Consider the following 113643-nt stretch of genomic DNA (forward strand, 5'->3'; position numbering starts at 1 on the left):
GGGTGTAGCCCAGGGTCGAACTGAACGCCCCGTACTCCCCGGCGCCCCAGCGGATATTGCTTTTCAGGTCGAGCCCGCTGACCCGTTCGCTGGCGGCGTTGATCGCATTGATCTGCACCCGCTGCAAGCGGTTCGGGTCCACCGCGGCAGTGCCCGGGTTGCGCTGGATGCGCGCCAGGGTCGCCTGGCAGCTGGCCGAATTGGTGTCCATGGCGCCACTGCGGCAGGCGTTTTCCTCTTGCAACAGGCGGTTCTGGTCGACGGTGGTCAGCAGGTCCTCGATCTGCACGCGCCAGTAATCCACCGACACATCGAAATTGCGCGACGGCGACCAGACGAACCCGTAGGTCCAGGACTTGCCCCGCTCGGACTTGAGGTCGGCGGTGCCGCTCTGGGTGTAGTCCACCCGCCCGCGATCGCAGGCGCCCTCGACACCCTGGCTGCACCCGTAGTAGTCGATCTGGTCCGGCACATAGCCGTTGGTGTCGGCCTGGTAGATGTAGTTCAGGTCCGGGGCACGGAAGCTGGTGCCGTAGCTGCCGCGCAGCAGCAGGCTGTTCAGCGGGCGCCATTCCAGGCCCAGGTTGTAGGTCTTTTGTTGCTCGGTGCGGCCGCTGAATTTGTACTGGTCCCAGCGCCCCGCCAGCGACGCCAGCAGGCTGTCGCTGATCGGCACGCTGAACTCGCCGCCGGCGGCATAACGCTTGCGCGAGCCACCGGAACTCTGCGCCGGGGTGGTGCCGTAGAAGCTGCCGTCGTTGAGCCCATCGTCCGGATCGACGCGGTATTCCTGCTTGCCCAGCTCAAGGATGCCGGCGAAGCCCACCGGCCCCGCCGGCAAGTCGAACAGCTCGCCGTTGAGCGAGGCGTTGTAGCTCTGCGACACCGACTTGCTGGTCTGGGTCAGGTTGCGGCGAAACTGCCGCCACTCCTCTTCGGTCAGCGGGCGGTCAAGGCGTGAGGCATCCGGGGCGAACAGCGGATACCCGCCCTGCTCGCCCAGCTGCGGCCCCAGGTAGAAATCGCGAATAGTGGCCGACGGCGTATAGCGGGTGGTGCGCACGCTGCGGTACTCCGAGCGGTTGGCCGCCAGCTCATAGCTCCAGGCCGTGTCGGCGATCCGGTCGGACAGGCCCAGGGTGCCGGTCCAGGAGGTGTCGCGCCACTTGCTGTTGTTGCTGGTGCGGCCGCCGATTTCCTCCTCGGAGAAGCGCCGGAACCAGCGCTCCAGGTTGCCCGTGTTCCGGTTGATGAAGTCGGGCGAGGTGAAGCTCGGCCCGCGGGTGTTGTTCTGGATATGGTCCAGGCCATACATCAGGTCGGCGAAGACCTTGCCGCTGTCGCTGAAATGCCAGGTGCCGCGGGTGTAGCCGTCGTAGTTTTCCTTCTGCGTCTGCAAGGTCCAGTAATCGTTGTAGACCTGGTCGGTGGTGCAGCGCCCGCCGCTGCCGCTGAGGTGGTTGGCAAACACCCCGGAGTAGGCGCCGCAGCCAGGGCCGATGTACTTGCCGCTGTCGAGGTTGCGCCGGTAGCCCACGTCCAGGGCCGGCCCGCGATCCATGAAGCCGCGGTCGTCGGCCCAGATCGGCTGGCGATGGGTCAGTTCCAGGCCGAACAGGCCATCGAAATCCCCCCAGCTGCCACCGCCGCTGATCTGCAGGCGCTGGTTGTCGCCGCCGCCGCGCTCGGTGGTGCCGCCACGCAGGTTGACGTCTATGCCGCTGGCCTTCTCCTTGAGGATGATGTTGACCACCCCGGCGATCGCATCGGAGCCGTAGATGGCCGAGGCGCCGCTGCTGAGAACCTCGATGCGGTCGATGATCGCCGAGGGGATGTTGGCCAGGTTGGTGAAGTTGACCTGGCCGCCATAGGCCGTCGGATAGTCCGCGACCCGCCGGCCGTTGATCAGCACCAGCGTGTGGTTGGGGCCCAGCCCCCGCAGGTTGAGGGCGCTGGCGGCGGGCTGGAAAGTGTTGCCGTAGTCCTCGCCCTGGGTCATGCCGGTGTTCTGCGTCTGGGTCGCCAGGGCGTCGTAGACGTTGCGGTAACCGCGGGCCTCCATCTCTTCATGGGTAATCACGTTCACCGGAGTGGCGCCGTCGGACTGGGCGCGGGCGATGCGCGAGCCGGTCACCGTGACCTTTTCCAGCTGCGGGTCCGGCGCGCGTACCGGCACCACGGTGCTGGCTTCAGGGCTGGCCTTGGCACTGGCCGGAGCATTACGAATGGTCAGCCCCTGCTCGCTGTGCTGGGCCTCCAGGCCGCTGCCTTGCAGGGCCTTGTCCACCGCCTGCTGGCCGCCCAGGGCACCACGAATGGCCGGGCTGCGCTTGCCCTGCACCAGGTCCTGGCGGAAGGAAATCGGCACCCCGCTCTGCCGCGAGATATCCAGCAGCACCTCGTCCAGCGGGCCGGCGGCAATGTCGAAGGTGATCTGCCTGGCCTCTAGCTGCCGGGATTCTGCCTGCTGGGCCCAGGCGGCGCTGCCACAAGCGCCGAACGCCAGGGCCAACGCCAGTGACAGGCGCGGCGGGTTGAAAAGGTTCGATGAGTGCATGGAGCGATTCCCTGTTGAATGCGGTTGCAGGGAATGAGCAGCGACTGACGGGTTTTTATAGGGTGGCGGTTAGGCCAAGGGGTTATGGGGTTATAACCGCGCCCTTCAGCGCGGCTCGATGCTGACCCAATATGGGCTGTGGTAGCTGACGCGGATCGGCAGCGAACGCTCGAGCAACTGCAGGCTGCGGTCGCTGTCGTCCAGGGGATAGATGCCGCTCAGGCGCAGGTCGGCCACCTGGGGGCTGAGGCGGATGATGCCGCGCCGGTAGCCGCGCAAGCTGTCGATCACCTCGCTCAGGGGGCGGTCGCGGGCCTCGAATACCCCCGAGGTCCAGGCGCTTTCATGGCCCTTGGCACGCTCCAGCAGCAACAGTTGCCGAGCGTCGAAACGCAGGCTTTCGCCGGCCTCGACCACCTGCCGCGCGCCACTGGCGGTGAGCACCTCGACCTGCGAATGCAGCATCACCAGGCGCGTCCAGTCCTCGCCGCGCTCCACCAGGAACTTCGTGCCCAAAGCCCGCATGCGCCCGTGTTCGGTTTCCACCACGAAGGGCCGCTGCGGGTCCCTGGCCACGTCCACCAGCAGTTGACCATTGCGCAGTTGCAACAACCGCTGTTGGGCATCGAAACAGCTCACGACCTGGCTGCGGGCGTTGAGGGTCAGGGCGCTGCCGTCGGCCAGGGAGAAATCGCGGCGCTCGCCGGTGCCGGTGTACAAGGCGCCCGCCTCGGGCAGCAGGTTGTAGCGTCGGCCGAGCAAGGTCGCGGCCAAGGCCAGGGCCATCACACTCAGGCTGCCGCCGATAAAACGCCGGCGGCTCGACGGCGCATTCAGGCTGTGCAGCAGGCTGTCCCGGGACAGGTTGCGCAACGCCTGGCTGCGCAGCGCCCCCAGGCCGCCACCCATCAGCACGATGATCTGCTCGTGCTGCGGGTCGGCGGCGCGCCAGTCGTGGAATGCCTGGCGTTCTTGGGCGTTCATCTGCCCCGATTGCAGGAGGGCCATCCATTGCGCGGCTTCATCCACCAGCGCCTCGTTCGCGCGCGGCCGGCTCATGCGTCGACCATCGCCTGATAACAGCGCTTGAACGCCTCGGCCATGTACTGCTGGACGCGACTGGTGGACACCCCCAACTGCTGGCCGATTTCGGCGTAGGTCAGGCCGTCGAGCTGATGGTAGAGAAAGGCCGCCTTGGCCTTGGCGGACAAACCGTTGAGCAAGCGGTCCACAGCCAGCAGCGCTTCGATCACCAGCGCCCGCTCCTCGGGTGACGGGTGCACCGGCGTCGGCGCCAGGGCCAGGCTTTCCAGGTAGGCGCGCTCCAGGTCCTGGCGCCGCCAGCCTTCGTAGACCAGGCGCCGGGCGATGGTGGTCAGCAGCGCCCGGGGCTCGCGAATGGCCGCCGGGTCCGGCAGGGCCAGCACCCGCACGAAGGTTTCCGAGGCAATGTCCTGGGCGCTGTGATGGCAGCCCAGGACGCGACCCACCGAGGCACACAGCCACTGATAGTCGCGTTTGAACATCTGCCCGATCAGTGAGTAATGAGGGTTCCGATTCGCACCCATGCCTGGCTCCCTCACAAGACAGCTCCCCCTCTCGAAATCGTCTGGCTGGTTCGGGACATTGCCGACCCAGGATTAGGGGAGCGACTGTGCAACAGGGCTGAATCCATTTGGAAGTAATTAAAAATTTACCCAGGCTAACTAACGAATATATGTAATCCGGCGCCTCGCGGCGCCGCCCGACGCACTTGATTGATCTCGGTCAGCAGGACGCCCAAAGGTCCTCTCTACTCTGGCGCCTCCATCGGCCAGGGACGGCTTTCGGAACGGCCGGCCCCGCTTCATCCTCAAGGAAGAGTCGCTATGCAATCGCTGAAGATCATTCTGCTGTCCACCGCCTTCAACGGTCTCACCCAGCGTGCCTGGCTGGACCTGCGCCAGTCCGGCCATCGTCCCAGCGTGGTGCTGTTCACCAACGAAGAAGACGTTTGCCGGCAGATCGAACAGGCGGACGCCGACCTGGTGATCTGCCCCTTCCTCAAGGACCGGGTGCCCGAGCAACTGTGGCGCCACCCGACCCGCCCGGTGATCATCATCCACCCGGGCATCGTCGGCGACCGCGGCGCCAGCGCCCTGGACTGGGCCATCAGCAACAACCTCGAGCGCTGGGGCGTCACCGCCCTGCAGGCGGTGGAAGAAATGGACGCCGGGCCGGTCTGGTCCACCAGGGAATTCAAGGTGCCGGCGCAGGTGCGCAAGTCCGAGCTGTACAACGGGCCGGTGGCCGACGCGGCGATCTACTGCATCCGCGATGTGGTGGAAAAATTCGGCAGCGACTTCGTCCCTGTGCCCCTGGACTACAGCCAGCCGCAGGTGCGCGGCCGCCTGCAACCGAACATGAAACAGGACGACCGCAGCTTCAGCTGGCACGACAGCGCCGCCTTCATCAAGCGCTGCATCGACGCCGCCGACGGCCAGCCCGGGGTCCTGGCCAGCCTCGCCGGCGGGCAGTACTACCTGTATGACGCGCACCTGGATAGCCGCAGCGGCATCCCCGGCGAACTGCTGGCGGTGCACGACGATGCGGTGCTGGTGGCCTGCGGCGACCGCAGCCTGTGGATCGGCTCCCTCAAGCGCAAGGCCCGGCCGGGCACGGAACACTTCAAGCTGCCGGCCCGCCATGTGCTGGCCGGCCAACTGGACGGCGTGCCTCACCTGCACTGGTCGGTCGCCAGCGAGCCGTTCAGCGACGAGACCTACCAGCCGATCCGCTACCGCGAGTCGGGCCACGTCGGCGAGCTGACCTTCGAGTTCTACAACGGCGCCATGAGCACCGAACACTGCCAGCGCCTGGTCAGCGCGCTGCAATGGGCCAAGGCCCGGGACACCCAGGTGCTGCTGATCAAGGGCGGGCGTGGCGCGTTCTGCAACGGCGTGCACCTCAACGTAATCCAGGCCGCGCCGGTGCCGGGCCTGGAAGCCTGGAACAACATCCAGGCCATCGACGACGTCTGCAAGGAGCTGCTCAGCGCCCGCCAGCTGGTGGTCAGCGGCCTCACCGGCAATGCCGGGGCCGGCGGCCTGATGCTGGCGCTGGCGGCCGACGTGGTGCTGGCCCGGGCCAATACAGTCTACAACCCGCACTACAAGAGCATGGGCCTGTACGGTTCGGAATACTGGACCTACAGCCTGCCCCGCGCGGTCGGCCAGGCCATGGCGCACAAGCTCACCGACGAATGCCTGCCGATCAACGCTTTCCAGGCCCTGCAGATGGGCATGGTCCAGGAAGTCGGCCCGCGCTGCCCCGACGAGTTCGGCCTGTGGCTGCTGCAGCGGGCCAACGCCGTGCTGACCGAACCGAAATACCAGGCCCTGCGCGAGCGCAAGGCCAACGCCGACCCGCAACTGATGCAGCACTGCCGCAACGCCGAGCTGGAACAGATGCACCTGGACATGGTGCAGAACCGCCACGGCTTCGCCGAGAAATGCGCCGGCTTCGTCTACAAGCGCAAGACCTGCTGCACCCCGCAGCGGTTGATCGAGGACTGGGCCGTGCCACAGCCAGACACCTTGAGCGCCTGATCCCCCCGCCCCTGTAGCCGCTGGCGCAGCCTGCGATCGACCCGCAGGGGCGCGGCGTTTTCAAGATCGCTGAAGGCCCTGCGGGCCTTGTCGCAGCCTCGCAGGCTCGGCAGCGGCTACAGGCTGCAACAACAACGCCACCAGCGCCGTCCAGCCGGTCTGGTGGCTCGCCCCCAGGCCGCGGCCGGTGTCGCCGTGGAAGTATTCATGGAACAGCAGCAGATCCCGGTCCCGGGGATCGGCCTGCAACTGCGCGTAGGCACACATCGATGGGCGGCGCCCGTCCTCGTCGCGCAGGAACAGGCGGGTCAGGCGCTGGCTCAGGCTGTCGGCGACTTCCTCCAGGGACGCCAGGTAGCCGGACCCGCTGGGGTATTCCACCGAGAAGTTGTCGGCGTAGTAGCGATGAAACTCGCGCAGCGACTCGATCAGCATGTAGTTGATCGGCATCCACAGCGGCCCGCGCCAGTTGGAGTTGCCGCCATACAGCCGTGAGTCGGAATCGGCCGGCGCGTAACGGGCGCGCAACTGATGACCGTCGACCTGCAGGGCGAAGGGGTGTTCGGCGAAGACCCTGGACAGCGAGCGGATACCGAACTCGGAAAGAAACTCCGCCTCGTCGAGCATGCGCTTGAGCAGGTCCTTGGTGCGCTCGCCGCGCAGCAGTGCGAGCAACAGGCGATTGCCCTGCCCCGGCTCGTTCCAGCGCGACACCAGGCTGGCCAGGTCCGGCCGATGGTGCATGAACTCCAGCAAACGCTCACGCAGCCCCGGCAGGCATTCGTGTTCATGCTGTTCCAGCACCTGCACGGCGAACAGCGGCATCAGGCCGACGATGGAGCGCAGGCGCAGCGGTTCGTTGCCACCGTCGGGGCGATGCAGCACGTCGTAGAAGAACCGGTCCTGCTCATCCCACAGCCCTGTGTCGCCGTTGTCCAGCCGGTTGATGGCGCCGGCGATGTACAGGAAGTGCTCGAAGAACTTCACCGCGATGTCCACGTACACCGGGTTGCGCCTGGCCAGTTCCAGGGCAATGCGCATCAGGTCCAGGGCATAGGCCGCGACCCAGGCGGTGCCGTCGGCCTGGTCCAGGGTGTAGCCCGGCGGCAAGGGCGCCGAGCGGTCGAACAGCCCGATGTTGTCGAGGCCGAGGAAACCACCCTGGAACAGGTTGCGCCCTTCGGCGTCCTTGCGGTTGACCCACCAGGAGAAGTTCAGCAGCAGCTTGTGGAAGATCCGTTCGAGAAAGTCCATGTCGCCCTGGCCGGTCAGGGCCTTTTCCCGCTGGTACACCCGCCAGCTGGCCCAGGCATGCACCGGCGGGTTGGCGTCGTCGAAGCGCCACTCGTAGGCCGGCAACTGCCCGTTGGGATGCATGAAGCGGTCTTTGACCAGCAGCAACAACTGGTGCTTGGCGAAGCCCGGGTCGATCAAGGCCAGGGCCACCGCCTGGAAACCCAGGTCCCACGAGGCGTACCAGGGGTATTCCCAGGTGTCGGGCATGGCCACGATGTCGAAGTTCGCCAGGTGCCGCCAATGGCTGTTGCGCAGATGGGCGTGTGACGCCGGCGGCGCAGGCTGGCCGGGATCGCCATCGAGCCAGCGGTTGACGTCGAAATCGTAGAGTTGCTTGGACCACAGCAGCCCGGCCAGGGCCTGGCGCTGCACATTGCGTGCGTCGGCATCGGCGATGCCCTGTTGCAGCGCGGCGTAGAACGCATCGGCCTCGGCCCGCCGTTGTTCGAACAGGCTCCGGGCGCTGACCTGGGGCGAGCCAGCCGGAGCAAAACGCAGGTATACGCTTTTGCTCTCCAGCCCGGCCAGCTCCAGGGTGAAGTGAGCGGCAGCGCGGGTTCCGCCGTCACGGGCAATGGCGCTGGCGGAGCCTCCCAGCAGGTAGTCGTTGATCCCGTCCTTGAACGGACCGGGCGCGGCCAGGCCATCGAGTCTCGGGAAGTTGGTTTCGTTGTTGCAGAACAGCCACTCGCAACGCTCCGGCCCCCAGGCGCTGACCTGCATCGGCGAGCACCGCGGATGCCGGGCCAGCAATTGCTCGCCCTCCAGGCGCAAGCTCGGCTTGCGCGAGTCGCCGCCCCAGCTCCAGGTATTGCGCGCCCATACCTGGGGCAAGACCCGCAAACGCGCCGGCTGATGAAAACGGTTGTGCACCGTGACCCGCATGAAGATGTCGTCGACCGCGTGCTTGGCGTATTCCACGGTCACGTCGAAGTAGCGATCGTCCTCGAATACCCCGGTGTCGAGGATCTCGTACTCGGTATCGTCCAGGCCGCGCCGGGCGTTTTCCCGCAGCAGGTCCTCATAGGGAAAGGCCGCCTGCGGGTATTTGTAGAGCATGCGCATATAGGCATGGCTAGGCACGCCATCGAGGTAGAAATACAGCTCCTTGACGTCTTCGCCGTGATTGCCTTCGGCGTTGTTCAGGCCGAACAGGCGTTCCTTGAGAATGCTGTCGCGCTCGTTCCACAGGGCCAGCCCCAGGCACCAGTGCTGGGCCTTGTCGGAGAACCCCGCCAACCCGTCCTCGCCCCAGCGGTAGGCCCGACTGCGCGCATGGTCGTGGGGCAAGTAGGCCCAGGCATCGCCATCGGCGCTGTAGTCCTCGCGCACCGTGCCCCACTGCCGCTCGCTCAGGTACGGCCCCCACTCGCGCCAGGGTTCGCAGGCCTCGCCATTGAGGCGCTGGCCTTCGACCGTTTCGAGGATGCTTGCCGCCGCTGCTGCCGTCATGGGGGTGTCCGTGAGCCATGGAGGTGAAAGCCAGTGTAGGGGCTGGTGGCGCCGGCGGCCCATGACAAATGTTTCATGGTGCGAGGCGCCCATCACCCAGGTCCTCCCGCAGGCAGAAGCTTGGCTAGGCTATAAGCATGCCCCGTGAATGCCTGGGAGGTCCGATGAACCGCGCGATCCTGAGCCCTTTGAGCCTGGCCCTGGCCCTGGCCCTGTTGGCCGGCTGCGCCAGCCCGCCCGAAGTCATCGACAAGGAAGCGGCGGCCATCGCCGAAGGCGTGCTGGCTTTTCGCGATATCTGCCTGAAGTCCGCGCCCTCCTTCGCCGGGGCCGACAGCGCGGCCAAGGCCTATGGCATCGCCAGGCTGGACAATGCCGGGTACGCGCGGATGGGGCTCAGGCCGGACCACAGCCTTGGGGTCCAGGTGCAGAAAGGCAAGCAATGCGCGGTGACCACGCCGGCGCAGCGGGACAAGACCCTGACCGTGCAATTTCTCAAGCTGGCCGAGCAGTTCTCCAGCACCCCGGTGGCACAGCACCTGCCGGCGAAAATCACCCTCGACCAGCAGACCTTCCTGCTGATGCACGACCGGCGCGGCGGCGAAGCCTATGTGATGTTGAAGCAGCCCTGAAGCGCAACACCTTCACTCAGGCGGCGACAGGTGCGCATAGCACACCGGCGAACTGCCCTCGCCCTGGCGGTCCAGCTCGTCCTCCAGCCACTCGGCCAGCACCCGGGCATTGTTGTGCGCTTCATCGTGGGCCGAGTACACCAGGGTCAGGCGGCCCTTTTGCGCACGTTCCAGCAACGCCCACCAATGCTCGGGGCGGGCCGCCAGTTCCTGGCGGTAACGGTTGCGGAAGGTGGCGAAATCCAGCTCGCCGGACTTGAAGGCGCGACGCAATCCGCTGGACGGCGCCAGGTCTTTCAACCACTCATCCAGCGGCAACCGGTCCTTGCGACAGTTGCGCGGCCACAGGCGGTCCACCAGCACCCGATAGCCGTCGTCGGGGCTCGCCGGCTCGTAGGCGCGTTTGCACAGAATCATGATTTCCTCCCGTCTATGGCAGCGCATGGCCTGCCATCAGCTTAGTGGCTGGACACAGGATGGAGGACCTTCGACAAGTGCCCCGCCGCCACTCACCCTGGTTCTGATTACGACCCTCCCACATCGAAAACGACACCTCGCCCCCAGGACGATTGACGCAGCGGGCCCAGCCCTATTAAGTACTATTTATCCGCATTAATACGATAAATCGAAAACATGCTCAAACGACCTGTTCGCCGCAAACGCCAGAAGCTTTCCGACGTGATTGTCGAGTCGGTCAAGCGTTCCATTGTGATCAACGCCCTGCGTCCCGGCGATCGCTTGCCGACCGAGCGCGAGCTGATGGAAAGCTTCCAGTGTTCCAAGGGTTCGGCCCGCGAAGCGCTCAAGGCGCTGGAGGTCGAAGGGCTGGTCAATACCCGCACCGGCCCCAGCGGCGGCGCCTACCTGAACCAGGCCGGCACCGAACCGGCGAGCCGCGCCCTGCGCAATTACCTGCACTTCCAGCAGATGGACGGTGAGCAGGTGTACCAGCTGCGCAAGGTCATCGAGGTAGAGCTGGCGGTGTCGGTGATTGGCCGCCTGAGCGCCGACGACTTTGCAGCGCTGCAGGCCAATATCGACTTCTGCAGCGCCCCGGAAGACAGCGAGGCCGGCCAGCGCGAACAGCGCATCGCCGAGCTGGAATTCCACAACCTGCTGGGCCGCGCCTGCCCCAACCCGCTGCTGAGTTTCATGGCGCAGTTCCTCAACGACCTGCTGCGCGACCTGGTGGTGCTGAAGAAGGCCTACAAGCCCAAGCGCAAGCAGTTCGACGCCGCCAACCTCGATTACCACAAGCGCCTGTTGCTGGCCTTCAAAGCCGAGGACGAAACCGCGGTACGCCAGCTGATGCACGAACACATGTGCGACGCCGAACACCATATGAGCGCCCTCGAGGGCGAGGTCACCCAACACTTCCTGCTGGAGTTCGACCACCACCATTGATAACCGCCGCACCCGCCACACGCCGCTTCGCCAATAACAAAGCCTGAACACAGGCTGCTGCGCCGTTTTGCCATTGCCACTCCTGCCAATAACTAAACCAGGGAGTTACCCCATGCAGCGTCGTACGTTGTTGAAAGCCAGTCTGACCGTTGCCGCAGGCCTCAGCCTTCCGCTGGGGGTGCGCAACGCCTTTGCCGCCGAACCCTTTACCTTCTACGGGCTCAAGTCGATGTCCGGAGCCTTCGCCAGCTACGGCAAGTTCGCCGACATGGGCTCGCGCCTGGCGGTGGAACAGTACCCGACCCTGCTCGGCCGCCCGCTGAACTACAAGGTGATCGACACCGAAGGCAACGCCGGCAAGGCGGTGCGCAAGGTGCAGGAGGCGATTGCCCAGGACGGCGCGCGATTCTTCCAGGGCTGCACCCTGTCGTCTTCGGCGCTGGCGGTGGCCAAGGAGGTGGGCAAGGTCAATGGCGTGTTCATGACCCCGGTGGGCGCCGACGAAGTCACCGGCAAGGACTGCAATGCCTCGACCTTTCGCTGGTCGGTGCCGACCTACGGCGCCATTCGCGAAACCATGGTGCCGCTGATCAAGCGCCTGCCCGAGGCCAAGCGCTGGTACACCATCACCCCGCAATACGTATTCGGCGAAGCACTGCTGGAAGGCGCCAGACAGGTCTGCGCCGAGCATGGCATCGAGCACGTCGGCAACAGCTATCACTCGTTGCAGGAGCAGGAATTCTCCGGCTACCTGACCAACGCCATCGCCACCCAGCCCGACGTGCTGGTGCTGCTCAACTTCGGCAGCCAGTCCTCCAACGCCCTGCGCCAGGCGGTCAACTTCGGCATCAAGGAACGCATGAAAGTGCTGCTGGTGTGGTCCGCCGGGCTCGACCAGTTCCAGGAACTGGGCAGCGACGTGCTCGAAGGCGTCTACCTCGGCGCGCAGTACTGGCACCAGGTCGACACCCCGCTCAACCGCGAGCTGGTCAAGCTGACCCAGGCCAAGTACGGCATCAACCCCACCTACCCGCTGGCCGCCGACTACATCGGCACCCGGATCATGCTCGACACCATAGTCGCCACCGGCAGTTTCGACGGCGCGACCGTGGCCAAGGCCATGCAAGGCCTGACGTACCAGGGCCCGACCGGCGAGGAAAGCATCCGCGCCGGCGACCATCAGGTGATCAAGGATTACTACCTGCTGCAGGGCAAGGCCACGGCCAACATGCGCGACAAGGACGACCTGGCCGAAGTGCTCAGCTCCGGGCGCTCGTTCCCGGATGTCGGCGCCACCGGCTGCAACCTGGCCTGACCCCGACCGACCTTTTCATCGCTGGCTAGAGGCAGCGGGCCGCCCGACGACAGTCGCCGGCCCCCTGCCGAGGGTACCCGCATGCTCAATCTTTACCTGTTCCAGATCCTCAACGGCCTCGGCCTGGGGATGATCTACTTCCTGATCGCAGTGGGCCTGACGATCATTTTCGGCCTGCTGAACTTCGTCAACTTCGCCCACGGCGCGTTCTTCCTGCTCGGGGCCTACATCTGCTACACCGCCGTCAGCCTCACCGGCAGCTTCTGGCTGGCGCTGCTGGTCGCGCCGCTGGTGGTCGCGGCCCTGGCCTGGGCCATCGAGCGATTATTGATCCAGCGCATCTACCACCTGCCCCACACCTTCCAGATCCTGGTGACCCTGGGCATCGCGCTGATCATCCAGGAAGCCAGCGTGCTGATCTGGGGCCCCGTCGGCAAAAGCGTCGCGGTGCCGGAACTGCTGCGCGGCGTGCTGATCGTCGGCGACTTCGTCTACCCCTACTACCGCCTGTTCCTCATCGTCTTCTCGGCGCTGGTCGGGCTGGCGCTGTGGCTGCTGCTGGAGCGCACGCGCTTCGGCGCCCTGGTGCGCGCCGGCAGCGAAAGCACCGAGACCGTGTCGCTGCTGGGCACCAACATCTTTCGCCTGTTCTCCATGACCTTCGCCCTCGGCGTGGCCCTGGCCGGGATTGCCGGGGTGCTGTTCGCCCCATTGCGTGGCGCCCAGCCCTTTGTCGGCCCGGAAATCCTCGGGGTGGCCTTCGTGGTGGTGGTGATCGGCGGCATGGGTTCGTTCAGCGGCGCGCTGGTGGGCGGCCTGCTGGTGGGCGTGGTGCAGAGCCTGATGACCACCCTCTGGCCGCAAGGCGCCAGCCTGATGATCTACGGCGCCATGGCGGCGGTGATTCTGGTCCGTCCCTACGGCCTGTTCGGGAGAGCATGAACATGAGCGAGAAAAATCCCCTGCCGTTCGCCAAGACCCAGTCGCGCGCCCTGCCGTGGCTGGTGGTCGCGGTACTGATCGGCCTGCCGCTGGTGCTGCCGTCGGCGACCCTGGCCACCGAGATCCTGATCTTCGCCCTCGCGGCGCTGGCCTGTAACCTGCTGCTGGGCTACACCGGTCTGCTGTCGTTCGGCCAGGGCATCTTCTTCGGCGCCGGGGCCTACTGCGCCGCGCTGCTGATGATCCACCTGCAGCTGGGCCTGTTCAGCGCCCTGTTCGGCGCGGCCCTGGTGGGCGCGCTGCTGGCGTTGCTGGTGGGCGCCCTGGCGATCCGGCGCACCGGCATCTACTTCGTGATGCTGACCCTGGCCTTCAGCCAGATGGCCTACTTCATCGCCTACACCCTGAGCGACTGGACCGGCGGCGACAACGGCCTGCTCAGCGTGCCGCGCCCGGAGATCCGCCTCGGCGACAGCGTGCTGCTGTCGCTCGGCGACGCGCGCTACTTCTACGCCTTTGTCGCGGTGCTGTTCCTGCTGATCTTCATCGGCGCGCGCCGGGTGATCGCCTCGCCGTTCGGCAGCACGCTGATGGCGATCCGCGAGAACGAAACCCGCGCCGCCGCCATCGGCTACGACACCCGGCACTTCAAGATCCTGGTGTTCATGCTGTCCGGCGCAGTCACCGGGATCGCCGGGGCGCTGTACGCCATGCTCCTGCATTTCGTGCCGCTGTCGAACATCGACCTGGCGATGTCGGAAAACATCCTGATCATGACCATAGTCGGCGGCACCGGCTCGCTGTTCGGCTCCCTGCTGGGCGCCGGTTCCATCGTGCTGCTCGGCGAGTTCCTGTCCGACCTCTGGCCACGCTGGCTGATGCTGCTGGGGATCATCCTGATCCTGGTGGTGGTGTTCATGCGCGGCGGTTTGTGGGGCGGCTTGTCGAGCCTGTTCGAACGCATCCGGGGGCCACGCAAGGCGGCCCTGCCGACCGAGGAGAAACTGTCATGACGCAGTACCTGCTGCAAACCCAGGACCTGGAGCTGGCCTATGGCGCCTTCCACGCGGTCAACGGCGTCAACCTGAAGGTCGAGGCCGGCACCATCCACACCATCATCGGCCCCAACGGTGCCGGCAAGACCAGCCTGTTCCACTGCCTGACCGGCGAACGTCAGGCCACCGCCGGGGCGATCCTGTTCAACGGCAAGAACATCATCAAGAAACCGGCCCACGGCCGGGTCGGTCTGGGCATGGCCCGTTCGTTCCAACTGACCAGCCTGTTCCAGAACCTCAGCGTGCGGGAAAACCTGCGCCTGGCCGCCCAGGGCCGCGATGGCCTGGCGGCGCTGAACTTCTGGCGCCACGTCGACAGCCGCCGCGAACACCTGGAGATGGCCGACCAGGTGCTCGAACGCCTGCAACTGACGGCACGCGCCGACACCCTCGCCGGCGAACTGTCCCACGGCCAGCAGCGGGTGCTGGAAGTCGGCATGTCGATCTGCTCCAGGCCGAAACTGCTGATGCTCGACGAGCCGACCTCCGGCATGGGCATCGACGACATCCCGATCATGACCCAGCTGATCAGCGACCTGGGCCGCGACCACACGGTGCTGCTGATCGAACACAACATGAGCATCGTCATGTCCATCAGCCAACGCATCACCGTCATGAGCCACGGCCAGATCCTGGTCGAGGGCACACCGCAATTCGTCCGCGCCGACGAGCGCGTGCGCATCGCCTACCTGGGAGAAGCCGCCTGATGCTGACCGTCGAGAATATCCATTCCTACTACGACAAGAGCCACGTCCTCGAAGGCGTCTCGCTGCAGGTCGACGCCGGCGAGCTGGTGACCCTGCTGGGGCGCAACGGCGCGGGCAAGACCACGACCCTGCGCAGCATCCTCGGGATCATCTGCCCGCGCCAGGGGCAGATCCGCTTCAACGGCCAGGAGCTGGTGGGCAAGAAGATCTTCGAGATCGCCCGCCAGGGCCTGGCGCTGGTGCCGGAACACCGCGGCATCTTCCGCCTGCTCAGCGTCGAGGAAAACCTGCGCATCGCCCAGCGCAAGAGCAGCCGCTGGCAGCTGGAGGATGTCTACGGCATGTTCCCGCGCCTCAAGGAGCGGCGCAAAAACGCCGGCCACGCGCTGTCCGGCGGCGAGCAGCAGATGCTCGCCATCGCCCGTGCCCTGCTCAACGATCCCAAGCTGCTGATTCTCGACGAACCCACCGAAGGTCTGGCCCCGGTGATCGTCGACGAGCTGGTGAAGATCCTGCGCAAGATCAAGGACGACGGCCTGCCGGTGCTGCTGGTGGAACAGAACCTGATGGTCTGCGACAAGCTCGCCGACCGCCATTACGTCCTCGAACAGGGTCGTGTGGTCTACCAGGGCAGCGCCGCCGACTTCCGCGCCGACCCGAGCATCAAGAACCGCTACCTGGCCCTGAGCGCCTGAGGGGAGAGATGAAATGAACCGTCCGATTGTGTCCGTACCCCCGTTGCAAGACAGCACCCCGCTGGTCAACCGCGAACGCCTCTGGCAATCGCTGATGGACCTCGCGCGGCTGGGCGCCACCGCCAAGGGCGGCGTGTGCCGCCTGGCCCTGACCGACCTCGACCGCCAGGCCCGCGACCTGTTCGTGCGCTGGTGCGAAGAGGCCGGGTGCAGCGTCAGCATCGACGGCATCGGCAATATCTTCGCCCGCCGCGCCGGGCGTAACCCGCAGCTGCCGCCAGTGATGACCGGCAGCCATATCGACACCCAGCCCACCGGCGGCAAGTTCGACGGTTGCTACGGGGTGATGGCCGGCCTGGAGGTGATCCGCACCCTCAACGACCTCGGCCTGCAGACCGAGGCGCCGATCGAGGTGGTGGTCTGGACTAACGAAGAAGGGTCGCGCTTCCCGCCGTGCATGATGGGCTCGGGGGTGTTCGCCGGTAAGTTCGACCTCGACGACACCCTGCGCAAGCAGGACGAACAGGGGCTGTCGGTGGGCAGCGAGTTGCGACGCATCGGTTATGCCGGCTCGCGGGCGGTGCTCGGCCATCCGGTGGGCGCGTATTTCGAGGCGCACATCGAACAGGGCCCGGTGCTGGAAGACCGCCAGACCACCATTGGCGTGGTCATGGGCTGCCTCGGCCAGAAGTGGTTCGACCTGACCCTGACCGGGGTCGAGGCCCATGCCGGGCCGACGCCGATGCACCTGCGCAAGGATGCCCTGGTGGGCGCCGCCCAGGTGATCGGCGCGGTCAACCGCATCGCCCACGAGCAACAGCCTCACGCCTGTGGCACGGTCGGCTGCCTGAGCCTGCACCCGGGCTCGCGCAATGTGATTCCCGGCCAGGTGCAGATGACCCTCGACCTGCGCCACCTGCATGCCGACAAACTGCAAGCCATGGTCGACGAGGTGCGCCAGGTGATCGAGGACACCTGCCAGCAGCACGGCCTGGGCTTCGAACTGACCCCCACCGCCGATTTCCCGCCACTGGACTTCGACCCCGCCTGCGTCGCCGCGGTACGCCAGGGCGCCGAACAGCTGGGCCTGAGCCATATGGACATCGTCAGCGGCGCCGGGCACGACGCGATCTTCATCGCCGAGCTGGGCCCGGCCGGAATGATCTTCGTGCCCTGCGAAGGCGGCATCAGCCACAACGAAATCGAAAACGCCGCGCCCCAGGACCTGGCCGACGGTTGCGCCGTGTTGCTGCGGGCCATGGTCAACGCGGCGCAAGCAGGAGCGACGGCATGACCCGACACCGCGAAATCGCCGAGATGAGCGGCGTCGAACTGCTCGCCCATTACCGTGACAAGCGCCTGTCGCCGGTGGAAGCGACTGAGGACGCCCTGGCGCGCATCGAGCGCTTCAACCCGCAGGTCAACGCCTATTGCCATGTCGACCCGCAAGGCGCGCTGGACGCGGCAAAAGCCTCCGAGCAGCGCTGGTTCAAGGGCCAGCCCTGCGGTGCGCTGGACGGCGTGCCGGCCTCGATCAAGGACCTGACCCTGACCCGTGGCATGCCCACCCGCAAGGGCTCGAAAACCACCTCCGCCAGCGGCCCCTGGGACGTCGATGCACCCTTCCCGGCCTTTATGCGCAACGCCGGCGCGGTGCTGCTGGGCAAGACCACCACCCCGGAGTTCGGCTGGAAAGGCGTGACCGACAACCCGCTGTACGGCATCACCCGCAACCCCTGGGACACCCGCACCACCGCCGGTGGCTCCTCCGGTGGCGCGGCCGCCGCGGCCTCGCTGAACCTCGGCGTGCTGCACCAGGGCAGCGATGCCGGTGGTTCGATCCGCATTCCCTGCGCCTTCACCGGCACCTTCGGGATCAAGCCGACCTTCGGCTACGTGCCGCAGTGGCCGGCCAGCGCCATGACTATCCTCTCGCACCTGGGGCCGATGACCCGCACCGTCGACGATGCGCTGCTGATGCTGCAAACCGTCGCTCGCCCGGATGCCCGCGACGGCCTTGCCGGGGCCCCACGCAGCACGCCCTGGTTGCCGCAGAGCACTGACCTCAAAGGCCTGCGTATCGCCTACAGCGCCGATTTCGGCTACGTGAAGGTGCAGCCACAGGTGGCGCGGGTGGTGGCCCGGGCGGTGGAACGCCTGGCGCAACTGGGTGCCGATGTCGAGCAGGTCGACCCGGGGTTCAGCGACCCGCTGGAACTGTTCAATACCCTGTGGTTCGCCGGCGCCGCGCGGCTGGCCGGGCAACTGAGCCAGGAGCAACGCCAGCAGCTCGACCCGGGCCTGCTGCGCATTGCCCGGCAGGGTGAAGGCATCAGCCTTCACGACTACACCCTGGCCCTGGAAGCCCGCGCGGCGCTGGTGGCGCACATGGCCGGGTTCCACAGGCGCTACGACCTGCTGGTCTCGCCCATGCTGCCGCTCACCGCCTTCGCCGCCGGGCACAACGTGCCACCGGGTTCCGGCCTGGGCGAATGGATGGAATGGACGCCCTTCAGCTACCCCTTCAACCTCACCCAGCAACCGGCCGCCTCGGTGCCGTGCGGCTTCGCCGAGGACGGTTTGCCGGTGGGCCTGCAGGTGGTGGGCGCGCGGTTTGCCGATGATCAGGTGCTGCGCCTGTGCCGTGCCTATGAGCAGGCGTTCCCGAGCCCGCATCCGCAGGCGCCGCGGATCAAGGACTGACAGCGCTCATGAGGGGCATCGCTAGCGATGCCCTTTTTGACTACCGCTCGATGCCCTTGGGCCGCTGCCGAGCCTCGTCGGCTGGACAGCGGCCAAGGGATCGAGGGCTTATTTTGCTGCCCGCACCTGGGCGATCAACTGGTCCGCCACCGCGAACAGGCCCTTGGCGCCGTCGTTGGTCATGCCGAAGCGGTACTTGCCGTCCACCACCAGCGACGGCACGCCGGTGGCCTGGTAGGCCGCGGTGCGTTTTTTCGCGTCCATCACCTTGGCCTGCACGGCGAAGGAGTTGTAGGTGGCGAGGAACTTCGCCGGCTCGATGCCCTGGCCTTTGAGCAGCTCGGCCATGGCCTCGGGGGTTTTCAGGCGGTTGCCGCGGTGGATCGCCTCGAATACCGCGTGGTGCGCCTCGGGCTTGGCGTCCATGGTCGCCAGGGTCAGGTACAACTGGCCGTAGACATCCCAGATCCCGCCGAACATGGCCGGCAGCTTGACGAAGTTCACGTCTTCGGGAAGCTGGGCGGCCCAGGGGTTGATCGAGGCTTCGAGGTTGTAGCAGTGGCCGCAGCCGTAGGAAAACAGTTCCACCACTTCGATCTTGCCGGGCACGACCTGCGGCACGGCATCCTTGAGTTCCACGTACTGGCTGGCATCCACCGCCGCCATGGCGGTCTGCCCGGCCAGGCCAAAGAGGCAGCTGGCTGCCAGGGCAATGTTCAGAATCGAGTGACGCATGCAATCTCCAATGGGTTGACGCCTCTGAGTCAGCACGGCTGCTCGTCAAGCGGGCCCCAAAGGATACAGGCGGTGTCCGCGGTGCCAATTGGACCAGTCCCAATCTTTTGTTGGTTTTTTGTCATCAACGCCCGGACAGCTCCGGCTGCTGCGCGAACCGGGCGGCCAGGGCGATGATTTCCTCGCGCAGCCAGCGATGCCCCGGCACCCGCTCCTGCTGGCGATGCCAGATCAGGCTGACCTGCACCGGCGGCGCCACCAAGGGCAGCTCGGCGATGCGGATCGGCATCAGCGCGCAGAAGTGCTCCGCCAGGCGCCGCGGCACCGTGCCCAGCAAATCCGACTGGGCGACGATCAAGGGAATGCTCAGGTAATGCGGGACGAACAGCTGCACATGGCGCTGGACCTTGGCCGAACCGAGGACGATCTCCAGCGGCGAGCCGCGCCCGCCCCGGTCCGGAATCGCCACGTGCCGACTCTGCTCATAGGCCTTGAGGCCGAGCTGCGGCTCGAAGGCCGGGTGGTCGATACGGCCGATCACCACCAGCTGTTCTTCCAGCAGCGGCTGGTAGCAGAGGTCGGGGTCGTCGAAGTACAGGTAGTCCACCGCCAGGTCGAGCATCCCGGTGGTCAGCCAGGCCGGCAGGGAGTCGGCGGCATCGCTGCGCACCGCCAGGCGCACCTTGGGCGCGGCGCTTTGCAGGCGCCGCGACAGCGCCGGCAACAGGCGCGCCTGGGCGTAGTCGTTCATCGACAGGGTAAAGGTCTGGTCGGCCGCCGCCGGGTCGAACTCGCTGCCCGGGTCCAGGCCTTCCTGCAGCAGCCGCAGGGCCTGGCGCACCGAACCGTGCAGTACATGGGCCCGCGGCGTGGGCTGCATGCCCCGGGCGGTGCGGATGAACAGCGGCTCGTCGAGCTGGCTGCGCAGGCGCGCCAGGGCGTTGCTCACGGCCGGCTGGCTGAGGTTCAGGCGCACCGCCGCGCGGGACAGGTTCTGCTCCTGCATCAGCGCGTCGAACACCAAGAGCAGGTTGAGATCCAGGTGCCGCAAATTCAGCTTCATGAATAATGCCCATTCCGAATATCCATTAGCTGGATAATTCGAGCAGGACTAATCTTCTGTCAACAAGAACAATAAAACCCACAGGAGAACGGCCTTGAGGCAAACCACCCTGGCATTTCGCGAGCGTTACCGCGCCGCGGTTCATCCGCGCTACAACCCGTGGCTGCACGGCGGTTTCGTGCTGGCCTATGGCATGGCGTGCATCGCCCTGCTGTGGAGCACCCTGCACCAGGTACAGCCCCTGGAGTGGCTGGCGGTGCCAGTGGCGCTGCTGTTCTTCAACCTGTGCATCTACGTCGTGCACCGTTGGCTGGGCCACCACAAGCAGGCCTTCGCGCGGATGTTCTACGCCCGCCACAGCGGCGATCACCACAGTTTCTTCGTGCCCGGACACATGACCTACGACGGCCCCCGGGACTGGCGGGTGATCCTGTTTCCGGCCTGGCTGATCGTGGTCCACAGCCTGCTGTTCGCCCTGCCGCTGTGGTGGCTGCTGAAGTTCTGGAATGCCAATGTCGCGGCGCTGTTCGCCAGCTGCACCCTGATCGGTTACCTGGCCTACGAGGTGTTCCATGCCTGCGAACACCTGCCGGCCGAGCACCCGCTGGCACGGCTGCCGTGGATCCGCCAGATGCGCCGCCTGCATGAGTTGCATCACCGTCGCGAGCTGATGCAGGAGCGCAATTTCAACATCGTCCTGCCGCTGATGGATTACCTGTTCGGCACCCTGTACTGGGAGCCGGAACCCACCACCTCCTCTCTATCGACAAGGTCCTCGTCCATGACCTGCATGCAGCATCAGATCGATATTCCGCGCAACCCGGTGGCCCTGCTCGACTACGCCTGCGCCTCCAGCCGCTGGCCGGAGTGGCACCCCTCGTCGCTGAAGGTCCAGGGTCCGGCCGGGGCCCTGCCCGCCGGCGCGCGCTTCGAGGAAGACATCCACGCCGGCGGGCGCAGCGGGCACCTGAGCTGGCGAGTCGACGAGTACCTGCCCGGGCATCGCTGGAGCGCCGCGGCCAAGGGCGATCATGGCCTGGAGTTGGTGGTGACCTACGAGTGCCAGGCGCTGGACGCCCACCGCACGCGCTTTATCCGCACCCTGGAATACCGCTTCGACGGCTTGCTGATGCGCCTGGGCAATCGCCTGCTATTCAGCAGGCGGATAGAACGGGAGTCCGCCGACTCCCTGCTAGCCTTGTGCGAGATGGCACAACGGGCGATTCCCCGGGGCGCCGACGTCGCGCCGCAGAGCGCGACCTGAACCCATCACCAGGAGCCGCCCTCAATGAAGCCCGTCGCACCCCGTCGGATCAAGTTTCGCCATCTGCTGTTGGTCGTGGTCATCGCCATCGGCGCCTTTCTGCTGCTGATGCCGACCAAGGTCCAGCCATTGGCCTGGACCCCGCCGGTGGCGCCTTCGCTGAAGAGCGGCCTGTACGCCGAAAACCAGAAACTCAAGGGCGTGCAGACGGTGGGCGCGCTGAATATCGACGGGCCGGAAGCCCTGTTGCTAGAGGATGGCTCGCTGATCAGCGGCCTGCATGACGGGCGGGTGATCCGCACCGCCCTGGACGGCAGCACCCTGCAGGTACTGGCCCATACCGGCGGACGCCCCCTGGGCCTGGCCCGGCATCCGGATGGCCGGCTGATCATCGCCGACGCGGTCAAGGGCCTGCTGGCGCTGGACGCCAAGGGCCAACTGAGCACCCTCACCACCTCCGCCAACGGCCTGCCCTTCGGTTTTACCGACGACGTGGCGGTGGACGCCGCCGGGCGTTATGCCTACTTCAGCGACGCCACCAGCCGCTGGGGCTACGGCCAGGATGGCGAGGCGGTGATCGAGCACGGCGGCGACGGGCGCCTGCTGCGCTATGATTTCCAGACCGGCCAGACAGAACAGTTGCTGGACGGCCTGGAGTTCGCCAACGGCGTCGCCCTCGGGCCCCAGGAAGCCTATGTGCTGGTCAACGAAACCGGCGCCTACCGGATCAGCCGCTACTGGCTCAGCGGCGCCAAGGCCGGCACCCACGACCTGTTCATCGACAACCTGCCGGGGCTGCCGGACAACCTCAGCTTCAACGGCCAGGGGCGTTTCTGGGTGGCGCTCTACGCCCCGCGCAATGTCCTGCTGGACGGCACCGCGCCCTACCCGCTGGTGCGCAAGATGATCGTGCGGGCCATGACCGTGCTGCCCAAGCCGGTGGAAAAACGCGGCTTCGCCCTCGGCCTGGATACCCAGGGCCAGGTCATCGCCAACCTGCAGGACGCCAGCGCCGGCAACTACGCGCCGATCACCACGGTGCGCGAATACGGCGACGCGCTGTACTTCGGCTCGCTCAAGGCCACGCATATGGCGCGCCTGCCGCTGAGCGTCGCGCTGTCAAAGGCGCCTTGATGCGATAACGGCATGGGCACCGGCATGCTCGCCAGATTCTGATCTAAGCTGTCCCGCGCGGCGCCGTCACCGGCGCCCACCAAGGAAAGACAAACAATCGAATCCGATTGATTCCCATCACATTGAAAGTGGATCCCCCATGAAAATCAAAATCCTCCTGGCTTCCCTGCTGCTCACTTCATCCCTGTCGGCGCTGGCCGCGTGCCCGGTGTTCGGACCGTCCGAGGATCCCTGCGCAGGCCCGGTATTCGGCCCGAGCACCTGCGAGTGCCCTTGAGGCAGGCAGGCGCTGAAACAGGCGCGCCCGACTCGGGCGCGTCTCGCCAAGGGTGCGGGTCGATACAGGGGAGTAAACGGGCAAATAGCGGAAAGAGCAGCCAATGCTCTGGATTGCGTAGAACCTGGCGAGACGCCCGAAGCCTCGGGACATCTCGCTCAGAACAGGGTCGGGGTCAGAAGCGGGCAGTCAGCTTCTCGGAGATTTCGTCCTTGATCAGCAGCCGCTTTTCCTTGAGTCGTTTCAGCTCCTCGTCAGCGGCCGCCGCGGCCTCCGCTTTGAGCACCTGATCATCAATGCTGGAGTATTTGTCGAACAAGGCATTCAAGTGCGGGTCACTGGCCCGGCGCTGTTGAATGTCTTCTTTGCTGTAGCTCAGGTCCTGATACAGGTCATGGGGCACCGGCATGAAACACCTCCGTTTGTTGATCGGTAGCAAGCGCACTTACAGGCACTCGCCAGTTACCAGAATGACCTCCACCACCGCTGTCTGTCGACCGTCAATCAGACCACAGCGCTAACCGTTCGTCGCCTTCAGCGACATTTCCCGCGCCCCACCGCCCGCCTCACAACCCGCCACGAGCGAAGCCCCGCGGAGGGTGCCGCGACTCACCCCAGCGCCTGGGCCAGAAACGGCGCGGTGCGGCTCTTGCGGTGCCTGGCCACCTGCTGTGGCGTCCCGCTGACCACCACTTTGCCGCCCTGGTCGCCAGCGCCCGGGCCGATATCGATCACCCAGTCGGCCTGGGCCACCACGCGCATTTCATGCTCGACCACCACCACGCTATGGCCGGCCCGCACCAGGTTGTCCAGTTGCTCCAGCAGGCGATCGACATCCCGCGGATGCAGGCCGGTGGTCGGCTCGTCCAGCACATACAGAGTGGCGCCGCGGGGGTTGCGCTGCAGCTCGGTGGCCAGCTTGATCCGCTGCGCTTCGCCGCCGGACAGTTCGGTGGCCGGCTGGCCGAGGCGCAGGTAGCCCAGGCCGATATCGCGCAAGACTTCCAGGGAACGGCGGATGCTCGCCTGTCCGGCGAACACCTCGACCGCCTCCTGCACCGTCAGTTGCAGGACCTGGGCGATGTCCAGGCCTTGCCACTGGATGGCCAGGGTCTGCGGGTTGTAACGCGCGCCGTGGCAGGTCGGGCACGGCGCATAGACGCTGGGCATGAACAGCAGCTCGACGCTGACAAAACCTTCGCCTTCGCAGGCCGGGCAGCGGCCCTTGGCGACGTTGAAGGAGAACTGCCCGGCGTCGTAGCCCAGCGCGCGCGCCTCGGGGGTGGCGGCGAACAGCTTGCGCACGTGGTCGAACAGCCCGGTGTAGGTCGCCAGGTTCGAGCGCGGGGTGCGGCCGATGGGTTTCTGGTCCACTTGCACCAGGCGCTTGATCCGCTCCAGTCCGGCGGTGACTTCGCCGCTGCTGGCCTGCGGGGCGTCGTCTTCCAGGTTCAGCTCCTCCGGCTCTTCGTTGCTCTGCGGCCGCCCGAGGTGCGCGCCCACCAGTTCCAGCAAGGCCTGGCTGACCAGGCTCGACTTGCCGGAACCGGAGACCCCGGTCACCGCGGTAAAACAGCCGAGGGGGAATTGCGCGCTCAGGTCCTTCAGGTTGTTGCGGCTGATGCCCTCCAGGCGCAGCCAGCCCTGGGCCTGGCGCGCGGTACGACGGGCCGGCGCCTGTTCGGCGAACAGGTAGGCGCGGGTCTGCGACTGCGCGACCTGGGCCAGCCCCGCCGGCGGACCGCTGTACAGCACCTGGCCGCCCTGCTCGCCCGCCGCCGGGCCGACGTCGATCAGCCAGTCGGCACGGCGCATGGTCTGCAGGTCGTGCTCGACCACGAACAGCGAATTGCCCGAAGCCTTGAGCTGCTGCAGGGCCTCGAACAACGCCTCGGCGTCCGCCGGGTGCAGACCGGCCGAAGGCTCGTCGAGCACATAGATCACCCCGAACAGCTGCGAACCCAATTGAGTCGCCAGGCGCAGACGCTGCAACTCGCCGGACGACAGGGTCGGCGTGCTGCGCTCCAGGGCCAGGTAACCCAGGCCCAGGCCAGTCAGGGTGCTGACCCGCTCCAGCAGGTCCTGGGCGATGCGTTGCGCGGCCAGGCGCTTTTCCAGGGACAGGTTCGGCGTGTGCCGCACATCCGGCCCTCCGACATGCCCCGGCGCGCCCTGGGCGATCCGTTGTTGGCGCGCGGCCTGGGTCTGTTCGTGGCTCCAGACCTCGCCGGCCTCCTCGGCCTGTTCCAGGTAAGCCTGGGCGGCCACCGGCTTGAGCACCTCGGCCAGTTGCAGCAGGGGCATCTGCGACAGCTCGCCGATGTCGAGGCCGGCGAAGGTCACCGACAGCGCCTCGCGCTTCAGCCGCTTGCCCTCGCACAGCGGGCACGGGCTGCCGAGCATGAACTGCGACACGCGCTTTTTCATCAGCGCGCTTTGCGAATGGGTGAAGGTGTGCAGCACATAGCGCCGGGCCCCGCTGAAGGTGCCCATGTAACTCGGCTCCTGCTTGCGCTTGAGGGCCTCGCGGGTTTGCTCCGGGGTCAGCCCGGCGTACACCGGCACGGTCGGGGTTTCTTCGGTGAACAGGATCCAGTTGCGCTGTTCTTGCGGCAGGTCGCGCCAGGGAATATCGACGTCGTAGCCCAGGGTCACGAGGATGTCGCGCTGGTTCTGCCCCTGCCAGGCCAGCGGCCAGGACGCCACCGCGCGCTGGCGGATGGTCAGCGAAGGGTCCGGGACCATGGACGCCTCACTGACCTCGTAGACCCGGCCCAGGCCGTGACAGTTGGGGCAGGCCCCTTGCGGGGTGTTGGGGGAGAAGTCTTCGGCGTAGAGCATCGGCTGTCCCGGCGGGTAGCTGCCGGCCCGGGAATAGAGCATGCGGATCAGGCTGGACAAGGTGGTGACGCTGCCCACCGAAGAGCGGGTGCTCGGCGTGCCGCGCTGCTGTTGCAGGGCCACCGCCGGCGGCAGGCCTTCGATGGCGTCGACATCCGGCACCCCGACCTGATCGATCAGGCGCCGGGCGTAGGGCGCCACCGATTCGAAGTAGCGGCGCTGGGCCTCGGCATACAGGGTCGAGAACGCCAGGGACGATTTGCCGGAGCCGGAAACCCCGGTGAACACCACCAGCGCATCGCGAGGAATATCCACGTCGACGTTGCGCAGGTTGTGCTCGCGGGCACCGCGCACCCTGACAAAACCCGAGCTGTTCGCGGGCAAGGAAGACAAAACCTGTGGCGAAAGCGTGTTGCGCGCTGAAGTCATGGGACAGCCTTGTATCGGAGGTGTCGGAACAGAGGTCAAGTCAGAAAGCCCCACGGCGCCAGCACCGGCGACCGGCAGCCACCCGACCGAGGTGCAGGGTGCATGGGCCCGGGGTTTTGAGCAACCGCGGATGTCGAACGTTTGGCGGACTTTTCCCCGCTTATGGCCTCACGCCTCCAGCACCGACCTGACCATGGCGGTCAGGGCATCCGGGCTGTAGGGCTTGCTCAACAGGTGGGTGTCCGGGCTGAGCTGGTGATTGCAGGAAATGATGTCGCGGGTATGCCCCGAGGTGAACAGCACCGCCACGGCCGGCGACTGGGTCTTGGCCCAGAGCGCAAGGTCAGTGCTTTTGATCAGGCCGGGCATCACCACATCGGTGAAGATCAGCTCGACCCGGGCGCCGCTCAGCAGCAGTTGCATGGCCGCATCGCCATTGGCCGCCACCAGCACCTTGTAGCCGGCGCTCTCCAGCAGTTCGACCGCCGCCGCGCGGACATCCTCGTTATCCTCCACCACCAGGATGGTTTCCTGGCCGTGGCCAGGCCGCTGCCCGCGCCGGGGCACCGCGCCCGGTTCCGGTTCGGTGCTGCGCACGAAATACATGCGCACCGTGGTGCCCTGCCCCGGCGTGCTGAGCATCTCGATATGGCCGCCGCTCTGCTTGACGAAACCGAACACCATGCTCAGTCCCAGCCCGGTGCCCTGGCCGTCGCGCTTGGTGGTGAAGAACGGCTCGAACGCCTGCTTGAGCACCTCGGGGGGCATGCCATCGCCGGTATCGGTCACCGACAGGCACAGGTAGTCACCGGGGCTGATGCCCTTGCCGGCGCAGAAACCGCGGTCGAGCACCACATTTTCGCCGCGGATGCCGATGGTGCCCTCGCCCTTCATGGCGTCGCGGGCATTGATCGCCAGGTTGAGCAAGGCATTTTCCAGCTGGCTGCGATCGACCTTGATGCACCAGGGCTTCGCCGGCAGTTGCACATCGATGTCGATGGTTTCGCCGAGGGCCCGTTGCAGCAGCTCACTCAGGCTGTCGGGGATCCGGCGGGGGTTGTAGACCTCGGGCGACAGCGGCTGGCGCCGGGCGAACGCGAGCAATTGCGCGGACAGCTTGGCGCCGCGCTCGACCGCGGTAATGGCCGCGCCGACCCGGCGCTGCACATTGGCATTGTCCGGCTCATGGCGCGCCAGCAGGTGCAGGTTGCCGGCGATCACTTGCAGCAGGTTGTTGAAGTCGTGGGCCACGCCACCGGTCATGCCGCCAATGGCTTCGAGCTTCTGCACCTGGCGCAACTGCTCCTCGGCCGAGACCCGCGCGTTGACCTCCTCGGCCACCCGCTGCTCGAGGTTGCGCGTCAGTTGCAGCAGCGACTCTTCGGCCATCTTGCGTTCGTGGATATCGATCAGCACGCCGGGAAAGCGCAAGGCCTGTCCTGTGTCGTCGAACTCGCAACGGCCACAGCCCATGACCCACAGGTAACTGCCGTCCTCCCGGCGGATCCGGTATTCGGTGTTGTAGGGCACGCCCTTTTTCACGCTGTAGGCTGCCTGTTCCTTGATCCGCGGCAGATCCTCGGGGTGCACCCGGCCGTCGGCGACCGCCATCGACAGGTCGTCCAGCGGCTGCTCCAGCGGGTAGGAAAAGGTCCGGGCAAAACGCTCGTCGCCTGACAGCCGATCGGCCTTGATGTCCCACACAAAGGAACCCAGCAGCGCTCCGGCATTGAGCGCCAGCTGCACCCGTTCATTTTCCGCGCGGTAGGCGTTTTCGACTTCCTGGCGGCGCTGCTCGGACAGCACGTGGGCGGTGGTCTCGACCACGATCGCCATGACCCCGGCCGGGGCCTGGTCGTCGCCGGCCACCGGGCTGTAGTAGAGGTCCATCCAGACATGTTCCGGCTGGCCGTTGCGCAGCAGGACCAGCTCTTTGTTGCGGTACGACAGGGTCCCGCCCGCCAGGCAGGTGTCCAGCACATGGCGGTTGAAATCCGCCACTTCCGGCCAGCCCAGCTCCACCTGGCGGCCGAGCAGGTACGGATGCCTGCCGCCGGCGAATTCGGCGTAGGCATCGTTGTAGATCATGTAGCCCGAGCGCCCCCAGAGCATGACCAGCGGCACCGGCGAGGCCAGCAACAGTTGCACGGCGCTGCACAGGCTCGACGACCACTGCTCCAGCGCGCCCAGCTCGGTGACGGACCAGTCGAACGCCTGGATGCGCCCGGCCATCTCGCCTCTCCAGCCCTGGCAACCATGAGGATCGGATAAGAACGGCATCGCTTGACCCAGTGAACACGATTGAATGACGGCATTCCCGGCCCGCGCCCCGAACGCCACGGACAGGTACTCAAGATTTGGAGCACAGGCCACGCGGATGGTTTCACCGCATTTTCGCGCTTGTCGGACAAATCGCCATGACGCCGGGCAAACAACCCCGGCCTGTAGCCGCTGCCGCAGGCGGCGATCGGCCGCAACGGCCGTAAAAGTCTCAAGATCGCTGAAGGCCTTCAGCCTTGTCGCAGCCTGCGGCAGTGGCTACATCAGCGGAAATCGCGGCTGCGCACGGTGATACCGCTCAGCAGGTCGCTGAGGTCGCTCAGGCGCCCGGCGATCAGGTGGCGGACCTCGCCTTCGGTTTCCAGGGTGCCATCGACCTTGAGCAATTGCGCGCCCACCAGGACCTTGCGCTGGCGCTCGGCCAGGTCACGCCAGACCACCACGTTGACGTTACCGAACTCGTCTTCCAGGGTGACGAAGGTCACGCCGCTGGCGGTGCCCGGTCGCTGGCGCCCGGTGACCAGCCCGGCGATGCTCACCTGGCGCCCGTGCTCGACCTCCAGCAGCTCGCGGGAATTGCGGCAGCGCCGGGCCTTGAGCTCGCCCCGCAACAAGGCCAGCGGATGCGGCCCCAGGGTGGTGCCGACGCTCAGGTAATCGGCCTGCAGGTCTTCGCCGACCGTCGGCCGCGGCAAGACCACCGGCGCTTCCTCCTGGCGCGGCAGGCCGGCGAACAGGCCGAGCTGTTGCTGCACCCCCGCCACTTCCCAGCGCGCCCGATACCGGTGCCCGACCAGCCCGCGCAGGGCGCCGGCATCGGCCAGCAGCTCCTGGGCGCGGCTGTCCAGGCGCGCCCGTTGCCCGAGGTCGGCGATGTCGACAAACGGGCCATGCCCACGCGCCGCCTCGATCCGCCGCGCGTCGTCTTCGCGAAAGCCCTTGATCATCCGCAGCCCCAGGCGCAACGCCGGCTGCGCGCCGGCCAGCGGCTCCAGGCTGCAATCCCAGGTGCTGGCGCGCACGTCCACCGGACGAATCGCCAACTGATGCCGGCGCGCGTCCTGGAGAATCTGGTCGGGGCTGTAGAAACCCATGGGCCAGCTGTTGATCAGGGCGCAGGCGAAGGCCGCCGGCTCGTGGCATTTGAGCCAGCAGCTGGCATAGGTCAGCAAGGCGAAACTGGCGGCGTGGGACTCGGGGAAACCGTAGCTGCCAAAGCCCTTGATCTGCTCGAAGATCTGCGCGGCGAACTCGTCGCTGTAGCCATTGGCGCGCATGCCGTCGCGCAGGCGCAGGCGATGGGGTTCCAGGCCGCCGTGGCGTTTCCAGGCGGCCATGGAACGGCGCAACTGGTCGGCCTCGCCGGGGGTGTAGTCGGCGGCGACGATGGCGATCTGCATCACCTGCTCCTGGAACAGCGGCACGCCCAGGGTCCGCTCCAGTACCACCTCCAGTGCCCTGGAGGGATAGGTCACCTCCTCCTTTTTGTCACGCCGGCGCAGGTACGGATGGACCATGCCGCCCTGGATCGGTCCCGGCCGGACGATGGCCACCTCGATCACCAGGTCGTAGAAATCCTTCGGCTTGAGCCGGGGCAGCATCGACATCTGCGCCCGCGACTCGATCTGGAACACACCGATGGTGTCGGCGCGGCCGATCATCTCGTAGGTGGCCGGGTCATCCGGCGGAATGCTCGCCAGGGTCCACTGCTGGCCACGATAACCGCGCACCAGATCGAAACAGCGGCGAATCGCGCTGAGCATGCCCAGCGCCAGCACGTCCACCTTGAGCAGCCCGACCGCGTCCAGGTCGTCCTTGTCCCATTGGATGATGGTGCGCTCGGCCATGGCCGCGTTTTCCACCGGCACCAGGGTGTCCAGCGGCTGCTCGGAAATCACGAAGCCGCCGGGGTGCTGGGACAGGTGCCGGGGAAAGCCGATCAGTTGCCCGGTCAGGCTCAGGACCCGGCGCAGCACCGGGCTGTCCGGGTCGAAGCCGGCCTCCCGCAGGCGCTCGACGGCCGGCGGCGTATCGCTCCAGTGGCCGCAGCAATCGGCCAGGGCGTTGACCTGGTCCGGCGGCAGGCCCAGGGCCTTGGCCACATCGCGCACCGCGCCGGCGCCGTGGTAGGTGCTGACCACCGCGGTCAGCGCGGCGCGATGACGGCCGTAACGCTGGAACACGTACTGCAGGACTTCCTCGCGGCGATCGTGCTCGAAGTCCACGTCGATATCCGGTGGCTCGTTGCGCTCGCGGGAGAGAAAACGCTCGAACAGCAGGGTCGAGCGGTCCGGGTCGATCTCGGTGATGCCCAGGGCGAAACACACCACCGAGTTGGCCGCCGAGCCCCGGCCCTGGCAGAGGATCGACTGGCCGCGGGCAAAATTGACGATGTCGTGCACCGTGAGGAAATAGCTCTCGTACCCCAGCTCGGTGATCAGCTCCAGCTCATCGTCGATCTGCTTGAGCACCTTGGGCTTGGCGCCCCCGGGCCAGCGCTTGACGATTCCGCGCTCGGTCAGCTCGCGCAGCCAGCTGGCCGGCGTCTGCCCTTGGGGCACCAGTTCCCGGGGGTATTGGTAGTGCAACTGCCCGAGGTCGAAATGGCAGCGCTCGGCAATCCTCAGCGACTCCTCCAGCAAGGCCGGCGGATATAGCCCGCGCAAGGCCTCGAGGCTGCGCAAATGCCGTTCGCCATTGGGGTGCAGGCGCTGGCCGGCCTCGGCCACCCGCACGTGATGGCGGATCGCGGTCATGGTGTCCTGCAAGGCCCGCCGCCCGCGTACATGCATATGCACATCGCCGCAGGCCACGGCGGCAATGCCCAGCCCGCGGGCCAGCGCCAGCGACTCGCCCAGGCGCCGCTGATCGTCCTGCCCGCAGTGCAGCTCCACGGCCAGCCATAGCCGGTCGGCGAACACCTGCTGCAACCAGCGCCCCGCTTCTTGCTGCTCACCCTCTGGTTGACCGTCCGCCAGCCACAGGGCCAGAAGCCCCGGCAAGGGTTGTTCGAAGTCTTCGCGCAGCAGCTGGTACTGGCCCTTCTGCGCCCGGCGCCGGCCACGGGTGATCAGCCGACACAGGCCCTGGTAACCCTCCAGGCTCTCCACCAGCAACACCAGCCTCGGGCCGTCGTCGAGGCGCATTTCGCTGCCGACGAGCAGCGGTAGATTGCAGTCCTTCGAGGCCTGCCAGGCCCGGACGATGCCGGCCAGGCTGCACTCGTCGGTAATCGCCAGGGCCTGGTAGCCCTGGGCCGCCGCCCGCTCGAACAGCTCGCGGGCACTGGAGGCACCGCGCTGGAAACTGAAGTTCGACAGGCAGTGCAGTTCGGCGTAGCCCTTCATGCGAACCAGCCCTGCAACAGCAAGGGCCCCGCCTCGCCCACCGGGCGATATGCCCAGCCCTGCTGGCCGCCGCGGGTTTCGATCAGGTAATAGTCGCGGCGCACGTCGCCGCCGTCCCACCAGCCGGACTCGATGCGCTCCGGCCCCATGAGGATGCGCGCCGCCCCCTCCGCCAGCACCAGCGGCTCGCGCAACAGCCAGCCCGGGCGCCGGGGCCCGGGCAGCAGCGGGCAGGCCTGGCTGTCGCCGACCGGCTGCCAGCTGCATTCGGGGCGGTGATCCGAGTGAAAGCGCAAGCCATGCACCGCCTCGTCCCCCAGGCGGGCGCGCAGGCGCTCGCGCAACTGCTCCCAGGGCAGGGATTGCTGCGGGCGCTCGTCGAACAGCTCGCGGTGCTGCGGCACGAAGCGCGGTAAATCCTCGGCCACCAGGCGCACGCCACGCACCGGCGCGGGCACCTGGACCTGCTCCAGGCGCCCGCGCGCCAGTTCGAACAGCATCGCCGGTTCGCGTTCGGCGCTGAGCAGGCCGACCTTGACCAGGGTGTCGGGCAGCTCGACATGCTCCAGGTGCAGCTCGAAGCGCTGCACCCCGCTGTCACGGCCACAGAGAAACGCCGCCAGGTCGCAGGTCAGGCGGCGCAGGGGAAACAGCAGGGCCTGATGGGACAGCACGTCGAAATTCAATTCGATGCGCAGGTCAAAACGATCCGGCGGCTGATAGAACGCCAGCGCCAGGGAGCGCTCGCCCAACAGAGTGTCCAGGTGCTTGAGCAGGCCCGCGTCGAAACGCCGGGCCAGGGTGTCCCGCGGCAGCCCACGCACCTGGGCGAAGGTGCGCAGGCCCATGCGCGACAAGGCTGTGGCCGTGCCCGGCGGCAGGCCGAGACGCTCCACGGGCATGCGCCCCAGGGCCTGGCGCAACGGTTCCAGGTCGGTCACCGCCAGCCCGTCGTAGGCATTGGCCAGCACCCGGGCCGCCGCCGGATTCGGCGCGCTGACGATGCGGTGGCGAAAACCCAGCTCGCCCAGCTCCTGGCGCAGGCGTGCCTCCAGCTGTGGCCAGGGGCCGAACAGGCCCAGGCTCGACTCGATCTCGAACACCAGGGTGCGCGGGTAATGCACGCTGACCTGGGAGCTGAAGCGGTAGGCCCAGGCCGCGAGAAACTGCTGCCAACGGGCGATTTCCTCGGCGTCGTATTCGGCGCTGGCGAAGTCCTTGCTCAGGGCCTGGGCGGCGGTCAACGACTGCCCGGGGCGCAACCCCAGCTCGCGGCCCGCGGCATTCACCGCCTGGATCACCCGGCGCTGCGGCGTCCCGCTGAGCAGCGCCAGCGCGGCCTCCGGTTCGGGGCGCTGGCGCAGCGCCGCGTCCAGCGCCAATTGCGGGAACAGAATACAGACCCAGCGCATGGCAACCTCAGGGCCCCGGGGCGAAGGCGATCGGTGCCGAATGGGCCAGGCCGCCACGGCACTTGAGCACCCGCAGCTGCGCCGGCCGCACCTCCACGGCAAGGCGCAGGGCCGCCGGCGAAGGGTTGATGGCGTCCTTGAGGGAGCGGTAGGCAAAGGCCAAGGTCTGGCCGGTCTCGGCCGCCACCTGCAAACGCCGCAAGGCGCGGTCGTCGGCCTGTTGCGGCCAGCACAGCACGGCCCCGCAACTGCCCGAACGCAGGCACTGCTCGGCGGCCCACAGGGCATCCCGTTCGCCGGCCTGGATCACCGCCAACTGGCGCAGGTCGACCCCGGCGCTCTGCCAGGCCTGGGGGTACGGCACATGGGGCGGCGCCACCAGCACGATGCGCTCGCCGGTGGCCGAGAGCCGGGCCAGGGTCGGCCACAGCAGTTGCAGCTCACCGACACCCTGGGCGGCGATAAGGATTTCCGTCAGCGCCGCTTCCGGCCAGCCGCCGCCGGGCAAGGCCGCGTCCAGCATGGCGTGGCCGGTGGGTTGCGGGCTGGCCGCGGGCGCCGTCGGGCGGCCCTTCCACACCCGGCCGGCATTGAACAGCGTCTCCAGTGCCACGACGGCGCCCATCAGCCTTGCCTCACCAGGCCACAGAACACCCCTTCGATGGCCAGGTCGCGGTCCTCGCCGATCAGGATCGGCGCATAGGCCGGGTTGCGCGGCAGCAGGCGCACGCCATCGGCCAGGCGTTCGAAACGCTTGATGGTGACCTCGCCGTCCAGCCGCGCCACCACGATCTGGCCGTTGCGCACCTCACTGTCGCGGCGCACCGCCACCAGGTCGCCGTCGAGGATGCCGTCCTCGATCATCGAGTCGCCCTGGACCCGCAGCAGGTAGTCGGGGGTGCGGGAAAACAGCGCCGGGTCGAGCAGCAAACGGCTGTGCACCTCGGCATCGGCACCGATCGGCAGGCCGGCGGCGACCCGGCCGAGCACCGGGATGTCGAGCAGTTCGGGGCGCGGCGGCTGGTTGAGCAGGCGGATGCCCCGGGCCTGGTTGGGGTTGACCTCGATGAAGCCGGCTTCGGTCAGGGCCACGACATGCTTGCGCGCCACGCTGCGCGAGGCGAAGCCGAAGGCCTCGCTGATTTCAGCGAGGCTCGGGGGCTGGCCATGTTCGGCGATGCGCTCGCGGATAAAGGTCAGGATGGCACTGCGGCGGGGAGATAAAGTGGTCATGGAGTACATTTGTACTCCACTCGGGTTTTCCTGACAAGAACCGCCAGTCAGCCCAGGCCACGGCTCGCCAGGAACGCGCTGATGTAATCGATGAACGCCAGCACCTTGGCCGTGGCCCGCCGATGGCTGGGGTAGACCGCGAGGATGTGCGGCCCGAAGCAGTCCGGGTCGATGGCGTAGTCGGCCATCACCCGCACCAGGCGGCCGTCGGCCAGGTAAGGCGCCGCGCTCCACAACGGGGTGTGCAGCAGCCCGCGCCCGGCCAGGGCATTGGCCAGCAACAGGTCGTAATTGTCGCTGCGCAGCCGCGGTGCCCGGGGTTGCGCCAGGCTCAGGCGTTGCCCGTCTCGCTCGACCCACCAGAACTCGCGGCTGAGCAAGGGATGGCGATAAAGCAGCCATTCGTGTTCATCCAGAGTCTGCGGCGTCACCGCCACACCCTTGCGCGCCAGGTAGGCCGGGCTGGCGCACAGGGCCAGGCAATTGCTGCCGACCACCCGGGCGATCAGCCCCGGCAGGTCGTCATGGCCTTCGCGCAGGGCCAGGTCGTAGCCGCTTTCCAGCAGGTTGACGAACTCGTCGCACAGGTCCACCTGCAGGTCGATCTGCGGGTACTGCTCGAGGAAACCGCCACACACCTGGTCGAGAAAGGCCTGTCCATAGGCCAGCGGCGCGGTGATCTTCAGGTTGCCGCGCAGGCCATGCTGCAACTGCTCGATTTCCTCGCCGGCCTCCTCCAGCCGCTGCAGGACCTGGCGCGCGGTGTCCAGATAGAGCCGCCCCACTTCCGTCAGCAGGATCCGTCGGGTGCTGCGCTCGAACAAGCGCGCGCCCAGCTCGACCTCCAGGTGATTGACCGCCTTGGTCAGGGCCGAGGGGGTCTTGCCCAACTGCTCGGCGGCGCGGCTGAAACTGCCCAGCTGCGCGGTGACCACGAACATTTTCAGTGCACTCAACTTGTCCATGCTTTTTCCATTCAGGCAAAAACGTTTTTCGTCAGCGAGGCGTTCTGTCGGCTCTGGCAAGCCAATAAGCTGGCCATCAGACGCAATAACAAGGAAATACTCAATGAAAAGATTCATCCCGAATCTGCTGACGATTGCAGTGAGTTTTGCCTCAATGGAAGCCATGGCCGCCACCGATCTGGTGCTGTTCAACGGCCAGGTGTTCACCGCCGACCGCGCCCAACCCAAGGCCCAGGCCCTGGCGGTGGCCGACGGCAAGGTGCTGCAGGTGGGCAGCGACGCGCAGATCAAGGCCCTGATCGAAACCGGTACCCGGGTCATCGACCTGGGCGGCAAGACCCTGATGCCCGGCCTGATCGATAGCCATTCCCACGCGATCTTCGGCGGCCTGGAAATGACCTCGGCCAACATGCAGGACGAAGTGGTCGGCCTCGACGAGCTGGAGAAAAAGCTGCGTGCCTGGCGCGACGACGGCAAGGCCAGGCATGGCGATGTCCTCGGCATCGCCGGCATGAGCTCGGCCTACTGGGCCCAGGCCGAAGCCCTGGGCCAGCGCTTCAACGCCGGCGAATGGGCCAGGGTGCCGGTGGTGTTCACCGGCAGCGATCACCATACCGCCTGGGCCAACAATGCGATGCTCGAGCGCGCCGGCATCGACGCCGCCCTGCTCAAGAACCTGCCGCAGGCCGAGCGCGACACCATCGGCAAGCTCGCCGACGGTCGCCCCAACGGCTTCCTGGTGGACGCCGGCTGGGACCGGGTCGCGGCGAAAATGCCGGTGCCCAGCGCTGCCGCCCTGCTCAATGCGGCGCAATCGGCGGTGCGCTACAACAACAGCCTGGGCATCACCGCCTGGATGGACCCGGCGGCCAACGCGGCTCCCGGCGAGGCGGTATTCGCCCTCAAGCCCACCGCCCAGACCGTCGGTGTGCTGCCGGCCTACAAGGCGTTGGCCGAGAGCGGCGGCATGAGCGCCCACGTCGCCGCGCTGCTGGTGGCCAACCCGAAAAGCCTTCCTGCCGACCTCGACGCGCTGGAGCAGGTGCGCCAGCAATTCCAGGGCATTGCCAACCTGACCCTGCCCGGCGTCAAGATCTTCGCCGACGGGGTGATCGAGTACCCTGCCCAGAGCGCGGCGATGATCGATCCCTACAGCAACTCGCACAAACAGGGCGAACTGCTGATCGATCCCGAGCATTTCGGCGAACTGGTCAGCGCCATCGACCAGCGCGGCTGGCGGGTGCACATCCATGCGATCGGCGACCGCGCGGTGCGCGAATCCCTCAACGGCATCGCCCAGGCGCGCAAGGACCGCCAGAGCGGCATCGCCCACTCCATCACCCACCTGCAGATGGTCAACCCGAAAGAGTTCGCCCGCTTCAAGCCGCTCGGGGTCATCGCCTCGATGCAACTGCTGTGGGCCTCGGCCGACGACTACACCCTGGACATGATCAAGCCCTACGTCAGCGCCCTGGCCTTCCGTTACCAGTACCCGGCGCACTCCCTGCTCAAGCAGGGCGCGACCCTCGCCGGGGCCAGCGACTGGCCGGTGTCCTCGCCCAACCCGTGGAACGCCATCGCCCAGGCCATCACCCGCAAGGGGCCGCTGGGGGTGCTCAACGCCGACGAGCGCCTGGACCGCGAAACCATGTTCTACGCCTACACCCTCAATGCCGCCCGCGCCATCGGCCTGGAGCAACGGATCGGCTCGCTGAGCGCCGGCAAACAGGCCGATTTCATCGTGCTGGACCGCGACGTGTTCAAGGTCGACGAAAAGGCCCTGCACGAAACCCAGGTGCTGCAGACCTGGTTCGCCGGCCGCGAAGTCTACGCCCGGCCTCTCTAACCCGATCCGTCTGAAAACCAGCTGATCCACTGCCCGCCCCCATGTCCTTGCGCACATGGGGCCGGCGCAGCCTTGCCCGAAACCTGCCCATAACAATCACAACAATACGGGACGCCCACATGAAGACCCTCAGCCTGTTCGCCATCGGTGCCTTGAGCCTGTTGCCCCCGGGCAGCCAGGCCCTGCCCTTGAACGATGACGTTGCCGTGGAGCTGGAGCTGACCCTGGCCAGCGACTACCGCACCCGCGGCATTTCCCAGACCCAGAACGACCCCGCCGCGCAGGCCGCCGCGACCCTGCTGCACAGCAGCGGCCTGTACCTGGGCGCCTGGACCTCCAACGTCGATTTCGGCGGCGGCCTGAAGACCCGCCAGGAAGTCGACTACTACGCCGGCTGGCTGTGGCAGGCCAGCGACGCGGTCAGCCTCGACCTGGGCTACCTCAAGTACAGCTACCCCAGGGAAGGGCAATTCAACCAGAGCGAGGTCTACGGGATTTTCAGCGCCTACGGGTTCAGCCTGGCGGCCTATTACTCCAACGATGCGCCGGGCATCGACAGCCAACAGAGCACCCTGTACCGCTACCTCGGCTACGAAACCGAGCTGCCCCTGGGCCTGGGCTTGAAGCTGCGTTACGGCGAGATGGACTTCAAGGACCCGCGGCTGATCTCGGCCTCGGGCCAGGGCGAGGATGCCTACCACGAATGGGAAGCCAGATTGACCCGTGAAGTGGCGGGCGTGGTACTGGGCCTGAGCTATATCGATACCGACCTGTCGAAAAGTCAGTGCACCGGCAATTACGGGTTCAGCGACCTGTGTGGCGCAACCTGGGTCGCCAGTGCCAGGAAGACCTTCTGAATCCCGCGGGCGCTGGTCGGCGTGAGCCGATACGAAAAGCAGCGCCCTTTCGACATTTTTTTTACCAATCCCTCTCTATAGTCGGCAGTGCAACTGCTGGCGCCGTCATCACAGGTAGAGGAACGAACTGAAATGGTCTTGGGCAAAGGACTGCGATTCGCGTCAATCACATCGACCCGCCTGGTGCTGCTGTTTTCCCTGGCGCTGGTGCTGCTCTACAACTTCGCCACCTGGCACGCGCTGGGCAACCTGATCAGCCTGCAAGGCCTGCACAAGCTGGCGTTCTTCGCTTCCTTCTGGCTGTTCCTGTGGGCCGCCATCACCCTGCTGCTGACCCTGGTGTCCTTCCGCTGGACCCTCAAGCCGGCGCTGAGCCTGGTGGCCCTGACCTCGGCCGCCGCCGCATATTTCATGAACCAGTACGGCATCACCATCGACACGGTGATGGTGCAGAACGTGTTCGAGACCAACCCGGACGAAGCCGCCGCGCTGTTCAACTTCAAGCTGCTGGGCTACCTGCTGGTGCTGGGCCTGCTGCCGGTGGTGCTGATCTGGCGCACCCCGGTGCGCTACCGGCCGTTCTTTCGCGGCCTGCTGAACAAGCTGCTGGTGATCGCCGGCTGTGTGCTGGTGATCGCGGTCTCGGTCGGCGCCTTCTATTCCACCTACGCGCCGATCTTTCGCGAAGAAGACAAGCTGACCCACTTCATCAACCCGACCAACTACATTTACGCCCTCGGCAAATATGCCAAGCAGAGCCTGGGGATCAAGCAACACCTGGTGGTCCAGCCGATCGGCCAGGACGCGGCGATGAGCGCCCAGGCCAGCACCCGGGAGAAGAAGTCGCTGATGATCCTGGTGGTCGGCGAGACCGCCCGCGCCGACCATTTCTCCCTCAACGGCTATGCCCGCGACACCAACCCGGAGCTGGCCAAGCTGGACATCCTCAACTTCACCCAGGTGCACTCCTGCGGCACCTCGACCGCGGTCTCGGTGCCGTGCATGTTCTCGATGTTTCCCCGCGAGGACTACAGCGACAAGAAGGGCAAGACCTACGAAGGCCTGCTGGATGTGCTGCAACGGGCCGGCGTGCAGGTGCTGTGGCTGGACAACAACAGCGACTGCAAGGGCACCTGCCTGCGGGTGCCGAACCGCGACATTCCCAAGACCCAGCCGAGCCCCTTCTGCGACGGCAAGAACTGCCTGGACGAAGCCCTGCTGGTGGACCTGCAGCAGTACATCGACCGCCTCGGCGACAACGCGATCATCGTCCTGCACGCCGACGGCAGCCACGGCCCGGAGTACTACGAGCGCTACCCGAAGAGCCTGGAGCGCTTCACCCCGATCTGCCACACCAACCAGCTGGGCAGTTGCAGCAGCGAGGAACTGGTGAACGTCTACGACAACACCCTCCTCTACACCGACCACTTCCTGGCCCGGGTCATCGAGCTGCTCAAGCACAACCAGCAACGCTTCGACACCTCGATGCTGTACGTCTCCGACCATGGCGAGTCCCTCGGCGAAAACGGCCTGTACCTGCACGCCGCGCCCTACGCCCTGGCGCCGCAGGCGCAGACCCATGTGCCGATGCTGATGTGGTTCGGCCAGCAGGCCCTGAATGACCTGGGCATCCAGCGCGACTGCCTGCAAGGCAAGAGCGGCGAGCCGGACCTGAGCCACGACAACCTGTTCCACTCGGTGCTCGGGCTGTTCGAGGTCAAGACCAGCCTGTACCAGCCGCGGCTGGACATCTTCCATTCGTGCCGGCCGAACATGACCGCGGCGCACTAGCGCCGCTGGATAGTGCTCGGCTTCTGTAGGAGCAAACGGGCGGCGATCCGACTTGCTCGCGAAGGCCGCGACGCGGGGTATCTGATACACCGCGTTATCGTTCATCGCGAGCAAGCTGCGCTCCTACAGAAGAAGATCGTGCACGCTCCGTAGGGCCTAACCGCGCTTGAGGATCAGGTCCATGACCCGGTCGGTTTTCACCGCCTCGGCGGCCAGCGCCGGGTGCTGCGCTTCGCCACGGATATGGGCGTTCATGCCCAGCACGTGGTGCCACTGGATATGTTCGGGGTTGTCGATGAACAGGCTCAGCTGTTCATCGGCGTCCAAGTGCAGCGGATGCTCGTCGAACACCGAGAAAGCGATACGCCCCTGGCTGCCGATGATCTCCACCCGGTCCACCCGACGGTCCGCGACGAAGTTCCAGGCCCCCGTGCCCAAGGCGCCGCAGGCGAAGCGCCAGCTGGCGCTCACCGCGTCCTCGGCGCTGTACAGCCCGGCCTGCCGGGCGGTGAAACCGGCGACCTCGGTGATGTCCCCCAGCAGGTACTGGAACAGGTCCAGGCCGTGGCTCGCCAGGTCGGCGAAGTAACCGCCGCCGGCAATCTGGGGGTCGGTACGCCAATTGCGGCCGCCATTGCGATCGGCCTCGGACGGCGCCTTGGTCAGGGTCCAGTTCAGGTGGCGGACCTCACCGATGCGCCCGTCCCGCAGCCATTGCCGCACCTGCTGGAAGCGCGGCAGGGAACGGCGGTAATAGGACACGAACAGGTGCAAGCCGGCCCGCTGGAAAACCTGCTGCATCTCCAGGCTTTGCGCGGCGTTCAACGCCATCGGCTTTTCCACGCAGCAGTGCTTGCCGGCGGCGGCCACCCGCAAGCTGTAGGCGTGGTGACTGTCGGGTGGCGTGGCGATGTACACCGCGTCCACTTCGGGGTCGTCGATCAGCGCCTGGGCATCGGTGTAGAAACGCGCGATGCCGTGGCGCGCCGCATAGTCCCGCACCGCTTCCAGGCGCCGGCCCATCACCGCCACCAGGGCCGAGCCCGGTGCCTGGTAGAAGGCCGGGCCGCTCTTGCGCTCGGTGACGCTGCCACAACCGATCATGCCCCAGCGCACAGGCGGCATGCCCTCTCCTGCGGTGCCCATGGGCCGGTCAGACCGCTTGCAGGGCGCGCAGGTCGAGGCGGCCGTCCAGCAGCGGCGGGCACCAGTAGTAGCCGCCGGTGATCGGCCGGCTCATGCGATACAGGCCGTCGACGATGCCGTCTTCCAGGCCGCTCATGCGTCGCAGCTGGACTTCGAAGGCCTGGAGGCTGTGGCCGAAGGCGAGGAACATCAGGCCGCCCTTGTCGCCTTCGATCCACGGCATCGAGCGACGCACCATAAAGGCCTCGGGGGTGAAACTCTCCTGGGCGGTGCGCTTGACGTGGGCCGAGGCCGGCGCGTCGTCCAGCTCTTCGTTGTCGCTCAGGCGGCGGCCGATGATGTTGTCGCGCTCCTCCTGATGCATCGCGGCAAAGCCCTTGAAGTCGTGCTGCCATTGCTGGATCGCGGCGAAGCTGCCACCGCGCAGACCGTCGCTGCCATCGGCCAGGGCCGCGGAAACTGCCTCTTCATCGTGGGGGTTTTCGGTGCCGTCCTCGTAACCGGTCAGGTCGTGGCCGGTCTTGTGGCGGAAGGTTTCGTTCATCTGCACCAGGCGCAGCGCCGGGGCCAGGGCGGCCGCCAGGGCGTTGCCGCGGTGCAGCAGCTCGCCGCGGTCTTCGCCATGCAGCCAGACCCACAGCGCATGCTGGGTCGAAGGGTTGTCGACGCCGACGCCGGTCAGCGCCGGGAAGGCCTTGAGCCCCTGCACGCGGGCGCCCAGCGCCTTGACCAGCGACGCGCCAAACCCTGCTACCGCCGTTTTCCCATCCACCAGCGTCAGCAGACGATCGATCGCCGCCGGCAGCGCCTCGATGGATTCGAGGGCGAAAAACAGGTGACGAGCCTGGCTCGGAACGGGGGTGGCAAGAATGCCCGGCTGGTAGTAACTCATAGCGACTCCTTGAAGAAAGCCCGGAGTTTACCCGGAGCACCACAATTTGTGGGGGTTTAGACACCCATGAAGTGATGCGGTGAATGACCACGCCCCTGCCCTACGTCTGACCGCCCTCCTCCCGATAGGCACTGGGGCTGAGGCCGGTCCAGCGCTTGAACGCCCGGCGAAAACTGCGCACGTCGCTGTAGCCCACCGCCTCGGTGATGCGCTCGATGGACAGCTGCGGGTTGGCCAGCAGGCTCAGGGTGCGCGCCCGGCGCACCTGCTCCAGCAACGCGTCGAAGGTCAGGTCGTGCTCGCTCAGGCGCCGGCGCAGGGTGCGCCCGCTCATGTTCAGGTCGCTGGCGACCTGGTCGATATGGCTGCCCTGGGTCAGGTCGCGGGAAATGGCCCGCTCCACCGCCTGGATCAGGTCCAGCTTGCGGTGCACCTGGGCGCTTTCCAGTTCCAGCAGCTTGAGCGCCTGGCGCAAGGCCACGGCGTGGTGGTTGGGCAGGCGCGTATCAAGCCATTCGCCAGCGATGACCATGCGGTTGTGCAGGCAGCCGAAGTGCACGTCCGGCCCCAGCAGGCGCAGGTACTCGTCCTGGTAGGCCGGGGCGGCGTGCATGAACTCGACCCGCAGCGCCTTGAAATCGGCGCCGACCAGGGCGCGGCCATAGACCGGCAGGCTGGCGAAGAACTCTTCGACGGCAAAGATCTGCACCTCGCTGTAGGGCAGCCGGCATTCGGCCTCGACGAAAAACTCGTCGCCCTGCTGCCGTACCGTGCAGCTGACAATGCCGCCCGAGGTGTGCTGGTGGCGGATGCCGATGTCGAAGGCATCGCGCAGGGTCTTGCACAGCGACAGCACATGCCCCAGCAGGCCCAGGGTGCCGAGCACGTTCTGGTGCCCGACCCACAGGCCCAGGCCCTGCCGGGGCAAGGCCTTGAGCGCGCGCTGGATCATCGCCACGGCCTGGCGGTAGGAGATGCGTTGCGCAGGGTCCTGCAGGTCGTCGAGGGTGAAGCCCAGGCCGCGGCACAGGGCGTGCGGGTCGACGCCGTGGCTGCCGGCGACTTCGGCCAGGGTCTGCAACAAAAAGGGCGACACCAGGGCCAGTTGGTACTGTGGATCGACGGCTTTCATCTGCATGGGCATCGGGTCCCGAGCCGGTTCGGCTGCAATGCTTATTCTGGTTATGCGCCCCGCTCCTAGCCACCGCCAGGGCGAGGCGAGCGCTTGCTCAGCATAGCGTTTTCCGCTCGCGTTCACGGAAGGATGTAACAAGTCATTGCAGGCTGGCCGCGAAAGTCCCCCTCAGTGGCCGCCAATACCCTGCCTGCCCGGGCGTCGAAGGCTTATTCCTATGGGGCGGCCGGAAACCGGCCCACTGCGCGCCCACTGACAATAATAAGAGCCCGAACATGAATTCGACCCGCACCCCTCTCCCCCGGCGCCTCGCCGCCAGCCTGGCCTGCCTCGCCGCCCTGCCCACCCTGGCCCCGGCCAGCGAATCCGGGGTCGACAATATCGGCCCCGGCACCGACGGTTTTTTCATCCTGCCGCTGGACGTCAACGGCCTGCCGGACCACATGTTCGCCTTCAACCTGTATTACAACCACTACGAAGCGCGGAAGCTGAATATCAGCTCCCTGGGCGGCAAGGTGCCGGACGTGCGGATCGTCTCCGACGCGATCATTCCCCGCCTCGACTACCTGAGCCCGCTGCGGGTATTCGGCGGGCGCCTCGGCGGCTACGTGGCGCAGCCCTATCTGCGCCAGCAGGTGGGGGTCTTCGGCCTCAAGGACCAGCGCGAAAGCATGGGCGACACCACCATCGCGCCGATCATCCTGTGGGACCTGGGCAAGAACCTGACCCTGGGCGCCGCCGTGGAAATCACCATTCCCACCGGCAAGTACGACGCGACGCGCCTGGCCAACACCAGCAACAACTTCTACACCTACAAGCCGCTGGTTTCGGTGACCTGGCTGCCGACCCCGCGCACCGAGCTGTCGCTGAAGACCACCTACAGCTTCAACGAGGAAAACCACGCCACCGACTACAAGTCCGGGCAGATTTTCCATTTCGACTATTCCGCCAGCTATAAGGTGACCGACAACCTGAGCCTGGGGCTCAACGGCTACTACCTGAAGCAGACCAGCGACGACAAACAGTACGGCCGCACCGTGCAGTTTCTCGGCGAGGACGTGGACGACGGCGTGCGCGGCCAGGTGTTCGCCATCGGCCCGGCGCTGTACCTGACCTTCCTCAAGTACGCCAGCGCGGAGATCCGCTGGGCCAAGGAGTTCGACGTGGAGAACCGGCCCGAGGGCGAGATGCTGTGGGCCAAGCTGACGATTCCGTTCTCTTTGTAATGTAGGAGCGCAGCTTGCGCGCGATGAACGATAACGCGGTGGTTCAGACATTCCGCGTCACGGTCATCGCGGGCAAGTCGGATCGCCGCCCGCTCGCTCCTACAGAAGCAGAACGCGCACGCCGTAGGAGCGAGGCTTGCCCGCGAAAGGCCTCGAGGACAGCGCAAAAACCTAGCTGTAGACCGGCCAGCGCTCGACGATCCGCCCACCGCGCACCGCCAGCAGGTCGCCGAATTGCAGCAGCAGCGCTTCGCTCTGCATTGGCCGCAGGAACACCTGGTCGTCCGGTCCCAGGCCCACGGCGGGCGAGCCGTTGACCATCTCCTGGTTGGAACTGCGGCCGAACAGACCGTTGCTTTGCAGCCCCGCCGGCGACTCGAACTCGGCCTGCCAGTTGCCGCCGTAGATGAAGAATGTCTCGCGCTGGTTCGGGTCCCACCAGGCCAACAGTTTCGACTTGTCGTCCAGCGCCGGGATGCGCACCGGGCCAGTGTTTTTCAGCACCGGGGTGGCGATGTAGGCCGCGGGCAGATGTTCGCTGAGGGATGGCAGGTCGTAATGGGTCGGCTTGAGCATCGCCGTGCCCACCGACACCTCGCTGCTCAACTGTTCCCGCTCATGCATACGGTAGCTGGGGCTGCCGGCGGTATTGAGGGTCAGCCCCGGCTGCCAGAGCGCCGGATGGCGTTGCCGGGTGAAGTCCACGGCGCTCTGGTAGCGCTGCATGACCTTGGCGAACAGCGCTTCGGGCGAGCCGAGAATGCCCGGCACGCCCATGCCGACAAAGGGGTCGTAACCCATGAAACCGGCGAACTCCAGGTGCTGGGGGTTGGCCGCGATCAGGGTCAGCAGCGGCCCCAGGCCGCTGCTGTCCTTCACCCCACCGCGGTGCAGGCCGACGTCCAGCTCGATATTGATCCGCAGCCGGGTGTCCAGGCCGCGGGCCAGGGCCAGGTATTGCTGCAAACGTTCCGGGGTATCGATCAGCCATTGCAACTGCCGGGCCGGGTCGAACCGGCCTTTGTGGCCCTGGTAGAACAGCTGCACCGAGCGCACCGGCAGCGGCTTGCCCAGCAGGATATCCGCCTCGGGAAAACGCAGGGCATCGTGATTGAGGAACGGCTGGTGGAACGACATCAGGCGCTGGGTGCCGGCACGCTGGCCGATGTACGCCAGCAGCCCCGGCGACGGCAGGGATTTCTCCACCAGCCGCAGCTGCTTGCCGCCGCGCTTGACCGACTGCAGCACCACATCGATGTTGTGGTCCAGGCGATCGAGGTCGATCAGCAGCACCGGACGCATCGGGCCGTGGGCCTTGAGTTCCTGGTTCAGCGCGCGGAAATAGTCGCTGTAGGGCCCGCCCCGGTCGGCGGGCCGCAGCCAGGCACCCACCCCCGCCAACAAGGCGCCGACACCCGCCGTACCGAGCAGGAAGTTGCGTCGATTCATGCTTTTTATCTCCCTTCAGACCACGCCCAGGATGGACGACAGGTGTGCATTGAGGAACTTGCCGCCGGGGTCCAGCGCTTCGCGCACCCGGGTGAATTCCCGCCAGCGCGGGTACAACGCCTGCAACTGCCGGGCGTTGAGGCTGTGCAACTTGCCCCAGTGCGGGCGGCCGGCGTACTTCCAGAAGATCGGTTCGATGGCAGCGAAGAAGTTGTGGTGGTCCATGGCGTAGTGCTGGTGCACCGAGATCGAACAGCTGTCGCGGCCCTCGAACATGCTCAGGGCAACGTCGTCGGCCTGGACATAGCGGTACTCGATGGGAAACCAGGTGCGCAGGTCCTTGTCGCGGATCAGCTTGAGAATTTCCCGCAGGCAGGCCGGGCCGTGCTCGGCCGGCACCGAGTATTCCATTTCGTTGAAGCGCACGTTGCGCACGTTGGCGTAGACCTCGTAGGAGTCGCCGACCCGGTCGTCGAAACGGGCGAAATGCCGCAGGCTGTTGAGCAGGGTGCGGCGGGTTTCGGGAAAGTCGCTGAGGTATTTATCGAGGTTCTCGATCAGGCTGACGAACTCGTTGCCGCCCTCTTCCGTCGGGTCCACGGGCGGGGTCGCCGGGTCTTCGGTTTCATTCAGGGCGATCGACAGTGCGTAGTCGGAATGGGTGACCACCAGCATTTCCCAGTGCTGGTTCTCGCGGGTGTTTTTCGCCAGGTCTTCGAGCAATTCCTCGGTCTTGGCGATCCACTGTTTTTCCCGCAGGCGATAGGCCGGGCGATTCTGCAGACGCACCCGGGTGGCCACGCCCAACGCACCGAGGGAGACCCGCGCGGTGTTGAAGATTTCGGCGTTACGGCGGCTGTCGCAGTCCAGCACCTCGCCGCTGGCGGTCACCAGTTGCAGGCCGCACACCTGGGCCGAATAGGACTTGAAGCCGACGCCGGTGCCGTGAGTCGAGGTGGCGATGGCCCCGGCCAGGGTCTGGTAGTCGATGTCGGCCATGTTCGGCAGGGCCTGGCCGATCGCCTTGAGCGGCGCGCCCATGCGCGACATCGGCGTGCCGGCGGCGAACTCGGCCTGCAAGGTGGCGGTATCGTGGCTGAGCAGGCCGCTGAAAAAACTCAGCGACAGCAGCGTGCCGTCGGTGGGCACCAGGGCGCTGAAGGAATGCCCCGAACCCACCGGGCGGATCTTGCCCGGGGTCTGGCGAATCACCTGCACCAGCTCGTCCAGGTCCTTGGGCGCCAGCCGCGCCAGGGGCAGGCAGCTTTGCGCGCCGGACCAGTTGCGCCAGGGAATCAGCCGGGGCGCCCGCGCCAGCTCGGCCAGCAGCGGGTTGCTGGCCAGCGCGCTGAAGGTCCCGGCCACTGCAGCGCGTTGCAACAGCTGACGTCGTGTGAGGGGCATGCTCATGCCAGTGTCCTTGTGCCGGATTATTGGAGGTCTTGTGCGGACATGAAGCGGATCAGGCCGAGGAACTGCTCCTCGGAACACTGCATGCACAGGCCCATCGGCGGCATGCCGTTATAGCCGTTGATGCTGTGGTCCAGCAGGGTGTCGGCGCCCTGGGCGATGCGCGGGCGCCAGGCCTGGACGTCGCCGGTCAGCGGCGCGCCGGACGCCGGGTTGGCGTGGCAGAGTTTGCAGCTGCTGTCATAGATCCGCGCCAGCGCCGGATCGTCAGGCAGCTGTTGCAGGGTGGCCGCCGATGGCGGCGCGGGCTTGTCGCCGCAGGCCACCAGTAGCCCGCCCAGTGCCAGCCACAGGGCGACGCGCCCCAGGCGATACAGCGTGACGACGGATGAAAACCGCAGCGAGGCAGTCGGTGCCGGCATGGTGTTCCTCTCGGGTGACGGTCGGGATCGACCCAGAGCCAACACTAAGGCAGGCGCGGCCACGGCCTGAGGGCATTGCGGGCCAGCGAGGGGGGCATCTGCGGCCAGGCCTGTGAGCGCGATGCGTTGACTGAATCGCCGCTATGCGGCTATCGCGCGCAAGCTGCGCTCCTACAGAAGCAGATGCGCTCTACCCAACCTGATCCGCCAATTGTTCAGCGCCGGTTGAAACAAAGGCTGTTTTTCCAAGGGAAAAAACGGCTACTCTTGGCCCAAAGAACCACACCTTCACACCTCTGCTGCACGACTTTCCGCCATTTTGGCTCAGCTTTTTGCTAAAGACCCGAGACACCAGGGCGTATACCCGTAGAACCAAACTCCTGGAGACCTGTCTCGCCCGTCAGCGCCGGCGCGCTCCAGCCCGCCGGTGCATTGCCCATTGCCATTACGGAATAGAGTCATGACCACAGCCCATCTGTTGAACACGCTGTTTCCCGTCGCCGCCGACATCCCCGAGCAGTACCGCCTGGACGGCCAGGTCGAGCAACGCGAGTACCTGGTCGACGGTCAGTTGCAGACCTGGAACGGGCCCCTGGCCCTGGTGCGCAGCCCGGTGTACCTGGCCACCGCCCATGGCGACGAACAAGTGATTCTCGGCAGCACCCCGCTGCTCGACGCCGACACCGCGCTGACCGCCCTCGACGCGGCCGTGCGCGCCTACGACCGTGGCCAGGGCGCGTGGCCGACGATGCGCGTGGCCGAGCGCATCCAGCACGTCGAAACCTTCCTCGGGCGCATGCGCGAACAGCGCTCGGCGGTGGTCAAGCTGCTGATGTGGGAAATCGGCAAGAACCTCAAGGACTCGGAAAAAGAGTTCGACCGCACCTGCGACTACATCGTCGACACCATCAACGCCCTCAAGGAACTCGACCGCCGTTCCAGCCGCTTCGAGCTGGAACAGGACACCCTCGGCCAGATCCGCCGCGTGCCCCTGGGCGTGGCCCTGTGCATGGGTCCGTACAACTACCCGCTGAACGAAACCTTCACCACCCTGATCCCGGCGCTGATCATGGGCAACACCGTGGTGTTCAAGCCGGCCAAGTTCGGCGTGCTGCTGATCCGCCCACTGCTGGAAGCCTTCCGCGACAGCTTCCCGGCCGGGGTGATCAACGTGATCTACGGCAGCGGCCGGGAAACCGTCAGCGCGCTGATGGCCAGCGGCAAGATCGATATCTTCGCCTTCATCGGCACCAACAAGGCCGCCAGCGACCTGAAGAAACTGCACCCCAAGCCGCACCGCCTGCGCGCCGCCCTGGGCCTGGACGCGAAAAACCCCGGCATCGTGCTGCCGCAAGTGGACCTGGATAACGCGGTCAACGAGGCGGTCACCGGCTCGCTGTCGTTCAACGGCCAGCGCTGCACCGCGCTGAAGATCCTCTTCGTCCACGAAACCGTGGTCGATGCCTTTATCGAGAAATTCAACGCCAAGCTGCTCAGCCTCAAACCCGGCATGCCGTGGGAACCGGGGGTGGCGCTGACGCCGCTGCCGGAGTCGGGCAAGGTCGATTACCTGCATGCCCTGGTGGCCGACGCCATCGACAAGGGCGCCAAAGTGGTCAACCCCGGCGGCGGCGAAACGCGGGCGTCGTTCTTCTACCCGGCGGTGCTGTACCCGGTGAACAGCCAGATGCGCGTGTACCAGGAAGAGCAGTTCGGGCCGGTGGTGCCGATCGTGCCGTATCGCGACCTGGAAACGGTGATCGACTATGTCCTGGAATCGGACTTCGGCCAGCAGCTGAGTATCTTCGGCACCGAGCCGGCACAAGTCGGGCATCTGGTGGACACCTTCGCCAACCAGGTCGGGCGGATCAACCTCAACGCCCAGTGCCAGCGCGGCCCGGACACCTACCCCTTCAACGGGCGCAAGAACTCCGCCGAAGGTACGCTGTCGGTGCATGACGCGTTGCGCACCTTCTCGATCCGTACCCTGGTGGCCACCAAGTTCCAGGAGAGCAACAAGGAGCTGATCAGCGACATCATCCGTAACCGCGAGTCGAGCTTCCTGACCACCGATTACATTTTCTAGAAACGGAGAACTTCCCCTGGGCCAGACCTTCCGCCTGCCACCGCTGTTGCGCCGCTTCCTGCTCCCGGTACTGGACCCGTATCGGCGCTACCGCTACGCCAAGCTGATCCATGCGGTGCGCGTGGCCCTGGGGTTGCTGGCCACCATCGCGCTGACCACCGGCCTCAATCTGCCCCACGGCGAATGGGCGTCGGTGACCATGCTGGTGGTGATCGGCGGCTTGCAGCACCACGGCAACATTGGCAAGAAGGCCGCGGAACGGGCCATCGGTACCCTGATCGGCGCGGGCGTCGGCCTGGTGCTGGTGGTGCAGCAGGCTTACCTGGGCCTGTCCTGGCTGACCTACCTGGGGATGTCGGTGGTGTGCGGGTATTTCTCCTATCACGCCATCGGCAAGGGCGGCTACACCGCGCTGCTGGCGGCGATCACCGTGTTCATCGTCGCCGGCCACGGCGACAACCACGTCAGCGATGGCCTGTGGCGCACCGTGGATATCCTCATCGGTATCGCCCTGGCCCTGGCGTTCTCCTTCGCCATTCCGCTGTATGCGGTCTACTCCTGGCGCTACAACCTGGCCAGCGCCTTGCGCGACTGCGCCACCCTTTACGGACGCATCATCGGCGGCCAGTCGGTGACCGACGACGAACACCTGAAGTTGCTCGGGCGCCTCAATAGCACCTTGCTGCAACTGCGCTCGCTGATGCCCTCGGTGTCCAAGGAAGTGCGGATCTCCATGACCGAACTGGACGCCATCCAGCGCAACCTGCGCATGTGCTTCAGCACCCTGGAAATCCTCGGCAATACCCGGCCGGACCTCAGTGCCCCACAGGCCCGCGAACAGTTGCAACAGCTCATGAAGCATGAGCACCGGCAGGTGCGCATACAGCTGGTGGGCATGGCCCGCGCCCTGCAATCCGGCGCCACCAGACGCCTGGGGCGGCCCCTGGATGGCCCGGCCTCCTCGCCCCTCGACACCTCGGTCTACAGCGCGCTGGACGGCTACCGCCTGCTGACCCGGCAACTGGTGGCCACCCTCGACGAGATGCGCCAGCGCCTGGCGAAAAGCGCGGAGCACTGGAAGATCTGAGTGCGCCGCGCCTGCCGCCAGACCGCGCCGGCTAGAACAACTCGCTGAACGGAATGAAGCGCGCCGGCTCGCCGGCCCGCAAGGTGCTGCCCTCGAGGATTTCCACCAGCCCATCGGCCCATGAAGCGCCCAGCAACACACCGGAACTCTGGTTCGGATAGAGCACCGCACGGCCCTCCTCCAGCCTGGCCCGCAGGTATTCGCGGCGGCCTCCCGCTTTCGGCCAGTCGAAACCGACGCTGACCGGGAAGCTCAAGGGCATGACCTCTTCGACGCCCTGGATGCGCAACAGATACGGCCGGGCCAGCAGGCCAAAGGTCACCAGGGCCGAGGTCGGGTTGCCGGGCAGGCCGATCACCGGCACGCTGCCGAAGCGCCCCACGGTCAGCGGCTTGCCGGGTTTTATCGCAAGCTTCCAGAACACCGGGGTGGCGCACTCGCGCAGTACCTGGCCGAGGCAATCGGCGTCGCCGGCGGACACGCCGCCGGTGGTCAGGATCAGGTCCGCGGCGCACTGCAATTGTTCCAGGCGCAGCCGGGTCTGCTGCGGCTGGTCGGGGAGAATTCCGGCATCGACCACCTCGCAGCCCAGGGCGCTCAACCAGTGACTGAGCAGGGTGCGATTGCTGTTGTAGATGCAGCCGGGGCGCAAGGCGGTGCCCGGCTCGGCCAGTTCATCGCCCGTCGACAACAACGCCACCCGTGGCCGCCGCACCAGCGGCAGATGGGTGCAGCCCTGGGCCGCGGCGATAGCCAGTTCGAAAGGCCCCAGGCGTTTGCCGGCGCGCAGCAGCACTTGTCCGGCGCGGTTCTCCTGGCCTTGCGGGCGAATATTCTGGCCGGCCTTGAGCGGCTGCTTGAAGCGCACGCGACCGTCGTCAAGCAGCTCGACGTTCTCTTGCATCTCGATGCTGTTGGCGCCCTCGGGCAGCGGCGCGCCGGTGAAGATTCGCGCGCAGGTGCCCGGCCGCAACGGCTCGGGGGCCTGGCCGGCGAAAATGCGTTGCGACACCGCCAGCGGCTGGCCGTCCCAGGCATCGAGGTTCAAGGCATAACCGTCCATGGCGCTGTTCGGCCAGGGCGGCAGATCCAGGGTCGCCACCAGGTCGCTGGCCAGCACCCGTTGCCGCGCCTCGCCCAGCGCCACCGGCTCGCTGTCCTGCAAACGTTGCGCCTCGGCCATGGCCAGCAAGCGGGCGATGGCCTCCTCCACCGGCATCAGCGCTGAGGCGCTCATCCGCGAGTCCCGCAGGCTTGCACCTGCTTGAGGTGCGGCACGAAATTGCACGGCCGGTGGCGGGCGTCCAGTTGCTCGGCAAGGATGCCTTCCCAGGCCGTCCGGCAAGCGCCCGTGGAGCCTGGCAGGCAGCACACCAGGGTGCCGTTGGACAGCCCGGCCAGGGCCCGGCTCTGCACGGTGGAGGTGCCGATATCGAGAATGGAAATCGCCCGGAACAGCTCGCCGAAACCGTCGATCCGCTTGTCCAGCAGGCAGCTCACCGCCTCGGGCGTGCTGTCGCGCCCGGTGAAACCGGTGCCGCCGGTAATCAGCACCACCTGGATAGCTTCATCGGCGATCCACAGGGCGACCTGGGCGCGGATCTTGTACAGGTCATCCTTGAGCAGGTTGCGCTCGCTCAGGGTATGGCCAGCTTCCAGCAGGCGGCTGACGAGCAATTGCCCGGAGGTGTCGGTGGCGTATTCGCGGGTATCGCTGACGGTCAGCACGGCAATATTCAGGGGGACAAACAATGCATCCGATTTCACACTCATGTCTTTCTCCGGCGGGCAGTCATAAAAACCATGGCCAGAGGCTAAAGCGCTGAAACCGTCGGTGTCTAATCACTCTGGCCGACCACTTTATCGAGCCCATCTATCAAGGACTCTTTCCCCCTGGAGTACCGGCCCACGCCGGTGAAATCCGCGGCCGATAGAGCCTTTTGATCGCTCATTCGATACTTCCGATTGGACTCGAAGGGGCGACAATGAGATCGTCTGAGCCCCCAACCAGCGTGCCTCGAACAATGACCCCGACCTGCCCCGCCGCCCCTTCGTCCATCCCCTGCTCGGTGCTGCTGCTGGCCGGCGGCCGTGGCGCGCGCATGGGCGGCCGGGACAAGGGCCTGCTGCCCTGGCAGGGCAAGCCGCTGATCGCCCATGTGCAGGCGGCGGTCCGACCTTTCACCGACGACCTGATCATCTCTTGCAACCGCAACGCCGAGCAGTATCGGGCCTATGCCGACCAACTGGTCGAAGACTCGCAGAAGGATTTCCCGGGGCCCCTGGCGGGCGTGCTCGCCGGCCTGGCCGTGGCGCGTCATCCGTGGCTGCTGGTGTTCGCCTGCGACGCGCCGAAAATCGACGGCGCGCTGATCGGCGCCATGCTGGCGGCGCGCCCCGCCCCGGACTCGGTGCTGATGGTGCAACAGGCCGGCCACTGGCAACCCATGTTCAGCCTGATCCCCAAGGCCTTGCTGGCGAGCCTGCAACACGACTGGGACGCCGGCGAACGCAGCCTGCAACGTGCCTTGTCGAAGCACCGGCCGCAGGCCCTGGTCTGCGCCGAGGACGACCCGCGCCTGAGCAACTTCAATACCCCTGAGCTACTTTTTTAACGGCGTTTTTTTACAGCTCCGCGTGCCACCGAACGGACGCACAGTCTTTTCCTCCAAAGGTCGGATCGGGATTTCCCGGCGCTTCGTGCATCCTGGACTTACCCCTGACATCAAACCCTTCTTCAACAGGTGCCATCGTGGACATCAAACAACTCAAGTTCCTTATCGCCCTGGACCAGACCCGACACTTCGGTCAGGCCGCGGCGCGCTGCCACATCACCCAGCCGACCCTGTCCATGCGCTTGCGCAACCTGGAGGACGAGCTGGACCTGGTGCTGGTCAAGCGCGGCCAGCGTTTCGAAGGTTTCACCGAGGCCGGCGAACGGGTGCTGGCCTGGGCGCGGACCCTGCTCGCCGCCCATGACGGGCTGTTCGCCGAGGCCGCCGCGTGCCGTGGCCAACTGGTCGGTAGCCTGCGCCTGGGCCTGGTGCCGCTGAGCAGCTTCAACCCGATCGGCTACGTCCAGGGTCTTTCCAGGAGTTTCCCGGAGCTCAAGTTCGCCCTGTCGTCCATGAGTTCGGACCAGATCATCGAAGGCCTGGGCAACAACCAGCTGGACCTGGGCGTGTGTTACCTGGACCACGTGAACCCGAACTATTTCGAATTTTTCGAGATCGGCGAAACCCGCGTCGGCCTGCTGTACGACACCCGCCACTTCCATTTCGAAGGCAGCGAAATGAGCTGGGAAGAGGCCGCCGAGCTGCCCCTGGGGATGATCAGCAATGGCATGCACTACCGCAAATCCATCGACCTGAGTTTCCGCAGCCGCGGCCTCGACCCGCAGCCGATCCTCGAAAGCGATTCGACCTATCAGCTGTTCCAGGCGATTCACGAAGGCTTCTGCTGCTCGATCATGCCGCTGTCCAGCACCCTGGAAAACCCGATCGAGAACCTGGCCTTCATCAACCTGCCGGATGCCAGCGTGCTGGCGCCCCTGGGCCTGGTGATGCGCAAGACCGAACCGCGCTCGGCCATTGCCGAAAAGTGCTTTGCCGAAGCCAGGAAACTGTTTGCCGGGCAAGCGCCAACGGCCGACTGAAGGTGCTGCGCCGCAGGGCGCATCCCTGCCCTACCAGCGACTGGCGGCCAGTTGGTCGCTCTCCCTGCCCTGCACCCAACGCTCGCCGGACGAGGTCTGTTCGCGCTTCCAGAACGGCGCGCGGGTTTTCAGGTAGTCCATCAGGAAGGCGCAGGCCTCGAAGGCCGCCTGCCGATGGGCGCTGGCGACGCCGACAAACACGATCGGCTCAGCCACCTGCAACGCCCCCACCCGATGCACGACCCTTACCCGTTGCAATGGCCAGCGCTCATGAGCCTCATCGACGATGCGCTGCAACGAACGCTCGGTCATGCCCGGGTAATGTTCGAGGAACAGGCTGCCGACCTGCTCCCCCAGGTTCAGGTCACGCACATAGCCGACGAAGGTCACCAGCGCGCCAACGCCGGGGTCCCCGCCGTGCACCTCGCGGTGCAGTCGATCGAGGTCGAAGGCCTCGGCCTGGACGTACACGGTCATGGCTCAGCCCCCGGTGACTTGCGGAAAAAACGCGATCTCGTCGAAGTCCTCGATGGGCGCGTCGAGGTTGCACAGGTCCTGGTTCAGCGCGCACATCAGGCTGGTTTCGCCGAGCACCGCCTGCCAGGTCTCGCCCCTGGCCATCAGCAACGTCCTCACGTCGCCGACGCTGCGCAACGAATCATCCAGCGCGATCTTCTCGCCGCCGATACCGAGCTGCTCGCGATAACGGGCAAAGTAGTTGACCAGGATCATGCTGTGACTCCCGCGTCAAAGCTGCCCGATCGCCCGCCCTGTTTCTTCAGCAGCTGGATGCTGTCGATGACCATCCCGCGGTCGACCGCCTTGCACATGTCGTAGATGGTCAGCGCGGCGACGCTGGCCGCGGTGAGGGCTTCGAGCTCGACACCGGTGCGGCCGTTGAGCCGGCAGGTGGCGACAATCCTGACGCTGTCGGGCTCGACCGCCTTCAGTTCGAGGTGAATCGAGCTGAGCAGCAACGGGTGGCACAGCGGGATGAGCTCATGGGTTTTCTTCGCCGCCATGATGCCCGCGATGCGCGCGACCGCGAACACGTCGCCCTTGGGGTGGCCGTTGCGCTGGATCAGTTGCAAGGTGGCGGGCTGCATGCGCACCCAGGCCTGGGCCTGGGCTTCTCGGTCGGTGGGCGGCTTGTCGCTGACATCGACCATGTTGGCCCGCCCTTCGGTGTCCAGATGAGTCAGGATCGTGGAATCGTGGTTCATGGTTATCCTCGCAGCCTGTTGGCTGGGTTGAGTGATGTGGCCCGGGGGAACCGGGGCGAATGCATGGGCGTCGGTCAGCTCAGCACGAAGTCCACCGGTTGCAGCACCGGCGGCAGCTGGGTGGCCCCCAGGGCATCGAGCACCTCCCGCTCGATGGTGCGCACCAGGGCATTGGTCGGCAGGTCGTTCTCGTCCCGGCCGAAAGGGTCTTCCAGCTCGTCGCCAATGGCGTCCAGGCCGAAAAACGTGTAACTGACGATGGCCGTGAAGATCGGCGTCAGCCAGCCCAGGGGCTCGGCCATGGCAAAGGGCAGCAGGATGCAGAACATGTAGCTGGTGCGGTGTAGCAACAGCGTGTAGGGAAAAGGCAATGGCGTGCCCTTGATCCGCTCGCAGACGGTCTGGGCGTTGGTCAGGCTGCTCAGGTGATTGGCCAGCAGCGTGTAGCGCCATTCGCTGATCGCCCCGGATTCGGCCAGGGTCGAACACTGTTGGCCGACATGGCGCAGGATGCTGTCCGGCACGTTGGGCGCCTGGGCCGGCGGCAACTGGCTCAGCCAGGTGCCCGCCGCGCTCAGCTCGTCTTCCTGGCGCAGCCTGGCGTTGAGCGCATGAGCGAAGCCGCAGAGGTCGCGCAGGATCCTGCCGCGCTGCCGCGGGTCCTTGATCGCCTGGGTTTCGCGGATCATCGAACGCACCTCAGTCACCAGCGTGCCCAGGGCCTTGCGCGCTTCATACCAGCGGTCGTAGCAGGCGTTGTTGCGAAAGCTCATGAAGATCGACAGCGACAGGCCCAGCAGGGTGAACGGCGTGGCATTGACCCTGGAGAAATAGGTCGGGTACAGGGTCTCGATAAACACGATGGCCGAGGCCAGCAGGGTCACCAGCAGGCTGCGCAGGGCGATGCGCTTGGCAATCGAGCCCTTGAGGGAGATCAGCACATTGATCAGGTTGGGTTTGGATCTGACGATCATCGCAAGACAGCCTTTTTGCAGAGGGGAAAACCGCGCGGGCTAGCCGCCGGTCATGTTCATGAACCGCACCACTTGCACCTCGTCATTGAGTGCGAAGTTGTGGCGGTACGGCTTGATTTTCATCGCCTCGATGATTGCCCGCTCCAGGCGCTGCGGCTCGCCCGGATGGCTGCGCAGCACCTGCTTCAAATCGACCGAATGCTCGTTGCCCAGGCACAGCAGGAGCCGGCCCTCGACGGTCAGCCGCACCCGGTTGCAGGTGGCGCAGAAGTTGTGGCTGTGGGGCGAGATGAACCCCAGGCGAATCTCCGGTGCCTCGGCCAGGCGCCAGTAACGCGACGGCCCCTGGGTCGATTCGGTGGAGTCGATCAGGGTGTAGCGCTCGGCGATGCGCTCGCGCACCTGGGCGCTGGAAAAGAACGCATCGGCGCGGCTGTGTTCGCTGATCACCCCCAGGGGCATCTCTTCGATAAAGGAGATGTCCAGCCCACGGTCGATGGCAAAGCCCACCAGGTCGTTGATCTCGTGATCGTTGCGCCCTTTCATCACCACGCAATTGAGCTTGGTGTGCTGGAAACCGGCGGCGTTCGCCGCATCGATGCCGGCAATCACCTGGGCCAGGTCGCCGGTGCGGGTCAGCTCGCGAAAGCGCCTGGCATCGAGGCTGTCGATGCTGATGTTCAGGCGCTTGAGCCCGGCCTCGAACAAGGGTGCCGCCAGCTTGCCCAGCTGCGAGCCATTGGTGGTCATGCACAGCTCACGCAGCCCCGGCAGCGCGGCGATGCGCCGGCACAGCTCGACGACGCCCGGGCGGATCAAGGGTTCGCCCCCGGTCAGGCGGATTTTCCGGGTGCCCAGGGCGACGAAACTTTGCGCCAGCTGATAGAGCTCCTCCAGGGTCAGGATCCGTTGCCGCGGCAGGAACTGCATGTCTTCGGCCATGCAATACACACAGCGAAAATCGCAGCGATCGGTCACCGACATTCGCAGATAGTCGACTCGCCTGGAAAAACCATCCTGCAGGATTCGATCTGACATTACCGCCTCCGTCAGCACTTCAGGTGTATCGACCCGAGTGCCGTTATTGGAAGGCCACCGTTATAGAGGGCCTTGTTTGAGGCAAGACTAAGGACATTTCAAATCACCGTCTAATTGCTATTAACAACCGGTTGATCGATGGGATTTATCAGAAGAAAAATCATCCAATTCCGGACCGGATTAAGTAGTTATTTTATTGATTAGTATCGATTTTTTCCTTGATAGAGCATTTCGATCATCCGGTCATTATTTGCGATTAGACAGGCACTTTATAAGCGGCTTAGGCTTGACCCCGCAGTCCTGAAGCAATATCCGCGAAGTGCATAAACCTGTGCAGCCTGTAATTAACGGCTACTTAAAGTTAGTTATTCATGCACACAAGAAAACAGTCATTAACAATGACTCGGCATTAGGCGCAGCCTACGTGCAATGTCCTGGAGAAGTATCATGAGCGAAGTTGAACGCTATAAACCGTACAAGGGGGCGGCGGCCGGTTGGGGCGCATTGATTGCCGTGACCAGGAACTGGCTGGGCAGCGAAAACGCTTTCAAGAATATTCGCACCATGCTCAAGACCAACCAGAACGGCGGTTTCGACTGCCCGGGCTGTGCCTGGGGCGAGTCGCCGGAAAACGGCATGGTCAAGTTCTGCGAGAACGGCGCCAAGGCGGTCAACTGGGAAGCCACCGGGCGCCTGGTCAACCCGGCCTTCTTCAACAAATACACGGTGTCGGCACTGGCGGCGCAAAGCGACTACTGGCTCGAATACCAGGGCCGCCTGACCCACCCGATGCGTTACGACGCCAGCCTGGATCGTTACGTCGAAACCAGCTGGGACGACGCCTTCGCCCTGATCGCCAGGCACCTGAACGGGCTGGAGTCGCCCGACCAGGCCGAGTTCTACACCTCGGGCCGGGCCAGCAACGAAGCCGCCTACCTCTATCAACTGTTCGTGCGCGCCTACGGCACCAACAACTTCCCCGACTGCTCGAACATGTGCCACGAGGCCAGCGGCCTGGGCATGGACGACAGCGTCGGCGTGGGCAAGGGCACGGTGACCTTCGAGGACCTGGGGGAAGCCGACGCGATTTTTGTCATCGGCCAGAACCCCGGCACCAACCACCCGCGGATGCTCGAACCGCTGCGTGAAGCGGTGAAACGCGGTGCCCAGGTGATCTGTTTCAACCCGCTGAAAGAGCGTGGCCTGGAACGCTTCCAGCACCCGCAGCATCCGCTGGAGATGCTCACCAACGGCTCCGAGCCCACCTCCTCCGCCTACTTCCGCCCGGCCCTGGGCGGCGACATGGCAGCCATGCGCGGCATCGCCAAGTTCCTCTGGCAGTGGGAACGCGAAGCCCTGGCCAACAACGGCGAGGCGGTATTCGACCGCGCCTTCATCGCCGAGCACACCTCGGGCCTGGACGCCTACCTGGCCGAAGTCGACGCCACCAGTTGGGAGCACATCCTTGAACAGTCCGGGCTGTCCCTGGAGGACATCGAGCTGGCCGCGCGCATGTACCGCAAGGCCAAGCGGGTAATCATGTGCTGGGCCATGGGCGTGACCCAGCACACCCACTCGGTGCTGACCGTGCAGGAAGTGGTCAACGTGCAACTGCTGCGCGGTAATATCGGCCGTCCGGGCGCCGGGCTGTCGCCGGTGCGCGGCCACAGTAACGTGCAGGGCGACCGCACCATGGGCATCAACGAACTGGCTCCCACCGAGTTGCTCGATGCCCTGGAAGCGCGTTTTGCCTTCAAGGCGCCGCGCAAGCACGGGCACAACACGGTGATGGCGATCGCCGCCATGGAAGAAGGTCGGGCCAAGGTGTTCATCGGCCTGGGGGGCAACTTCGCCCAGGCCACCCCCGACAGCCCGCGCACCCATGCCGCGCTGCGCAACTGCGAGCTGACCGTGCACATCGCCACCAAGCTCAACCGCAGCCACCTGGTCACCGGCCGCGAGGCGCTGATCCTGCCATGCCTGGGGCGCACCGATATCGACCTGCAAGCCCAGGGCCCGCAAGGCGTCACCGTGGAAGACACCTTCAGCATGGTGCACATCTCCCACGGCCAGCTGAAACCCAAGTCACCGCTGATGCGTTCGGAACCGGCGATCATCGCCGGGATCGCCAACGCCACCCTCGGCAGCCACCCCATCGACTGGCTCTGGGTGATCGAGGACTACAGCCGCATCCGCAACCTGATCGCCGACACCATTCCCGGCTTCAAGGACTTCAACCAGAAGCTGCTGCACCCCGGTGGTTTCCACCTGGGTAACGACGCCGCCCAGCGCATCTGGAAAACCGCCACCGGCAAGGCCCAGTTCACTCCCGGCGTATTGCCGGAACACCTGGTGAGCCAGGGCGTGCGCGACCTGGGCGTGAAGCCGGAGCTGATCCTGCAGACCATGCGTTCCCACGACCAGTACAACACCACCCTGTATGGCCTGGACGATCGTTATCGCGGGGTCTACGGCATGCGCGACGTGGTCTTCGTCAACGAGCAGGACATTCGCAAGCTGGGTTACGAGCCGGGGCAGAAGGTCGACATGATCTCGCTGTGGGGCGACGGTCGCGAGCGCCGGGTGAGCGGCTTCACCCTGATCGCCTACGACATTCCAGCCGGCCAGGCCGCCGCCTACTACCCGGAAACCAACCCTCTGGTGCCGCTGGAAAGCTACGGCGACCGCACCTTCACCCCGACCTCGAAGTTCATCGCGATTCGCCTTGAACCGGCGCCGGTCAGCAACCTGATCCAGTCCTCCGTCGATTGAACCTGCCCGGGGCGGCGCGCGTCGCCCCGGCCCTTTCGAAACCTGCATTGCCGTTGACCGCGAGCCGCGAGGCTCATGCGGTCGGCCGGGCTGTGCACAGGTATCGAACCACTCTGAGGGTATCGTCATGTCAAACCTGGAAGCGCTCGACCTGGCGCGAATTCAATTCGCGTTCACGGTCTCGTTCCACATCATCTTTCCCGCCATCACCATCGGGCTGGCCAGCTTCCTGGCAGTGCTCGAAGGCCTCTGGCTGAAAAGCAATAACTCGGTCTACAAGGACCTGTATCACTTCTGGTCGAAAATCTTTGCCGTCAACTTCGGCATGGGGGTGGTCTCCGGGCTGGTCATGGCCTACGAGTTCGGCACCAACTGGAGTCGCTTCTCGGACTTCGCCGGGAGCATTACCGGGCCCCTGCTGACCTATGAAGTGCTGACCGCATTTTTCCTCGAGGCCGGTTTCCTCGGGGTGATGCTGTTCGGCTGGAACCGGGTCGGCCGTGGGCTGCACTTCTTCTCCACGGTCATGGTGGCGATCGGCACGCTGATCTCGACCTTCTGGATCCTCGCCTCCAACAGCTGGATGCAAACGCCACAGGGCTTCTCCATCGTCGATGGGCGGATCGTGCCGATGGACTGGCTGGCCATCGTGTTCAACCCGTCGTTCCCGTTCCGCCTGGCGCACATGGCGATCGCCGCGTTCGTCGCCACGGCGTTTTTTGTCGGCTCGTCCGCGGCCTGGCACCTGCTGCGCAAGAACGACACGCCACAAGTGCGCAAGATGCTGTCGATGGCGATGTGGATGGCCCTGATCGTCGCGCCGATCCAGGCGGTGGTCGGCGATGCCCACGGCCTGAACACCCTGGAACATCAGCCGGCGAAAATCGCCGCCATCGAAGGCCACTGGGAAAACATCGGCAACGAGCCGACGCCGCTGGTGCTGTTCGGCATCCCCGACATGGACGCCGAGAAGACCGGTTATGCGCTCGAAGTGCCTTACCTGGGCAGCCTGATCCTGACCCACAGCCTGGACCAGCAGATCCCGGCGCTCAAGAGCTTCCCGAAAGAGGACCGGCCGAACGCGACCATCATCTTCTTCAGCTTCCGGATCATGGCCGGGCTGGGCATGTTGATGATCCTCACCGGCCTGCTCGGCCTGGCCTTGCGCCGCAACGGCGCGCTGTATCGCAACCGGCTGTTCCTGCGCCTGGTGCTGTTCATGGGCCCGACCGGCCTGATCGCCATGCTGGCCGGCTGGATCACCACCGAGGTCGGCCGCCAGCCGTGGGTGGTGTACGGCTTGCAGCGCACCGCCGATGCGGCGTCGAACCACTCGGTCAGCCAGTTGAGCATCTCGCTCGCGCTGTTCGTGCTGATCTACTTCTCGGTGTTCACCGTGGGCATCGCCTACATGATGAAGCTGGTCCGCAAAGGCCCGCAGCCGCATCACGATCATCCGCCACAAGGCGGCCCCGGCCAGGACCGCACGCCGCGCCGGCCGCTGTCCGCGGTCACCGAGACCTTCGCGTCCGGCAACCCCGCCAACTGAACAAGGAGCTTGCCCATGGGCATTCAAGGTATAGATCTGTCGTTGATCTGGGGCGTGATCATCGCTTTCGGGGTGATGATGTACGTCATCATGGATGGCTTCGACCTGGGACTGGGGATCCTCTTCCCGCTCATCCCGGACGCGCAGGAGCGCGATGTGATGATGAACACTGTGGCGCCGGTCTGGGACGGTAACGAAACCTGGCTGATCCTCGGTGGCGCGGCGCTGTACGGGGCCTTCCCGCTGGCCTATTCGGTGATTCTGGAGGCCCTGTACCTGCCGCTGATTTTCATGCTGGCCGGCTTGATCTTCCGCGGCGTGGCCTTTGAGTTCCGCTTCAAGGCCAGCCCGGAAAAACGCCATATCTGGGACATGGCGTTCATCGGCGGCTCGCTGCTGGCGACCTTCTGCCAGGGCATCGTGATTGGCAGCTATATCGCCGGGATCCCGGTGGTCGATCGCCAGTTCGCCGGCGACAACCTGGACTGGCTGGCGCCGTTCCCGCTGTTCTGCGGCCTGGGCCTGATCGTCGCCTACGCACTGCTGGGCAGCACCTGGCTGCTGGTCAAGACCGAAGGCATGCTCGAATCGCGTATGCGCCACTACACCCGGCCGCTGGCGTTCGTGCTGATGGCGGTGGTCGCGGTGCTCTGTGTGTGGACGCCCATGCTGCACCCGGAGATCGCCAGCCGCTGGTTCACCCACGCGCATATCGTGGTCTTCGGCGCTCTTGTGGTTCTCGCGCTGCTGGCGCTGTTCGGGCTGCTGCGCACCTTGCGCCAGCATCACTCGCACTGGCCGTTCGTGTTCACCCTGGCGCTGGTGTTCCTCGGCTACATCGGCCTGGCCTTCAGCATCTGGCCGAACATCGTGCCGCCTTCCATCAGCCTGTGGCAGGCTGCATCGCCCCCGTCCAGCCAGCTGTTCATCCTGATCGGCACCCTGTTCATCCTGCCGATCATCCTGATGTACACCTGCTGGAGCTACTACGTGTTCCGCGGCAAAGTGAGGATCGGCGATGGTTACCATTGACAGCGAAACCCTTCGCCCCCCTGCCAGGCTGAGGCCTTTCTACCAACAGGTGGCGCAGCTGAGCCTGCTGTTCCTCGGCGGGCTGGTGATGCTGGCCGCCGCCACCGCACTGATGATGGAGTTGGCTTATGGAACGCTCTGAGGTATCGACCACCGGCCACCCGAGCGCCCCCTGGTATCGGCGGCTGGCATGGCTGGTGGGCATCTGGCTGGGCAGTGTGCTGGCCCTGGGTGCGGTGGCCAGTCTGTTGCGGCTGATGATGCACATGGCCGGCATGACCACTCACTGATTGCTGATCGCACCGGTAAAGGCCCGGTGCCTTTCCCGGTGCGCGGTCCCGGCAACCATTGAATAGCATCCGCCAGATGCAACGAGCCCGCGAGGCCCTCACCTCGCGGGCTCGTTGCATCCGGATCAGGGCTGGCGTTCGGCCAACGCTTCCAGCAGATCGGCCGAAGGCACGAAAAACAGGCCGCCGGTCACCGCCGTGCTGAAATCCAGCAGACGGTCATAGTTGCCCGCCGGCCGACCGACGAACATGTTTTCCAGCATTTGCTCGATGGGCTCCGGCGAACGCGCGTAGCCAATGAAGTAGGTGCCGAACTCCCCCGCCCCGGGCCGGCCGAACGGCATATTGTCGCGCAGGATCTTCACCTCCTCGCCGTCCTTGGTGATGGTGGTCAAGGCACTGTGGGAAGAGGTCGGCTTGACCGCATCGTCGAGTTCGATATCGGACAGCTTCTTGCGCCCGATGATACGTTCCTGCGCCTCGACCGACAGCTCGTTCCAGGCGTTCATGTTGTGCAGGTACTTCTGCACCAGCACATAACTGCCACCGCTGAACGCCGGGTCTTCATCGCCGACCAGGGTGAACTCGATGGCCTTGCGCCCCACCGGGTTTTCCGTGCCATCGACAAAACCGATGATGCTGCGCATGTCGAAATAGCGGAAACCCTGTACCTCATCGACCACCGAGATCGCATCGCCCAATGCCCCGATCAGTTGCGTCGCCAGTTCGAAGCACAGGTCCATCTGGTCCGCGCGAATGTGCAGCAGGAGGTCGCCGGGGGTCGCCACGGCCCGGCGCTCTTGCGGGCCGAACTCGCGAAAGGCGTGCAGCGAGGCTGGGCGCGGCCCGCCGAAGAGCCGGTCCCAGGCCGCCGAAGCAAAACCGCAGACGCACGACAGGTTACCCGCGGGCACCCGCTTGCCGACCGAACGGGTGAGGCCCGCCACATCCTCGCACCAGCCCCGCACCTTGGCGGCGGCGTCACCGCCGGGGGCCAGGGTGGCGACGATAAAGATCGCGCTGCTGGTAATCGGGTTGCAGACGGATTGCGGTTCAGGACTGGCGTCGGATATTGGCATGTTCTGTACTCGGCGGAACGGGATGGAAGGACCGCAGAGTAGCAAACAATCGCCCAGTCACAGCGCCTGAGTGGACCGCAGCGCTCACTGCGCCGCCACCCGACGGCGCAAGCCCAGGCTCCAGCCCTGCTGCATGCCAGCCGCCGCCAGCAGGATGGCGATCACGCCGATCCATTGCAGCAGCTCCAGGCGATGGCCGAAGGCGAACCAGTCGACGAAGATCGCCGCGATCGGATAGATGAACGACAGCGCGCCGGTCAGCGCGGTCGGCAGTTTCTGGATCGCGCCGTACAGCAGCACGTACATCACCCCGGTGTGGACGATGCCCAGGGTCAGCAGGCTGGCCCAGGCCTCCGGTGCCGTGGGCAGCGCGGAGAAGTTGGCCCAGGGCGCCAGCAACAACACCCCGGTGCAGACCTGGATCAACGCGATCAGGTGCGGCGGCGTGCCGGTCAGGCGCTTGATCAAGAGCGCGGCGAAGGCATACAGCAGGGCCGCCCCCAGCGCCAGGGCGATTCCCAACAGATAGCCATTGCCCGCCGCGCCCTGCTCGCCATGAGCGCTGACGATCGCCAACATCCCGGCGAAGGAAATGCTCAGCCAGAACAATTTCTGCGCGGTAATTTTCTCGCCGAGGAACAGCGCCGCCAGCCCCACCAGCATGAACGGCTGGACGTTGTAGACCGCGGTGCCGATGGCGATCGAGGCCCGGGAATAGGAGGCGAACAGCAGCACCCAGTTGCCGACGATGGCGACACCGCTGAGCACGGCGAGGAGAAAGGTGGTGCGCGTCAGGATGCCGGGGCGCAGAAAGCCGAAGCCGGCACAGATCAGCAGCAGGGTCGCCGCGCCGAACACGCAGCGCCAGAACACCACGTCCAGCACCGGCTGCCCGGATACCAGCACGAACCAGCCGATGGTGCCGGAAATCAACATGGCGGCGGTCATTTCCAGTGAGCCGCGGCGTAACAATTTGTCCATGATCATTCTCCTCAACAAGAGCCAAAAGTATGACAATCGGCTCCTGCCCCGCTCAAGACTCAACGGTAGGCTAAAATCGGCTTACACCTTTTTTATCAAGGTATTTCTTAGGTTTTACCTAATGAGGCTGACATGATCGACGAAATTGACCAGGCGCTGATCAGCGCCCTGATGGAAGATTCACGCCGTTCGCTCAAGGCCCTGGCGCAGATCAGCGGGCTGTCCTCGCCCAGCGTCGCCGAACGCCTGCGACGCCTGGAAGAGCGCGGCGTGCTCAAGGCCTATACCATCGAAGTCGACCCGAAGTTCTTCGGCTATCAATTGCAGGCCATCGTGCGCATCCGGCCGCTGCCGGGGAAACTCCAGGAAGTCGAACGACAGATCCTGGCCATCCCCGAGTTCACCGAATGCGACAAGGTCACGGGCGAGGACTGCTTTATCGCCCGCCTGCATGTACGCGACATGGAGCAACTGGACAGCCTGCTCGACCACCTCAACAACTGCGCGGAAACCAACACCGCGATCGTCAAGAAAAGCCCGGTGAAACGGCGGTTGCCGCCGATGGCGTAATGCCTGGGCTCACACACGGCGTTTGCCCCCTGGCACCCAAAAACTGGCTAGACTCAGGGCCTCATCGACGAAGGATTCGCACCGTGAAAACCTCTTTTCTGTTGCTGGCGGCATTGATGCTCTCAGGTTGTGGAACCATCGATACCGTCTTCAGGGAGGATGCGGTGGCCAGCGAGAAACTCAAGGAGCGAAAATCGTACTGCGGTGGCGTCCCGCGTATCTACAGTGGCGTGACTTACGATTTCTGCAGCCTGCACGCCCCTGAGCCAGAGAACGGCGCAACTCATACCGGCCCGGCCTCGAACCAAGCCATGCTGCTCGACATGGCCGTCTCAGGCGTGCTCGACACCTTGTTGTTGCCCTACACCATCTATCAGCAACAAACCGATGGCAGCCTGATCATTGCCGAATAGCGTCCCGGACGTTCAGATCGCAGACAACAAAAAGCCCGCCGAAGCGGGCTTTTTGTTTCAGGCTTGACGATCAGTCGTCGCGACCCATGATGCCGAACAGCTGCAACAGGCTGACGAACAGGTTGTAGATCGATACATACAGGCTGATGGTCGCCATGATGTAGTTACGCTCGCCGCCATGGATGATGGCGCTGGTCTGGTACAGGATGCACACCGAGGAGAACAGCACGAAGCCCGCGCTGATCGCCAGTTGCAGACCGCTGATCTGGAAGAACAGGCTGGCCAGCGTCGCCCCCAGCAGGACGAAGAAACCGGCGGTGATGAAACCACCGAGGAAGCTCATGTCCTTGCGGGAAATCAGCACGTAGGCCGACAGACCACCAAACACCAGCGCAGTCATCGCAAAGGCCGAGCTGACCACTTCCGCACCGCCCTGCATGCCCAAGTAACGGTTGAGGATCGGGCCGAGCAGGAAGCCCATGAAACCGGTCAAGGCAAACGCCGACACCAGGCCCCAGGCCGAATCACGGAGTTTGTTGGTGAGGAAGAACAGACCGTAGAAACCGATCAGCACCACGAAAATGTTCGGATAACCGACCCGCATCTGCTGGGCCACGTAAGCCATCACGCCACTGAAGGCGAGAGTAAGAGCGAGTAAGCCGTAGGTGTTGCGCAGGACGCGGCTAACTTCTAGCTGCTCGGCCTGCACGCTGTTATTAACTGCGTAATCCTGTTCGCGCATGGCGACACTCCTGTTGGTTTGAAACGTTCAGTGGCAAAGATCATAACAGACGCTCTGCAACAAGCTATGTACAGAGTTTGACAGTGTGTTTCATTCAGGTATTATGGCGCCCGCAACAAAAACGGAGGTGTGGCCGAGTGGTTTAAGGCAACGGTCTTGAAAACCGTCGACTGTAACAGGTCCATGAGTTCGAATCCCATCGCCTCCGCCATATTCGTCACGCTAAAGCCCCGATTATTCGGGGCTTTTTCGTTTCTGGGGCTTGAGGATCGACGCTGCTTTTGGGAGTCCCACCACAAAGGTAACCAGCGTCGACAGCGCAACATGGATGGTGAAGACCTTGCCGCCGTTGTTGTGCGGAGTTAATTCAAAAACTTCACAAAAATCAGCTCTGGATCACCAGGGTCAAGATTCTCCACAGTCCCGCTGTATTGATATCCAAGCTGTACCAACAATTGCCGCATGGGTGTATTGGACGTGTTGGTCGAAGTGAAGATCTTTCTGGCAGAGGAACAATGCTCTAAGTGAGCAACGATTTGCCGACCTACACCAGAACGTCTATGAGCGTTTGAGACGACTACAAGCGGGATGAACCACTCCCCGAAAAACTTGTGTCCAAACAGCCGTAACCGATCGGGACACTGGGATCGTTCGTCTCACAAGCAACCCAGCATTCGCCCGTGCCTACTACCCTTTCTATTTGTGCTCGACGGCCGTGATCTTTTGCCGCGATAGGATCCACACGCACCAACCATTCGATATCGCTCAAGACGGCCTGTCTGATTTGCCAATTCATGATCGCGTCCCTGTGCAAGAAGAAGGAGGAGGAGGATACAAAAAGCCCAGCACTCTGGCTGGGCTTCGATTATTTTCTACATGCCATCATCTTGTCGGCGAGAGTTTTGGCTCTTTCGATCAACAGGTTCTGCCTGTCTTCATGAGTGGCCTCTCCTACGACCGGTGCCGTCAGATTACTTTCGGCAATCAACGCAGCGCAGAAGTATTGATCCCAGACTCTTTGCTCAGACGCCTGTTTGCTTACTTGGTCGGCGATCATATGGGGGCTCCTTTTGACGAGGTAGCACCGTCATTTTACGCCTCAATCGCCAACAGCCCCCGCGCTAGCGGATAGCCGGCAAACGGTGTGGAGCCAATTGGACTACACAGGTTTCCGGCGCCGCCTGGCAGCTATTTCACGCCAATATTCTGCGCAAAACGAAGCAGATAGCCATCGGGATCCAGGACCAGGAAATTCCTCTGCCCGAACTGTCGATCATGGCTGCGGTACCAATGTTCTTCGACAGGTCTCCTGATCGGGCAACCGGCGGCCTCAAGCGCGGAAACCAGGGCCGACACATCCGGACACTCGATGGAAAGGTTCATGCCTCGGCCATAGGGAGGCTCCAGGGGGCCGACACGCCAGGGCGAATCGTCATGCCAGTCCTGCTCCAGCATGATCTGGCTGTTGCCAAAGGAGAGAAAGGCAAACTGGTCCTCGGGCCGGTCGTACTCGACCCTGAAACCCAACACATCACAGTAGAAATACAGACTCTGTTTCAGATCCGAAACGATCAATTCCGGCACCAGGGCGTTCAACTTGAACATGTTCTTGTATCCATTCAGTTCCTTGGCCGGCCAATTTACCCTGGTTCTCAGTCATTGCCGGCTTATTTGGCACTCGGCATGACCTGTCATTGAACCTTCTGCCCGCTGCCAATCTTCTTGGCCCTGTCGATCCCCCACTCAAACGCATCTTCCATGTCCAGGCCATCCGGGGCCAGGTCGTTGTCTTCGACAATAACGCTGCCATCCGGCTTGTAGATGCCGATGAACATCTTGAGCGAGCCATCTCTGAGGATCTCTGATCGCACCTTGATCTTGCACCCATTGGAAAGGGTTTCACTGTGGTTCAAATGACGCTCAGTCATGGCCGCATCCCTCAGTAGATGAAGTTCGAGTAAGGCACAGCCCATTGATTCATGCCAGTCGATAGGCCCCCATCAAGAGTTAGAGACGACAGGTCAGATTTTCCGAAGACAATAAAAAGCCCCGCACAGTGGCGAGGCTGTTTTTGTATCTATCAGCACTTCAGCCGGCAGGTTTCAGTGGCGCCGGGGCGGCCATGACATAGCGGGACATCAGGTAGGCGACCAGGCCGCCCAATGCCGCGCCCGCTGCATCGGCCAGAAACAGCGCCAGTTGAGAGGCCGAATGCTGGTAGACCCTGCACATCGCCACCCAGGCGTTTTCCATGAAGCCGGAAGCCCAGTCCCAGCCGCAGGGGTAGACCATCAAGAAGGCCAGCCCGGCGAGGGTGACCCATCCGGACAACCTGGACGGAGTCTGCGAGAAGACGAACCGGGCCAGCTGGCAGATACCGACAAAGAGCCAGGCCGCCAGCATGCTTCTCATGAATTGGTCGAATAACTCGAAAAAGGCCATGGCGCCCTACGCTGAAAAATCACCGAACGATGATAGCCATTCGTGTCGCCATAAAAAACCCGGCGCAGCGGCCGGGTTTTCATCAATCGTTTAACGGTGCCCGTAGGCGGCCCCAGCGCCGGCCTTCCTTAACGTCCAGCGGCCTGGCAAGCTCCTGCACCCTCTTCCCCGGCTCCAACTGCGACCTGGACCAGGGCTTCCAGCAAGGCCTCGGTGTGATTGATCGATTCCCGGATCTCATCGAAGGCATCCTCCAGATCGCGCACCTTTGCTGTCGCCGAAGCGCCGCACAGGGCTTGCTGGATCTGGAACTCATCCTGCCTGAATTGCAGGACATTGGCCCGCAGGCCTTCAATACGAAGGGACAACTGCGAGATGTGATGACGGCGACGCTGAACCATTTCCGATTCTCCTTCATGGCCCTCTTACTTATTCAGATCGTCGCGCGCCGACAGATGTTCAGCGGTTCCTGACCAAAGGCACAGCGTGCCATGCCAGTGGCCAAGCCCTCAAAGCTTGCTGTCCAGCGCCACCAGCAAGGCCGCGTCCCGTCCGTAGATGTCCGGGGCATAGGACAGCTGGCCATGGCTGTCGGCTTGCGCCGTCCAGTACGTGAGCAGGATCGGTACCGGCGTCGATAGCCTGAACTCATGAGTGAGCCCGGTGCTCAGCAATTCGTCGGTGCGCACCCGTTCCGCCGGGCTCACCAGCAGATCGCGCAGATGCAACGCATGCTCGACCCGCACGCAGCCCGAACTGAAGGCCCTTGGCCCCTTGTTGAACAGCGCCTGGCTGGGCGTGTCGTGCAGGTACACCGAGAACGGGTTGGGGAAGCGGATCGCCATCTGCCCCAGCGGGTTTCTCGGTCCGGCTTCCTGGCGCAGGAGGATATTGCCGGGGTTGTCCCAGTCGATATCCTCCACCGCCAGGGGATGCCCTTCGCTGTCGAGCACCTGCAGGTTCTGCCGATTGAGGAAGGACTGGTCGCGGCGAATTTCCGGCAGCTTGTCTTCGCGGAAAATGGTCGGCGGCACCGTCCAGGTCGGGTTCAGGGTCAGGCGCGTGACCTGGGATTTCAACAAGGGCGTCTGGCGCTCGGCACGCCCCACCTGGGTCCGGGTCTGCCAGACCGGCACGCCGCCCTGATAGACGATCAACTGCGCCGCGGCCAGGTTGACCAGCAGGCTGTCGGGCTCCATGTCCTGCGCCAGCCAGCGAAAGCGTTCGAGGTTGATGCGCAGCTGTTCGCGGCGCATCTGCGGGCTGATGTTCAGTTCATTCAAGGTCCCCGCGCCGATCACCCCATCGGCTTGCAGCGAATGGCTGAGCTGGAAGCTTTTCACCGCACTCACCAGGTCGCTGCTGTAAAGGGTGTCGCCTTCGTTGGCGAGGGTGCTCAGGTACCCCTCCTTGAACAGCCGTTGCGCCAGTTCCGGCACTCGCGCGTCCTGCATCTGCGGACGCAACAGCGGCCCGCTGGGAAGCGGCTGCCAATGGGGCAACGCCAGCTGGCGCTGCTGGGCATACAGCTGGCGCAGGTTCTGATATTGCTCGAGGCTCGGCCGCGCCAGCGCGAAGGCCGCCGGGATGTCCTGCAGGCCGGGCCCGGCGATGGCAAGCACCTGCGCCTGGCGATCCAGCTGTGAGGGATGGGCGTGCCACATCGGCTCGAAACGGGCCTGCGACAGACGGCCGTAATGCAGGTCATGCAAGGCCTGCAGGTAATGCTGGCTGAAGCTCAGGTCGGCGCACAGCGCGTCGCCCGCGAGCGCACTGGCCGGCGAACGGTAGTCGGCCGGGTCCAGGCCATCGTCGGCCAGTTGCTGCAACTGGGCCTGCAACGCCTCCAAACGTGCGCTGGACGACCAGAGCGGCTGATCACCCTGCTGTTGGTAAAAAGCCTGTAACAGGCTCTGGGTGGGAATGTCCAGGTGCACCGCCAACACCGGACAGGCATCGGACAATCGAGTGAATACCTGTTGCACAGGATTCTCATGATCGACCAGTACATCCTGAGCAGTCGCGACCAACGGCGCAGCGAGCAGGAAAAGGCTCAAGTAACATGCGTGTTTTTTGAACAACTGCTTTACTCCAATCATGGCCATCATTGTGATGGTCAACCTCGGCAGTGGCTGCGAAAAATCATCCAACCACCTGTAACCAGAACTGCCAGGAGAGCGACAGGACGTCAGGAGCCAAAGTGACTGTGGGGACACTCTAGAATGCTGACCTTCTTGCGCCGGCTCTGTCTGGCAATGACCACCCTAGGCGCGATCTGCAGCCCCGCGCTCGCCGCCAACAACACGATTCCGCTGCTTTACAACAGCCTCGCCCACGCCGCTCCAGAACTCAATCCCCAAGTGCTGAAAAGTGCCTTGAGCGCCATGCAATGCGCAGTCAACAGTGGCGCCAGGCAGGCCCGGCACCTGGCGGTCATCGACTATTCGCAACCTTCCACCGCCCGCCGCCTGTGGATCTTCGACTTGAATAAAAGAACCCTGGTGCTGCGCGACCTGGTCGCCCATGGGCAGAAATCCGGGGAGAACTTCGCCACCCAGTTTTCCAATCGCATGGGCAGTTTCCAGTCCAGCCTCGGCCTGTTCCGCACCCAGGAAAGTTATGAAGGCAGCCACGGTTATTCGCTGCGCATGGACGGCCTGGAGCCAGGTTTCAATGACCTCGCCCGCGATCGGGATATCGTGATTCACGCGGCCGACTATGTGAGCCCCCTGTGGAGCCGACGCCAAGGGCGCATCGGCCGCAGCCTGGGTTGCCCGGCCGTGCGTCCGCAGGTGGCGCGCCAGGTGATCGACCGCCTCAAGGACGGTCAGTTCATGTTTTCCTGGTACCCCGACCAGCGTTGGCTGAAATCCTCGCCCTACCTCAACTGCCAGCCACGCCAGGTGGCCAGCATTGTCGCCGCCAGCGGTGGTTAACCCGTTCGCTCCTTAACCGGCGGCCGAGGCCGCCGTTTCCGGCTCTTCGGGTATTTTGACGAAGATGCTGTATTTCGCTCCCTCCATCGCTTCAAAGGCGATGAGCTTGTCCACCAGCGGGCCGCTCAGCACTTTGCCGGCATTGAGCAACAGCATGCCATTGTCGGCATTCAGGTTGCGCGCCAGGGTCATGCCCGGGGCCAGGTCGCGCGTCGTCAGGACCCTGACCGTCGGATCGGCCAGGGTGACATCGCTCTGATAAGCCGCACAGACGCCGACGAAATCCTCCACCAGGTCGGGGTCGTAGAGTTTGCCGGCGTATTTGCGAATGAACAGCAGCGCCTCATCGCTGTTCATCTGCCGTTCGAGTATCAGCCCGCGTTGCAGCTCGATGAAGTCCACGGCCAGCTTGAGCCAGCGCGAGCCCAGCGGAATGGCCTCGCCCTTGAGATGATCGGGAAAACCGCTGCCATCCCAGCGTTCCTGGTGATGCAGGATGATGCGCGCCGCGTCCTTCATCGGCTCCAGGGTCATCAGCAGCGACTCGCTCTGCTTCGGGTAAGCCCGGTACAGGTCGCGCTCGTTGTGGTGCAGCAGGTCCGCGGGCGCGGTCATCATGCTGTCGGTCCAGCTCAGCTTGCCGATGTTGTACAGCGCGGCGGCCATGGCCATGTTGCGGCTGTCGGCTTCGTCCAGGCCATGGGTGATGCAATAGACACGAATCAGCTCAATGATCTGCCGGTTGGTCTGCTTGGCCTTGGGCAAGCGCAGGTTGGCCAGCAGCGAAAACACCTCGGTACCGGTCACGTAGCTGCGCTTGAGCTCTTCATACGCCAGATCGAGCATGTCGGCGGTCTGTTGCAGTTCGGCGGTGCGCGCCGCCACATGCTTTTCCAGGGTCGAGTTGAGGGTTTTCAATTGCTCGTTCTGTTGCCGGGTCAGGGCTTCCAGACGCTGGCGCTCGCTTTCGGAATTGTGATGGGCCAGGGCCTGGCGCAGCGTCACCAGCATGTCCTCGTCGTTCCAGGGCTTGCTGATATACCGATGGATCTGCCCTTCATTAATGGCCTTGGCGATCAAGGCCATGTCGGCATAACCAGTGAGCAGGATGCGCAGCGTCGATGGATAACGCTGATGGATATGGGCCAGCAAGGTCGCGCCGTCCATGCTCGGCATGCGGGCGTCACTCATGACCACGTCGACCGGCCGCTGTTCGAGGATCTCCAGGGCCTTGGCACCGCTGTCGGCCAACAGGATGTCGTAAGGCTGGCTGCGTAACAGCCGACGAAGGCTATTGAGAATCGATTCCTCATCGTCGACCAGCAGTACCGTCGGTCTGTCCTGGGCTGCGCCCGCTGTATGTTCTTCCATGGTTCCCCCTCCCCTTTGACTTCGATCAGACCTGCCTTCTGGGACAGGCTAGATGACTTGTAGTGTTTCGGCATGAATTCGACGCCGCCCGATTAGCGCATACGGGGGAGCCTGACTATGCTCAAGGCCAAAATGGATTGCATGTTCAGGAAGCAGGAAGGGAAGCCCGATGAGCTTATATACAAGGTGCCCGCACCGAGTTGGAGCACGCCGATGATGGTGTCGGCAGACCGGACCAACCGGCGAATTCTGATCGTCGACGACACGGCGTCGATCCATGAGGACTTTCACAAGATCCTCGCCTGCACGGATGCCCCCGGGGACAGCCTCAGCGACGCCGAAGCCGCCCTGTTCGGTACGCCCGTCAGTGCCTCGCTGGAGCATTTTTTCCTCGACTCGGCGTTTCAGGGCCGGGAGGCGCTGGACAAGGTGCAGGCAGCGCTGGATCACGATGCGCCTTATGCCATGGCGTTCATCGACATGCGCATGCCGCCCGGCTGGGACGGCCTGGAAACCATCGAGCGGCTGTGGCAGGTCGACCCCAAGCTGCAAATCGCCCTGTGCACCGCCTACTCCGACTATTCTTGGGAAGACATCGCCGAGCGCCTGCAACTGGGCGACCGCCTGCTGATCCTGAAAAAGCCCTTCGACGCCATCGAGATCCGCCAGATGGCCAGCGCCCTGACCGTAAAATGGCAGATGACCGAAGACGCCGAGCTGAAAATGGATCAGCTGGAGCAAGCGGTCGAGGAGCGCACCCGCGAGTTGGCCGACGCCAACATCATCGTGCAGAACAGCCCCACCATCCTCTATCGTCTGCGGGGCGAGCCATCGTTCACGCTGATGTACATCTCCCACAACATCACCAAGTTCGGCCATGTGGCGGCGCAACTGGTGGCTTCGGCCGACTGGGCCCAGACCCTGATCCACCCCGACGACCAGGCCAAGGTCAAGAACGCCATGCTGCGGATCCTCGATCGGGATGTGGCGGGAGCCTCCATCGAGTTCCGCATGCGCACCGGTGATGGTGCCTTTCGCTGGGTGGAAAACCGCTATATTCCGGTACGCAACGACCAGGGCCAATTGGTCGAGGTGGAAGGGATCATCCTCGACATTACCGAACGCAGGCTGGCCGAAGAAAAAATGGCCCTGATGGCCCGCACCGACAGCCTGACCGGGCTGGCCAACCGCGCCACCCTGATCGAGCGCCTGCATCAGGCATTCGCCGCGGCCCGACGGGGAGCCGCGCCCTTCGCGATGTTTTACCTGGACCTGGACCACTTCAAGCGCATCAACGACACCCTCGGCCACCCCATTGGTGACTTGCTGCTGCAGGAAGTGGCCCGGCGCATCAAGGCCTGCACCCGGGAAAACGATGTGGTGGCGCGCCTGGGCGGCGACGAGTTCGCGATCCTGCAACTGGACGTCGACGAGGCCACGCATTGCGCCGCGCTGGCGACGAAAATCCGCGACACCCTGCTGCTCCCCTACTCCCTGGAAGGCAACGAGGTGCGCATCTCGGTGAGCATCGGCATCAGCCTCTACAGCCCGCAGACCCTGAGTGCCGACAGCCTGATGGCGCAGTCGGACATGGCGCTGTATCGCTCCAAGGACAAGGGCCGCAACCAGTTCCATTTCCACAGCGAGGAAATCAATCAGGAGGTCACGGAGCGGGTGACCCTGGCCAACGACCTGAAGCTGGCCCTGGAACGCGACGAACTGCACCTGCATTACCTGCCGGAAGTCGATCTGGGTACCGGCAGGATCCTCGGCATGGCGACCCAGGTTCGTTGGCTCCACCCCCTGCGCGGCTGGCTCGAGGCCGAGGATTTCATGCCCGCGGCCGAGAAGACCGGCATCGTCATCGCCCTCGGTCATTGGCTGCTGGACCAGGCCTGCCGGCAGATGCGCGCCTGGCGCGACCAGAACGTGGCACCGCCATTGATTGCGATCCATTTGTCCCTGGTCCAGCTCAAGACCGGGCCAGAACTGATCTACGACGTATTACGCACCACCGCGCGCTGGGACCTGTGCCCGTGGGACCTGAGATTCGACGTGACCGAGGGCACCCTGGCCCAGACCAAGTGGACCCACAACGACATCCTGCCCAGGCTGTGCGAGCTGGGCGTGAAGATCGCCATCGACGATTTCGGCACCGAGTATTCCTCGTTCGACTACCTCAAGACCTACAGGGTCAACCACCTCAAGCTGGCCCAGCGCTTTCTCGACAGCGCCAGCAGCGACCCGGACAACGCCATGACGCTCCGGGCCATCCTCAACTTCGCCCGCGAGGTGGGCATCGGGGTCACCGCTGATGGGGTGGAAACCCAGGAGCAGCGCACGACCTTGATATCCAGCGGCACGTCACTGGGGCACTCGCTCGGTGCGGCGGTCGACAGCGACCAGGCTGGCGAACTGCTCAAGGCCAGGTCTGCTGCTGTGGATGGCAGCACCAGGTCGGCGGATCCGACGTCGGAGAATTTCAGGTGAGCCCGTTATCCGTGGTGCCCAATCGGCGAATTCTGATCATCGACGACACACCGGCGATCCATCAGGACTTTCGCAAGATTCTCAGCCCCGAAGACGAAGGGCCTCTGGGCAACACCGAAGCCTTGCTGCTGGGCGCCAGCCGCAGACCCCATCAGCACTTCGAGCTTGACTCGGCCTACCAGGGCGAGGAAGCCGTGGAACTGGTCAAGCGCGCCCAGGCCGAAGGCCGGCCGTATGCCCTGGCCTTTATCGACATGCGCATGCCACCCGGCTGGGATGGCCTGCAGACCATCGAGCATCTGTGGAAAACCGATCCGCAGTTGCAGATCGCCCTATGTACCGCGTTCTCCGATTATTCATGGGAAGCCATGGCCGAACGTATCGAGTTCGGCGACCAGCTGCTGATCCTGAAAAAGCCGTTCGACAGCCTCGAAATTCGCCAGATGGCCAGCGCCCTGACCTGGAAATGGCAACTGGCGCAGGACGCGGCGAGCAAGATGCGCAACCTGGAACAGACCATCGAGGAACGGGTCCAGGAACTGCTGAGCGTGTCGCACCTGCTGCACTACGATGTGCTCACCGGGCTGCCCAACAGTACCTTGCTCGGTGATCGCCTGACCCAGCATCTGTCCCAGTCCCGCCGCCATGACCGCCAGTTGGCGGTGATGTTCATCGGCCTGGACCGTTTCAAGCGCATCAACAACGCACTCGGTCACCCGGCGGGAGACGAGATGCTCAAGCTCGTCGCCCGCAGCCTGGCGACCACGGTGCGCGAAACCGACTCGGTATTTCGCTACGGTTCGGACGAGTTCGTGGTGATTATCGGCGACATCCTGCACCCACAGCAGACCCGAGGGGTGGCCGAAAAAATCCTGGCCGCCATCAATACCCCTCATTCCGTGGCGGGCCACGACCTGACGGTCACCGCCAGTCTGGGCATCAGCATCTATCCCTACGACGGCGCCGATGCCGTAACGCTGATCAAGAACGCCGAGACGGCCATGCGCAACGTCAAGGACTGCGGCCCCAACAACTTCAGCTTTTTCATCGAAGACATGAACCTGCGCGCGCGCCAGCAGCAGACCCTGGAAACCGGCCTGCGCCTGGCGTTGCAGCGTGAGGAGTTCGTCCTGCACTACCAGCCCAAGCTGGACCTGGCGCGGGGCACGGTGGTCGGTGCCGAGGCTCTGGTTCGCTGGAACCGGCCCGGCCATGGCTGGGTGTTCCCCTCGGACTTCATCCCGGTGGCCGAAGACAGCGGGCTGATCGCCGCCCTCAGCCAATGGGTATTGCGCCGTGCCTGCCTGCAATCGCAGGCCTGGCAAGCGCAAGGCCTGCCGCCCATCTGCATGTCGGTGAATGTGTCGGCCATCGACTTCCGTCAGCACGACTATGTCGAACGCCTCACCCGCACGCTGGCCGAGACCGGGCTCGACCCGACATTGCTGGAACTGGAAATCACCGAAAGCGTGCTGATGCAGAACGTCGACGCCACCATCGCCACGCTCCATGCCATCAAGCAGCTGGGGGTTCGCCTGGCCATCGACGACTTTGGCACCGGCTACTCGAGCTTGAGCTACCTGCAGAAATTCCCGGTCGACGTGTTGAAGATCGACCAGTCGTTCGTGCGTGACCTGGGCACCGACAGCAACGACGCGAAACTGGTCAGCAGCATCATCGACCTGGGTAAAAGCCTCAACCTGAGCATCATCGCCGAAGGCGTGGAGACCGCCGAACAACTGGACTTTCTCAAGCGTCACCACTGCGAGGAAGGCCAGGGTTTCTACTTCAGCAAGGCCGTGGAACCCGAGGAGTTCGCCCGCTTCCTGACCGAATCCCAGCGACCTCACCTGCCCCATCCATGAAGTTGTGCCTGGTAAGGATACCGACCATGTCGTCACTTGCATTACTCCTTTCGGCCAACCTGCTGCTCGCTCCAGGCGCCGAGGCCGCGCCATTGGAAGGACCGCTCAAACCCCTCCCCGCAGCACCGGCGCTGGACAGCAAGCGGGTCGAACTGGGACGACGCTTGTTCAACGACCCGCGCCTGTCGGTGAACAACAGCCTGTCGTGCGCCAGTTGTCATCGCCTTGATCGAGGCGGTGCCGATACCGTTCCGCACTCCCTGGGTTTCGATGGCAAGCCCGTGGGGGTCAACACCCCGAGCGTGTTCAACGCCAGCCTGAACTTCCACCAGTTCTGGGATGGTCGGGCCGAAACCCTGGAAGACCAGGTGCACATCGTGGTGCAGAGCCCCAGCGAAATGGGCAGCGACTGGAAAGTCGTGGTACAGCGCATCGCCGACGACCCGGCCTATCGCACCGCCTTCGCCGATGCCTACCCCGGTGGTGTGTCCCAGGCCAACATCCAGGGTGCCCTGGCCGATTACGAACGCACCCTGCTCAGCGCCAACTCGCGCTTCGACCGATACCTGGCGGGCAACACCGAGATCCTCGACATCGAGGAAAAGTACGGCTACCAGCGCTTCCAGGAATACGGCTGCATCGCCTGTCACCAGGGGGTGAATATCGGCGGCAACATGTTCCAGAAGTTCGGCGTGCTCGGCGACTACTTCGCGGCCCGGGGCAACCCTACCGAAGCCGACCTGGGGCGCTTCAACGTCACGGGCGAAGAAGACGACCGCAATGTGTTCAAGGTGCCGAGCCTGCGTAACGTCGCGGTCACGGCGCCGTACTTCCACGACGGTTCGCAAGCCACCCTCGAAGGCGCCGTGGCGGTGATGTTCAAGTACCAGCTGGGACGTACGCCGTCCGAGGAAGACAAACGCCTGATCGTCAAATTCCTCAAGACCCTGACCGGCGAATGGGAAGGCAACCCCTTATGAAAGTATCCCGTCGCGTAAGCATCCTGTTGCTGGCCGCCCTGGCGGTATTGATGGCTTCGATCCTGCTCTTTCTCTACCTCAAGTCCAGGTCCGACCAGACCGTGACCTACACCGAATCGCGCGACCTGATCCGCCAGATCAAGCAGCAGGACTCGCTGTGGGAAAACGAAATACTCAAGGCCAGGGTGGCCATCACCCATAACTACGATCCGCTGGTTTCACCCCTGGGCGAGATGATGCGCCTGTGGCAGAAATTCGACTCGATGGAGGCGCAGAACCAGCGCAACGATTCGCCGCTGTGGCGCAATGCCCATGACGGCTACCTGAACGCGATAAAGGAAAAGACCCGGCTGGTGGAACAGTTCAAGTCGCACAACTCTGTGCTGCGCAACTCCCTGGCCTTTCTGCCGACCGCCGAGGACGATATCCAGCAGGAGCTCGCCCAACTGCACGACGCGGACAAACTGCAACTGCAGAACATCGCCACCGATACCTACGACCTGTTGCTCAGCAGCCTGGAGTTCGCCCAGGTCACCTCCGACGACAGGGCCGCGGACATCCTGGTAGGCCTGAACAAGCTGACGGTCAACAAGGAGCGCTTGCCCACGGACTTCCATGGCCTGATCGATACCCTCAGCAACCACGTCGAGCTGATCCTGCGCGAGCAACCCAAGGTCAACCGCCTGCTGGAGGAAATCGAAGTGGTGCCGGTCGACGAGCGCCTGGACGACATCACCGTCCTGCTCAACCGCGACCAGCAACAGGCCGAGGCCGTCGACCAGCGATACCATTTCTACCTGCTGCTGTTTTCCGCGCTGCTGGTACTGCTGTTGATCTGGCTGGGCATTCGCCTGATCCGCAGTTTTGCCGAGATCAACCAGATGAACCGCGCCCTGGTGGCCGCCAACGACGAACTCGAACAACGGGTCGAAGAGCGCACGCGCCAGCTCAAGGACACCCAGAGCGAACTGCTCGACACCGCCCGCCAGGCCGGCATGGCGGAAATCGCCACCAATGTCCTGCACAACGTCGGTAACGTGCTCAACAGCGTGAACATCTCCGCCGACCTGGTCAGCCGCAAGCTGCGCAACAGCAAGGCCCAGGGGCTGGGCAAGGCGATGCAGTTGATCAACCAACACAAGCAGGACCTGGGCAGCTATCTCACCGAGGACGAAAAGGGCAAATTGCTACCCGGCTACCTGAACCAGCTGGTCGAGGCCATCGACCTGGAACAGCAAGGCATGACCGAGGAGCTGAGCCAACTGAGCAAAAGCGTCGATCACATCAAGGACATCGTCGCTACCCAGCAATCCTATGCGGGTGCCAGCAGCCTGCTGGAACCGCTGTCGGTCAGCGAACTGCTCGAAGACGCGCTGCGCATGAACTCCGGCGCCCTCACCCGCCATCATGTGACCGTGCGCAAGGAATACGCCGACGTACCACTGATCATGGGCGACAAGCACCGCCTGCTGCTGATCCTGATCAACCTGATCAGCAACGCCAAGTACGCCATGTCCGACCTGTCCAACCAGACGCGTAACATGACCCTGGCGGCAGCGGTGGTCGACGGCGAGACCTTGCAGATCAGCGTGCGCGACGAAGGCGAAGGCATCGCTCCGGAAAACATGACCCGCATCTTTGCCCACGGCTTCACCACCCGCAAGGAAGGCCATGGGTTCGGCCTGCACAGTTGCGCCCTGGCGGCCATCGAGATGAATGGCCACCTGACTGCCCACAGCGACGGCCCGGGCAAAGGCGCGCTGTTCGTCCTGCAGATCCCCCTGATCACCGCCGAGGTTGAGGCATGAACAACCCGATAAACCGGCGCATCCTGCTGATTGACGACACCCCGGCGATCCACGACGACTTCCGCAAGATCCTTACGCCCAAGACCGGCGACAGCGCCGACCTCGATGCGATGGAAAGCGCGCTGTTCGGCAGCGCGCCAAAAACCGCCGCCACAGTGTTCGAACTGGATTCGGCCTACGGTGGCCAGGAAGGCCTGGGCAAACTGCTGGAAGCGGCGGGCAAGGGCCAACCCTATGCCCTGGCCTTCGTCGACATGCGCATGCCCGATGGCTGGGACGGCGCGCAAACCATCGAAGAGTTGTGGAAGCACGACCCACTGCTGCAAGTGGTGGTGTGCACCGCCTACTCCGACTATTCCTGGGACGAGTTGCTCGATCGCCTGAACGGCCACGACCGGCTGCTGATCCTGAAAAAGCCCTTCGACAATATCGAAGTCCAGCAGATGGCCAACACCCTCACCACCAAATGGGAAATGACCATGCGCGCGCAGCTGCAGATGAGCGAGCTGGAAGAACGGGTGGAGCAACGTACCCTGGCGTTCAAGCAGGCCAGCGCCGCGCTGCGACGGGAAATCGACGAGCGCAAGCTGCTGGAAAGCCAACTGGTGCAATCGGAAAAGCTCGCCTCCCTGGGCCAGCTGGCCGCCGGGGTAGCCCATGAGATCAACAACCCGGTCGGCTTCATTTCCTCCAACCTCGGCGCCCTGGACAACTACTTCAAGCGCCTGCAGGAGATGCTCGAGGCTTACGGCAATGCCGAAACCGGGATCGGCGCCAGCGAGCTGCGCGATCGGCTGAAACAGTTGCGCACGGATATCGAGCTGGATTTCCTCCTCGAGGACATTCCGCTGCTGATCAAGGAGTCCAAGGACGGCATCGGCCGGGTCAGCCAGATCGTCAAGGACCTCAAGGACTTTTCCCGGGTCGATTCGACCCAGGAATGGCAATGGGCGAACCTGCAACAGGGCATCGACTCGACCCTGAACATCGTCGCCGCCGAGATCAAGTACAAGGCCGACGTGATCAAGGAGTACGCCGAGCTGCCGGAGGTCGAGTGCCTGCCTTCGCAGATCAACCAGGTGGTGATGAACCTGATCGTCAACGCCGCCCAGGCCATGGGCAGCGAACGGGGCACCATCACCCTGCGCAACGGCGTCGAGGGCGAGAACGTGTGGATCGAAGTGGCCGACAATGGCTCGGGCATCCCGCCGGACAGCCTGCAGAAAATCTTCGACCCGTTTTTCACCACCAAACCCGTGGGCCAGGGCACGGGGCTGGGGCTGTCGCTGTCCTACGGCATCGTCAAGAAACACCGCGGCGACATCTCGGTGCGCAGCGAGGTCGGTGTCGGCACCACCTTCCGCGTCGAGCTTCCGGTGCGTCAGAACAGAAAGGCCAGTTGAGTTGCGGCATCTCTTGCCCAGTGCCTGTCCCCCCAGCGAGGCCATTTCGGCCGAAGCGAGCCAGAACAAAAAAGGCGGCCCGAAGGCCGCCAAGAGGTTCATCCAGCGGTGATTGCGGCATGCCCGCCTATTGCCTGACGGCGGGCACCGGCCGCACCAGCCAGGCCGCCAGGGCCGGTAACAGCAGGATGGCGCCCCAGACATTGACCAGGAACATGAACGCCAGCAGCACCCCCATGTCGGCCTGGAACTTGAGGATGGAAAACACCCAGGTGGACACGGACACCGTCATGGTCACTGCGGTGAACAGCGAAGCCGTCCCTCGCTGCTTGAGCGCTTCGACAAACGCTGAGCGCAGGTCCAGATGACGTGAGTGCATCTCGTGCTTGATCCGCTCGAACAAGTAAATGCCGTAATCCACGCCGACCCCCACCCCCAGCGCCACCACAGGCAAGGTGTTGACTTTGAGGCCGATGCCCAGCAACGCCATCAGGCCGTTGCACAGCACCGTGACCAGCGCCAGCGGCAGGATGATGCACAGGGTGATGCGCAGCGAACGAAAACTCAGCAGGCAGAGCAAGGTCACCGAACCGAACAGCGCGAGGTTGACCCATTTGTCCGCCGCCGCGACCGCCTCGTTAGTCGCGGCCATGACCCCGACATTGCCGCTGGCCAATTGAAAGCGCAGCTCACTGCCGTCGTGGGTGGCCTTGAACGCCTTGATCCGCTCGATGATGCGGTCGATGGTCGAAGCCTGGTGATCCTCGGTGTATAGCGAGATCGGCATGGCGGTGCAGGTGGAGTTCATCAATTCGTTGCCAAGACGCGTGGCGAACCCCACGCCCTGGGCGATTTGCGCGCGCTCCTCGGGAATGGTCCGCCACTTGATGAAGGTTTCGGCATAACCCTGGGTGATCTGCCCGACATAACCGGCCAGCCCACGCACCGTACCGATACCCGGGGTCTGTTTCATGTCGAACTCGAACTCTTCGACCTTGCCCAGAATATGCCGGTCGACACAGGGCGACTCGTTGCCGCTGGCTTCTACCACCACCTGCAACAGATCGACACCGATGGCGAAACTGCGGGTGATCATGGCCACGTCCTGGTTGTAACGCGAGTCGGCGCGCAGCTCCGGAACGCCCTGCCCGGTATCGCCAACCTTCAACTTGCCGGCCTGCCAGAGGCCGACGCCGAGCAACGCCAGCGCGATCAGGATGACCGGTATGCTGCCTTTGCGGGTGGCCAGTACGCCAATTCGCTCCCACAGCCGGTTGCCGGCGGTTTCCTTACCCCGCAAACGTTCGGCTTCCTTGGCCGAGAACCCCATGTAAGACAGCAGGATCGGCAGCAGCAGTTTGTTGGTGAGGATCATCAGGCTGACCCCCAGGGTGGCGGTGATCGCCAGCTCGCGGACCATCTCGATCTGCACGAACGCAATCACCAGAAAACCCAGGGCATTGGCCAGCAGCGCCATGGCCCCCGGGATGAAGAGCTTCTGGAAACAGTTGCGCGAGGCGGTAATGCTGTCGTGGCCACGCAGGGTTTCCAGTTTCCAGGCATTGGTCATCTGCACCGCATGGGAGACGCCGATGGAGAAAATCAGGAACGGCACCAGAATCGACATCGGATCGAGCGCCAGGCCCAGCAGCGGCAGCAGCCCCAGCAGCCAGACCACCGGCACCATGGCGCATATCAACGCCCAGCACGTCAGCATGCGCGACCCGCAATACCAGTAGAGCAGCAGCGCGGTGATCACGAAGGCCACGGCGAAGAACAGCAACACCCCCGCGGCACCGTCAGCGATATCCCCGGTCGACTTGGCGAAACCAATGATATGCACGCTGATGCCCTCTTTCTCGTGCTTGGCGCGGATCGCTTCGAGCGCCCTGCTCACACCCTGCAGGTCGAGGCGTGCACCGGTGTCTGGGTCCACCTCCTGCAGGTTCGCCACCACCATCGCCGCGCTCAAGTCATTGGCGACGATACGCCCGACCCAGTCCGACTTAAGCACATTGTCACGCACGGCCTGGAGTTGCTCGGGGGTGCCAGTGAAGTCGGCGGCGACAATATTGCCGCCCCGAAAGCCGTCCTCCACCACCTCGTTGTAACGTACGTTGGCGGTAAACAGCGAAGTGACCGAGCTGCGCTCGACGCCCTTGATGTAGAACACTTCTTCGGTGACCTGGCGCAGGCTGTCCATGAACCTCGGGTCGAAGATCTCGCCCTTTTCGTTCTTCAACGCCAGCAGCACTTTGTTGGCGCCGCCGAAATCCGTCTGGTACTTGAAGAAGGACTGCATGTATTCATGCTGCAGCGGGATCATCTTGGAAAAGCCCGACTCCACCCGCAGCTGTGTGGCGGTAAGGCCAAACAAAAGCGTCAGCAGGATGAAAAAAATCAGCAGCGGCCGACGCACGTGAAAAATCCAGTAGGACACCCGACCGACCAGACCCTGGGAAAAGTTGTGGCGGTCGAGCACCTGATCGTTGGCCACAGGTTCGAGCCCCCGGCTGTCGTGGTATTTGCTCATAGAAACCTCAATTGGCTGTCACTTTCGTCAAGCTCAGGTGCTGGACGCCGGTCTCGCCCACGGCCAGAGCGCCGTCGGCCACCGCAACGATCTGGGAGAGCCCGCCATGAGCGGCTTTGCTCAGGGAAAAACTGCGGCCATCGTCCTGGCTGAGCGCCAGCAACCCGGCATTGCCGACCAGGGCAATACGCCCGTCGGACAAGACCTGGCCGCCTTGGACGGCGACCTTGACCGACAGGGGGATCAACTGCCAGCTTTGCCCCTGATCGCTCGAGCGATACAGGTTGCCGCGCATGCCGAAGGCCAGCAGCGCCCCGCTGGGAGTCTGCAGCCCGCCGAAAAAAGAGCCCTCGTAGGGCGATTGCAAGGCTTCCCAGTTCTGCCCCAGGTCACGCGAACGCAACAGGGTGCCGGACTCGCCGAACAGGAACAGGTCGGGCCCCGCCTTGAGTACCTTGGCAATGTGCCGATCGAAGTCCTCGTTCAGTACCGTTTTCCTGCTCCAGCTCGAGCCGCCGTCCAAGGACTCCAGGTAGTGGCCGAATGCGCCATAGGCGACGAAATGCTGGCCGCCCAGGTGGGTCACGCCGAGCAGCGAATCATGACCAATATCCTCCACCGGGATCGCCGTCCATTGCTGGCCGCCGTCGGTGGTACGCAGCAGCGTCGCGCCATGCCCGACGGCAATGCCCAGGCGCTCGTCGGCGAAAGCCAGCCCTGTCAGCGTACGATCGGCCGGGGTGCGAATGGCCTGCCAATGCCCACCGTCGTCCGTCGAGCGCAGGATCCATCCGCGCTCGCCCGCGCTGAACAACTGGCTGCCGACGCGCTGGATATCCAGCAGGATGATCCGCCCCGGATCGATCGATGCCTGGGGCAAGCCAGGCGTCTCGGCACGTACGGCGGATGCAGCGATAAAGACTGCCCACAGCAACCCGCGAATGGGCTTTGCAAAAATAGCCATTGGCCGCTCCTCTCTTATTATTGGGAATAGACGACCCGCTACCGGGTCGCCTTGAGGCTGCATGAGGGCTCAGTGGCCAGCGCGACGCAGGGCATCGGGTTGGAACTCAGCCTGGCGTCCCTTGATGCCGAACTTCCAGGGCTGCTTGACCTCGTTGTCCAGACCCGACGCCATGTAGTTGCCGTTGCTCAGGTCGTGCCAGATATTGGCGCGGTACCAAGGCACGCCGACGTCGTAGAACTGGATCAGCGGATGCACACCGATACGCCACAGCTGGCCACGGGTGTCATAGGCGTCTTCGATCAGCAAGGTCCAGCTGTCCTCGTCGAGGTACATCACGCGCTTGCCGTAGATATGCTTCTGCCCGGCCTTGAGGGTGCCTTCCACAACCCAGGTACGGTGCAGTTCATAGCGCATCAGGTCAGCGTTGACGGTGCCTTTTTGCAGGATGTTTTCGTACTTCAGCGACTTGTCGGACAACTTGTAATTGTTGTACGGAACATAGATTTCCCGCTTGCCGATCAGCTTCCAGTCATAGCGGTCGGGGGCGCCGTTATAGCCGTCGTACTGATCGGTCACCCGCATGCTCTCGGTGCCGTCGCTGATGTTGTCGTAGGCCAGGTCCGGGGCGCGGCGCACACGGCGTGCGCCGGCGTTGTAGATCCATGCCGAACGCGCCTCCTTGACCTGGTCTACCGGCTCGCGCACCAGGTACACCGTACCTTGCAACGTGGCCGGTTCCAGGAAGTAGCCCAGGAAGGAGAACAGATGGTTGTCCACGCTGCGGTCCATGTTCTGGTCGAACACCCGATTCTCGCGGAAACCCACCTTGTAGAACTCGCCGCCGCTGCGCACCGGGAACCAGTGATAGGTACGATCGAAGCCGCCGCCCAGGTAGCGCACCAGATGGTTCCAGATCGCCTCCTGGCCATTCTTCGGAATCGGGAAGGGAATGTTCGAGCCATTGAGGTTGCTCAGGCCGAAGCCCTGCAACTCGACCTGGGTGGACTGCGCCTTGGCTTTGGCCGTGACTTCGGCAGGCAATGCCGCGGTACGTCGGGTCTGGTAGATCGGCATCTTGAAGTTGTCGTACTTCTTCAGCAATGCCAGGGTGCCAGGCGTCAGCTTGTCCTTGTACTGGTCGGCATTGGCCGCGGTGATCGTAAACTGCGGCTTGTCCTGCGCAAACGGATCGATATACCCCTGCTCCGGCTTCCAGCCCGCGGGAGGCGACGTCAGGCCGCCCTGCCAGGCCGGAATGCTGCCATCGGCATTACCGGCCTTCTCGGCCCCCACCGGGGTCAGGTCGTTGCCAAGGCGGGCCGCCTCGGCTTCGGTCAATTTGGCGAAGGCATCGTTGCCCCCGACCAGCAGCGCGACGGCAATCGCCAGGGTCCGCGGAATGCGGCAAGTCTTTATTGTTTTCATGCCTTGTTCCTCATCAGAACTTGTAGCTGTAATTCATCGAGTAGTAGTCCCGATCGCGCAATGGGTCATACTTGGCGTCGTTGTTGAACGTCACATAGTTGAACTCCAGGCTGTGGGCCTTCAGGTAGTCGAAACGCACCCCGGCGCCAACGGTAAAGCGGCCTTCGTTGAACTGGCCGTCCATCGAAACCCCTTCCACGTCCTGCCCCAGGAACAGACTCGGATAGGTACTGACCCCAACGCCCAGCAGGTCCGGGTATTCCAATTGCCCGCGCACACGGTAGCCCCAGGCGAAATCGGTGATGTAACCGTCGTCCTTGCAGCCGTCGGGTTGCCGGTTGACCGGCGTACCGCAGAGGTTGCCGCCATAGCTGGCCGACGAGCCCGGTCCGAAGATGAAGCCGCGGCCATAGCGGATGTCGTCGTCACCCTGAGGGATGTCGTTCCACTGGAAGGCGACCTCGGCCACCACCTGCAGGTTCGAGGCGCCCAGCACGTTGGGGAACAGGTTGACGCCGTTGATCTGCAGCTGGGTTTTCTCGAAACGGTCATAACCGCGGATATAGGCATCCGGGCCCGCCGCACGCGCCTGCTCGCCTTGCGGCCCCACCCCCTGGACAGCAGCGCTGAGCAAGTCGTTACCGTTGCGCTGCACTGGTGTATTGGGCGAGTAGCTCAGCTCCGCCCCGACCGACCAACTGGCCAGGGTGGTGGCCGCGCTGAGGCCGTACAGGTGGATGTCCTCCGGGTACTCCCAGAAGGCCGTGGTCGAGGTCGCGCCGAGCGGCAGGTTTTCATGGACTTCCACCGGGTTCAGGAAGGGTGGCCGTGCCCCTGCGGGGATCCGCCCCCAGTCGCCGCTCTGGGCGGAAATGATCGGTGTGCGCGAGTGGATCGTCATCGCATAGGCGCCGATCTCGGTATCGATCGACTCGACCAGATAGTGCAGGGCCACGCCCCATTGCCCCGAATCCCGGGCATCCTTGCCGCTGCTCAGTGGAACATTCAGGCCATTGGTGAAACCGGTCGGGTTGTTGACGCTGGGCAGCGAGGTCGCCATGGTGCAACCGCCCGGATGGGTCGAAATGATGGTTTCGGTGGTCGACCAGTAATTGCCGCAACCCTCGACGACCGTGGGCTCCCACTTGAACTGATAGAAGGCCTCCAGCGACAGCCCGTCGCTGATGCCGAAGCTGCCGGAGATCATCCCCACCGGCAATAACGCTTCCTTGACCTCGGTGCCTGGGCGGCGCAGCGAAGGCACGTCGATCGGGTTGATCTGGTTCAGGCCCTGGACGAAAACGCTCTCGCCCCAGTTCAGCACCTGACGTCCCAGGCGCAGCTGCAACGGCCGCTCGTCCACGTAATAGGTGTCGTAGACATAGGCGTCGAGCAAGTAGATGCCCTTGTTCTTCTGCAGGTCCTCGAAACCGTCGTCGGACAGTGGCTTCTTCTGGTAGCCGTTGGCCTGGTTGCCGAAATGCACGTCTTCGTCTTCCAGGGCCTGGTCATACCAACCCTTGACGCGAACCATGCCGCCCAGGTCGCCGTTGTGCATGCTCAGTTCAGTGAGGAACTTGCCGATGGTGGAGAAACGATCGCCCCGATCGTAATTGAGGTTGCCGCCGTCCGTATTGGAGCCGCCAAGACCGTCGGTCTTGCCGATCACCTGACCGTCGAGCTGGCTGTACAACCCGTTGTCGCGCCCTTCGGCCCGCCAACTGCTCCCGATTGAAAGCGTGGTATCGAGACTCCCCGACCAGCCGCTATCGGTATCAAAATTGAAGGCCTGCGCCTGACCGGCACCCGTGCCAAGAATCCCCAGCACGACCGCCTGACCAAGCGTGTGCCGGATAACGTCTGTTTGTGGCGTATTTATTCTTATCATTGCTCACATTCCTGAATAATCCCGACTCTATGGGTAAACCCACCAACTCCTGGCGTCTTGGAATCCCTAGAAAAATCTCCCTCTTCAACCGCTCGACCGCTAGAAACTGGCCCCTCCAGTAAACAGCGAGCGCATAGCCGTTACCCCTCCCGAAATGGGAGGGGGGGGGATAGGTGTGAAGGGATAGCGAAATCAAGAACAGGCCCCAGCGGCGTCGGCGCACAAGCGCCTGACATGATGCCAGCCGACGGCCAAGGCCGCAGGCAGCTCAGGGTCCGAGAAAAGCTGTGCTATGCACAGGCCGACACCCGTCGGCCGGCCTGTACTGTCGGCAACCGGACAGACCGGCCGGTACCGCCCCTGGGTATCACCTGGCGATCCCGCTCAAGGACGGCGAGCAACCATGGAGAACATACTGCGATTGCCTGTCCCGCATTACGCTGGCGCAGGCAATCTGCGGGTCATGGGCAAAAAACAACCGGCAACCTTTGGCCACCGCGTAATCCAGCAACCGTTCCTTCTCTTCGATCAGCAGTTCCGGGTTACGGTCATACCCCGTGGTGAGCGGCAGTTGCAGCCAATGACGCGCAGGAACCAGGTCCCCGGCGAACAGGACCGGGCCGCCCGGCATGGCGATTTCCGGATGCAGTTGCCCTGGCGTGTAGCCATCGCTGAAGTGGAAGCACCAATCGCTGCCGAGGAAGTCGCTGGTAGCGTCGTCAAGCAGATCCAGGCGGTTGCTGGATTCGAGCTGCGCCAGAACCTGCGGAAGAAATGAGGCCCTGTCCCCGGGATGCGGATGGCGCGCCCGACGCCATTGCCGCTTGCAAACGATGTAACGGGCCCTGGGGAAAAGGATCCGCGGCACACTCCCCTGCTGGGCCGTCGCCAGCCGTTGCGCTGAAGGCCCGACGCGTAAATGGGCAAGCACGACCGCGTGGATATCCTCCTCGCCAAGCCCCACCTGCGCCAGACTGCCGAGCAGTCCCCGAGGGACACGCTCCTGGCCATGCCCCATCAAAGGCGGCGGTGCCAGCAGGGCCTCGCTGCCGGCGACCACCAGCGTGTTCTTCCCGCGCCCCTGAACGAGCAGGACCCGACCGGCCAGCTCGATCAGGTTGTCGCTGTCGGGCTTGAACCATTGCGCCCACTGCGCCCGCGGCGTACCGCCGAACACCACGCCGCCGTCATGCAGACAGGCAGGGCCTTCCAATGCAGACAGGGTGAGTATCGTGTTGTCCGTGCCAGCCCCCAGGCGACTATCGCCACCCAAGGACTCGAACGCTGGCGAAGGCCGCCTATCAATGATCCTGCCCATGCTCAACCGACATGCCGGGAGCTGTCCCGCCAGAACGGTTCACGCAGTTCGTTCTTGAGCACCTTGCCCGCCCCGGAAAGCGGTAGCGCTGTACGGAATTCCACTCTCTTGGGAGCCTTGTAGCTGGCGATCCGCTGCTTGCAATGCGCGATCAGCGCCTCGGCGTCTGGCGCGCTCCCGGGCTTGAGCACGACCACCGCATGCACCGCCTCGCCCCACTGCGTACTGGGAATCCCGACCACTGCACACATGGCGACATCCGGATGGCTGCTCAGGGCATTCTCGACTTCAGCCGAAAAGACGTTTTCGCCCCCGGTGACGATCATGTCCTTCAAGCGATCGACAATGAAGATATAGCCCTCTTCGTCCATCCTGGCCCCGTCGCCGGTGCGTAGCCAGCCATCGCCCGGCAGGGCTGCCTGGGTCTGGCCGGGGTTGTTCAGGTAACCACTCATCATGTTCGGACCCCGTACCACCACCTCGCCGACGCTGCCACGCGGCACCTCGCGACCATCGCCATCGACAATCCGGACTTCCACCGCCCGGGTGGCACGACCGCAGGAACGCAGCATGCCCGCGGCAGCGGCCGCCGCCGTATGCTGGGCCGGACCTAGCACCGAAACGATCGGGCCCATCTCGGTCTGGCCATAAGCCTGGAACAGTTGCAGTTGCGGCAATAAAGACTGCAGCCCCCACAGGGTCTGCTCTTGAATCGGCGAAGCGCCGTACACCAGGTGCTGGAGCGAGGAAAGGTCATAGTTGCCCACCTCGGGGTGGTTGATCAGCAACTGGATCATTGTCGGCACCAGCATGGCCACCTGGATACCGTGGCGCTGGATCGCCATCATCGCTTCGTCCGGCAGGAAAGCGGGCAGAATCACATGGGTCACGCCTTCGAGCACGCCGACATAACCGGTAGACATGTCGGCGAGATGAAACATCGGCGCCGCGCGCAACATGATCGCCTCCGGCGGCACCAACCCTTCGGCATCCAGAGCAAGCTGGCTGCTCCAGAAAGCCCTGTGGCTGATCATCACGCCCTTGGGGAACCCCGTGGTGCCGCCGGTATAGAACACACCGAGCAACGCACCGCCCCCGCGACACGCATCCTCGACGGGCGACGCCTGGGCCAGTAGTGCTTCGTAGCCATGCATCCCGTCCGGTGTGGCACCCTCGCCGACGTAGATAAGGTGACGCAGGGAAGCGACCTGATCGCGCATCTGCAAGGCCACATCCTTGAACGTCTCGTCGACGAACAAGATCGAGGTTTGCGAGTCATTCAATGCATAGGCGTTCTCTTCCGCGCTCCAGCGTGTATTGCAGAGATTGAGGACGGCGTCGGCCCAAGGTACGGCGAAGCAGTATTCGAGGTAGCGGTCGGAGTTCAACCCCAGCATGGCGACACAATCGTCGCGCTTGACACCCAGCTCACGCAGCGCCCCGGCCAACCTCGCCACACGCTCGACAAATTGCTGCAGGCTGCGCCTGCGATCGCCGCAGATCGTCATCAGGCGCGTGGGCGCACGCTGGAGGTTACGGTGCAGGGGCTGAGTGAAGTACATGGTATCTCCTGGGTTACAGCTATTATTGTTGTCCTTGCCTTTTCGGCAGGAGACGGCAGCGCCTGGCGCTTGCCGCCTTGATGCATGAGGTTTCTTACAGCGTGCGAGCGATCAGCTCTTTCATGATCTCGGTCGTGCCACCGTAGATCCGGGTCACCCGCGAATCGGCCCAGGCCCGGGTGATGGGGTATTCCCACATGTAGCCGTAGCCGCCGTGCAGTTGGACGCAATCGTCGATCACCCGGCATTGCAGTTCGCTGAGCCAGTACTTGGCCATTGAGGCGGTCGCCGCATCCAGCTGTCCCTGGAGAGAAAGCTCGATACAGCGGTCGATGAAGACCCGGCCGATCTGCACTTCGGTCTTGATCTGGGCAAGCTTGTGACGAGTGACCTGGAAGTCGAGAATCTCCTTGCCGAATGCCTTGCGCTCACGGCAGTAATCCGTGGTCCACTCCAGCGCCGTCTCCGCCATTGCCGCGGCGCTGATGGCTATCTGCAGGCGCTCCCAGGGCAGTTCCTGCATCAACGCGGCAAACCCGCCACCTTCCACGCCGAGCAGGTTATGCACCGGCACACGGACATTGTCGAAAAACAGCTCGCCGGTGTCCTGCGCCTTCAAGCCTACTTTCTTCAGGCGCTTGCCCTTGCTGAAGCCGGGCATCGCGCTATCGACGATGAACAGGCTGATGCCCTTTGCCCCTGCCGAGGGATCGGTCTTGGCGACGACTATCACCAGGTCGCAATGCATGGCGTTGGTAATGAAGGTCTTGGATCCGTTGATCACATAGTGGTCGCCATCGCGCACGGCAGTGGTACGCACGCCCTGCAGATCAGAGCCGGCACCCGCCTCGGTCATCGCAATGGCGCCGATCATCTCGCCGCTAGCCATCTTGGGCAGGTAGGCCTGTTTCAGGTATTCGCTGCCATTGTGCAGGATGTAGGGGGCAACGATCTCCGAGTGCAGGTTGAGCCCCATGAGGTTGGCCACCCCGAGACGCATGCACTCCTCGAACAGGACCACACTGTAGAGCTTGTCGGCACCAACGCCGCCATATTCCCCGGGAATGCTCGAGCAGAGGAAACCTGCCGCGCCAGCTTTCTTCCAGATCTCGCGGTCAATAAAGCCTTGCTCTTCGTAATGCTCGTAGTGAGGCAAGACCTCCTGCTCGATGAAACGCTGTACGGATTCTTTGAACTGCAGGTGCTCTTCGCTGAACAGGGTACGTGGAATACTCAAAAGGTGGCTCCCGAAAAGGTCCAGGCGGGCACGGTTTCGCCTACGCCGTTCTTCAGCACCCTATCGCAAGACCACCCCTGGCAACCCTCCCATTTCGGGAGGGGTGCGCAGCTCACCGCGCCAGCGGTTCGGAGCAGTCTCCCTGGGCGACGACCTCTCGCGCTAATCGACCAATCCGGCTTGCCGCGCCTTGCTCACCGCGTCCTCGCGCGAGAAGGCGCCGAGCTTGCCGAAGATATTCTTCAGGTGCCACTTGATGGTCCCGGGCGACAGGTCCAGGACCCTGGCGATGCTCTTGGTCGACAGCCCACGGGCCAGATGCCCGACAACCTCGAGCTCTCGCGGCGAGAGAATATCGCTTGCCCCCGGGCGCGCCCGGCCGCCCTCGTCCAGCTCGCCGGAAACGCTCTGCGAGTCGGCGGCACGCATCAGGCAATGCCTTATGTAATCGCGCTCCAACGGGGTCAGCACCTTGTCCGGCAGCGATTGCAACAGGCTCAGCCCTGGCGCCCCTTCATCCAGGAAAACCCGAAACATTCCATATTCACAAGCGCTGCGCAGCGCCACCGACACATGGCGCTGCGCCTCATCCGGCTCGTTCAGGAGCGTTCTCGCGATAGCGGCCCGGATCCGCAATACCGTAGCCGGTTGTAATTGCCCACACTCCTGACAGATGAGCGCCCAGTTCTCCCCCACCTCCGACGCACACCGGTAATCACCTTCAGCCAGGGCCAACGCGGTTTGCGCCAGGGCACGGGCCAGGGGAATCTCGGCCCAGGCGCAACCGCGCTTGTCCAGATAGGGCATGGCCAGGACGCTCAGCCGCCGGAAAGCCTCGCGGGCCCGCGGCAGATCCGGCTGATGGCAGGCAATGCGTATCTGCTCCGCAAAACGCCACGCCTGAAGGCGGTCCAGCCCAATGTTTTCAGCGATCTCGCCGAGTCGCTCAAGCGTCCCATGAGCCGCCTCCACCCTCCCCGCGGCACATTGCAAATGCGCCTGGGCAAGGTGAGCAAAGAGCACACAGTCCGCCGTTCCCAGGACTTCAGCGACTTCGAAGCATTGCTCGACGTAACCCTCGGCGGCTTCAAGGCTGTCCAGGTGGTAACAGGTCAAGGCCAGGGTGGACTTGATGAGGATGGCGGCATCCTGTGCCAACGAAACGTTGCGCGTGATCTGCACGATGGCGGCCTCGAGGTCGCGCCGGGCCTGGTTCATGTCGCCCTGGACAAAAAAACTCAGGCCACACAGCGCATCAAAAAAAGGCCGTGCCCTGGGGCCCTTCGCTTGCTTGAGCAACCCCCGCTTGCTGTACACCAGATCACGCACGCTCACCGGGCGACCGGCCTTGAGCAACACCATGCCGGTCAGGGTATAGAGCATCAGCAAATGAAAGCTGCGCTGGCTCGGCGGATGCGCTATCAAGGGTTCGAGCAGTGCCAGGGCGTGCGCTGTGTCGTCGCGCCGCAGCAGATACATGCCACGCAACAACCGCAATTCAACCTCTATCTCCGGCCTGCCGGCGTCAGGGTGTGCCTCGATCGCGCCAAGCGTCACCTTGAAACGTTCCATGCGATTGCACGTCAGCTCGGCCCAGCCGACCACCAGGAGCAGATCGATCTGGCTGCCCCAGGCCTCGCGCGGCAACTCGTCGGCCAATTGCAGCAACTGCGCGAAATGCGCATCGCTGATCAAGCCCCGCGCCGCCCGCGCCAGCAGTTGCACGCTGCCGGCAAGATCATTGGCCGCCTGGGCGTGGCGAATGGCTTCGACATATAGGCCCTGATCGGCGAACCACTGGCTGGCGGCCCGGTTGATCCGGTTCACCTCCCGCTGCGGCAGCTCATCGCGGCGCCGCTGCAGATACCCGGAAAACATCTGGTGGAAACGCAACCACTGGGTACGCCCCTCAAGGTCGATCGGCAACAGGAAGAGATTCTGCTCGAGCAGGATATCAAGCACCGCGACGCTCTCGGGGTTGCCCGTCAAGGCCACACACAACTCGCGGTTGAATCGCCGGCAGGTCGAAACCTGCACCATGGCGGCGATTTGCTCGGGGCACAGCACGCGGCTGATGCAATCATCGAGATAGGCATCGATGCCCACCCCGTCGACCGCGATGTTCGTATCGCGGCTGGCGCGGAAGTTGTGCTCGAAATCACCGCTGTGCCGAAGAGACAGGACCCCTATCTGCAAGCCCGCGGCCCAGCCGTCAGTCAGCTCATACAGGCGCTGTTGCTGCTTCGGGGACAGGCTGTCGAGACCATTGAGTTCGAGCAGGCTGAACTGTTCCTCGGCCGTCAACCGCAAGTCGGAGAAATCGATCTGGGTCAACTGCCCCTTGATACCCATCGCCAGCAGGCCAAGCGCCGGGCGCTGGCGCGTGGTGATCAGCAGATGAAAGTTGTCCGGCGCCAGCTCGATCAGGCGCTGGATCATCGTCAATGCCGGCTGCGCGGTAAGGAAATGCAGATCCTCGAGGAACAGGCAGATGGAACGCGGATGCTCGTAGAGGGCATTGATCAGCAGCGACAGCAGAATCTCCAGCGAGCGCTGGTCCGTGCGCTCACTCAGGCCGATCATCTCGTCGCCGACCGCCAGCCCCGCGGCCCCAAGGCTGGCGACCAGGTAGGCCGCCCATAACGCGTCGTCGTCGGGCCCCAGGTTGAACCAGGCGACGTCATGACCGGCACGGATCAGGCGCTGCCGCCATTGCGCGCTCAGCGTGCTCTTGCCGCTGCCCGCCGGCCCCAGGATCAGGGTCAGTTTGCGCTCGCGCCCGGCCTCGAGCAGTTCCAGCAGGCGTTCACGCTGCAACGCCCGTGGGTCGACGCGTGGCGGAGACCATTTGGTGCGGATGAGAATGGTATTAGGGCACTTCATAAGGCTGACGAACCAATGAATGATACATGTCACGCTCGATGCATTTTAGCGCGACAGCGCTCCTGCGTTAGAAAAGAGGAGATGATCGGAGCAACGATCTACGCCCTGGCAATCAGGAACAAGTGGCCATCACCGATCACGTGCAACTGCGAATTGGCAATCCGCCTGGCCAGCAATCGCATGTCGGCCAGCGTAATGAGCGGATCGTCATCAGACAACAGGGTCGCGACATGCTCCAGGGATCCTTCCGGGCCGCTGGGCCATGGGGCTGGCACTTGGGATCGGAGGCCGGCTACAACGCCGGCCCCCTGCCCGACCGCGCTCGATTCAGCGCCCATGCACATAAGTGCCGGGGGAGGCTTCGGCAGCCGGGTAAGCCTTGTTGCCCAGCTTGCCGGGGGCCTTCTTGCCCTTGCCTGAGCGCGCATGCAACCAGGTCTGCCAGTGGCCCCACCAGGACCCGCTGTGCTCGCTGGAACTCTCCAGCCACGCCTGGGCCTCTTCAGGCAGGCTGCTGCTCGTCATGAAGCGGGCCTTGGGGTTGTCCGGCGGGTTGAGAATGCTCTGGATATGCCCGCTGTTGGAGAGCACGAACTCGCCCTGGCCGCCGAACAGGTGCATCGAGCGGTAGCAGGTGTCCCATGGCGTGATGTGGTCGGTGAGCCCGGCCATGCAGTAGAAGTCGCTGGTGACCTGCCTGAGGTCTATCGGTGTACCGCAGACCTCCAGGGCGCCGGCACGGGCCAACGGATTGATCTGGTACATCTCGATGAATTCGCCGTGCAGTGCCGCCGGCAGGTTGGTGGTGTCACTGTTCCAGTAGAGGATATCGAACGCCGGGGGCTCATTGCCGAGCAGGTAGTTGTTGATCCAGTAGTTCCAGATCAGGTCATTGGGCCGCATCCAGGCGAAGACTTTTGCCAGCTCGCGGCCCTCCAGTACGCCGGCCTGGTGGGAGCGGCGCTTGGCCTCCTCCAGGGTCGTCTCATCGGCGAACAGCGAGACCTGGGTATCGGGGCGTATATCCAGCATGCTGACCACCAGGGTGAAGGCATTCACCTTCTTCTCGCCCAGAGCCGCGTAGTGGCCCAGCAGCGACGACATGGTGCTACCTCCGGAGCAGGCACCGAAGGTGTTCAAGTCGGCGCTGCCGGTAATCGCAAGCACCGCATCGACGGCTTCTTTCAGCGCTTCGATATAGCTGGACAGCCCCCACTCGCGCTGAGCCTTGCCCGGGTTGCGCCAACTAACGGCGAAGGTCTGGATGCCACTGTCGAGGAGGTAGCGGATCAGACTCTTCTGCGGCGTCAGATCGAACAGGTAGAACTTGTTGATCTGTGGCGGCACCACCAGCAAGGGGCGCTGCAGTACCTGTTCGGTGCGGGGCTTGTACTGGATCAACTCCAGCAACTCATTGCGAAACACCACCGCACCTTCGGTGGTTCCCAGATTGCGCCCTACTTCAAAAGCCGTCTTGTCCACCTGACTGGGCATGCCGCCGTTCTCGATCAGGTCCTTGACCAGGTGCGTGGCCCCCTTCAGGACGCTCTTGCCGCCGGTATCGAAGAAGCGCTTGAGCGCTGCCGGGTTGACCGGGGTGTTGGTCGGCGCCAGCGCCCCAGCCAACAGATCGATGACGAACTGGCCACGGGCGGCGTCCTGTTCGCCGAGATTGCTGCTGGTGATCCAGTCGTTCAGTTCCCGGCTCCAGGCCAGGTAGGCTTGCATACAACGACGGTAGAGGGGATTGCTCTGCCAGGCCGGGTCGTCGAAGCGCTTGTCACCCGACGCCGGCTTCAGCGCCGAGCGGTCGAGCAGGATATTCGTCAGCTCCACGCCGAATGCGGCCATATGCCGAGCACTGTGTGCCGGCTGCCTGAACACGTGTCGCAGGACCATGCGGGCGCTGCCGAGCAAATCGCGACCGCGGGGGCCGAACGCTGGATTCAGGCTCAAGGTGTACTTCGCAGCCTGCCGGGAGAGTTCTTTATCATTCTTGTCCATTGTGACACTCCATGCTTGGCACAACGCCCTCTAGTGACTTGGGGCATCGATCGGGTTACCGGAAGGACTCTGCCCCATAGACAGCGGGCCGGCCCTGCTCCGGGCAGCTCAAACCGCATGACGCGGTATCGCTTTCCTCCTCCGCAGGCGCAGGGCATGGCCAGGGCGGCTCAGCCCTCGAAAATGAAGACGGGGGCAAGCCCGAGGGTGGGAAGCCTGGCCGGGCGCCGCGGACGCGGCGACCCGCCAGCCTCGAAGCGCCGGATGCTTCACTGGCGGCGCGCATCCTCCTTGAGCATGTCGGCGGCCTTCTCGCCGATCATGATGGTCGGCGCATTGGTGTTGCCGCCGGTGATGCTCGGCATGATCGAGGCATCGGCAATGCGCAGGCCTTCGACGCCACGCACGCGCAAACGCTCGTCGACCACGGCCAGCGGGTCGCTGGCCGGCCCCATCTTGCACGTGCCGACCGGGTGGTACTGGGTATCGGCGCGATTGCGGATGTCCTGCTCGATCTGTCGATCGTCGTTCCAGTCGACGGGGTAGATGAGTTGCGCCCCGAAACGCGCGAAATGCTCGGACTCGAGGATGCGGGCCTGGATCTTCGCGGCCTGGATCAACAGCTCGATGTCCTCGCGGCGATCGAAGAAGCGCGGGTCGATGACCGGCGCGTCCAACGGATCGCGACTGCGCAGGGTCACGCGACCGCTGCTTTTCGGACGCAGCACCTCGATATGGCAGCTGTAGCCATAACCCCAGTGCAGGTGGCGGCCATGGTCGTCGACCACGGCGGTGACGAAGACCATTTGCAGGTCGGGCTTGCTCAGCGCCGGATCGGAACGCAGGAAGGCCCCGGCCTCGGCGAAGTTGGTGGTCAGCATGCCACTGCGCTTGCCTGCCCACTCCACCGCGGCGGCGGCCAGCTTGACGCTGGAGCCGAGGGTGAGGCCCAGACAGCCTTCCGGGTGGCTGACCTTGTAGGGCACCGTGTAGTCGATGTGATCCTGCAGGTTCTGCCCCACGCCAGGCAGGTCCAGCAGCACCGGGATGCCCAGCCGGGTCAACTCTTCGGCCGGACCGATACCGGACAGCATCAATGCCTGTGGCGAGCCAAAGGCACCGGCGGCGAGGATCACTTCGCGGCGCGCGCGCACTTCCTGGATCTGCTTGCCGTCATGGTAACGAACACCCACGCAGCGCTTGCCCTCGAAGATCAGGCTGTGGAAGGGCGCGTTGAGGTAGAGCCGCAGATTGTCACGACCCAGGACAGGCCACAGGTACCCTTTGGCCGCGCTGCAACGCTCGCCATTCTTCTGGGTAACCTGATAACGGAAACAGCCGTCCTGCTCGCGACCGTTGTAATCGTCAGTGCGCGCAATGCCCTGCGCCTGGGCGGCGCTCATGAAGACTTCGCACAGCGGGCTCGGCGACTTCAGCTCGGCGACATTCAGCGGCCCTCCGGCACCATGGAACTCGTTCTCGCCGAAGCGCTCGTTGTTCTCCGACTTCTTGAAGTACGGCAGCACTTCATCATAGCTCCAGCCGGGGTTGCCAAGGCTGTCCCAGTGGTCGTAGTCCCAGCGATGGCCGCGGACATAGACCATGCCATTGATCGAACTGGACCCGCCCAAGGTCTTGCCACGCGGTTGATAGCCCTTGCGCCCGTTGAGTCCCGGCTGTGGCACGGTCTCGAACGACCAGTTATGGAAACCTTCGCGCAGCATCACCACCACGCCGGGTGGCGCCTGGACCAGAAGCTTCTTGTCACTGCCACCGGCCTCGAGCAGGCACACGCTGACCTGCGGATCCTCGCTCAGTCGCGCCGCGACCGGACAGCCGCCCGAGCCGCCGCCAACCACCACGTAATCAAACACACTCTGGGTCATGTCTATCTTCCTTAAGGCTTCACATTCGAATCCGCCCTGCCCAGGTACAACCTCAGCGCCAGGCTCTGAAGCCGGCCTCCATAGGGCGGATGGAACAGGTGGGTGGGAAACCAGGTACGCCGTTTGAACACAGTGCGCGCATGGCTGAGCTCGCGAAACCCTTCCTCGGCGTGGTAGTTGCCCATGCCGGAATTTCCTACGCCGCCGAACGGCGCTCCATGATTGAGGGCATGCCATCCCCAATCGTTGATGGTGACCCCGCCGGAATGGGTGTGCCTGAGCAGCCGGTCGACGTTCGTCCTGTCGGTGGAGAAGATGTACAGCGCCAAGGGACGTTGTCCGCCATTGATGTGGGCAATGGCCTCGGCCAGGTCGTCATAGCCCAGCACCGGCAGCAACGGACCGAAGATCTCCTCCTGCATCACTCGCATCTCGGGCGTCACCCGGGTCAGCACGTGCAGCGGCATCTTGCGGCCCGGGACGATTTCGCCACACACCCTGACCTCGGCCCCCTTGGACCGCGCATCGTCAAGCAGCCCCTGCAGGCGCTGGAACTGGCGTTCGTCGATGATCGAGCTGTAGTCATCGTTAAGCGCCGGCCGTGCGCCATACAGCGCCTGGAACTGGGCATGCAACTCGTCGACAAACCCTTCCACGTCACGCCGTGGCAGCAGAACGTAGTCCGGCGCAATGCATATCTGCCCGCAGTTGGTGCCCTTGCCATGCACGATACGCCGTGCGGCATCGGCCAGGTCGTAGTCGGCCAGCACCACGGCGGGTGACTTGCCACCCAGTTCCAGGGTCACCGGCGTCAGGTTGGCCGCGGCGGCCCGCATCACCAGCCGCCCTACCCCGGGAGATCCGGTGAAGATGATGTGATCGAACGGCAGCGAGGAAAAGAAACCGGGGTCTTCGAGCTCGCCGCCGACCAGGGCCACTTCCTGCTCGTCGAATATCTCCGCCAGCAGGCGCTTCAGGACATCGTTGGTGTGCGGGTTGAACTCGGACATCTTGAGCATCACCCGATTGCCGGCAGCAAGTGCAGTGACCAACCCGGCGACAGCGATGTAAATCGGGAAATTCCAGGCCGAAATGACGCCCACCACGCCCTTGGCCTGGTACTCCACCGACAATTGATTGCCTTTGAACAGCAGCTCCGTGCGGCGTGAGCTCGGCTTCATCCAGCCACGCAGATGCCTGAGGGTATGGTTGATATGCAGAATGCAGCCCATCAGATCCAGGAACTTGGTGTCGACCGCAGAACGGTGGCCGAAATCGGCGCTCATCGCGGCGACTATGGCGTCCTGATAACGCTGTAACTGGGTCCGCAGCGCACGTAGCCTGGCCTTTCGCTCGGCCAGCGAGGGCTGTGTCCGAGCGCGGAAAGTCTCACGCTGAGTATCGAATACACGGGCCACACGCTGGGCGGCCGTCTCATGGATCATGCTTCGGGTCCCCTCATTTGAAGACTGCCAACACTGCTCGGGCGTACCGACACCCGGGTATCGTTGCGAGAGAACAGCGTATGACCGAGGCAACTGGCTGCAAATAGCCGTAAGCCCCAAAGCTATTGCATTGAACCTCACCGCCGTCGGCCGCGCCCAAGAAAACCGGCGCCTGGAAAACCAGAATGCCGCCCTGGAAGGCGGCATTCGATTCATCGCTGTGCGTTCGGTAGTCGCCTCTTCGCTTCAAGCTGCATATCCACCTGCTTGCCTTCCCAGTTGGAGTTCTTCTCGTAGCGCAACGCTCTGGTGCGCCTACATCCCGGTCAGGCCGCCACTGCAGATCAGCGTCTGGCCGCTGACGTAGTCGGACTCAGGGATGCAGAACAGGTACACCGAGCCGGCGGCTTCCTCCGGGGTACCGGCGCGCCCCAGCGGAATGCTGCGCTCGAGCATGCTCATCAGGTCGGGGTTGATGCCGACCTTGATCTCGCGGCCTTCGATCTCGGCGGTGGCGTTGCCGTCGGCGCTGGCCTCGGTCAGGCGGGTCTTGATAAAACCGTAGGCCACGCAGTTGACGGTGGTGTTCAGGCGCCCCCATTCCTTGGCCAGGGTCATGGTCATGCCGGTGATCCCGGCCTTGGCAGTGGCGTAGTTGGCTTGCCCGGCGTTACCGAACAGGCCGGCGACGGAGGAGATGTTGACCACCTTGCGCATCGTGCGAACCCCGGCCTCCTGCTCGGCCTTGACCAGATTGCGGATGACCGGCTGCGCCGCGCGCAGAATGCGAAAGGGAGCGGTGAGGTGCACGTCGAGCATGGCGTACCACTGCTCATCGGTCATTTTCTGGATGACGCTGTCCCAGGTGTAGCCCGCGTTATTGACGATGATGTCCAGCCCTTTGTAGTGCTCGACCGCCGTACCGACGAAACGCTCGGCGAAGTCCGGCGCGCAAACGCTGCCGACACAGGCGACAGCTTCGCCGCCGATGGCCTGGATAGCCTCCACCACTTCCTGCGCCGGACCGGCGTCCAGGTCGTTGACCACTACCCGGGCACCATCGTCAGCCAGCTTCAAGGCAATGGCGCGGCCGATGCCACGACCGGAACCGGTAATCAAGGCGACTTTACCTTCGAGTTTCTTGCTCATCTGTCTATCCTGCGAAAAGTTTGGAAAATGTGCTTAACCGATGGCTATGGCGATCAACGCGTCGCCTACGATCTTGATCTGGCCGTACTGGTTGCTCGTGGACACCTCGACCCTGGCGCAACGTTCGCCATTGACTTCGACAATCTCGCTCACCCTGCCCTGGCAGGTGATGACGTTGCCCAGATGAGTGAGGCCCTGGAAGCGCACGCCGAAACTGCGCAACCGGCTTTGTGGAGCCCAGTTGGTCAACAGGCGACCGAGCCAGGCCATACTCAGCATGCCGTGGGCGAACACGTCCGGCATGCCGGCCTTGCGGGCGAAGTCCACATCGAGATGGATCGGATTGAGATCGCCCGAGGCACAACCGAACAGCGCCAGCGTGACGCGGTCGACCGCTGCCAGCGTCAGCGTGGGCAGCAGGTCGTCGACCTGCGCGTTTTGCAATGCGTTATTCATGACTGGAACTCCTCAGTGGCGAACCACAAGCACAGTGCGCGACTCGGCGACCAACTCAGCGTTGTCGTTGTGGATGTGCGAGGTCTTGACCAGGAACTCCAGGGCACCGTTCTTTTTCTCGAAAATATCGGCGATTCGCGATTTCACGGTGACCGTTTCGCCAGCGCACACCGGCTTGTGGTAATCGAAGCTCTGTTCGCCATGGAGAATCTTCGCAATCGGGATATCCAGGTCCGCCAGCATGCAGTCCAGGGTGCCGGCATCCAGCTCGGCGCCGAACAGGAAGGTCGGCGGCACCAGCAGGTCGGCATGGCCGGCAGCCCGGGCGGCAGCGAGGTCGGTATACAGCGGGTCGGTTTCACCAATGGCCCGGGCGAAAGCGCGCAGGCGCCCACGTTCGAGCATTAGCGTGGTGGCGGCCAGTTCATGGCCGATCCACTTCTTGTCGATCATCTGTGGCTCCTCAGACTTTTTCGTAGAGGGTGACGACGCATGCGCCGCCCAGCCCCAGGTTGTGCTGCAGGGCCAGACGCGCGCCCTCCACTTGACGCGGGCCGCACTGGCCACGCAGTTGCTGGACCAGCTCGGTGCACTGGGCCAAGCCGGTGGCGCCCAGCGGATGCCCCTTGGAGAGCAGCCCACCGGAGGGGTTGGTGACAAACTTGCCGCCATAGGTGTTGTCGCCGTCCTCGACGAAACGCTCTGCCCCACCGATCGGGCAAAGGCCCAGGGCCTCGTAGCTGAGCAACTCGTTGTGGGCGAAGCAATCGTGCAGTTCGACCACCTGGATGTCTTGCGGACCGACTCCGGCCACCTCGTAGGCTTTCTGCGCGGCAGTCCTGGCCATGCTGAAACCGACGACTTCACGCATGTCATGCGCAGCGAAGGTCTTCGGCGTATCGGTGGTCATGGACTGCGCACGAATCCGCACGGTTCCCTTCAGGCCGTGACGCTTGAGGAAGTCCTCCGAGCAGAGGATCGCCGCACCGGCACCACAGGTCGGCGGGCAGGCCATCAATCGGGTCATTACGCCGGGCCAGACCACCGGTGAGTTCATGACGTCCTCGACGCTGAGCACATTGCGAAACAGCGCCATCGGGTTGTTGGCGGCGTGGCGGCTGGCCTTGGCGCGGATCTTGGCAAAGGTTTCCAGGCGGGTGCCGAACGCCTGCATGTGTGCCTGACCGGCACCACCGAAATAGCGCAGCGCCATCGGGACGTTGGCCTGCCCGACCAGCTCACCGGTGGTCCGATCGAAGTGTTCGAAAGGGCTGGGCCGGTCATCGAACAGCGTGCCCAGCGCCCCTGGGCTCATCTGTTCGAAGCCCAGCGCCAGGGCGCACTCCGCCGACCCGCTGCGAACGGCCTGGTTGGCCAGGAACAACGCGCTGGAGCCCGTGGAGCAGTTGTTGTTGACGTTGATCACCGGGATCCCGCTCATGCCCACTTCGTACAGTGCGCGCTGGCCTGAGGTGGAGTCGCCATAGACGTAGCCGACATAGGCCTGTTCAACCTGCGGGTAGCCCACGCCGGCATCGGCCAACGCGGCACGCAGGGCGGTGGCTGCCATTTGCGGATAGGGAGCGTTGGCGCCCGGCTTGACGAAAGGGATCATGCCGACCCCGATCACATAGACATTGCGGCTCATAGCGTCGTTCCTGATTTAAGTGGCGACAAGGTGTGGCTTTGTAGGCTTAATGTTATGGCCATCCCAAAAACCGCCAATGTCGTGGCGCCGCAAATGTCTTGCAGAATCCACCAATGTCGAATCCAACCCCTGTCGTCTTCGCTTCCATCTTTGTCTCTTCCCTGCTCGCCGCTGCCCGTGAGCGGGGTTACGAGATCGAGGGTTTCCTGCGCGACGCGGGCATCGACCCACAGCAGCCCCAGGACCTTGAGCACCATGTCACCGTCGACCAGTACGTCACATTGCTGCGCAAGACCATCAAAGGGCTGGATGACGAAGGTGTCGCGCTGTTCTCGCGCAAGCTGCGTCGCGGCAGCTTCCTGCTGATGATGCGTTCGGCCCTCACAGGCAACACCCTGGCCGCTGCCTTGCACGAATTCACCCATACGTTGCGGCTGCTGCAAGATGACCTCAACCCGCTGCTGGTAGACGACGGGCGTCACCTGCGGGTCGAGTTGCACTTCATCAGCGAGCAGGTGCGGTCCCGGCAATTCGCCCACGTGTTGCTGCTGCGCCTGCTCTGGCGCGTCATGGCCTGGCTGGAAGGCGGCAATCTGCGCCCCGTGGGGATCGACCTGGCGTTCGCGCAGTCCGAGTCCATCGGGTCCTACCGGAAACTCTTCCCCACCGTGCTGCGTTTCGGTATGCCCTGCTCGACCATCTGCTTCGATTCAGTCGCCCTGCAAGCGCCGGTGCGCCGGGACAGCTCCCATCTGGACGATTACCTGGACAAGGCGCTGCTCGACCTGCTGGTGCCGGCCATACCCACCCGCGTCAGCGACCGGGTGCGCGCCTATTTGCGGGAAGAGCGCGCACGCCACTCCATTTGGCCCGACCTGGAGCAGACCAGTACCGCCCTGCACTGCTCGGCAAGTTCGCTGCAGCGCCACCTGTCCCAGGAAGGTTCCTCGTTCCAGAACATCCGCGAGAGCCTGCGTCGCGACTGGGCGACCTACCGCCTGAAAACCAGTACGCTCTCCACCCCGGCGCTGGCCGAGGAACTCGGCTTCGCCGACAGCGCCAGCTTCCAGCGCGCATTCAAGCGCTGGACCGGACTGACCCCGGGACAGGTTCGCAAGGGCTGCTGATGGCCTGATAACAAGCCCGCTCCTCGAGCGGACTTGTTCTTTTCACGGTGCCCTTTCCCTGGAAGAGACGGCGCAGAAGCCTCAGGCCAGTACACCCGCCTGACGCAATCGCTCCAGCCGTTGCGCTGCCACAGTGGCCAGCAGCGGCGCCGGCTCCCGACTGTCGACATGACGGACCGTGCCGGGCGTTCGCGAGAAGCGCGGCGCCGGATTGGCCTGAATGACCGGCTCGACCTGGAAAATCCCACGCGCGACATTGTGTGGATGGACGGCGGCTTCACTGGGCGAAAGCACGGGAGCGAAACATGCATCGCTGCCTTCGAGCAGGGCGCACCAGTGGGCACGCGGCTGGCTGCCGAACAGCAGGGTCAGGCGCTCCTTCAGCGCTGGCCAATGCACAAGATCGTACTGCGCTGCGGGCAAGACATCGGCCAACTCCAGCCGCCCCACCAGCTCCGCGTAGAACTGCGGCTCCAGCGGCGCCAAGGAGATCCATTCGCCGTCGGCGCACTGGAACAGATCGTAGAACGGCGAGTCGTAGAACGCGCTGGGGCGCGGGCCACCGATCTGCCCTGCGGCATGGATGAAATGGGCAATCGAACCGAGCACGGCAACCATATCGACGATTGCAGTATCGACCACCTGCCCCTTGCCGGAATTACGTGCCTCGAACACCGCCGAAACGATGCCAAAGGCCATGCCAAGTGCTCCGATGGCATCCCCCGCCAAAGTCGCCGGAGGACGTGGCGGCACACTGCGGCCACCCGTCAGCCCGAGCAGGCCGGTCAGCGCGAGATAATTCAGATCATGCCCGGCGGCCTGAGCCAGAGGGCCGTCCTGCCCCCAGCCGGTCAAGCGACCGTAGATCAGGCGCGGGTTCTTCGCCAGGCATTGCTCGGGCCCCAGCCCAAGGCGCTCCATCACGCCAGGGCGGTTGCCCTCGATCAGGGCGTCGGCCTGGGCCAGCAGGTCCAGGGCCAGCGCGACGCCTTCCGGCTGCTTGAGATCGATGACCATCCGGTGCTTGCCGCGCTGGAGGATATCCAGGCCGACGTCGCCCCCCAGCTGTTTCGCCAGAGCGACGCCCCCCTTGCGGGCGACCACCGTGACTTCGGCGCCCATGTCGGCGAGCAGCATCCCCGCCAACGGCCCCGGGCCTATCCCTTCGAACTCGACGATTTTAAGTCCAGCCAGTGGTCCCATCACTTTTCCCCCATCAAGAATCACGACACGTTCTTGGTGATCTTGCCGGCACCGCCCTCCCGCCTTTGGCTCGTGGGCAGAGCACGTATCGTTACGAGAGGAAAGCCTATGGGGCGGGCGAGGAACAGCAAATAGCCGAACATCCCGATCCTGTTGCATTAAACCTCGCCGCCCCTGCAACCAGGCTCATGTCACCGGACCTGGCGTCCTGCCGCACATTGACCGGCACGCGCGGGAAGGCGTGACACAGGCGCTCAGCGATCTCAGGCCGGGCAGCGACGGCATCCGGAAAATGCCAAGGCCAAGACATCCCTCTGTGAGGGTGGACCTTAATGGGTCTTATCCTGATATCAGACGTCCTGGCCTGGCCATAATGACGTAGCGCCGGGAACGCATCGGCCCCCACTCTGCGCAAACAAAAACGCCGCTCCTGAGAGCGGCGTTTTTTTAACCTGGGCCGCAAACCGCGGTTCCGGGTAGTGGCAACACCGACGTGGCGCGACCGGGTATTACAGGGCCATGTCGCTCGACGCGTTGCTCGCTGGCGCCTTTGGCTTTTCAGCCGCAGGTTGCGCAGGTGCGGCGATGGTGCCGATGGCTGGCGGAGGCGTCAATTGCAGCACTTCGCTGGTGTAGGCCCACTCTTGAGCTACACGCTCAGGACTGCCGTTGAGCTGGGTGCCGTAGCTCGGCACGATCTGGTGCAGCTTCGCCTGCCAGGCCGGAGTCGCGACCTTGTCCTTGAAGACCTTCTCCAACACGCTGAGCATGATCGGCGCGGCGGTCGAAGCACCTGGCGAAGCACCCAGCAGGCCGGCAATGCTGCCGTCCTTGGCGCTGACGATCTCGGTGCCCAGTTTCAGCACGCCACCCAGCTGCTCGTCGCGCTTGATGATCTGCACGCGCTGGCCGGCCTGCCACAGACGCCAGTCTTCAGCCTTGGCGTTAGGGAAGTACTCTTTCAGGGCATTCAGGCGATCTTCATCCGACAGCATCAGTTGGCCGGCGAGGTACTCGACCAGCGGGTACTCCTTGATGCCGACCTTGGTCATGGGCCAGATGTTGTGAGTGGTGGTAGTGGTCAGCAGGTCGAGGTACGAACCTTCCTTGAGGAACTTGGTGGAGAAGGTCGCGAACGGGCCAAACAGGATCACGCGCTTGCCGTCCAGCACGCGGGTGTCCAGGTGCGGAACCGACATCGGTGGAGCGCCGACCGACGCCTTGCCGTAGGCCTTCGCCAGGTGCTGCTCGGCGATCGCCGGGTTCTCGGTCACCAGGAACGAGCCGCCCACAGGGAAACCGGCATATTCCTGGGCTTCAGGGATGCCCGACTTCTGCAGCAGGTGCAGGGCACCGCCGCCGGCGCCGATGAACACGAACTTGGCGTCGGTCTGGGTTTCGGTACCGTCTTTCAGGTTCTTGTACACCACGCGCCAGGAGCCATCTTCGTTACGCTTGATGTCTTCCACTTCGCTCGACAGCTTGAGCGAGAAGTTCGGCTGGGCTTTCAGGTGGCCGACGAACTGACGGGTGATCTCGCCGAAGTTCACGTCGGTGCCGAGCGGCGACCAGGTGGCGGCGATCTTCTGCTTCGGATCGCGCCCTTGCATCATCAGCGGGACCCACTGCTTGATCTGCTCCGGGTCTTCGGAGTACTGCATGCCGGCGAACAGCGGGCTCGCCTGAAGCGCTTCGTAGCGTTTCTTCAGGAACTTGATGTTGTCATCGCCCCACACGAAGCTCATGTGCGGAGTGGAGTTGATGAACGAACGCGGGTCCTTCAGGACATTGTTCTTGACTTGCCACGACCAGAACTGGCGGGAAATCTGGAACGCTTCGTTGATCTCGATGGCCTTGGCGATCTCGACCTTGCCGTCCTTGTTTTCCGGGGTGTAGTTCAGCTCCGCCAGGGCAGAGTGACCGGTACCGGCGTTGTTCCAGCCGTTCGAGCTTTCTTCGGCAACGCCGTCGAGACGCTCGACCATTTCCATCGACCAGCCCGGCTCCAGCTCATTGAGCCAGACACCCAGGGTCGAACTCATGATGCCGCCACCGATGAGCAGCACATCCACTTTCTTGGTCTCGGCGGCGTACGCGGAGCTGAGCCCCATCGTCATCGCCAAGCCCAGCAGGGCCGTGTTCACTTTTTTCAACATACAGTAGTTCCTACGATAGAACGCCATCCGCCCCCCATTCTCGATCATCAGTCGCCCCGGCACCGCCATGGGTTCCCGCACTCAGAAGAACTGAAGGGTGGGCACACAAGGCCGACATGACACTGTCGACCTCAGTTTATATGTCGCTCCTGCGCTGACTTCTTATTCGCTATTGGCTTCAGCTACTTGAGTGACACTATTTTGTTGGGACGCCTTCGGACAGCGTCGATCGACGGTCCGAAACGCCCGCTAAATCCACATTCCCATAGAGAGACTAGTCGGGTGTAACCAAAGGAGTGAGTCAACAACACCCGGTACTACGATCGACCTGCTGCCAACGCCCTCGATCACCGCCTGACAGCGGCAAGGCCACGGGTATCGCATACAGGGATCGCCCCCAACCCTGGCAGCCCTCCTGCTGAAAACGGACATAATGGCCATCATGGGTGGTGGCTAACGCGCCATTGTCTACTGGACGGATAAAGCCGTCAAAAAAACTGTCAGATTTGTCCTGTTTTTATGCAGAAAAGTACCTTGATAATTCAAGAGTTCGCCTGGATGCGAGCAAGGTGAGGCCCGGACAAGACCCGGCGAATACCCGGCACAAAAAAAGCCCTGATTAGTCAGGGCTTTTTTTGTGGGCAGGAACGCGCGATTCAACAGCAACGGGCTGTCACTTTGACAAGCCCTTCACAGAAGGCATGAAGCGGCCTACAGGCAATCATGCACGGCCTTTTTCAGCACCGCGGACTTGGCCCAGGGTGTTCCCTGGTAGAGCGAGACCAGGCTGCCGTTCTTCGATTTCACCACTTCCACGATCTCATCCGATGCCAGGCTGCCAGGAGCGGTGATCCGATAGCCGTTGGAGATATCGGACTGGGTGCTCCTGGGCGTCTCGCGCTGCCAGGCCGGCAGAACACACTGCGCGTAATCTTTCGGCGTTTTGCCAGTCAGCTCACTGACATTCGGCTTGCCCGGTGCCAAAGCCGTGGGTAACGAACACCCGGCCAACAGTCCCATCAGCGACGCGCCTAGCCAAACTCGCATATGTCTTCCTCATCCCTAAAAAATCGAGAAATGTATCACTTGCCCGGGCTTATCGTTAGAAACACTTGCTTCTTTCGCCGAACGGTATTCCCGCCCCGCGATCATCACCCGATACCGGTCAAAAAAACGTTAACCCCATCACGTCCCGGACAGGCAAATGACAGTTTGTCCACAAAGGCCTCGATTGACGGAAAACGCCCGCTGCCTGGCGCAACATGACACCCATTGAGGGCGGTTTCAGCCAGCGGCGTTTGGGATACAAGAGAATGCCGCGAGGCATTTGAGGAACGAACGGCGACTGTCCATGCAGTTCGGATGAGTGGTGCAAGTCAACGCGTCCTTTTGGGAATAATCTTGAATCGCCACCACCTAACACAGCCCAAAGGACGCGGCGATGAACAGCATCAAGACTTTCGAAATTCGCTACTGTTTCGCAGGTTCGCAAAGAACCTTCACTTACCAGGGCGCGCGATTGAGCGACAGCGACACCTGGTATCTGGCCTTTCTGCATTCCGGGTGCCTGATTACCCACGACACCCCCTGCGGCGGGACCTACCGCACCATGCAGATATTCGCCGAGCGCAGCGGCGTCACGCTGGCGAACTGGAGAGAGTTGTCTGAAAACTAGCCCTCCCCGCACAACTCAGACGTCCGACACTGGCGCAAGGAAGCGCTCAACCTGCCCGATGATCCACTTGCACAACGACTAGAAACCGCCGGCAAATGCCCGACGCCCCGCCCTGATTTCAGTCCGCAACTCACCGACGAGATTGGCCGCCGAGCGAACACTGGTGAGATGCTCGGTCGATACCCCGGTAATGAACAGATCGATCCGTCCGCTTTGCGGCTCGAAAACCTTGATTGCCAGGGAGCCGTCGGGATTGACGGTGCAGGTGCAGGAAAGCGGCAGGAAACCGGACTCCAGGATCTGGCGAAGCTCGTCCATCGAGAGCATGAGAAATTCCTCCTTGGCGGCGCCATTTGGAGAGAGTGCCCGTTGAGAGTAGGTCACAAGAACGGGGCTCATACCCAGGCATTCACTGGAAGTGTTATCCAGCACGCATTTTTACCTGGCCAATCCGCTCAGTGGCACGGTGCGAGCACGGCCCTGACCTTCCGTCGCGGCAACTCCACCCGGGAGCATTTTGACGCTGGACCGGCCAGGCGTTATGGTCGCTGGGCTTTCGCACCTCCCAAATCCGAAACGACTTCCTTCAACCCCATCCAGGATCGCCGATGGCCGCCCCCGAACACCCGCATGAAGTGGCCCTGCAAAAGTTTCTCGCAGCGCGCCCGGAGCTTCGTGAAGCACTCGATCACCTCAATCCCTTGGCCGCCCAGGCTAGGGGCGAAACCCAGGAGCAATACCGCGCGGAGCAACTGCACGAAGCCTTCGAGGCCGAGGCGGAACGCCAGGGTCTGTTTGCCTGGGAACTGAGCCTGCAGTTGACCGTGCAGAGCGCGGAAGAATTCGCCGCGCGGCGGCTCGAAGTGCACCGGGAAGTGGCGGAAATGGCCGGCATTCCCTGGAGCGAGTATTGCGAGCTACACGGCCTGCCACGCGGTTGAGCACAGCTCGGGCCTTCGATAAAGGATCATTGTCACCATGAGTCAACGCTGATGCTGCCCTCTTCCACCAGCCTTCGCAGTAACCCGGAGCTGCTGCGGCGCCAGAAATGGCGCGGCCGCATAGGCCTGTGCCTGGTCGCCAGCCTGTCGGTGCTGGCCGGCATGACCGACGCCATCGGCTTCATGGCCACCGGGGACTTCGTCTCCTTCATGAGCGGCAACACCACGCGCCTGGCCGTCGCCATCAGCGATGCCGACCTGGCCCTGACCCTGCATCTGGTGCTGCTGGTCGTCACCTTCATCGCCGGCAACGCCCTGGGCATCGTCGTCAGCCGCTTGGGCGGCCGCCGGGCCTTGCCGCTGCTGTTGTGCATTGCCACGCTGCTGTGCGCGGCAGCCGCCTGGCCGTTTGAACAACAGCTACCGGCGGTGCTGGCCGCGATCATCGCCATGGGCATGCTCAATGCTGCCGTCGAGGAAGTGAACGGGCTGCCCGTGGGCCTGACCTATGTCACCGGCGCCCTGTCGCGCTTTGGCCGCGGCCTGGGCCGCTGGATGCTCGGCGAGCGGCGCAATGGCTGGCGCATCCAGCTGGTGCCCTGGGGCGGCATGTTCGCCGGCGCCGTGCTGGGCGCCGTTCTGGAGCAGCATCTGGGCCTCGCGGCCCTGTTCGTCAGCGGCCTGCTGTCGGCGCTGCTGGGGCTGTTGTCGCTGAAGATCCCCCATCGCTGGCAGCTGGGCTATATGCCGCGCTAAAGCCACTTCGCCGGGCCCGGCATAAAGCTTTATCATGGCCCCAGGTTTGCAGACAGAGTTCTACATGAAGTTCGCCATTGCCCTTTTTTCCGCTGCTCACGCGCCCTCCTCGCGCCGCGCCCTGGCATTCGCCCAGGCAGCGCTGGCTGGCGGCCACGAGATCGTGCGGCTGTTTTTCTATCAGGATGGCGTGCACAGCGCATCGGACAACATCGTCACCCCGCAGGACGAACCGGACCTGCCCGCGCAATGGCGAACCTTCGTCAGCGAGCACCAGCTTGATGGCGTGGTGTGCATTGCCGCCGCCCTGCGCCGCGGGGTGTTGAACCAGGAGGAAGCCGCGCGCTACCAGCGCCCGGCCGTTAACCTGAGCGCGCCCTGGGAGCTTTCCGGGCTCGGCCAGTTGCACGACGCCGTACAGGCGGCCGACCGCCTGATCTGTTTCGGAGGGCCATGAAAGATGGCGCAATCCCTGTTGATCATCAGCCGCCAGGCGCCCTGGTCCGGCCCCGGTGCCCGCGAAGCCCTGGATATCGTGCTGGCGGGCGGCGCCTTCGACTTGCCGATCGGCCTGCTGTTTCTTGACGATGGCGTGTTTCAGCTGACCCCCGGGCAAAAAGCCGCTGCCGTGCAGCAAAAGGACCTCAGCGCCAATCTGCAGGCCCTGCCGCTGTTTGGTGTGGAGCAGCTGTTCGCCTGCGGCGCCAGCGTGGCGGAACGCGGCCTCGACCCGGCCGCGCTGAACCTGGACGAGGTGCAGGTCCTGGCCCCGGCCGAACTCGGCGCACTTATTGACCGTTTTGACCAGGTGATCACCCTCTGATGTCGACCTTGCACGTGCTGTCCCACTCGCCTTTCACCGACTCCCGGCTGACCAGTTGCCTGCGCCTGCTCGGCCCGCAGGATGCCATCCTCCTGTGCGGCGATGCGGTGTACGCCCTGCAGCCTGGCAGCGCGCCGCTGGCGGCCCTGCAGGCACGCGGCGAGACGCTGTCGCTCTACGTTTTGGCGGAAGACCACCAGGCCCGAGGCCTGGAGGTTCCGGCCTGGGCCACGAGTGTCGATTACCCGGCGTTCGTCGCGCTGTCGATCCAGTACG

The 113643-nt window shown here is 64.2% G+C and carries 99 protein-coding genes, 1 tRNA gene and 1 pseudogene (2 of these 101 running past the window's edge); 43 read left to right on the forward strand and 58 right to left on the reverse strand.

What is annotated here, in order from left to right; translation table 11 throughout:
* The 3 genes from AC07PQ_RS03435 to AC07PQ_RS03445 all read right to left on the reverse strand — a co-directional run.
* Positions 1-2557, reverse strand: partial view of a TonB-dependent receptor gene (locus AC07PQ_RS03435; protein WP_493184429.1) — the 5' portion only. It extends 383 nt beyond the left edge of the window; only the first 2557 of its 2940 coding nucleotides appear in the window; it begins with the start codon at positions 2555-2557; its stop codon lies beyond the left edge, outside the window.
* A 105-nt stretch (positions 2558-2662) separates the two neighbouring features.
* Positions 2663-3616: a FecR domain-containing protein gene (locus tag AC07PQ_RS03440; protein WP_493184428.1), complete on the reverse strand. Its 954-nt coding sequence runs from the start codon at positions 3614-3616 to the stop codon at positions 2663-2665.
* Positions 3613-4125, reverse strand: coding sequence for a sigma-70 family RNA polymerase sigma factor (locus AC07PQ_RS03445; RefSeq protein WP_007921828.1), 513 nt, complete (start codon positions 4123-4125; stop codon positions 3613-3615). The genes AC07PQ_RS03440 and AC07PQ_RS03445 overlap by 4 nt, the downstream gene beginning before the upstream one ends.
* 300 nt (positions 4126-4425) lie before the next feature.
* Between AC07PQ_RS03445 and AC07PQ_RS03450 the strand changes: the two genes are divergently transcribed.
* Complete coding sequence (locus tag AC07PQ_RS03450) at positions 4426-6144, forward strand: hydrogenase maturation protein (protein ID WP_493184427.1); 1719 nt, start codon at positions 4426-4428, stop codon at positions 6142-6144.
* 60 nt (positions 6145-6204) lie between these two features.
* On the opposite strand, the gene AC07PQ_RS03455 is transcribed toward AC07PQ_RS03450, so the two are convergent.
* Positions 6205-8892 (reverse strand): MGH1-like glycoside hydrolase domain-containing protein, encoded by a 2688-nt coding sequence (locus AC07PQ_RS03455; protein WP_493184426.1) that lies wholly within the window; start codon positions 8890-8892, stop codon positions 6205-6207.
* 164 nt (positions 8893-9056) lie between these two features.
* On the opposite strand from AC07PQ_RS03455, the gene AC07PQ_RS03460 reads away from it, so the two are divergent.
* A complete protein-coding gene (locus AC07PQ_RS03460; protein WP_493184425.1) occupies positions 9057-9524 on the forward strand; it encodes a hypothetical protein in 468 nt (155 codons plus the stop codon).
* Positions 9525-9536: 12 nt separating this feature from the next.
* Here the strand turns inward: AC07PQ_RS03460 and AC07PQ_RS03465 are convergent, their stop codons facing one another.
* The gene (locus AC07PQ_RS03465) at positions 9537-9941 is read right to left on the reverse strand and encodes a DUF488 domain-containing protein (RefSeq protein WP_007932335.1); all 405 of its coding nucleotides are present in this window, start codon (positions 9939-9941) and stop codon (positions 9537-9539) included.
* Positions 9942-10157: 216 nt separating this feature from the next.
* Here AC07PQ_RS03465 and AC07PQ_RS03470 point away from each other — a divergent pair, with 216 nt between their 5' ends.
* From AC07PQ_RS03470 to AC07PQ_RS03505, 8 genes are all read left to right on the forward strand, one after another.
* Entirely contained in the window at positions 10158-10928 is a 771-nt protein-coding gene (locus tag AC07PQ_RS03470) for a FadR/GntR family transcriptional regulator (protein WP_085534255.1), read from the forward strand.
* Positions 10929-11040: 112 nt separating this feature from the next.
* On the forward strand, positions 11041-12243 hold the full coding sequence (locus AC07PQ_RS03475; protein WP_493184424.1) for an ABC transporter substrate-binding protein: 1203 nt from the start codon (positions 11041-11043) through the stop codon (positions 12241-12243).
* Positions 12244-12324: 81 nt separating this feature from the next.
* A complete protein-coding gene (locus AC07PQ_RS03480; protein WP_009044477.1) occupies positions 12325-13185 on the forward strand; it encodes a branched-chain amino acid ABC transporter permease in 861 nt (286 codons plus the stop codon).
* A gap of 2 nt (positions 13186-13187) precedes the next feature.
* Positions 13188-14198 carry a branched-chain amino acid ABC transporter permease gene (locus AC07PQ_RS03485; protein ID WP_007932339.1) on the forward strand — a complete coding sequence of 337 codons (1011 nt, stop codon included), beginning with the start codon at positions 13188-13190 and terminating at the stop codon, positions 14196-14198.
* Positions 14195-14947 carry an ABC transporter ATP-binding protein gene (locus tag AC07PQ_RS03490; protein WP_007932340.1) on the forward strand — a complete coding sequence of 251 codons (753 nt, stop codon included), beginning with the start codon at positions 14195-14197 and terminating at the stop codon, positions 14945-14947. The genes AC07PQ_RS03485 and AC07PQ_RS03490 overlap by 4 nt, the downstream gene beginning before the upstream one ends.
* Positions 14947-15642 carry an ABC transporter ATP-binding protein gene (locus AC07PQ_RS03495; RefSeq protein ID WP_007932342.1) on the forward strand — a complete coding sequence of 232 codons (696 nt, stop codon included), beginning with the start codon at positions 14947-14949 and terminating at the stop codon, positions 15640-15642. The genes AC07PQ_RS03490 and AC07PQ_RS03495 overlap by 1 nt, the downstream gene beginning before the upstream one ends.
* A gap of 13 nt (positions 15643-15655) precedes the next feature.
* Positions 15656-16936 carry a Zn-dependent hydrolase gene (locus AC07PQ_RS03500; protein ID WP_087091543.1) on the forward strand — a complete coding sequence of 427 codons (1281 nt, stop codon included), beginning with the start codon at positions 15656-15658 and terminating at the stop codon, positions 16934-16936.
* Positions 16933-18345 carry an amidase gene (locus AC07PQ_RS03505; RefSeq protein ID WP_007932347.1) on the forward strand — a complete coding sequence of 471 codons (1413 nt, stop codon included), beginning with the start codon at positions 16933-16935 and terminating at the stop codon, positions 18343-18345. Before AC07PQ_RS03500 ends, AC07PQ_RS03505 begins: the two co-directional genes overlap by 4 nt.
* A 108-nt stretch (positions 18346-18453) precedes the next feature.
* Here AC07PQ_RS03505 and AC07PQ_RS03510 read toward each other — a convergent pair whose 3' ends face one another.
* Complete coding sequence (locus AC07PQ_RS03510) at positions 18454-19080, reverse strand: thiol:disulfide interchange protein DsbA/DsbL (protein WP_101338418.1); 627 nt, start codon at positions 19078-19080, stop codon at positions 18454-18456.
* 124 nt (positions 19081-19204) lie between these two features.
* Positions 19205-20143, reverse strand: coding sequence for a LysR family transcriptional regulator BsrA (gene bsrA, locus AC07PQ_RS03515; protein ID WP_007932353.1), 939 nt, complete (start codon positions 20141-20143; stop codon positions 19205-19207).
* Between the two features lie 94 nt (positions 20144-20237).
* Here bsrA and AC07PQ_RS03520 point away from each other — a divergent pair, with 94 nt between their 5' ends.
* The 3 genes from AC07PQ_RS03520 to AC07PQ_RS03530 all read left to right on the forward strand — a co-directional run bounded on the left by AC07PQ_RS03520 (position 20238) and on the right by AC07PQ_RS03530 (position 22818).
* Positions 20238-21407, forward strand: a complete 1170-nt coding sequence (locus AC07PQ_RS03520; protein ID WP_493184423.1) for an SRPBCC family protein — start codon at positions 20238-20240, stop codon at positions 21405-21407.
* Between the two features lie 24 nt (positions 21408-21431).
* Positions 21432-22541: an SMP-30/gluconolactonase/LRE family protein gene (locus tag AC07PQ_RS03525; RefSeq protein ID WP_493184422.1), complete on the forward strand. Its 1110-nt coding sequence runs from the start codon at positions 21432-21434 to the stop codon at positions 22539-22541.
* A gap of 139 nt (positions 22542-22680) precedes the next feature.
* Positions 22681-22818, forward strand: coding sequence for a PA0050 family protein (locus AC07PQ_RS03530; RefSeq protein ID WP_007932359.1), 138 nt, complete (start codon positions 22681-22683; stop codon positions 22816-22818).
* A gap of 175 nt (positions 22819-22993) precedes the next feature.
* Here AC07PQ_RS03530 and AC07PQ_RS03535 read toward each other — a convergent pair whose 3' ends face one another.
* From AC07PQ_RS03535 to AC07PQ_RS03570, 8 genes are all read right to left on the reverse strand, one after another.
* Complete coding sequence (locus tag AC07PQ_RS03535; protein ID WP_007932361.1) at positions 22994-23227, reverse strand: DUF465 domain-containing protein; 234 nt, start codon at positions 23225-23227, stop codon at positions 22994-22996.
* A 200-nt stretch (positions 23228-23427) separates the two neighbouring features.
* The gene (locus AC07PQ_RS03540) at positions 23428-26088 is read right to left on the reverse strand and encodes an excinuclease ABC subunit UvrA (RefSeq protein ID WP_493184421.1); all 2661 of its coding nucleotides are present in this window, start codon (positions 26086-26088) and stop codon (positions 23428-23430) included.
* A gap of 168 nt (positions 26089-26256) precedes the next feature.
* On the reverse strand, positions 26257-28368 hold the full coding sequence (locus tag AC07PQ_RS03545; RefSeq protein WP_493184420.1) for a hybrid sensor histidine kinase/response regulator: 2112 nt from the start codon (positions 28366-28368) through the stop codon (positions 26257-26259).
* A gap of 263 nt (positions 28369-28631) precedes the next feature.
* Positions 28632-31715, reverse strand: coding sequence for an error-prone DNA polymerase (locus tag AC07PQ_RS03550; RefSeq protein ID WP_493184419.1), 3084 nt, complete (start codon positions 31713-31715; stop codon positions 28632-28634).
* Positions 31712-33127: a Y-family DNA polymerase gene (locus tag AC07PQ_RS03555; protein WP_493184418.1), complete on the reverse strand. Its 1416-nt coding sequence runs from the start codon at positions 33125-33127 to the stop codon at positions 31712-31714. Before AC07PQ_RS03555 ends, AC07PQ_RS03550 begins: the two co-directional genes overlap by 4 nt.
* 7 nt (positions 33128-33134) lie before the next feature.
* Positions 33135-33752, reverse strand: a complete 618-nt coding sequence (gene imuA, locus AC07PQ_RS03560; RefSeq protein ID WP_493184417.1) for a translesion DNA synthesis-associated protein ImuA — start codon at positions 33750-33752, stop codon at positions 33135-33137.
* Entirely contained in the window at positions 33752-34369 is a 618-nt protein-coding gene (gene lexA / locus AC07PQ_RS03565; protein ID WP_007929352.1) for a transcriptional repressor LexA, read from the reverse strand. The genes imuA and lexA overlap by 1 nt, the downstream gene beginning before the upstream one ends.
* A gap of 38 nt (positions 34370-34407) precedes the next feature.
* The gene (locus AC07PQ_RS03570; RefSeq protein WP_493184416.1) at positions 34408-35325 is read right to left on the reverse strand and encodes a LysR family transcriptional regulator; all 918 of its coding nucleotides are present in this window, start codon (positions 35323-35325) and stop codon (positions 34408-34410) included.
* A gap of 103 nt (positions 35326-35428) precedes the next feature.
* Between AC07PQ_RS03570 and AC07PQ_RS03575 the strand changes: the two genes are divergently transcribed.
* The 3 genes from AC07PQ_RS03575 to AC07PQ_RS03585 all read left to right on the forward strand — a co-directional run bounded on the left by AC07PQ_RS03575 (position 35429) and on the right by AC07PQ_RS03585 (position 39819).
* The gene (locus tag AC07PQ_RS03575) at positions 35429-37171 is read left to right on the forward strand and encodes an amidohydrolase (protein ID WP_493184415.1); all 1743 of its coding nucleotides are present in this window, start codon (positions 35429-35431) and stop codon (positions 37169-37171) included.
* 119 nt (positions 37172-37290) lie between these two features.
* Positions 37291-38028, forward strand: a complete 738-nt coding sequence (locus AC07PQ_RS03580) for a TorF family putative porin (protein ID WP_457276715.1) — start codon at positions 37291-37293, stop codon at positions 38026-38028.
* Positions 38029-38160: 132 nt separating this feature from the next.
* Positions 38161-39819: a phosphoethanolamine transferase gene (locus AC07PQ_RS03585; RefSeq protein WP_493184414.1), complete on the forward strand. Its 1659-nt coding sequence runs from the start codon at positions 38161-38163 to the stop codon at positions 39817-39819.
* A gap of 156 nt (positions 39820-39975) precedes the next feature.
* Here the strand turns inward: AC07PQ_RS03585 and AC07PQ_RS03590 are convergent, their stop codons facing one another.
* The 3 genes from AC07PQ_RS03590 to AC07PQ_RS03600 form a co-directional block, all read right to left on the reverse strand.
* Complete coding sequence (locus AC07PQ_RS03590; RefSeq protein WP_493184413.1) at positions 39976-40944, reverse strand: Gfo/Idh/MocA family protein; 969 nt, start codon at positions 40942-40944, stop codon at positions 39976-39978.
* A gap of 28 nt (positions 40945-40972) precedes the next feature.
* A complete protein-coding gene (locus AC07PQ_RS03595; protein ID WP_007929341.1) occupies positions 40973-41857 on the reverse strand; it encodes a Dyp-type peroxidase in 885 nt (294 codons plus the stop codon).
* Between the two features lie 100 nt (positions 41858-41957).
* Complete coding sequence (locus AC07PQ_RS03600) at positions 41958-42995, reverse strand: AraC family transcriptional regulator (RefSeq protein ID WP_493184412.1); 1038 nt, start codon at positions 42993-42995, stop codon at positions 41958-41960.
* A 272-nt stretch (positions 42996-43267) separates the two neighbouring features.
* Between AC07PQ_RS03600 and AC07PQ_RS03605 the strand changes: the two genes are divergently transcribed.
* The gene (locus tag AC07PQ_RS03605) at positions 43268-44218 is read left to right on the forward strand and encodes a SphA family protein (RefSeq protein WP_087091561.1); all 951 of its coding nucleotides are present in this window, start codon (positions 43268-43270) and stop codon (positions 44216-44218) included.
* Positions 44219-44389: 171 nt separating this feature from the next.
* On the opposite strand, the gene AC07PQ_RS03610 is transcribed toward AC07PQ_RS03605, so the two are convergent.
* The 3 genes from AC07PQ_RS03610 to AC07PQ_RS03620 all read right to left on the reverse strand — a co-directional run bounded on the left by AC07PQ_RS03610 (position 44390) and on the right by AC07PQ_RS03620 (position 47499).
* Positions 44390-45598 carry a DSD1 family PLP-dependent enzyme gene (locus AC07PQ_RS03610; protein WP_493184855.1) on the reverse strand — a complete coding sequence of 403 codons (1209 nt, stop codon included), beginning with the start codon at positions 45596-45598 and terminating at the stop codon, positions 44390-44392.
* 84 nt (positions 45599-45682) lie between these two features.
* A complete protein-coding gene (locus tag AC07PQ_RS03615) occupies positions 45683-47011 on the reverse strand; it encodes a D-arabinono-1,4-lactone oxidase (RefSeq protein WP_493184854.1) in 1329 nt (442 codons plus the stop codon).
* Positions 47012-47097: 86 nt separating this feature from the next.
* Positions 47098-47499, reverse strand: coding sequence for a c-type cytochrome (locus AC07PQ_RS03620; protein ID WP_493184411.1), 402 nt, complete (start codon positions 47497-47499; stop codon positions 47098-47100).
* 460 nt (positions 47500-47959) lie between these two features.
* On the opposite strand from AC07PQ_RS03620, the gene AC07PQ_RS03625 reads away from it, so the two are divergent.
* Both AC07PQ_RS03625 and AC07PQ_RS03630 read left to right on the forward strand, forming a co-directional pair.
* Complete coding sequence (locus tag AC07PQ_RS03625; RefSeq protein WP_493184410.1) at positions 47960-49585, forward strand: NADP-dependent glyceraldehyde-3-phosphate dehydrogenase; 1626 nt, start codon at positions 47960-47962, stop codon at positions 49583-49585.
* A 46-nt stretch (positions 49586-49631) separates the two neighbouring features.
* Positions 49632-50672, forward strand: coding sequence for an FUSC family protein (locus AC07PQ_RS03630; RefSeq protein ID WP_007929332.1), 1041 nt, complete (start codon positions 49632-49634; stop codon positions 50670-50672).
* Between the two features lie 31 nt (positions 50673-50703).
* Here the strand turns inward: AC07PQ_RS03630 and AC07PQ_RS03635 are convergent, their stop codons facing one another.
* A complete protein-coding gene (locus AC07PQ_RS03635) occupies positions 50704-51909 on the reverse strand; it encodes a molybdopterin molybdotransferase MoeA (protein WP_493184409.1) in 1206 nt (401 codons plus the stop codon).
* Positions 51906-52445 carry a molybdenum cofactor biosynthesis protein B gene (gene moaB / locus AC07PQ_RS03640; RefSeq protein WP_007929328.1) on the reverse strand — a complete coding sequence of 180 codons (540 nt, stop codon included), beginning with the start codon at positions 52443-52445 and terminating at the stop codon, positions 51906-51908. The genes AC07PQ_RS03635 and moaB overlap by 4 nt, the downstream gene beginning before the upstream one ends.
* A 251-nt stretch (positions 52446-52696) precedes the next feature.
* Here moaB and mobA point away from each other — a divergent pair, with 251 nt between their 5' ends.
* Together mobA and AC07PQ_RS03650 are read left to right on the forward strand one after the other, a co-directional pair.
* Positions 52697-53287 carry a molybdenum cofactor guanylyltransferase MobA gene (gene mobA / locus AC07PQ_RS03645; RefSeq protein ID WP_493184408.1) on the forward strand — a complete coding sequence of 197 codons (591 nt, stop codon included), beginning with the start codon at positions 52697-52699 and terminating at the stop codon, positions 53285-53287.
* A gap of 137 nt (positions 53288-53424) precedes the next feature.
* Positions 53425-54327, forward strand: a complete 903-nt coding sequence (locus tag AC07PQ_RS03650) for a LysR family transcriptional regulator (RefSeq protein ID WP_007929324.1) — start codon at positions 53425-53427, stop codon at positions 54325-54327.
* A gap of 30 nt (positions 54328-54357) precedes the next feature.
* Here AC07PQ_RS03650 and moaE read toward each other — a convergent pair whose 3' ends face one another.
* From moaE to moaA, 5 genes are all read right to left on the reverse strand, one after another.
* Positions 54358-54804 (reverse strand): molybdopterin synthase catalytic subunit MoaE, encoded by a 447-nt coding sequence (moaE, locus tag AC07PQ_RS03655; RefSeq protein WP_007929323.1) that lies wholly within the window; start codon positions 54802-54804, stop codon positions 54358-54360.
* 3 nt (positions 54805-54807) lie between these two features.
* Positions 54808-55059, reverse strand: a complete 252-nt coding sequence (locus tag AC07PQ_RS03660) for a MoaD/ThiS family protein (protein ID WP_007929322.1) — start codon at positions 55057-55059, stop codon at positions 54808-54810.
* Positions 55056-55532, reverse strand: a complete 477-nt coding sequence (moaC, locus tag AC07PQ_RS03665) for a cyclic pyranopterin monophosphate synthase MoaC (RefSeq protein WP_493184853.1) — start codon at positions 55530-55532, stop codon at positions 55056-55058. The genes AC07PQ_RS03660 and moaC overlap by 4 nt, the downstream gene beginning before the upstream one ends.
* A gap of 92 nt (positions 55533-55624) precedes the next feature.
* Positions 55625-56524 carry a bestrophin family protein gene (locus tag AC07PQ_RS03670; RefSeq protein ID WP_493184407.1) on the reverse strand — a complete coding sequence of 300 codons (900 nt, stop codon included), beginning with the start codon at positions 56522-56524 and terminating at the stop codon, positions 55625-55627.
* A 39-nt stretch (positions 56525-56563) separates the two neighbouring features.
* The gene (moaA, locus tag AC07PQ_RS03675) at positions 56564-57562 is read right to left on the reverse strand and encodes a GTP 3',8-cyclase MoaA (RefSeq protein WP_007929319.1); all 999 of its coding nucleotides are present in this window, start codon (positions 57560-57562) and stop codon (positions 56564-56566) included.
* Positions 57563-58009: 447 nt separating this feature from the next.
* Here moaA and AC07PQ_RS03680 point away from each other — a divergent pair, with 447 nt between their 5' ends.
* The 5 genes from AC07PQ_RS03680 to AC07PQ_RS03700 all read left to right on the forward strand — a co-directional run bounded on the left by AC07PQ_RS03680 (position 58010) and on the right by AC07PQ_RS03700 (position 63205).
* Complete coding sequence (locus AC07PQ_RS03680; RefSeq protein ID WP_007929318.1) at positions 58010-60334, forward strand: FdhF/YdeP family oxidoreductase; 2325 nt, start codon at positions 58010-58012, stop codon at positions 60332-60334.
* Positions 60335-60461: 127 nt separating this feature from the next.
* The gene (locus tag AC07PQ_RS03685; RefSeq protein ID WP_007929317.1) at positions 60462-61883 is read left to right on the forward strand and encodes a cytochrome ubiquinol oxidase subunit I; all 1422 of its coding nucleotides are present in this window, start codon (positions 60462-60464) and stop codon (positions 61881-61883) included.
* 15 nt (positions 61884-61898) lie between these two features.
* Positions 61899-62915, forward strand: coding sequence for a cytochrome d ubiquinol oxidase subunit II (gene cydB / locus AC07PQ_RS03690; protein WP_007929316.1), 1017 nt, complete (start codon positions 61899-61901; stop codon positions 62913-62915).
* Positions 62902-63057: a hypothetical protein gene (locus AC07PQ_RS03695; RefSeq protein WP_007929315.1), complete on the forward strand. Its 156-nt coding sequence runs from the start codon at positions 62902-62904 to the stop codon at positions 63055-63057. Before cydB ends, AC07PQ_RS03695 begins: the two co-directional genes overlap by 14 nt.
* On the forward strand, positions 63044-63205 hold the full coding sequence (locus tag AC07PQ_RS03700) for a DUF2474 domain-containing protein (protein ID WP_007929314.1): 162 nt from the start codon (positions 63044-63046) through the stop codon (positions 63203-63205). Before AC07PQ_RS03695 ends, AC07PQ_RS03700 begins: the two co-directional genes overlap by 14 nt.
* A 125-nt stretch (positions 63206-63330) precedes the next feature.
* On the opposite strand, the gene AC07PQ_RS03705 is transcribed toward AC07PQ_RS03700, so the two are convergent.
* A complete protein-coding gene (locus tag AC07PQ_RS03705; protein WP_007929313.1) occupies positions 63331-64284 on the reverse strand; it encodes a Dyp-type peroxidase in 954 nt (317 codons plus the stop codon).
* A gap of 84 nt (positions 64285-64368) precedes the next feature.
* Positions 64369-65265, reverse strand: a complete 897-nt coding sequence (locus tag AC07PQ_RS03710) for a DMT family transporter (RefSeq protein WP_493184406.1) — start codon at positions 65263-65265, stop codon at positions 64369-64371.
* Between the two features lie 132 nt (positions 65266-65397).
* On the opposite strand from AC07PQ_RS03710, the gene AC07PQ_RS03715 reads away from it, so the two are divergent.
* Entirely contained in the window at positions 65398-65835 is a 438-nt protein-coding gene (locus AC07PQ_RS03715; protein ID WP_007929311.1) for an Lrp/AsnC family transcriptional regulator, read from the forward strand.
* 83 nt (positions 65836-65918) lie between these two features.
* The gene (locus AC07PQ_RS03720) at positions 65919-66248 is read left to right on the forward strand and encodes a YceK/YidQ family lipoprotein (protein ID WP_277589185.1); all 330 of its coding nucleotides are present in this window, start codon (positions 65919-65921) and stop codon (positions 66246-66248) included.
* 70 nt (positions 66249-66318) lie between these two features.
* Here the strand turns inward: AC07PQ_RS03720 and AC07PQ_RS03725 are convergent, their stop codons facing one another.
* Entirely contained in the window at positions 66319-66990 is a 672-nt protein-coding gene (locus AC07PQ_RS03725; RefSeq protein ID WP_007929309.1) for a Bax inhibitor-1/YccA family protein, read from the reverse strand.
* Positions 66991-67113: 123 nt separating this feature from the next.
* Between AC07PQ_RS03725 and AC07PQ_RS03730 the strand changes: the two genes are divergently transcribed.
* Positions 67114-67201 (forward strand) — tRNA-Ser (locus tag AC07PQ_RS03730).
* Between the two features lie 151 nt (positions 67202-67352).
* Here the strand turns inward: AC07PQ_RS03730 and AC07PQ_RS03735 are convergent.
* From AC07PQ_RS03735 to AC07PQ_RS03755, 5 genes are all read right to left on the reverse strand, one after another.
* Positions 67353-67613 (reverse strand): GNAT family N-acetyltransferase, encoded by a 261-nt coding sequence (locus AC07PQ_RS03735; RefSeq protein ID WP_349775294.1) that lies wholly within the window; start codon positions 67611-67613, stop codon positions 67353-67355.
* 242 nt (positions 67614-67855) lie between these two features.
* The gene (locus tag AC07PQ_RS03740) at positions 67856-68047 is read right to left on the reverse strand and encodes a hypothetical protein (RefSeq protein ID WP_007929308.1); all 192 of its coding nucleotides are present in this window, start codon (positions 68045-68047) and stop codon (positions 67856-67858) included.
* 131 nt (positions 68048-68178) lie between these two features.
* Positions 68179-68595: a bleomycin resistance protein gene (locus AC07PQ_RS03745; protein WP_007929307.1), complete on the reverse strand. Its 417-nt coding sequence runs from the start codon at positions 68593-68595 to the stop codon at positions 68179-68181.
* Between the two features lie 86 nt (positions 68596-68681).
* Positions 68682-68918 (reverse strand): hypothetical protein, encoded by a 237-nt coding sequence (locus tag AC07PQ_RS03750; RefSeq protein ID WP_007929299.1) that lies wholly within the window; start codon positions 68916-68918, stop codon positions 68682-68684.
* Between the two features lie 160 nt (positions 68919-69078).
* Entirely contained in the window at positions 69079-69402 is a 324-nt protein-coding gene (locus tag AC07PQ_RS03755; RefSeq protein ID WP_493184405.1) for a hypothetical protein, read from the reverse strand.
* Positions 69403-69461: 59 nt separating this feature from the next.
* Between AC07PQ_RS03755 and AC07PQ_RS03760 the strand changes: the two genes are divergently transcribed.
* Positions 69462-69905: a hypothetical protein gene (locus AC07PQ_RS03760; protein WP_495072381.1), complete on the forward strand. Its 444-nt coding sequence runs from the start codon at positions 69462-69464 to the stop codon at positions 69903-69905.
* A gap of 36 nt (positions 69906-69941) precedes the next feature.
* Here AC07PQ_RS03760 and AC07PQ_RS03765 read toward each other — a convergent pair whose 3' ends face one another.
* Positions 69942-71513 (reverse strand): L,D-transpeptidase family protein, encoded by a 1572-nt coding sequence (locus tag AC07PQ_RS03765; RefSeq protein WP_493184404.1) that lies wholly within the window; start codon positions 71511-71513, stop codon positions 69942-69944.
* A 141-nt stretch (positions 71514-71654) separates the two neighbouring features.
* Between AC07PQ_RS03765 and AC07PQ_RS03770 the strand changes: the two genes are divergently transcribed.
* Positions 71655-72368, forward strand: a complete 714-nt coding sequence (locus tag AC07PQ_RS03770; protein WP_007929291.1) for a murein L,D-transpeptidase catalytic domain family protein — start codon at positions 71655-71657, stop codon at positions 72366-72368.
* Positions 72369-72380: 12 nt separating this feature from the next.
* Here the strand turns inward: AC07PQ_RS03770 and nosR are convergent, their stop codons facing one another.
* Positions 72381-73739, reverse strand: a complete 1359-nt coding sequence (gene nosR / locus AC07PQ_RS03775) for a response regulator c-di-GMP phosphodiesterase, NosR family (RefSeq protein ID WP_493184403.1) — start codon at positions 73737-73739, stop codon at positions 72381-72383.
* A gap of 213 nt (positions 73740-73952) precedes the next feature.
* Between nosR and AC07PQ_RS03780 the strand changes: the two genes are divergently transcribed.
* Genes AC07PQ_RS03780 through AC07PQ_RS03800 form a run of 5 tightly spaced genes read left to right on the forward strand, consistent with a single transcriptional unit; the run spans position 73953 to position 82285 of the window.
* Complete coding sequence (locus tag AC07PQ_RS03780; RefSeq protein WP_037035443.1) at positions 73953-76229, forward strand: GGDEF/EAL domain-containing response regulator; 2277 nt, start codon at positions 73953-73955, stop codon at positions 76227-76229.
* On the forward strand, positions 76226-78094 hold the full coding sequence (locus tag AC07PQ_RS03785) for a putative bifunctional diguanylate cyclase/phosphodiesterase (RefSeq protein WP_007929286.1): 1869 nt from the start codon (positions 76226-76228) through the stop codon (positions 78092-78094). The genes AC07PQ_RS03780 and AC07PQ_RS03785 overlap by 4 nt, the downstream gene beginning before the upstream one ends.
* A gap of 26 nt (positions 78095-78120) precedes the next feature.
* The gene (locus AC07PQ_RS03790; protein WP_007929285.1) at positions 78121-79074 is read left to right on the forward strand and encodes a cytochrome-c peroxidase; all 954 of its coding nucleotides are present in this window, start codon (positions 78121-78123) and stop codon (positions 79072-79074) included.
* Positions 79071-80882 (forward strand): DAHL domain-containing sensor histidine kinase, encoded by a 1812-nt coding sequence (locus AC07PQ_RS03795; protein WP_007929284.1) that lies wholly within the window; start codon positions 79071-79073, stop codon positions 80880-80882. Before AC07PQ_RS03790 ends, AC07PQ_RS03795 begins: the two co-directional genes overlap by 4 nt.
* Positions 80879-82285 (forward strand): ATP-binding protein, encoded by a 1407-nt coding sequence (locus AC07PQ_RS03800; RefSeq protein ID WP_493184402.1) that lies wholly within the window; start codon positions 80879-80881, stop codon positions 82283-82285. The genes AC07PQ_RS03795 and AC07PQ_RS03800 overlap by 4 nt, the downstream gene beginning before the upstream one ends.
* Positions 82286-82412: 127 nt before the next feature.
* Here the strand turns inward: AC07PQ_RS03800 and AC07PQ_RS03805 are convergent, their stop codons facing one another.
* The 16 genes and pseudogenes from AC07PQ_RS03805 to AC07PQ_RS03880 form a co-directional block, all read right to left on the reverse strand.
* On the reverse strand, positions 82413-84818 hold the full coding sequence (locus AC07PQ_RS03805; protein ID WP_007929282.1) for an MMPL family transporter: 2406 nt from the start codon (positions 84816-84818) through the stop codon (positions 82413-82415).
* 7 nt (positions 84819-84825) lie between these two features.
* The gene (locus AC07PQ_RS03810) at positions 84826-85782 is read right to left on the reverse strand and encodes a WD40/YVTN/BNR-like repeat-containing protein (RefSeq protein WP_007929280.1); all 957 of its coding nucleotides are present in this window, start codon (positions 85780-85782) and stop codon (positions 84826-84828) included.
* A gap of 69 nt (positions 85783-85851) precedes the next feature.
* A complete protein-coding gene (locus AC07PQ_RS03815; RefSeq protein WP_007929278.1) occupies positions 85852-87210 on the reverse strand; it encodes a DUF1329 domain-containing protein in 1359 nt (452 codons plus the stop codon).
* Between the two features lie 13 nt (positions 87211-87223).
* Entirely contained in the window at positions 87224-89098 is a 1875-nt protein-coding gene (locus tag AC07PQ_RS03820; protein WP_007929276.1) for a DUF1302 domain-containing protein, read from the reverse strand.
* Positions 89099-89465: 367 nt separating this feature from the next.
* Entirely contained in the window at positions 89466-90416 is a 951-nt protein-coding gene (locus AC07PQ_RS03825) for an MBL fold metallo-hydrolase (RefSeq protein ID WP_493184401.1), read from the reverse strand.
* A gap of 2 nt (positions 90417-90418) precedes the next feature.
* Positions 90419-91978, reverse strand: coding sequence for a long-chain-fatty-acid--CoA ligase (locus AC07PQ_RS03830; RefSeq protein ID WP_493184400.1), 1560 nt, complete (start codon positions 91976-91978; stop codon positions 90419-90421).
* Between the two features lie 94 nt (positions 91979-92072).
* Positions 92073-93215: an acyl-CoA dehydrogenase family protein gene (locus AC07PQ_RS03835; protein WP_493184399.1), complete on the reverse strand. Its 1143-nt coding sequence runs from the start codon at positions 93213-93215 to the stop codon at positions 92073-92075.
* 162 nt (positions 93216-93377) lie between these two features.
* A complete protein-coding gene (locus AC07PQ_RS03840) occupies positions 93378-96098 on the reverse strand; it encodes a winged helix-turn-helix domain-containing protein (protein WP_493184398.1) in 2721 nt (906 codons plus the stop codon).
* Between the two features lie 29 nt (positions 96099-96127).
* Positions 96128-96319, reverse strand: a pseudogene (locus AC07PQ_RS03845) (poly(3-hydroxyalkanoate) depolymerase); the annotation flags it as partial.
* Between the two features lie 106 nt (positions 96320-96425).
* Positions 96426-98102 (reverse strand): class II poly(R)-hydroxyalkanoic acid synthase, encoded by a 1677-nt coding sequence (gene phaC, locus AC07PQ_RS03850; protein WP_007929265.1) that lies wholly within the window; start codon positions 98100-98102, stop codon positions 96426-96428.
* 269 nt (positions 98103-98371) lie between these two features.
* Positions 98372-99988, reverse strand: coding sequence for a GMC family oxidoreductase (locus AC07PQ_RS03855; protein ID WP_493184397.1), 1617 nt, complete (start codon positions 99986-99988; stop codon positions 98372-98374).
* 11 nt (positions 99989-99999) lie between these two features.
* Positions 100000-101433, reverse strand: coding sequence for a coniferyl aldehyde dehydrogenase (locus tag AC07PQ_RS03860; RefSeq protein ID WP_493184396.1), 1434 nt, complete (start codon positions 101431-101433; stop codon positions 100000-100002).
* Positions 101434-101748: 315 nt separating this feature from the next.
* Positions 101749-102582 carry an SDR family NAD(P)-dependent oxidoreductase gene (locus tag AC07PQ_RS03865; protein WP_007929255.1) on the reverse strand — a complete coding sequence of 278 codons (834 nt, stop codon included), beginning with the start codon at positions 102580-102582 and terminating at the stop codon, positions 101749-101751.
* Positions 102583-102615: 33 nt separating this feature from the next.
* Positions 102616-103038, reverse strand: a complete 423-nt coding sequence (locus AC07PQ_RS03870) for a MaoC family dehydratase (RefSeq protein ID WP_007929254.1) — start codon at positions 103036-103038, stop codon at positions 102616-102618.
* A 12-nt stretch (positions 103039-103050) separates the two neighbouring features.
* Positions 103051-103491 (reverse strand): MaoC family dehydratase N-terminal domain-containing protein, encoded by a 441-nt coding sequence (locus tag AC07PQ_RS03875; protein ID WP_007929253.1) that lies wholly within the window; start codon positions 103489-103491, stop codon positions 103051-103053.
* A 10-nt stretch (positions 103492-103501) separates the two neighbouring features.
* Positions 103502-104686 carry a lipid-transfer protein gene (locus AC07PQ_RS03880; RefSeq protein WP_007929252.1) on the reverse strand — a complete coding sequence of 395 codons (1185 nt, stop codon included), beginning with the start codon at positions 104684-104686 and terminating at the stop codon, positions 103502-103504.
* 113 nt (positions 104687-104799) lie between these two features.
* Here AC07PQ_RS03880 and AC07PQ_RS03885 point away from each other — a divergent pair, with 113 nt between their 5' ends.
* Entirely contained in the window at positions 104800-105813 is a 1014-nt protein-coding gene (locus AC07PQ_RS03885; protein ID WP_007929251.1) for an AraC family transcriptional regulator, read from the forward strand.
* Positions 105814-105894: 81 nt separating this feature from the next.
* On the opposite strand, the gene AC07PQ_RS03890 is transcribed toward AC07PQ_RS03885, so the two are convergent.
* The 3 genes from AC07PQ_RS03890 to AC07PQ_RS03900 all read right to left on the reverse strand — a co-directional run bounded on the left by AC07PQ_RS03890 (position 105895) and on the right by AC07PQ_RS03900 (position 110219).
* Entirely contained in the window at positions 105895-107016 is a 1122-nt protein-coding gene (locus AC07PQ_RS03890; protein WP_493184395.1) for a CaiB/BaiF CoA transferase family protein, read from the reverse strand.
* Between the two features lie 509 nt (positions 107017-107525).
* On the reverse strand, positions 107526-109172 hold the full coding sequence (gene mqo, locus AC07PQ_RS03895) for a malate dehydrogenase (quinone) (RefSeq protein WP_007929249.1): 1647 nt from the start codon (positions 109170-109172) through the stop codon (positions 107526-107528).
* A gap of 711 nt (positions 109173-109883) precedes the next feature.
* The gene (locus tag AC07PQ_RS03900) at positions 109884-110219 is read right to left on the reverse strand and encodes a hypothetical protein (RefSeq protein WP_007929247.1); all 336 of its coding nucleotides are present in this window, start codon (positions 110217-110219) and stop codon (positions 109884-109886) included.
* Between the two features lie 394 nt (positions 110220-110613).
* On the opposite strand from AC07PQ_RS03900, the gene AC07PQ_RS03905 reads away from it, so the two are divergent.
* Positions 110614-110847 carry a DUF6555 family protein gene (locus AC07PQ_RS03905; protein WP_007929246.1) on the forward strand — a complete coding sequence of 78 codons (234 nt, stop codon included), beginning with the start codon at positions 110614-110616 and terminating at the stop codon, positions 110845-110847.
* A gap of 78 nt (positions 110848-110925) precedes the next feature.
* Here the strand turns inward: AC07PQ_RS03905 and AC07PQ_RS03910 are convergent, their stop codons facing one another.
* A complete protein-coding gene (locus AC07PQ_RS03910; RefSeq protein WP_101338469.1) occupies positions 110926-111174 on the reverse strand; it encodes a DUF1652 domain-containing protein in 249 nt (82 codons plus the stop codon).
* Between the two features lie 281 nt (positions 111175-111455).
* Here AC07PQ_RS03910 and AC07PQ_RS03915 point away from each other — a divergent pair, with 281 nt between their 5' ends.
* From AC07PQ_RS03915 to tusB, 5 genes are all read left to right on the forward strand, one after another.
* Positions 111456-111788 (forward strand): DUF6388 family protein, encoded by a 333-nt coding sequence (locus AC07PQ_RS03915; protein ID WP_007929243.1) that lies wholly within the window; start codon positions 111456-111458, stop codon positions 111786-111788.
* 51 nt (positions 111789-111839) lie between these two features.
* Complete coding sequence (locus tag AC07PQ_RS03920) at positions 111840-112544, forward strand: YoaK family protein (protein ID WP_493184394.1); 705 nt, start codon at positions 111840-111842, stop codon at positions 112542-112544.
* A 64-nt stretch (positions 112545-112608) separates the two neighbouring features.
* Positions 112609-113001 carry a sulfurtransferase complex subunit TusD gene (gene tusD, locus AC07PQ_RS03925; protein ID WP_007929241.1) on the forward strand — a complete coding sequence of 131 codons (393 nt, stop codon included), beginning with the start codon at positions 112609-112611 and terminating at the stop codon, positions 112999-113001.
* Between the two features lie 3 nt (positions 113002-113004).
* Entirely contained in the window at positions 113005-113367 is a 363-nt protein-coding gene (gene tusC, locus AC07PQ_RS03930) for a sulfurtransferase complex subunit TusC (protein ID WP_007929240.1), read from the forward strand.
* Positions 113367-113643 carry the 5' portion of a sulfurtransferase complex subunit TusB gene (tusB, locus tag AC07PQ_RS03935; protein ID WP_053261833.1) on the forward strand. 23 nt of this gene lie beyond the right edge of the window, so 277 of the gene's 300 nt are visible here — the first part of the coding sequence; its start codon is at positions 113367-113369; the stop codon falls past the right edge of the window. Before tusC ends, tusB begins: the two co-directional genes overlap by 1 nt.

Source organism: Pseudomonas sp. GW821-FHT09E12, from assembly GCF_059416085.1.

What these genes read in the sequence shown, in the direction of transcription:
- AC07PQ_RS03600 (WP_493184412.1), bottom strand. Translation starts at nt 42,995, where the DNA reads ATGCAGATGAAAGCCGTCGATCCACAGTACCAACTGGCCCTGGTGTCG.
- AC07PQ_RS03450 (WP_493184427.1), top strand. Translation starts at nt 4,426, where the DNA reads ATGCAATCGCTGAAGATCATTCTGCTGTCCACCGCCTTCAACGGTCTC.
- AC07PQ_RS03550 (WP_493184419.1), bottom strand. Translation starts at nt 31,715, where the DNA reads ATGAAGGGCTACGCCGAACTGCACTGCCTGTCGAACTTCAGTTTCCAG.
- imuA (WP_493184417.1), bottom strand. Translation starts at nt 33,752, where the DNA reads ATGGGCGCCGTCGTGGCACTGGAGACGCTGTTCAATGCCGGCCGGGTG.
- AC07PQ_RS03915 (WP_007929243.1), top strand. Translation starts at nt 111,456, where the DNA reads ATGGCCGCCCCCGAACACCCGCATGAAGTGGCCCTGCAAAAGTTTCTC.
- mqo (WP_007929249.1), bottom strand. Translation starts at nt 109,172, where the DNA reads ATGTTGAAAAAAGTGAACACGGCCCTGCTGGGCTTGGCGATGACGATG.
- AC07PQ_RS03445 (WP_007921828.1), bottom strand. Translation starts at nt 4,125, where the DNA reads ATGGGTGCGAATCGGAACCCTCATTACTCACTGATCGGGCAGATGTTC.
- AC07PQ_RS03670 (WP_493184407.1), bottom strand. Translation starts at nt 56,524, where the DNA reads ATGATCGTCAGATCCAAACCCAACCTGATCAATGTGCTGATCTCCCTC.
- AC07PQ_RS03530 (WP_007932359.1), top strand. Translation starts at nt 22,681, where the DNA reads ATGAAAATCAAAATCCTCCTGGCTTCCCTGCTGCTCACTTCATCCCTG.
- bsrA (WP_007932353.1), bottom strand. Translation starts at nt 20,143, where the DNA reads ATGAAGCTGAATTTGCGGCACCTGGATCTCAACCTGCTCTTGGTGTTC.
- AC07PQ_RS03715 (WP_007929311.1), top strand. Translation starts at nt 65,398, where the DNA reads ATGATCGACGAAATTGACCAGGCGCTGATCAGCGCCCTGATGGAAGAT.
- AC07PQ_RS03500 (WP_087091543.1), top strand. Translation starts at nt 15,656, where the DNA reads ATGAACCGTCCGATTGTGTCCGTACCCCCGTTGCAAGACAGCACCCCG.
- AC07PQ_RS03485 (WP_007932339.1), top strand. Translation starts at nt 13,188, where the DNA reads ATGAGCGAGAAAAATCCCCTGCCGTTCGCCAAGACCCAGTCGCGCGCC.
- AC07PQ_RS03855 (WP_493184397.1), bottom strand. Translation starts at nt 99,988, where the DNA reads ATGACCCAGAGTGTGTTTGATTACGTGGTGGTTGGCGGCGGCTCGGGC.
- moaA (WP_007929319.1), bottom strand. Translation starts at nt 57,562, where the DNA reads ATGTCAGATCGAATCCTGCAGGATGGTTTTTCCAGGCGAGTCGACTAT.
- AC07PQ_RS03555 (WP_493184418.1), bottom strand. Translation starts at nt 33,127, where the DNA reads ATGCGCTGGGTCTGTATTCTGTTCCCGCAATTGGCGCTGGACGCGGCG.
- AC07PQ_RS03700 (WP_007929314.1), top strand. Translation starts at nt 63,044, where the DNA reads ATGGAACGCTCTGAGGTATCGACCACCGGCCACCCGAGCGCCCCCTGG.
- phaC (WP_007929265.1), bottom strand. Translation starts at nt 98,102, where the DNA reads ATGGACAAGAATGATAAAGAACTCTCCCGGCAGGCTGCGAAGTACACC.
- AC07PQ_RS03495 (WP_007932342.1), top strand. Translation starts at nt 14,947, where the DNA reads ATGCTGACCGTCGAGAATATCCATTCCTACTACGACAAGAGCCACGTC.
- AC07PQ_RS03790 (WP_007929285.1), top strand. Translation starts at nt 78,121, where the DNA reads ATGTCGTCACTTGCATTACTCCTTTCGGCCAACCTGCTGCTCGCTCCA.
- AC07PQ_RS03825 (WP_493184401.1), bottom strand. Translation starts at nt 90,416, where the DNA reads ATGGGCAGGATCATTGATAGGCGGCCTTCGCCAGCGTTCGAGTCCTTG.
- AC07PQ_RS03740 (WP_007929308.1), bottom strand. Translation starts at nt 68,047, where the DNA reads ATGATCGCCGACCAAGTAAGCAAACAGGCGTCTGAGCAAAGAGTCTGG.
- AC07PQ_RS03685 (WP_007929317.1), top strand. Translation starts at nt 60,462, where the DNA reads ATGTCAAACCTGGAAGCGCTCGACCTGGCGCGAATTCAATTCGCGTTC.
- AC07PQ_RS03460 (WP_493184425.1), top strand. Translation starts at nt 9,057, where the DNA reads ATGAACCGCGCGATCCTGAGCCCTTTGAGCCTGGCCCTGGCCCTGGCC.
- moaB (WP_007929328.1), bottom strand. Translation starts at nt 52,445, where the DNA reads ATGAGTGTGAAATCGGATGCATTGTTTGTCCCCCTGAATATTGCCGTG.
- AC07PQ_RS03570 (WP_493184416.1), bottom strand. Translation starts at nt 35,325, where the DNA reads ATGGACAAGTTGAGTGCACTGAAAATGTTCGTGGTCACCGCGCAGCTG.
- AC07PQ_RS03770 (WP_007929291.1), top strand. Translation starts at nt 71,655, where the DNA reads ATGCTGACCTTCTTGCGCCGGCTCTGTCTGGCAATGACCACCCTAGGC.
- tusC (WP_007929240.1), top strand. Translation starts at nt 113,005, where the DNA reads ATGGCGCAATCCCTGTTGATCATCAGCCGCCAGGCGCCCTGGTCCGGC.
- AC07PQ_RS03510 (WP_101338418.1), bottom strand. Translation starts at nt 19,080, where the DNA reads ATGCGTCACTCGATTCTGAACATTGCCCTGGCAGCCAGCTGCCTCTTT.
- AC07PQ_RS03585 (WP_493184414.1), top strand. Translation starts at nt 38,161, where the DNA reads ATGGTCTTGGGCAAAGGACTGCGATTCGCGTCAATCACATCGACCCGC.
- AC07PQ_RS03535 (WP_007932361.1), bottom strand. Translation starts at nt 23,227, where the DNA reads ATGCCGGTGCCCCATGACCTGTATCAGGACCTGAGCTACAGCAAAGAA.
- AC07PQ_RS03480 (WP_009044477.1), top strand. Translation starts at nt 12,325, where the DNA reads ATGCTCAATCTTTACCTGTTCCAGATCCTCAACGGCCTCGGCCTGGGG.
- AC07PQ_RS03755 (WP_493184405.1), bottom strand. Translation starts at nt 69,402, where the DNA reads ATGAGAAGCATGCTGGCGGCCTGGCTCTTTGTCGGTATCTGCCAGCTG.
- AC07PQ_RS03660 (WP_007929322.1), bottom strand. Translation starts at nt 55,059, where the DNA reads ATGATCCTGGTCAACTACTTTGCCCGTTATCGCGAGCAGCTCGGTATC.
- AC07PQ_RS03440 (WP_493184428.1), bottom strand. Translation starts at nt 3,616, where the DNA reads ATGAGCCGGCCGCGCGCGAACGAGGCGCTGGTGGATGAAGCCGCGCAA.
- AC07PQ_RS03635 (WP_493184409.1), bottom strand. Translation starts at nt 51,909, where the DNA reads ATGAGCGCCTCAGCGCTGATGCCGGTGGAGGAGGCCATCGCCCGCTTG.
- AC07PQ_RS03590 (WP_493184413.1), bottom strand. Translation starts at nt 40,944, where the DNA reads ATGCCGCCTGTGCGCTGGGGCATGATCGGTTGTGGCAGCGTCACCGAG.
- AC07PQ_RS03725 (WP_007929309.1), bottom strand. Translation starts at nt 66,990, where the DNA reads ATGCGCGAACAGGATTACGCAGTTAATAACAGCGTGCAGGCCGAGCAG.
- AC07PQ_RS03920 (WP_493184394.1), top strand. Translation starts at nt 111,840, where the DNA reads ATGCTGCCCTCTTCCACCAGCCTTCGCAGTAACCCGGAGCTGCTGCGG.
- AC07PQ_RS03750 (WP_007929299.1), bottom strand. Translation starts at nt 68,918, where the DNA reads ATGACTGAGCGTCATTTGAACCACAGTGAAACCCTTTCCAATGGGTGC.
- AC07PQ_RS03890 (WP_493184395.1), bottom strand. Translation starts at nt 107,016, where the DNA reads ATGGGACCACTGGCTGGACTTAAAATCGTCGAGTTCGAAGGGATAGGC.
- AC07PQ_RS03620 (WP_493184411.1), bottom strand. Translation starts at nt 47,499, where the DNA reads ATGCCGGCACCGACTGCCTCGCTGCGGTTTTCATCCGTCGTCACGCTG.
- AC07PQ_RS03505 (WP_007932347.1), top strand. Translation starts at nt 16,933, where the DNA reads ATGACCCGACACCGCGAAATCGCCGAGATGAGCGGCGTCGAACTGCTC.
- AC07PQ_RS03705 (WP_007929313.1), bottom strand. Translation starts at nt 64,284, where the DNA reads ATGCCAATATCCGACGCCAGTCCTGAACCGCAATCCGTCTGCAACCCG.
- AC07PQ_RS03540 (WP_493184421.1), bottom strand. Translation starts at nt 26,088, where the DNA reads ATGACTTCAGCGCGCAACACGCTTTCGCCACAGGTTTTGTCTTCCTTG.
- AC07PQ_RS03680 (WP_007929318.1), top strand. Translation starts at nt 58,010, where the DNA reads ATGAGCGAAGTTGAACGCTATAAACCGTACAAGGGGGCGGCGGCCGGT.
- AC07PQ_RS03470 (WP_085534255.1), top strand. Translation starts at nt 10,158, where the DNA reads ATGCTCAAACGACCTGTTCGCCGCAAACGCCAGAAGCTTTCCGACGTG.
- AC07PQ_RS03465 (WP_007932335.1), bottom strand. Translation starts at nt 9,941, where the DNA reads ATGATTCTGTGCAAACGCGCCTACGAGCCGGCGAGCCCCGACGACGGC.
- AC07PQ_RS03710 (WP_493184406.1), bottom strand. Translation starts at nt 65,265, where the DNA reads ATGGACAAATTGTTACGCCGCGGCTCACTGGAAATGACCGCCGCCATG.
- AC07PQ_RS03815 (WP_007929278.1), bottom strand. Translation starts at nt 87,210, where the DNA reads ATGAAAACAATAAAGACTTGCCGCATTCCGCGGACCCTGGCGATTGCC.
- AC07PQ_RS03575 (WP_493184415.1), top strand. Translation starts at nt 35,429, where the DNA reads ATGAAAAGATTCATCCCGAATCTGCTGACGATTGCAGTGAGTTTTGCC.
- AC07PQ_RS03800 (WP_493184402.1), top strand. Translation starts at nt 80,879, where the DNA reads ATGAACAACCCGATAAACCGGCGCATCCTGCTGATTGACGACACCCCG.
- AC07PQ_RS03870 (WP_007929254.1), bottom strand. Translation starts at nt 103,038, where the DNA reads ATGAATAACGCATTGCAAAACGCGCAGGTCGACGACCTGCTGCCCACG.
- AC07PQ_RS03805 (WP_007929282.1), bottom strand. Translation starts at nt 84,818, where the DNA reads ATGAGCAAATACCACGACAGCCGGGGGCTCGAACCTGTGGCCAACGAT.
- AC07PQ_RS03860 (WP_493184396.1), bottom strand. Translation starts at nt 101,433, where the DNA reads ATGATCCATGAGACGGCCGCCCAGCGTGTGGCCCGTGTATTCGATACT.
- AC07PQ_RS03545 (WP_493184420.1), bottom strand. Translation starts at nt 28,368, where the DNA reads ATGCCGTTCTTATCCGATCCTCATGGTTGCCAGGGCTGGAGAGGCGAG.
- AC07PQ_RS03595 (WP_007929341.1), bottom strand. Translation starts at nt 41,857, where the DNA reads ATGAGTTACTACCAGCCGGGCATTCTTGCCACCCCCGTTCCGAGCCAG.
- AC07PQ_RS03605 (WP_087091561.1), top strand. Translation starts at nt 43,268, where the DNA reads ATGAATTCGACCCGCACCCCTCTCCCCCGGCGCCTCGCCGCCAGCCTG.
- AC07PQ_RS03905 (WP_007929246.1), top strand. Translation starts at nt 110,614, where the DNA reads ATGAACAGCATCAAGACTTTCGAAATTCGCTACTGTTTCGCAGGTTCG.
- AC07PQ_RS03900 (WP_007929247.1), bottom strand. Translation starts at nt 110,219, where the DNA reads ATGCGAGTTTGGCTAGGCGCGTCGCTGATGGGACTGTTGGCCGGGTGT.
- AC07PQ_RS03875 (WP_007929253.1), bottom strand. Translation starts at nt 103,491, where the DNA reads ATGATCGACAAGAAGTGGATCGGCCATGAACTGGCCGCCACCACGCTA.
- AC07PQ_RS03625 (WP_493184410.1), top strand. Translation starts at nt 47,960, where the DNA reads ATGACCACAGCCCATCTGTTGAACACGCTGTTTCCCGTCGCCGCCGAC.
- AC07PQ_RS03455 (WP_493184426.1), bottom strand. Translation starts at nt 8,892, where the DNA reads ATGACGGCAGCAGCGGCGGCAAGCATCCTCGAAACGGTCGAAGGCCAG.
- AC07PQ_RS03810 (WP_007929280.1), bottom strand. Translation starts at nt 85,782, where the DNA reads ATGGCTATTTTTGCAAAGCCCATTCGCGGGTTGCTGTGGGCAGTCTTT.
- moaE (WP_007929323.1), bottom strand. Translation starts at nt 54,804, where the DNA reads ATGACCGTGTACGTCCAGGCCGAGGCCTTCGACCTCGATCGACTGCAC.
- lexA (WP_007929352.1), bottom strand. Translation starts at nt 34,369, where the DNA reads ATGTACTCCATGACCACTTTATCTCCCCGCCGCAGTGCCATCCTGACC.
- AC07PQ_RS03475 (WP_493184424.1), top strand. Translation starts at nt 11,041, where the DNA reads ATGCAGCGTCGTACGTTGTTGAAAGCCAGTCTGACCGTTGCCGCAGGC.
- AC07PQ_RS03780 (WP_037035443.1), top strand. Translation starts at nt 73,953, where the DNA reads ATGATGGTGTCGGCAGACCGGACCAACCGGCGAATTCTGATCGTCGAC.
- AC07PQ_RS03795 (WP_007929284.1), top strand. Translation starts at nt 79,071, where the DNA reads ATGAAAGTATCCCGTCGCGTAAGCATCCTGTTGCTGGCCGCCCTGGCG.
- AC07PQ_RS03695 (WP_007929315.1), top strand. Translation starts at nt 62,902, where the DNA reads ATGGTTACCATTGACAGCGAAACCCTTCGCCCCCCTGCCAGGCTGAGG.
- AC07PQ_RS03745 (WP_007929307.1), bottom strand. Translation starts at nt 68,595, where the DNA reads ATGTTCAAGTTGAACGCCCTGGTGCCGGAATTGATCGTTTCGGATCTG.
- AC07PQ_RS03885 (WP_007929251.1), top strand. Translation starts at nt 104,800, where the DNA reads ATGTCGAATCCAACCCCTGTCGTCTTCGCTTCCATCTTTGTCTCTTCC.
- AC07PQ_RS03880 (WP_007929252.1), bottom strand. Translation starts at nt 104,686, where the DNA reads ATGAGCCGCAATGTCTATGTGATCGGGGTCGGCATGATCCCTTTCGTC.
- AC07PQ_RS03820 (WP_007929276.1), bottom strand. Translation starts at nt 89,098, where the DNA reads ATGATAAGAATAAATACGCCACAAACAGACGTTATCCGGCACACGCTT.
- AC07PQ_RS03830 (WP_493184400.1), bottom strand. Translation starts at nt 91,978, where the DNA reads ATGTACTTCACTCAGCCCCTGCACCGTAACCTCCAGCGTGCGCCCACG.
- tusD (WP_007929241.1), top strand. Translation starts at nt 112,609, where the DNA reads ATGAAGTTCGCCATTGCCCTTTTTTCCGCTGCTCACGCGCCCTCCTCG.
- AC07PQ_RS03910 (WP_101338469.1), bottom strand. Translation starts at nt 111,174, where the DNA reads ATGCTCTCGATGGACGAGCTTCGCCAGATCCTGGAGTCCGGTTTCCTG.
- AC07PQ_RS03525 (WP_493184422.1), top strand. Translation starts at nt 21,432, where the DNA reads ATGAAGCCCGTCGCACCCCGTCGGATCAAGTTTCGCCATCTGCTGTTG.
- AC07PQ_RS03865 (WP_007929255.1), bottom strand. Translation starts at nt 102,582, where the DNA reads ATGAGCAAGAAACTCGAAGGTAAAGTCGCCTTGATTACCGGTTCCGGT.
- AC07PQ_RS03490 (WP_007932340.1), top strand. Translation starts at nt 14,195, where the DNA reads ATGACGCAGTACCTGCTGCAAACCCAGGACCTGGAGCTGGCCTATGGC.
- AC07PQ_RS03580 (WP_457276715.1), top strand. Translation starts at nt 37,291, where the DNA reads ATGAAGACCCTCAGCCTGTTCGCCATCGGTGCCTTGAGCCTGTTGCCC.
- mobA (WP_493184408.1), top strand. Translation starts at nt 52,697, where the DNA reads ATGACCCCGACCTGCCCCGCCGCCCCTTCGTCCATCCCCTGCTCGGTG.
- nosR (WP_493184403.1), bottom strand. Translation starts at nt 73,739, where the DNA reads ATGGAAGAACATACAGCGGGCGCAGCCCAGGACAGACCGACGGTACTG.
- cydB (WP_007929316.1), top strand. Translation starts at nt 61,899, where the DNA reads ATGGGCATTCAAGGTATAGATCTGTCGTTGATCTGGGGCGTGATCATC.
- AC07PQ_RS03760 (WP_495072381.1), top strand. Translation starts at nt 69,462, where the DNA reads ATGATAGCCATTCGTGTCGCCATAAAAAACCCGGCGCAGCGGCCGGGT.
- AC07PQ_RS03840 (WP_493184398.1), bottom strand. Translation starts at nt 96,098, where the DNA reads ATGAAGTGCCCTAATACCATTCTCATCCGCACCAAATGGTCTCCGCCA.